Annotated in this window: 106 protein-coding genes, 1 pseudogene and 2 riboswitches (1 of these 109 only partly in view); of the genes and pseudogenes, 60 read left to right on the top strand and 47 right to left on the bottom strand. The window is 73.5% G+C overall.

What is annotated here, in order from left to right:
- Both H958_RS0110880 and H958_RS0110865 read right to left on the bottom strand, forming a co-directional pair.
- Positions 1-154 carry the 5' portion of an O-methyltransferase gene (locus H958_RS0110880; RefSeq protein WP_028058696.1) on the bottom strand. Its footprint begins 461 nt before the window's first position, so the window shows 154 of its 615 coding nt (coding positions 1-154); its start codon is at positions 152-154; its stop codon lies beyond the left edge, outside the window.
- Positions 155-1182: 1028 nt separating this feature from the next.
- Complete coding sequence (locus H958_RS0110865; RefSeq protein ID WP_196807308.1) at positions 1183-2469, bottom strand: RNA polymerase sigma factor; 1287 nt, start codon at positions 2467-2469, stop codon at positions 1183-1185.
- Between the two features lie 153 nt (positions 2470-2622).
- On the opposite strand from H958_RS0110865, the gene H958_RS0110860 reads away from it, so the two are divergent.
- The 9 genes from H958_RS0110860 (at position 2623) to H958_RS0110820 (ending at position 10285) form a co-directional block, all read left to right on the top strand.
- Positions 2623-3033: a MarR family transcriptional regulator gene (locus H958_RS0110860; RefSeq protein ID WP_028058694.1), complete on the top strand. Its 411-nt coding sequence runs from the start codon at positions 2623-2625 to the stop codon at positions 3031-3033.
- 23 nt (positions 3034-3056) lie between these two features.
- Positions 3057-4445: a cystathionine beta-synthase gene (locus H958_RS0110855; protein WP_051324092.1), complete on the top strand. Its 1389-nt coding sequence runs from the start codon at positions 3057-3059 to the stop codon at positions 4443-4445.
- On the top strand, positions 4442-5503 hold the full coding sequence (locus tag H958_RS0110850; RefSeq protein ID WP_028058692.1) for a trans-sulfuration enzyme family protein: 1062 nt from the start codon (positions 4442-4444) through the stop codon (positions 5501-5503). The genes H958_RS0110855 and H958_RS0110850 overlap by 4 nt, the downstream gene beginning before the upstream one ends.
- Positions 5504-5564: 61 nt before the next feature.
- A complete protein-coding gene (locus H958_RS43150) occupies positions 5565-6299 on the top strand; it encodes an NlpC/P60 family protein (RefSeq protein ID WP_051324091.1) in 735 nt (244 codons plus the stop codon).
- 155 nt (positions 6300-6454) lie between these two features.
- Positions 6455-6679, top strand: a complete 225-nt coding sequence (locus H958_RS0110840) for a hypothetical protein (protein ID WP_028058691.1) — start codon at positions 6455-6457, stop codon at positions 6677-6679.
- A 28-nt stretch (positions 6680-6707) separates the two neighbouring features.
- Complete coding sequence (locus H958_RS36405) at positions 6708-7526, top strand: hypothetical protein (RefSeq protein WP_051324090.1); 819 nt, start codon at positions 6708-6710, stop codon at positions 7524-7526.
- A gap of 65 nt (positions 7527-7591) precedes the next feature.
- Positions 7592-9406 carry an AAA family ATPase gene (locus H958_RS0110830; protein WP_028058690.1) on the top strand — a complete coding sequence of 605 codons (1815 nt, stop codon included), beginning with the start codon at positions 7592-7594 and terminating at the stop codon, positions 9404-9406.
- 25 nt (positions 9407-9431) lie between these two features.
- Entirely contained in the window at positions 9432-9788 is a 357-nt protein-coding gene (locus H958_RS0110825) for a hypothetical protein (RefSeq protein WP_028058689.1), read from the top strand.
- 11 nt (positions 9789-9799) lie between these two features.
- Positions 9800-10285, top strand: a complete 486-nt coding sequence (locus H958_RS0110820; RefSeq protein ID WP_028058688.1) for a hypothetical protein — start codon at positions 9800-9802, stop codon at positions 10283-10285.
- Here H958_RS0110820 and H958_RS0110815 read toward each other — a convergent pair.
- Entirely contained in the window at positions 10282-10806 is a 525-nt protein-coding gene (locus H958_RS0110815) for a CGNR zinc finger domain-containing protein (RefSeq protein ID WP_028058687.1), read from the bottom strand. The genes H958_RS0110820 and H958_RS0110815 overlap by 4 nt on opposite strands.
- A gap of 82 nt (positions 10807-10888) precedes the next feature.
- Between H958_RS0110815 and H958_RS0110810 the strand changes: the two genes are divergently transcribed.
- From H958_RS0110810 to H958_RS0110775, 8 genes are all read left to right on the top strand, one after another.
- On the top strand, positions 10889-11269 hold the full coding sequence (locus H958_RS0110810; RefSeq protein ID WP_028058686.1) for a hypothetical protein: 381 nt from the start codon (positions 10889-10891) through the stop codon (positions 11267-11269).
- A 43-nt stretch (positions 11270-11312) separates the two neighbouring features.
- Positions 11313-11738, top strand: coding sequence for a DUF2203 domain-containing protein (locus H958_RS0110805; protein ID WP_156027900.1), 426 nt, complete (start codon positions 11313-11315; stop codon positions 11736-11738).
- Positions 11739-11842: 104 nt separating this feature from the next.
- The gene (locus H958_RS0110800) at positions 11843-12514 is read left to right on the top strand and encodes a response regulator transcription factor (protein ID WP_028058684.1); all 672 of its coding nucleotides are present in this window, start codon (positions 11843-11845) and stop codon (positions 12512-12514) included.
- A complete protein-coding gene (locus tag H958_RS0110795) occupies positions 12511-13821 on the top strand; it encodes a HAMP domain-containing sensor histidine kinase (RefSeq protein ID WP_028058683.1) in 1311 nt (436 codons plus the stop codon). Before H958_RS0110800 ends, H958_RS0110795 begins: the two co-directional genes overlap by 4 nt.
- Positions 13822-13866: 45 nt before the next feature.
- The gene (locus H958_RS36400) at positions 13867-14403 is read left to right on the top strand and encodes a hypothetical protein (protein ID WP_156027898.1); all 537 of its coding nucleotides are present in this window, start codon (positions 13867-13869) and stop codon (positions 14401-14403) included.
- Positions 14400-15437 carry a peptidoglycan-binding protein gene (locus H958_RS36395; protein WP_037409886.1) on the top strand — a complete coding sequence of 346 codons (1038 nt, stop codon included), beginning with the start codon at positions 14400-14402 and terminating at the stop codon, positions 15435-15437. Before H958_RS36400 ends, H958_RS36395 begins: the two co-directional genes overlap by 4 nt.
- A complete protein-coding gene (locus H958_RS0110780) occupies positions 15434-16126 on the top strand; it encodes an ABC transporter ATP-binding protein (RefSeq protein WP_028058682.1) in 693 nt (230 codons plus the stop codon). Before H958_RS36395 ends, H958_RS0110780 begins: the two co-directional genes overlap by 4 nt.
- Positions 16123-17316, top strand: coding sequence for an ABC transporter permease (locus tag H958_RS0110775; RefSeq protein WP_028058681.1), 1194 nt, complete (start codon positions 16123-16125; stop codon positions 17314-17316). Before H958_RS0110780 ends, H958_RS0110775 begins: the two co-directional genes overlap by 4 nt.
- 183 nt (positions 17317-17499) lie before the next feature.
- On the opposite strand, the gene H958_RS36390 is transcribed toward H958_RS0110775, so the two are convergent.
- Complete coding sequence (locus H958_RS36390) at positions 17500-18402, bottom strand: alpha/beta hydrolase family esterase (RefSeq protein ID WP_081685777.1); 903 nt, start codon at positions 18400-18402, stop codon at positions 17500-17502.
- Positions 18293-18769, bottom strand: coding sequence for a GtrA family protein (locus tag H958_RS36385; protein ID WP_037409885.1), 477 nt, complete (start codon positions 18767-18769; stop codon positions 18293-18295). The genes H958_RS36390 and H958_RS36385 overlap by 110 nt, the downstream gene beginning before the upstream one ends.
- Positions 18770-19060: 291 nt before the next feature.
- Between H958_RS36385 and mptB the strand changes: the two genes are divergently transcribed.
- The 9 genes from mptB to H958_RS0110720 all read left to right on the top strand — a co-directional run bounded on the left by mptB (position 19061) and on the right by H958_RS0110720 (position 30289).
- Complete coding sequence (mptB, locus tag H958_RS0110760) at positions 19061-20380, top strand: polyprenol phosphomannose-dependent alpha 1,6 mannosyltransferase MptB (protein WP_028058680.1); 1320 nt, start codon at positions 19061-19063, stop codon at positions 20378-20380.
- A 184-nt stretch (positions 20381-20564) separates the two neighbouring features.
- Positions 20565-21296 (top strand): glycosyltransferase family 2 protein, encoded by a 732-nt coding sequence (locus tag H958_RS0110755; RefSeq protein ID WP_028058679.1) that lies wholly within the window; start codon positions 20565-20567, stop codon positions 21294-21296.
- Positions 21293-23014 (top strand): glycosyltransferase family 39 protein, encoded by a 1722-nt coding sequence (locus H958_RS0110750; protein ID WP_028058678.1) that lies wholly within the window; start codon positions 21293-21295, stop codon positions 23012-23014. The genes H958_RS0110755 and H958_RS0110750 overlap by 4 nt, the downstream gene beginning before the upstream one ends.
- Positions 23014-23706 (top strand): response regulator transcription factor, encoded by a 693-nt coding sequence (locus H958_RS47480; protein WP_028058677.1) that lies wholly within the window; start codon positions 23014-23016, stop codon positions 23704-23706. Before H958_RS0110750 ends, H958_RS47480 begins: the two co-directional genes overlap by 1 nt.
- Entirely contained in the window at positions 23703-25040 is a 1338-nt protein-coding gene (locus tag H958_RS47475) for a sensor histidine kinase (protein WP_051324087.1), read from the top strand. The genes H958_RS47480 and H958_RS47475 overlap by 4 nt, the downstream gene beginning before the upstream one ends.
- Before the next feature lie 15 nt (positions 25041-25055).
- Positions 25056-26354 (top strand): cytochrome P450, encoded by a 1299-nt coding sequence (locus H958_RS0110735; RefSeq protein ID WP_051324086.1) that lies wholly within the window; start codon positions 25056-25058, stop codon positions 26352-26354.
- A gap of 9 nt (positions 26355-26363) precedes the next feature.
- Positions 26364-27188: an alpha-glutamyl/putrescinyl thymine pyrophosphorylase clade 3 protein gene (locus H958_RS0110730; protein WP_028058675.1), complete on the top strand. Its 825-nt coding sequence runs from the start codon at positions 26364-26366 to the stop codon at positions 27186-27188.
- A gap of 100 nt (positions 27189-27288) precedes the next feature.
- Positions 27289-28698 (top strand): hypothetical protein, encoded by a 1410-nt coding sequence (locus tag H958_RS0110725; RefSeq protein WP_028058674.1) that lies wholly within the window; start codon positions 27289-27291, stop codon positions 28696-28698.
- A 10-nt stretch (positions 28699-28708) separates the two neighbouring features.
- Positions 28709-30289, top strand: coding sequence for a glycosyltransferase family 39 protein (locus tag H958_RS0110720; RefSeq protein ID WP_028058673.1), 1581 nt, complete (start codon positions 28709-28711; stop codon positions 30287-30289).
- Here the strand turns inward: H958_RS0110720 and H958_RS43140 are convergent.
- Complete coding sequence (locus H958_RS43140) at positions 30234-31805, bottom strand: HAMP domain-containing sensor histidine kinase (protein ID WP_051324085.1); 1572 nt, start codon at positions 31803-31805, stop codon at positions 30234-30236. The two genes, H958_RS0110720 and H958_RS43140, sit on opposite strands and share 56 nt — an antisense overlap.
- Positions 31802-32500, bottom strand: a complete 699-nt coding sequence (locus tag H958_RS0110710; RefSeq protein WP_028058672.1) for a response regulator transcription factor — start codon at positions 32498-32500, stop codon at positions 31802-31804. Before H958_RS0110710 ends, H958_RS43140 begins: the two co-directional genes overlap by 4 nt.
- Before the next feature lie 94 nt (positions 32501-32594).
- On the opposite strand from H958_RS0110710, the gene H958_RS36370 reads away from it, so the two are divergent.
- A complete protein-coding gene (locus tag H958_RS36370) occupies positions 32595-34130 on the top strand; it encodes an NAD(P)/FAD-dependent oxidoreductase (protein ID WP_051324084.1) in 1536 nt (511 codons plus the stop codon).
- Between the two features lie 151 nt (positions 34131-34281).
- On the opposite strand, the gene H958_RS36365 is transcribed toward H958_RS36370, so the two are convergent.
- The 3 genes from H958_RS36365 to H958_RS0110685 form a co-directional block, all read right to left on the bottom strand.
- A complete protein-coding gene (locus H958_RS36365; RefSeq protein ID WP_051324083.1) occupies positions 34282-35709 on the bottom strand; it encodes a PQQ-dependent sugar dehydrogenase in 1428 nt (475 codons plus the stop codon).
- Between the two features lie 145 nt (positions 35710-35854).
- Positions 35855-36157 (bottom strand): rhodanese-like domain-containing protein, encoded by a 303-nt coding sequence (locus tag H958_RS0110690; RefSeq protein ID WP_037409884.1) that lies wholly within the window; start codon positions 36155-36157, stop codon positions 35855-35857.
- Positions 36157-36660 (bottom strand): nitroreductase family protein, encoded by a 504-nt coding sequence (locus tag H958_RS0110685; RefSeq protein ID WP_028058671.1) that lies wholly within the window; start codon positions 36658-36660, stop codon positions 36157-36159. Before H958_RS0110685 ends, H958_RS0110690 begins: the two co-directional genes overlap by 1 nt.
- Before the next feature lie 18 nt (positions 36661-36678).
- Between H958_RS0110685 and H958_RS0110680 the strand changes: the two genes are divergently transcribed.
- Both H958_RS0110680 and H958_RS36360 read left to right on the top strand, forming a co-directional pair.
- Positions 36679-37941 (top strand): D-arabinono-1,4-lactone oxidase, encoded by a 1263-nt coding sequence (locus H958_RS0110680; protein WP_028058670.1) that lies wholly within the window; start codon positions 36679-36681, stop codon positions 37939-37941.
- Positions 37942-37946: 5 nt separating this feature from the next.
- The gene (locus H958_RS36360; RefSeq protein ID WP_196807307.1) at positions 37947-38414 is read left to right on the top strand and encodes a cupin domain-containing protein; all 468 of its coding nucleotides are present in this window, start codon (positions 37947-37949) and stop codon (positions 38412-38414) included.
- A 42-nt stretch (positions 38415-38456) separates the two neighbouring features.
- Here the strand turns inward: H958_RS36360 and H958_RS36355 are convergent, their stop codons facing one another.
- Together H958_RS36355 and H958_RS0110665 are read right to left on the bottom strand one after the other, a co-directional pair.
- The gene (locus H958_RS36355; protein WP_051324081.1) at positions 38457-38810 is read right to left on the bottom strand and encodes a cupin domain-containing protein; all 354 of its coding nucleotides are present in this window, start codon (positions 38808-38810) and stop codon (positions 38457-38459) included.
- A gap of 12 nt (positions 38811-38822) precedes the next feature.
- A complete protein-coding gene (locus H958_RS0110665; RefSeq protein ID WP_028058669.1) occupies positions 38823-39419 on the bottom strand; it encodes a TetR/AcrR family transcriptional regulator in 597 nt (198 codons plus the stop codon).
- Positions 39420-39502: 83 nt separating this feature from the next.
- Here H958_RS0110665 and H958_RS0110660 point away from each other — a divergent pair, with 83 nt between their 5' ends.
- A complete protein-coding gene (locus H958_RS0110660) occupies positions 39503-40258 on the top strand; it encodes an SDR family NAD(P)-dependent oxidoreductase (RefSeq protein WP_028058668.1) in 756 nt (251 codons plus the stop codon).
- Positions 40259-40340: 82 nt separating this feature from the next.
- Here the strand turns inward: H958_RS0110660 and H958_RS0110655 are convergent, their stop codons facing one another.
- Positions 40341-41078 carry an SDR family NAD(P)-dependent oxidoreductase gene (locus H958_RS0110655; protein ID WP_028058667.1) on the bottom strand — a complete coding sequence of 246 codons (738 nt, stop codon included), beginning with the start codon at positions 41076-41078 and terminating at the stop codon, positions 40341-40343.
- 37 nt (positions 41079-41115) lie between these two features.
- A complete protein-coding gene (locus H958_RS0110650; RefSeq protein ID WP_407641141.1) occupies positions 41116-42210 on the bottom strand; it encodes an amino acid deaminase/aldolase in 1095 nt (364 codons plus the stop codon).
- A 101-nt stretch (positions 42211-42311) separates the two neighbouring features.
- Positions 42312-42485: riboswitch (cyclic di-AMP (ydaO/yuaA leader) on the top strand.
- A 118-nt stretch (positions 42486-42603) separates the two neighbouring features.
- Here H958_RS0110650 and H958_RS43135 point away from each other — a divergent pair.
- The gene (locus H958_RS43135; RefSeq protein ID WP_051324080.1) at positions 42604-43260 is read left to right on the top strand and encodes a peptidoglycan-binding domain-containing protein; all 657 of its coding nucleotides are present in this window, start codon (positions 42604-42606) and stop codon (positions 43258-43260) included.
- A gap of 3 nt (positions 43261-43263) precedes the next feature.
- Here H958_RS43135 and H958_RS0110640 read toward each other — a convergent pair whose 3' ends face one another.
- On the bottom strand, positions 43264-43488 hold the full coding sequence (locus H958_RS0110640) for a DUF6458 family protein (protein ID WP_037409883.1): 225 nt from the start codon (positions 43486-43488) through the stop codon (positions 43264-43266).
- 49 nt (positions 43489-43537) lie between these two features.
- Between H958_RS0110640 and H958_RS0110635 the strand changes: the two genes are divergently transcribed.
- From H958_RS0110635 to H958_RS0110615, 5 genes are all read left to right on the top strand, one after another.
- Positions 43538-44695 carry an acyl-CoA dehydrogenase family protein gene (locus tag H958_RS0110635; RefSeq protein WP_051324079.1) on the top strand — a complete coding sequence of 386 codons (1158 nt, stop codon included), beginning with the start codon at positions 43538-43540 and terminating at the stop codon, positions 44693-44695.
- 9 nt (positions 44696-44704) lie between these two features.
- A complete protein-coding gene (locus H958_RS43130) occupies positions 44705-45340 on the top strand; it encodes a metallopeptidase family protein (protein ID WP_051324078.1) in 636 nt (211 codons plus the stop codon).
- A 13-nt stretch (positions 45341-45353) separates the two neighbouring features.
- The gene (gene aroF, locus H958_RS0110625) at positions 45354-46376 is read left to right on the top strand and encodes a 3-deoxy-7-phosphoheptulonate synthase (protein ID WP_028058662.1); all 1023 of its coding nucleotides are present in this window, start codon (positions 45354-45356) and stop codon (positions 46374-46376) included.
- Between the two features lie 65 nt (positions 46377-46441).
- Entirely contained in the window at positions 46442-46738 is a 297-nt protein-coding gene (locus H958_RS0110620) for an ArsR/SmtB family transcription factor (protein ID WP_231379220.1), read from the top strand.
- Positions 46739-46814: 76 nt separating this feature from the next.
- The gene (locus H958_RS0110615; RefSeq protein ID WP_028058660.1) at positions 46815-47066 is read left to right on the top strand and encodes a hypothetical protein; all 252 of its coding nucleotides are present in this window, start codon (positions 46815-46817) and stop codon (positions 47064-47066) included.
- Between the two features lie 584 nt (positions 47067-47650).
- Here the strand turns inward: H958_RS0110615 and H958_RS0110610 are convergent.
- Positions 47651-48127, bottom strand: a complete 477-nt coding sequence (locus tag H958_RS0110610) for a hypothetical protein (protein ID WP_028058659.1) — start codon at positions 48125-48127, stop codon at positions 47651-47653.
- Positions 48128-48216: 89 nt separating this feature from the next.
- Positions 48217-49590, bottom strand: coding sequence for an ABC1 kinase family protein (locus H958_RS0110605; RefSeq protein WP_028058658.1), 1374 nt, complete (start codon positions 49588-49590; stop codon positions 48217-48219).
- A 107-nt stretch (positions 49591-49697) separates the two neighbouring features.
- Between H958_RS0110605 and H958_RS36345 the strand changes: the two genes are divergently transcribed.
- Complete coding sequence (locus tag H958_RS36345; protein WP_081685774.1) at positions 49698-50363, top strand: PadR family transcriptional regulator; 666 nt, start codon at positions 49698-49700, stop codon at positions 50361-50363.
- 59 nt (positions 50364-50422) lie between these two features.
- Here the strand turns inward: H958_RS36345 and H958_RS0110590 are convergent, their stop codons facing one another.
- Positions 50423-51298, bottom strand: a complete 876-nt coding sequence (locus tag H958_RS0110590) for an alpha/beta fold hydrolase (protein WP_037409882.1) — start codon at positions 51296-51298, stop codon at positions 50423-50425.
- 61 nt (positions 51299-51359) lie between these two features.
- On the opposite strand from H958_RS0110590, the gene H958_RS0110585 reads away from it, so the two are divergent.
- On the top strand, positions 51360-53336 hold the full coding sequence (locus H958_RS0110585; protein WP_028058656.1) for an AfsR/SARP family transcriptional regulator: 1977 nt from the start codon (positions 51360-51362) through the stop codon (positions 53334-53336).
- Between the two features lie 132 nt (positions 53337-53468).
- Here H958_RS0110585 and H958_RS0110580 read toward each other — a convergent pair whose 3' ends face one another.
- A complete protein-coding gene (locus H958_RS0110580) occupies positions 53469-56024 on the bottom strand; it encodes a DEAD/DEAH box helicase (RefSeq protein WP_028058655.1) in 2556 nt (851 codons plus the stop codon).
- A gap of 34 nt (positions 56025-56058) precedes the next feature.
- On the opposite strand from H958_RS0110580, the gene H958_RS0110575 reads away from it, so the two are divergent.
- Genes H958_RS0110575 through H958_RS0110550 form a run of 6 tightly spaced genes read left to right on the top strand, consistent with a single transcriptional unit; the run spans position 56059 to position 61859 of the window.
- Positions 56059-57693: an ABC-F family ATP-binding cassette domain-containing protein gene (locus H958_RS0110575; RefSeq protein ID WP_028058654.1), complete on the top strand. Its 1635-nt coding sequence runs from the start codon at positions 56059-56061 to the stop codon at positions 57691-57693.
- A gap of 22 nt (positions 57694-57715) precedes the next feature.
- Positions 57716-58603: a pseudouridine-5'-phosphate glycosidase gene (locus H958_RS0110570; protein ID WP_156027892.1), complete on the top strand. Its 888-nt coding sequence runs from the start codon at positions 57716-57718 to the stop codon at positions 58601-58603.
- Positions 58600-59433 carry a carbohydrate kinase family protein gene (locus H958_RS0110565; RefSeq protein ID WP_028058652.1) on the top strand — a complete coding sequence of 278 codons (834 nt, stop codon included), beginning with the start codon at positions 58600-58602 and terminating at the stop codon, positions 59431-59433. The genes H958_RS0110570 and H958_RS0110565 overlap by 4 nt, the downstream gene beginning before the upstream one ends.
- A gap of 25 nt (positions 59434-59458) precedes the next feature.
- Entirely contained in the window at positions 59459-60595 is a 1137-nt protein-coding gene (locus H958_RS0110560) for an acetyl-CoA C-acyltransferase (RefSeq protein ID WP_028058651.1), read from the top strand.
- Positions 60592-61047, top strand: coding sequence for a low molecular weight protein-tyrosine-phosphatase (locus H958_RS0110555; RefSeq protein WP_028058650.1), 456 nt, complete (start codon positions 60592-60594; stop codon positions 61045-61047). Before H958_RS0110560 ends, H958_RS0110555 begins: the two co-directional genes overlap by 4 nt.
- The gene (locus tag H958_RS0110550) at positions 61020-61859 is read left to right on the top strand and encodes a fructosamine kinase family protein (protein ID WP_196807306.1); all 840 of its coding nucleotides are present in this window, start codon (positions 61020-61022) and stop codon (positions 61857-61859) included. Before H958_RS0110555 ends, H958_RS0110550 begins: the two co-directional genes overlap by 28 nt.
- Before the next feature lie 59 nt (positions 61860-61918).
- Here the strand turns inward: H958_RS0110550 and H958_RS0110545 are convergent, their stop codons facing one another.
- The 4 genes from H958_RS0110545 to H958_RS0110530 all read right to left on the bottom strand — a co-directional run bounded on the left by H958_RS0110545 (position 61919) and on the right by H958_RS0110530 (position 67694).
- Complete coding sequence (locus H958_RS0110545; RefSeq protein WP_156027891.1) at positions 61919-62602, bottom strand: hypothetical protein; 684 nt, start codon at positions 62600-62602, stop codon at positions 61919-61921.
- An 82-nt stretch (positions 62603-62684) separates the two neighbouring features.
- Entirely contained in the window at positions 62685-64412 is a 1728-nt protein-coding gene (locus tag H958_RS0110540) for an ABC transporter ATP-binding protein (protein ID WP_051324076.1), read from the bottom strand.
- A 107-nt stretch (positions 64413-64519) separates the two neighbouring features.
- The gene (lon, locus tag H958_RS0110535; protein ID WP_028058646.1) at positions 64520-66844 is read right to left on the bottom strand and encodes an endopeptidase La; all 2325 of its coding nucleotides are present in this window, start codon (positions 66842-66844) and stop codon (positions 64520-64522) included.
- Positions 66845-66944: 100 nt separating this feature from the next.
- On the bottom strand, positions 66945-67694 hold the full coding sequence (locus H958_RS0110530; protein WP_028058645.1) for an SDR family NAD(P)-dependent oxidoreductase: 750 nt from the start codon (positions 67692-67694) through the stop codon (positions 66945-66947).
- A gap of 30 nt (positions 67695-67724) precedes the next feature.
- Here H958_RS0110530 and H958_RS0110525 point away from each other — a divergent pair, with 30 nt between their 5' ends.
- Positions 67725-68849 (top strand): 5-methyltetrahydropteroyltriglutamate--homocysteine S-methyltransferase, encoded by a 1125-nt coding sequence (locus H958_RS0110525; RefSeq protein WP_028058644.1) that lies wholly within the window; start codon positions 67725-67727, stop codon positions 68847-68849.
- Between the two features lie 9 nt (positions 68850-68858).
- Here the strand turns inward: H958_RS0110525 and H958_RS0110520 are convergent, their stop codons facing one another.
- The 5 genes from H958_RS0110520 to H958_RS36330 form a co-directional block, all read right to left on the bottom strand.
- Positions 68859-70259 (bottom strand): DHA2 family efflux MFS transporter permease subunit, encoded by a 1401-nt coding sequence (locus H958_RS0110520; RefSeq protein WP_028058643.1) that lies wholly within the window; start codon positions 70257-70259, stop codon positions 68859-68861.
- 6 nt (positions 70260-70265) lie between these two features.
- Positions 70266-71627 carry an Ig-like domain-containing protein gene (locus tag H958_RS44995; RefSeq protein WP_081685773.1) on the bottom strand — a complete coding sequence of 454 codons (1362 nt, stop codon included), beginning with the start codon at positions 71625-71627 and terminating at the stop codon, positions 70266-70268.
- A 1318-nt stretch (positions 71628-72945) separates the two neighbouring features.
- On the bottom strand, positions 72946-73686 hold the full coding sequence (locus tag H958_RS36335) for a dihydrofolate reductase family protein (RefSeq protein ID WP_051324075.1): 741 nt from the start codon (positions 73684-73686) through the stop codon (positions 72946-72948).
- Positions 73687-73924: 238 nt separating this feature from the next.
- Positions 73925-74488 carry a DNA-3-methyladenine glycosylase I gene (locus H958_RS0110485; protein ID WP_028058642.1) on the bottom strand — a complete coding sequence of 188 codons (564 nt, stop codon included), beginning with the start codon at positions 74486-74488 and terminating at the stop codon, positions 73925-73927.
- A gap of 78 nt (positions 74489-74566) precedes the next feature.
- A complete protein-coding gene (locus H958_RS36330) occupies positions 74567-75469 on the bottom strand; it encodes an LLM class flavin-dependent oxidoreductase (protein ID WP_051324074.1) in 903 nt (300 codons plus the stop codon).
- 71 nt (positions 75470-75540) lie between these two features.
- On the opposite strand from H958_RS36330, the gene H958_RS0110475 reads away from it, so the two are divergent.
- From H958_RS0110475 to H958_RS36325, 3 genes are read left to right on the top strand one after another with little or no spacing between them, the layout of a single operon-like run.
- On the top strand, positions 75541-75999 hold the full coding sequence (locus tag H958_RS0110475; RefSeq protein ID WP_028058641.1) for a hypothetical protein: 459 nt from the start codon (positions 75541-75543) through the stop codon (positions 75997-75999).
- Between the two features lie 3 nt (positions 76000-76002).
- Positions 76003-77010, top strand: a complete 1008-nt coding sequence (glpX, locus tag H958_RS0110470; protein ID WP_028058640.1) for a class II fructose-bisphosphatase — start codon at positions 76003-76005, stop codon at positions 77008-77010.
- On the top strand, positions 77007-78128 hold the full coding sequence (locus H958_RS36325) for an alpha/beta hydrolase (protein ID WP_081685772.1): 1122 nt from the start codon (positions 77007-77009) through the stop codon (positions 78126-78128). Before glpX ends, H958_RS36325 begins: the two co-directional genes overlap by 4 nt.
- Here H958_RS36325 and H958_RS0110460 read toward each other — a convergent pair.
- Entirely contained in the window at positions 78021-78740 is a 720-nt protein-coding gene (locus H958_RS0110460; protein ID WP_028058639.1) for a hypothetical protein, read from the bottom strand. The two genes, H958_RS36325 and H958_RS0110460, sit on opposite strands and share 108 nt — an antisense overlap.
- A gap of 87 nt (positions 78741-78827) precedes the next feature.
- Here H958_RS0110460 and H958_RS0110455 point away from each other — a divergent pair, with 87 nt between their 5' ends.
- Positions 78828-79667 (top strand): DICT sensory domain-containing protein, encoded by an 840-nt coding sequence (locus tag H958_RS0110455; protein ID WP_028058638.1) that lies wholly within the window; start codon positions 78828-78830, stop codon positions 79665-79667.
- Here H958_RS0110455 and H958_RS43125 read toward each other — a convergent pair.
- Both H958_RS43125 and H958_RS0110445 read right to left on the bottom strand, forming a co-directional pair.
- On the bottom strand, positions 79643-80341 hold the full coding sequence (locus H958_RS43125) for a septal ring lytic transglycosylase RlpA family protein (RefSeq protein ID WP_081685770.1): 699 nt from the start codon (positions 80339-80341) through the stop codon (positions 79643-79645). The genes H958_RS0110455 and H958_RS43125 overlap by 25 nt on opposite strands.
- Positions 80341-80492, bottom strand: a riboswitch (cyclic di-AMP (ydaO/yuaA leader). Its footprint overlaps the gene before it by 1 nt.
- 2 nt (positions 80493-80494) lie before the next feature.
- A complete protein-coding gene (locus tag H958_RS0110445) occupies positions 80495-80920 on the bottom strand; it encodes a hypothetical protein (RefSeq protein ID WP_028058637.1) in 426 nt (141 codons plus the stop codon).
- Between the two features lie 209 nt (positions 80921-81129).
- Between H958_RS0110445 and H958_RS0110440 the strand changes: the two genes are divergently transcribed.
- From H958_RS0110440 to H958_RS0110430, 3 genes are all read left to right on the top strand, one after another.
- Positions 81130-82230 (top strand): sigma-70 family RNA polymerase sigma factor, encoded by a 1101-nt coding sequence (locus H958_RS0110440; RefSeq protein ID WP_081685769.1) that lies wholly within the window; start codon positions 81130-81132, stop codon positions 82228-82230.
- 128 nt (positions 82231-82358) lie between these two features.
- Positions 82359-83576 (top strand): type IV pilus twitching motility protein PilT, encoded by a 1218-nt coding sequence (locus H958_RS0110435; protein ID WP_028058635.1) that lies wholly within the window; start codon positions 82359-82361, stop codon positions 83574-83576.
- 41 nt (positions 83577-83617) lie between these two features.
- Positions 83618-84331, top strand: coding sequence for an AIM24 family protein (locus tag H958_RS0110430; RefSeq protein WP_028058634.1), 714 nt, complete (start codon positions 83618-83620; stop codon positions 84329-84331).
- Positions 84332-84337: 6 nt separating this feature from the next.
- Here the strand turns inward: H958_RS0110430 and H958_RS36315 are convergent, their stop codons facing one another.
- On the bottom strand, positions 84338-84772 hold the full coding sequence (locus H958_RS36315; protein ID WP_051324072.1) for a winged helix-turn-helix transcriptional regulator: 435 nt from the start codon (positions 84770-84772) through the stop codon (positions 84338-84340).
- A gap of 144 nt (positions 84773-84916) precedes the next feature.
- Between H958_RS36315 and H958_RS36310 the strand changes: the two genes are divergently transcribed.
- Positions 84917-85807: a S1C family serine protease gene (locus H958_RS36310; protein ID WP_081685768.1), complete on the top strand. Its 891-nt coding sequence runs from the start codon at positions 84917-84919 to the stop codon at positions 85805-85807.
- A 74-nt stretch (positions 85808-85881) separates the two neighbouring features.
- Here the strand turns inward: H958_RS36310 and H958_RS0110415 are convergent, their stop codons facing one another.
- On the bottom strand, positions 85882-86121 hold the full coding sequence (locus H958_RS0110415; RefSeq protein WP_028058633.1) for a hypothetical protein: 240 nt from the start codon (positions 86119-86121) through the stop codon (positions 85882-85884).
- A 44-nt stretch (positions 86122-86165) separates the two neighbouring features.
- Positions 86166-87050 carry a sigma-70 family RNA polymerase sigma factor gene (locus H958_RS0110410; protein ID WP_196807304.1) on the bottom strand — a complete coding sequence of 295 codons (885 nt, stop codon included), beginning with the start codon at positions 87048-87050 and terminating at the stop codon, positions 86166-86168.
- A gap of 183 nt (positions 87051-87233) precedes the next feature.
- Here H958_RS0110410 and H958_RS36305 point away from each other — a divergent pair, with 183 nt between their 5' ends.
- From H958_RS36305 to H958_RS46175, 3 genes are all read left to right on the top strand, one after another.
- A complete protein-coding gene (locus H958_RS36305) occupies positions 87234-87572 on the top strand; it encodes an Hsp20/alpha crystallin family protein (RefSeq protein WP_196807303.1) in 339 nt (112 codons plus the stop codon).
- 146 nt (positions 87573-87718) lie between these two features.
- Entirely contained in the window at positions 87719-88072 is a 354-nt protein-coding gene (locus H958_RS0110400; protein ID WP_028058631.1) for a winged helix-turn-helix transcriptional regulator, read from the top strand.
- A gap of 87 nt (positions 88073-88159) precedes the next feature.
- Positions 88160-89413 (top strand): hypothetical protein, encoded by a 1254-nt coding sequence (locus H958_RS46175; RefSeq protein ID WP_156027887.1) that lies wholly within the window; start codon positions 88160-88162, stop codon positions 89411-89413.
- A gap of 3 nt (positions 89414-89416) precedes the next feature.
- On the opposite strand, the gene H958_RS36300 is transcribed toward H958_RS46175, so the two are convergent.
- Positions 89417-90481: an ArsA family ATPase gene (locus tag H958_RS36300; protein WP_081685836.1), complete on the bottom strand. Its 1065-nt coding sequence runs from the start codon at positions 90479-90481 to the stop codon at positions 89417-89419.
- A gap of 163 nt (positions 90482-90644) precedes the next feature.
- Here H958_RS36300 and H958_RS0110385 point away from each other — a divergent pair, with 163 nt between their 5' ends.
- Both H958_RS0110385 and H958_RS43120 read left to right on the top strand, forming a co-directional pair.
- On the top strand, positions 90645-91001 hold the full coding sequence (locus tag H958_RS0110385; protein ID WP_028058628.1) for a hypothetical protein: 357 nt from the start codon (positions 90645-90647) through the stop codon (positions 90999-91001).
- A gap of 16 nt (positions 91002-91017) precedes the next feature.
- On the top strand, positions 91018-93648 hold the full coding sequence (locus H958_RS43120) for a serine/threonine-protein kinase (RefSeq protein WP_051324070.1): 2631 nt from the start codon (positions 91018-91020) through the stop codon (positions 93646-93648).
- On the opposite strand, the gene H958_RS0110375 is transcribed toward H958_RS43120, so the two are convergent.
- Both H958_RS0110375 and H958_RS0110370 read right to left on the bottom strand, forming a co-directional pair.
- On the bottom strand, positions 93649-94413 hold the full coding sequence (locus tag H958_RS0110375) for a hypothetical protein (protein ID WP_028058627.1): 765 nt from the start codon (positions 94411-94413) through the stop codon (positions 93649-93651).
- A 3-nt stretch (positions 94414-94416) separates the two neighbouring features.
- Positions 94417-94926: an RNA polymerase sigma factor gene (locus H958_RS0110370; RefSeq protein WP_028058626.1), complete on the bottom strand. Its 510-nt coding sequence runs from the start codon at positions 94924-94926 to the stop codon at positions 94417-94419.
- Positions 94927-94997: 71 nt separating this feature from the next.
- Between H958_RS0110370 and H958_RS0110365 the strand changes: the two genes are divergently transcribed.
- A complete protein-coding gene (locus tag H958_RS0110365; RefSeq protein ID WP_028058625.1) occupies positions 94998-95543 on the top strand; it encodes a COG4315 family predicted lipoprotein in 546 nt (181 codons plus the stop codon).
- On the opposite strand, the gene H958_RS43115 is transcribed toward H958_RS0110365, so the two are convergent.
- The 10 genes from H958_RS43115 to H958_RS46170 all read right to left on the bottom strand — a co-directional run bounded on the left by H958_RS43115 (position 95540) and on the right by H958_RS46170 (position 112305).
- A complete protein-coding gene (locus H958_RS43115) occupies positions 95540-100165 on the bottom strand; it encodes an NHLP-related RiPP peptide (RefSeq protein WP_051324069.1) in 4626 nt (1541 codons plus the stop codon). The genes H958_RS0110365 and H958_RS43115 overlap by 4 nt on opposite strands.
- The gene (locus H958_RS0110355; protein ID WP_028058624.1) at positions 100152-101807 is read right to left on the bottom strand and encodes an FHA domain-containing protein; all 1656 of its coding nucleotides are present in this window, start codon (positions 101805-101807) and stop codon (positions 100152-100154) included. The genes H958_RS43115 and H958_RS0110355 overlap by 14 nt, the downstream gene beginning before the upstream one ends.
- A 4-nt stretch (positions 101808-101811) precedes the next feature.
- On the bottom strand, positions 101812-104760 hold the full coding sequence (locus H958_RS36285; RefSeq protein ID WP_037409880.1) for a PASTA domain-containing protein: 2949 nt from the start codon (positions 104758-104760) through the stop codon (positions 101812-101814).
- Entirely contained in the window at positions 104757-105422 is a 666-nt protein-coding gene (locus H958_RS43110; protein ID WP_051324068.1) for a phage tail protein, read from the bottom strand. The genes H958_RS36285 and H958_RS43110 overlap by 4 nt, the downstream gene beginning before the upstream one ends.
- Positions 105422-107416 carry a putative baseplate assembly protein gene (locus H958_RS0110340; RefSeq protein ID WP_028058623.1) on the bottom strand — a complete coding sequence of 665 codons (1995 nt, stop codon included), beginning with the start codon at positions 107414-107416 and terminating at the stop codon, positions 105422-105424. Before H958_RS0110340 ends, H958_RS43110 begins: the two co-directional genes overlap by 1 nt.
- A gap of 79 nt (positions 107417-107495) precedes the next feature.
- Positions 107496-107897, bottom strand: a complete 402-nt coding sequence (locus H958_RS0110335; RefSeq protein ID WP_028058622.1) for a GPW/gp25 family protein — start codon at positions 107895-107897, stop codon at positions 107496-107498.
- Between the two features lie 9 nt (positions 107898-107906).
- Complete coding sequence (locus tag H958_RS36275) at positions 107907-109595, bottom strand: VgrG-related protein (protein ID WP_028058621.1); 1689 nt, start codon at positions 109593-109595, stop codon at positions 107907-107909.
- Complete coding sequence (locus H958_RS0110325) at positions 109595-110299, bottom strand: CIS tube protein (protein ID WP_028058620.1); 705 nt, start codon at positions 110297-110299, stop codon at positions 109595-109597. Before H958_RS0110325 ends, H958_RS36275 begins: the two co-directional genes overlap by 1 nt.
- 3 nt (positions 110300-110302) lie before the next feature.
- The gene (locus H958_RS0110320) at positions 110303-110740 is read right to left on the bottom strand and encodes a phage tail protein (RefSeq protein ID WP_028058619.1); all 438 of its coding nucleotides are present in this window, start codon (positions 110738-110740) and stop codon (positions 110303-110305) included.
- An 8-nt stretch (positions 110741-110748) separates the two neighbouring features.
- On the bottom strand, positions 110749-112305 hold the full coding sequence (locus H958_RS46170; RefSeq protein WP_028058618.1) for a hypothetical protein: 1557 nt from the start codon (positions 112303-112305) through the stop codon (positions 110749-110751).
- A gap of 100 nt (positions 112306-112405) precedes the next feature.
- On the opposite strand from H958_RS46170, the pseudogene H958_RS46165 reads away from it, so the two are divergent.
- A pseudogene (locus tag H958_RS46165) lies at positions 112406-113031 on the top strand (hypothetical protein); the annotation flags it as partial.

Genomic DNA, 113031 nt, shown 5'->3' with positions numbered 1-113031 from the left:
TCGCCCCGCTGAGGCGGACCAGCAGCGCGAGCAGCGCGGCTTGGTCGGGGCTCGTCTGCATGCCGGCGTACGGCATCGCCTTGGTCTCGCGGTCGATGCGCGCGAGCACCTCATCCTGGCCGGCGTGGCGTGCCAGATAGTCGTCCAGGTCCATGGCGCAGATCATGCCGGTCGCGACGTCCTGGAGCGTTGCGACCAGCGCCTGCGGCGCCGGCGTGGAGACGGCCTCGGTCCAGCGTGCGAGGGCGTGAGGGCGAGGCCGGCGAGGTGTACGGCATGCCCCGCTTCCCGCACGAGGCGGAGGGTACGCGGAGGACGTCACCGCGCCGTCGCGGCACATCGCGGGCCCCGTCTTCCAGGTCACGTCGCCCCCCGCGGGTCACTGCGCCCCGCGCGGTCCGCGCATCCTGCGCGATCACGCCGGCGGCCCGCACGGTCGCCGCGCCCCGGCGCGTCATCGCGCCCCGGCGGGGTCACGGCGGCGTTCCGCGCGTCACCGCGCGCCGGCGGGGTCACGGCGGCGTCCCGCGCGTCACCGCGCCCCGGCCGGGGTCACGGCGGCGTCCCGCGCGTCACCGCGCCGCCCCGGCCCTCGGGGCCACTGTCGCGCGGGCGGCGAACTGAACGTCAACACCCACAGTAAGGGCGCGGGGAGAGACCGCTTCCCCGCGCGCAAGAGCCGCGGCGGCGATCAGCGCGCGATCGATCATCCCGTCGGGGCTTTCGCGCGTGATCGATCACGCTCGCACTTCGGCACAGGGGGGTGACCCACTTTCCTTCGAACATTTCGAAGGAAAGTGGGTCACCCCCGGCGAGCCGGTGATCGCTTTCTGACCCGAGCTCGAATCGGACCCGCGAACCGGCCCATGGGGCCCGGTCCCGAACGGACCCACCCCCTTTACCAGCGCAGTTCCCGCTCCAGGAGAGGCCAGCGCGGAGATCGCGCGCCGAGCGTCGCGGCGCCCGCGCTGGGCGAGGCGGGCCGCACGGCGGGGAAGCTCGTGCGGCAGGCGGCGTAACGCGCGGGGCGGGCGAGCGGCGTGGCCGCGCCGCAGGCGGAGTCGCGGGCGGCCGGGCCGCTGGGGCGGGCGGCGGCGCCGCGCCGGCGGGGTCGCGGGCGGCCAGGGCCCGCCGGCGCGCGCGGCGTGGCCGCGGCACTGGTGGTGCCGCGCGGGGCCCGGGTCAGCCGCCTTCGAACCCGAACTCGCCGGTCGACGACGCGCTCCGGCCTCCGCCGCCGCCGGAGCTCCCGCCGCCGCCGGAGCTCCCGCCGCCGCTGGACCCGCCGGCGCTCGCCGCGCTCGCCCCGCTCGCCGTCGCGCCGCTCGGAGGCGGTGCGCTGCCCGCTGACGCCGCCTGGCCTTCGAAGCTGAACTCGCCCGTCGTCTGCACTCCGCCCTTCTTCGCGCTGGTCCTCCGCGGCCGCGTGGCGACCGCCTTCCTGCGCGCGGGCGTCGCGGTCGCCCGCGGCGTCGCGGTCGCCACGACCGCCACCACCGTCGGCGCCGGCTTCACCCGCTCGACGGTCGCGTGCCGCTTGCGCGGCGGCCTCTTCTTCGCCGCGGCCGGCTGGTGCTTCTCGTGCGAGATCAGCGGCGGCGACGGGACCCCGCCCGTGACGGCGCACACCGCGCCCGCGCCGGCCCCGGTGAGGCACAGGCCGACGAGCGCGGCGGCGGCTCCGAAGCGTCCGCCGCCCGTCGCGCTCGCGTACTGCACGCTCTGGCCCACATCCGACGCCGCGGCGCGCGCCAGCACCGCCCACGGAAGCCCGGGCAGCAGCAGCGCGATCCGCCGCCGGCGCGACAGCCGCAGCTCGCGCACCGCCGCCCGGCAGGCCGCGCAGTGGCGCAGGTGCGGCCGGATCGAGACCACCTGCGCGCTCGTCGCGCGGCCCTCGGCCAGCGCCGTCAGCACGTCCTCGTAGCGCGCGCACGCCTCGCCCGCCTCGATCCCGCGGAACTCCTTCAGGAAGCGCCGCCGTCCCTCCGTTATCGAACGGTTCACCTTCGTGTACGTCCACCCGAAGCGGCGCCCGATCTCCTGATAGGAGAGGCCCTGCGCCTTGAGCATGAGCGCCTTCGCCTCGTCGGGCTTGAGCGCCTTCAGGGCTTCGACCGAGCGGTCAACGCGCTCGCCGCCCGCGACCTGCTCGTCCACCTCGCGCGCGCCCGTGTGCACGGTGGCGTCGAGGTCGACGTCCTCGCGGTCGACCGACGCCGCGCGGGCGCGGCGGATCGCCATCGCCTCATGCTTGACCACCACGCGCATCCAGGCGCCCTCGGTCGCCGGCTCGACGCTCTCGAGCCGCCGCAGGTAGATCTCCAGCGCCCGCTGGTAGGCGTCGAGCGCATCGTCGTGGCAGAGCGAGAACTGGTTGGCCACCCGCAGCAGCGCGGGCCCGTGGCGCGTGACCATCGCCTCCACCCGCTCCGCGTTCGAGCCCGCTCCCCGATCCGGTGCCGCCACCGCTCGTCCCTCTCCGATCAATGGTCTTTGCACATTGAGCCGGACCGGACAGTTTTGTGCCCCCCGCGGGGTCGCGATTCTTGCGCAAATTGCGAACACTTCCGGAGGCACGGCTACGCTCTCGCCCGTTTTCGAGAGCCCCGGAGGCATGGAATGAGCGATGTGATCGCCGACCTGCGCAGGCAGATGCAGGAGCGGCTGAAGGAGATCGAGAAGGAGCTGAAGGGAGTCGACGACCTGCTCCGCGAGCGCGAGCAGATCGAGGCCGCGCTCGCCCAGCCGCCCTTCGCCACCGGCCGGCCGGCCGCCGCCGCCGCCGCACCGCGCCGCGCCCCCGCGCGCCGCAGCACCCGGCCGCGCGCCCCGCGCGGCGCCAATCGTGAGGCGGTGCTCAACGCCGTCGGCGAGCGTCCCGGCGTGACCGCGGCGACGATCGCCGACATCACGAAGATCTCCAAGGCCGTGACCTACAACACGCTCGCGAAGCTCGTCGAGCAGGGCAAGCTGGAGAAGACCGAGCTGCCCGGCGGCCAGACCGGATACAAGGCCGCCGCGCCCGCCTGACGGCGGTGCATATAGTCGCTCTCATGCCCGCCACGACCGGCACCCAACCCGACATCAAGGACTCGATCCTCGAGACCGTCGGAGAGACCCCGCTCATTCGCCTCAGCCGGATCGGCCAGGGCCTGGCGCCACAGATCGTGGCGAAGGTCGAGTACTTCAACCCCGGCGGCTCCATCAAGGACCGCGTCGCCATGCGCATGATCGAGGCCGCCGAGCGCGACGGCCATCTGCGCCCCGGCGGCACGATCGTCGAGCCGACGTCCGGCAACACCGGCACCGGGCTCGCGATCGCCGCGCGGCTGAAGGGCTACCGCGTGATCGCGGTGATGCCGGACAAGATGTCGCGCGAGAAGATCGATCTGCTGCGCGCCTACGGCGCCGAGGTCGTCGTCACGCCGACCGACGTCGATCCGTCGTCGCCGCAGTCCTACTACCGCGTCGCCGACCGGCTCGAGCGCGAGATCCCCGGCGCGTTCCAGCCCAACCAGTACAGGAATCCGGCCAACCCGGAGGCGCACTACCTCGCGACGGGGCCCGAGCTCTGGCGCCAGTCCGGCGGCGCGATCACGCACCTCGTCGTCGGCGTCGGCACCGGCGGGACGATCACCGGCGTCGCGCGCTACCTGAAGGAGCAGAACCCGGCGATCGAGGTGATCGGCGCCGATCCGGTCGGCTCGATCTACTCCAATGAGACCGTCCACCCGTATCTCGTCGAGGGCGTGGGCGAGGACTTCTGGCCGGAGACCTACGACCCGTCGGTCGTGGATCGCTACGTGACCGTCTCCGACCGCGACGCGTTCCTCACCACGCGCCGCCTGGCGGAGACCGAGGGCCTGCTGGTCGGCGGCTCCTGCGGGCTGGCGGTCCACGCGGCGCTCGAGGTCGCGCGCGGCATCTCGGAACCCAGCGCGATGATCGCCGTGATCCTGCCCGACGGGGGACGCGGGTACCTGTCGAAGATCTTCAGCGACGAGTGGATGTCCCAGTACGGCTTCCTCGATCGCAGCGGCGACCGCACGGTCGGCGACGTCCTGCGTGCCAAGACGGCGGCCGGCGAGGCGCCGCGCTTCGTGACCGTCAAGACGAGCCACAGGGTCAAGGACGCGATCGGCCTGCTGCACGAGCACCGGGTCTCGCAGCTGCCGGTGGTGGCCGAGGACGACCCGGACCAGGTCGTCGGCTCGGTCGGCGAGCGCGGGCTGCTCAAGCGCGCGTTCGAGGGGCCGCAGCTGATGGGCGCGGCGATCGCGGACGTGATGGAGCCGGCGTTCCCGACCGTCGAGACGTCCGATCCGGTGCGCGAGGCGGTCGAGCTGCTGACCGGCGAGGGGCAGGCGCTGATCGTCGCCGAGGGCGGCCGCCCGCTCGGCATCGTCACGCGCACCGACCTGCTCGAGTCGCTCGTCTCATGAGGTTCGCGACCCGCGCGGTGCACGCCGGCCTGGAGCCGGATCCGGGCTACGGCGGCGTGGTGCCGGCGATCCACCAGGCATCGACCTACGTCCAGCCGGCGCCCGGCGAGTTCCGCGAGGACTACGACTACTCGCGCTCGGCCAATCCCACCCGCAGCGCGCTGGAGCGCGCGCTCGGCGAGCTGGAGGGCGGCCTGGCGAGCGCGTTCTCGAGCGGCATGGCGGCCGAGCACGCGCTGATCACGGCGGTCGCCTCGGCCGGCGCGCACGTCGTCATCCCCGACGACCTCTACGGCGGCACGTACCGGCTCGTGGACAAGGTCCTCACGCGCTGGGGGCTCGAGTACACGATGGTCGACCAGACCGACCTCGACGCCGTCGAGCGCGCGGTGCGCGACGACACGGCGCTGATCTGGGTCGAGACGCCGACGAACCCGACGCTGAAGGTGGTCGACGTCGGCGAGATCGTCGCGCGCAGGCGGAGCGCGTTCGTGGCGGTCGACAACACGTTCGCGACGCCTGTGTTCCAGCGCCCGCTGGACCTCGGCGCCGACGCGGTTGTGCACTCGACGACCAAGTACCTCGGCGGTCACTCCGACGCGGTCGGCGGTGCCGTGATCGTCGCGGACGCGGCGCGGCACGAGGCGGTGCGGTTCGTGCAGAACTCGGTCGGCGCCGTGCCCGGGCCGCTCGACTGCTTCCTCGTGCACCGCGGGCTGCGCACGCTGCCGCTGCGGATGGCGGCGCACAGCGAGAACGCGCGGGCCGTGTCCGAGTGGCTGCGCGGCGTCGACGGGGTCCGCGACGTGCGCTGGCCCGGCTTCTCCGGCATGGTGTCGTTCCGGCACGACGACGCGGTGCGGATCGCGTCCTCCACGCGGGTGTTCTCATGTGCGGAGTCGCTGGGCGGGGTCGAGTCGCTGATCGAGGTTCCGCAGGCGATGACGCACCAGTCCGTGGAGGGCTCGGCCGCGGCCGTGCCGGCCGATCTGGTGCGCCTGTCGTGCGGGATCGAGGACGCGCAGGACCTGATCGAGGATCTGGCTCAAGCCGTCTAGCGCGGCGGCCGATGTGACCGAAGTGGGTTCAATCACCTCGCGTTCGCGTCATCCTCGTTGGATGCGCCGGGTCTATCTGACCGCGATCCTCGCCGGGATCGCCGCCCTCACGGGCGGCTATTTCGCTCTGGGCGCGGCGGGCAAGGACCAGCCGGCGCGGTCGAAGGTCGTCGCCGCCGCGGAGCCCGGCGTGCAGGTCGAGCTGCCGCCGCTGCCGAAGGCGACGAGCGCCAAGCCCGTGCAGCCGGTCGCCGGCGAGCCGACGACCGAGGCGGACGCTGCCACGGCGCCCGACCCGGGACTCTCCGACGCGGGCGACGCCCCGGCGCGGGCGGCTTCCCGCGCCGTGCAGGGCAAGTACAAGGCGTCCGGTGGCTCCAATGCCGTCTCGCATGCGATCGCGCTCGGCAACGGCGTGGCGCTCCCGCCGCTCGAGGCGCCCGAGGCGGTCAAGCAGATCATCGAGGCCGGCAACGGCATCGCACGCACGCCGTACATCTGGGGCGGCGGGCACGGGAAGTGGCTCGACAAGGGCTACGACTGCTCGGGCTCGGTGTCGTTCGCGCTTGCCTCCGCGGGGCTGCTGAGCTCCTCGCTGACCTCGGGCCAGCTGATGTCCTGGGGCGAGCCCGGCAAGGGCAAGTGGGTGACGATCTACGCCAACGACGGTCATGTGTTCCTCGAGGTCGCGGGGATCCGCTTCGACACCGGCGCGCAGCGCGTGACCGGATCGCGCTGGGCGAACGACGGGCGCTCCACCGCAGGCTTCGTCGCGCGCCATCCCGCCGGGCTCTGAGCGCTTGGGGTCTCCACCCCATGGGTGGAGATTCGGGGGACGTCGATCACCGGGTTGTAAGCCCCTCTCCAACCCCTGAAGACCTCCGCCTGATGCCTCGCTCCCCGCTTGTTCACGACCTCCTTACCGGCCCTCCCCCTGACGTACTGGCCGAAGTGGACGCAGCGTGGGAGCGAGCTCAGGACCTCTTCGCGGACGAGCTGGAGCTGAGCTTCGACCTCGACTCGCTCACGGGGCGGGTCAAGGGCTCGCTGCGGGTTCCGGCCGGCGGCCCGGTGTGGGAGAGCCTCACGGCGACCGAGGCGCTGGCGCTCGCGTGCGGCGACGCCGAGATCCTCCCCGCGGGCGCGTCGCACGCTCCCCGCGCGCTCGCCGCATAGGGTTTCGCGCTGCGGGCAGACTGCCCGTATGCCTGTCTCACCTCGAACCTTCATCGACTCGGCGCTCGGGCTCGGCCGCAAGGCGGTGTCCGCGGGACTTGACGCGGCCGCTCGACTGCGCCACGGCGAAGAGGACACGACCGTTCCCGCTCCCGCCACGCCGGGAACCAGTCCGCCCAAGCCGGGCGCTCCGGGCGGGCCGAAGTCCGCGACCGCCCGCCGGACGCCGGCGCGCGCCGCGAACGCCGCGGCGGCGACGGCGAAGAGCGGCGTCGTCCCGACGGGTCGCGCGACGCCGCGCAGGAAGGCGGCGGCGAAGCGGACGGTGGCGAAGCCCACGAAGCCGCGCGCGGGGAAGCCCGCGAAGCCGGCGCCGGCGAAGGCGACGAAGCCCGCGACCGCGGCCAAGCCCGCGAAGCGCGCGGCGAGCAAGCCGGCGACGACGGCGGCACCGGCCGCGGCGAAGCGGTCTGCGGCGGCCAAGCCCGCGGCCGCGAAGCCGTCCGCGGTCGCGAAGGCCTCGCCGGTGCCGGCCGCGGCGCCCGCCGCGGCGAAGCCGGCTCCCGAGCCCGCTGCGTCCAAGCCGGCCGTCGCGAAGCCGCCTGCCCCGCCGTCCAAGCCGGCCGTCGCGAAGCCGCCTGCCCCGCCGTCCAAGCCGGCCGTCGCGAAGCCGCCTGCCCCGCCGTCCAAGCCCGCTGCCGCGAAGCCGCCCGCGCCCGCCTCCAAGCCGGCCGCTCAGGAGAAGCCCGCGGCGCCGGCTCCGACCGCGAACGGCGCAGGCGCGACGGAGAAGCCCGGCTCGGTTCCCACGGGGACCCGCGAGCCGGCGAGCCCGCACTCGGACTGACGCTCTGCGCGCGCGGCCCTCGCCGTGGGTCGCGCGCGCCGGCGCACGCGGTTAAGGTCGGGCCCATGCGCCCCATCCCCGCGCCCCGCATCGGCGACTCCCACGGCCTCCTCCGCGCGATCGAGCGCCGCGGGCGGCTCCGGACGGACGAGTTCGTGACGGAGTTCACCTTGGAGGAGCTGTTCGCGCCCGGACTCGAGAACGCACTCGGCCGCCTGCGGCACTTCGTCTCCTATGCGCGCTCGACCGGGCTCGTGAAGGAGGATCGCGGGATCGTCGAGCTGACCGAGGTCGGCCGCCGCTACGTGCGCGCAGGGGACGAGAGCGCGCCGTTCGACGTCTCGCCGCAGCAGGCGGAGTGGCTGCGCCGCCAGCTGCGCGAGAAGCACATGACCGACTCGATCTTCCACGGGATGGCGATCGGCCTCAGCCTGCTGTCGTCGGTCGCGCCCGGGAGCCGGGTGTCCACGCTCGACTTCGGGCGCTCGCTGGCGTACCTCGGGCGCGCCGGGTGGGACAACGAGAACACGTTCCAGATCCAGGGCGAGCGGTACCTGACGCTGCTCGCCGACGTCGAGCTGATCGACGGCCAGCACCGGCTGACCGCGACCGGCGAGCAGGTCCGCGGTGAACTCACGCTGCCCGTGCACATGTCGCTGCCCGACATCGCCGCGCAGCTGAACCCGGGCGGCGCCGACGCGGTGCGCGCGCAGGCCGAGGCGGAGTGGGCGGCGGCGCCCGCGTCTGCGGCGCCCGCCTCGTCGAACGGCGAGGGTCAGCTTCCCGAGCCGAAGCCCGACGACGCGACGCAGATCCGCCCCCCGGTCGTCCCGCGGGCGTCCGATCTCGCCGCGCCGTCCGGAGACCCGCTCTCCGCCGACCCGCCGGGCGGCGTCGCCCCGCCCGCGTCGGGCGAGGGCTACGAGACCGTCGTGGGAGGCCTCCCGGCCACGCCGCCCGAGGAGATCGCGGCCTCTGCGCCACCCGCCGACACCGCCGCGCCGCCGCTCTCGCCGCCGCCGGTGGATGTCACGCCGCCCGCCGGTGCCGCCGCCGTGCCGCCCGCCGGCGCCCCCGCGCCCCCGCCCCCCGCCCACGCCGAGCTCCGCGGCGACCCGCGCGCGTTCGTCGATCCCGCCGCGATCCGGGGTGCCGCCGAGAGCGCCGGGCTGCGCTTGCCCGCCTCGGTCTATGCGAACGTCGCCGCCGCGCTCGCCGTCGGCAAGCACGTGATCCTGACCGGGGCGCCGGGGTCGGGCAAGACGTCGCTGGCGCTCGCGGTCGCGCGGGCGGCGGCGCAGGCCGGGCGGGCGCACGGCGCGACGCTGATCACCGCCCGCCACCGCTGGGACGACCGCGAGCTCCTGGTCGACTCCGCCAAGCGCGGCCGCTGGGTGATCGTCGACGAGCTCGAGCGCGCGCGGCTGGACCGGTCGCTCGGCGAGCTGTCCTCGTTCCTCGCCGGCCTGCCTGTGCTGCTCGCGAGCGGCGAGGAGGCCGAGCCGGACTCCGCCTGGCGGCTCGTCGCGACCGCGGCGCGCACCCCGCGCGCGTCGGCCGCGCTGCTCCGCCGCTTCGCGGTCGTGGACGTCCCGGCGCCGGCCGGCCAGGCGCTCGTGGAGGCGCTCAACGCCGCGGCCGGCGGTGACGAGACGGCGGCCGCCGCGCTCGCCCGGCTGCTGCCGCTGGCCGAGCTCGCGCGGCTCGGCGCCGGCGTGTTCCTCGACGCCGCCCGGCACGCCGCGGCCCGCAACGCCGCCGCTCCCGCCGGCGAGGCGACACTCGCGCGCGACGCGTACGCGGCCTACATCGCCCCGCTGCTCGGCGACGTCGACGAGGACACCGCCCGTCGGATCCGCGAGATCGTGGGGGAGGAGTGACGCGCCCGGGGCGCGCGGTGACGCCGTGGGCCTGAAGCGCTCCGCCGAGGAGCTCTCCGCGCTGCGGCGCGCGAAGGCCACGCTCGACACGCTCGGCTTCTATCCCACGCCCGTCAGGATCGACCACGTGCGCATCGTCCACGTTCCGTGGCTGTTCCGCTTCCCGTGGTTCCGGCGCTTCCACGGCTACGAGATGGGTCCCTTCATCCTGCTCAAGCACCCGCTCGCGCAGACCTCGGCGAGCCTGATCGCGCACGAGCTGTGCCACGTCTGGCAGGACCAGGATCACCGCCTGCGGATGTGGTGGAGCTACGTCAGGGGCGGCTACGCGGAGAACCCGCACGAGGTCGAGGCGCGCACAGCCGGCGCGGCGGCCTCGTAGCATCAGCGCGCGTGGACCCCGCGGCACTGATCGCCCTTGCCCGCCACGGCGACGCGGTGGCCACCGCGCGCGCCTTCGCTGACGCCGCCAACGCGACCCGCGTCGTGCTCCTGATCGACCGCGGGGCGGACGAGCCCGCGCTGATGGTCGACCTCGACGACAGCGGCGACACGCGGATCACGGACGACGAGAGCGTCGCGACGATCCCGCACGGCGCCCTCGTCCCCGCGGAGCCCCACCCGCTGCCCGAGATCCGGCAGATCCCCGCGACGGCGATCAGCATCGACCCCCACAGCGGCGAGCTGTCGGGCCCGATCGGCGCGATCGAGCACCTCGCCGCGGTGGTCAAGCAGCTCGCGGCGAGCTTCGGGGGCCGCAGCGTCGCGACGGCCGAGTTCGCGACCCGCAACCCCGACCTGCCGATCACGATCGCCGCGCGCCCCGGCGAGCCGGCGCTGCTGTCGGTGGCCGACGAGCAGTTCGAGCTGCCCGACTAGCGCCGCGCCCGGTAGGACCGCGCCTTCGCGCGGTTCCCGCACACCTTCATGTCGCACCACGTGCGCGAGTGGTTGCGGGAGAAGTCGTAGAACGCCCATCGGCAGTCGTCGGCGGGACAAACCTTCAGCCGCTCCCACGTGCCCTCGGCCGCGGCTTGGGCGATGATCGCCAGCAGCCGGGCGATCACCTCGTCGCCGCCCGCTGCCGCCGCCTGGAGCCGCGGCGATCCGTCGGCGCCGAAGCTCACGCGCACCGACGCCTCCCGCCCGAAGGCCTCCAAGGCCGCGACGGCGTCCGCGTCGACCTCGCCGCCGTTGTGCGCCAGCAGCAGCCGCCGCACGGCCTCGCGGAATATCGCGACGCGCGCCACGTCCTCCTGTGAGAGCGCACCTGAAGCCAGCTCCGCCGAGTCCGGCCACGTATCAGACAACGCGTCCGTCCCCTCTTCGAGATCGAGCGTGTTCACGAGCCGCTGGACGAGCCGCAGATCCCCAGGTGCCGGCCGGTCCGCGTCGTGCATCGGACGGATTCTAGCGATGCGTAACCGACAAACCGGGTACGGTGGTATCGTAACTCCCATAACCCAAACGGCGGTGACGAGCATGTTCCCAGTCCCACATCCCGCGTTCGCCAAGGCCTACGGCCTCGAGGCCCTGCCCCGCGGCGAGACGGCCGCGCCGATCGATGTGCGGCTGGCCGGCCAGTCGGACACCGGCCGGCTCATCCGCCTCGCCCGGCTCGACTCCGCGCTCGCCGCTGCCGGCGAGCTTCCAGGCCGCGCGCGTGAAGGCGACGTCCTGATCGCGGAGTCCGGAGGCGAGCCGATCGCCGCGCTCTCCATCCGCGACGGGCTGCTCGTGTCCGACGCGGCGCATCGCACCCCGGAGCTGATCTCGCTCCTGCACACGCGCCGCCGGCGGATCCGGCGCGCCGAGCGCCGCGGCCGCCTGCGCCTCGGAGTGCTTCGCCCGCGCCATCTCTGAACGGCGACCTGGTCCTCCGCGTAGTCCCGTTGGAGGCGAGGGAGTGCTCGCCACGATAATCGGGAACACCCCTCCCACGATGTTGCACGAGCGCCACTACACGAGAGAGACCGCCAACGAGGTCATCCCCCTCGTCCGGGCCACCGTGCGCCGCCTGCAGGACGCGAAGCGACTCCTCCAGGACCAGGGGTTCGACTCCGGCTTCGCCACCCTGGCCGAGGTCACCGGCGGGGCGTGGGCCGGCCGCCTGCGGGCGCGGGCGGCGGTCACCGCGTCGCTCGGCTTCGAGCAGCTCGAGGCGCTGGACCTGCTCGTGCGCGATCTGGAGGCGGGCCTGATCGACTTTCCCGCCCTGCGCGACGGGCGCGAGGTCTACCTCAGCTGGCAGGTCGACGAGCCCGAGATCGGGCACTGGCACGCCGCGGAGACCGGCTATCCCGGCCGCCTCCCGCTGGATCCCTGGCTGTAGGAGCCGGGTGCGCCCGATGCGGCCCATCCGCGGCGGATCTCCTTCGACGAACTCCTAAGGAACCCCTTAGCGACTTCTCAGGTTGCTCGCCGACGATCCCGTCGGTGCGCATCCTCGTAGTGGACGACGAGCCTTCGGTGCGCGACGCGCTGGACCGCGCGCTCCGCATGGACGGCTACAAGGTCGAGCTCGCCGCCGGCGGCCGGGAGGCGCTCGACGCGCTCGCCGAGCAGGCCCCGGACGCGATCGTGCTCGACGTGCTGATGCCTGAGCTCGACGGGCTCGAGGTCTGCCGCCGCGTGCGCGCCGCCGGCGACCGCACGCCCGTGCTGATGCTGACCGCGCGCGATGCGGTGCCCGACCGCGTGAAGGGCCTCGACGCCGGCGCCGACGACTATCTCGTCAAGCCGTTCGCGCTCGAGGAGCTCTCCGCCCGGCTGCGGGCGCTGCTGCGGCGCAGCGGCGGACCGGCGGCCGAGAAGCTCCGCCATGCCGATCTCGTGCTCGACCCGGCCGGCCACACCGTCGCGCGCGGCGACCGCGCGATCGAGCTGACCCGCACCGAGTACCTGCTGCTCGAGCTGCTGCTCCGCCACCCGCGCCAGGTGCTCACGCGCGGCCAGATCTTCGAGCACGTCTGGGGCTACGACTTCGGCACGTCGTCGAACTCGCTCGAGGTGTACGTCGGCTACCTGCGGCGCAAGCTCGAGGCCGGAGGCGAGCCGCGGCTGGTCCACACGGTCCGCGGCGTCGGCTACGTGCTGCGCGAGCGATGACGTTCCGCCGCCGGCTCGCGCTGTCCTGCGCCGCGGCGGTGGCGGTCGCGGTGATCCTGGGCTCCGTGCTCGCGTACGTGATCGTCCGCGGCACGCTGCGCGGGCAGATCGACACGGCGCTGCGCAGCGAGGTCTCGAAGGTCGCGGTCGCGCCGCCCACGGACACTGCCGAGAGCGGGCTCTCCGTGCTGACGGGCGCGCCCCAGGTGTTCGTCCAGAGCATCTCCAAGAGCGAGGTGAGCGCGGTGCCCGGCCTCGCGCGCTCGAGCGAGGCGCGCGAGGTCGCCGACGGAAAGCGCGCGCCGTTCTTCTCCGACGAGCGCGTGCGCGGGGTCCACGTGCGCGTCTATACGACGTCGGTCGGCCCCGGCAACATCCTCGTGACCGCGCGCTCGCTGACCGAGGTCGACGGCGCGCTGTCCAAGCTCCGGCTGGCCCTCGCGCTGCTGACGCTCGCCGGCATCGGCCTCGCCGTCTTCCTCTCGCGGCTCGCCACGCGCACTGCCGTGCGCCCCGTGGCCGAGCTCACCGCGACGGCCGAGCACGTCGCGACCACTCGCGACCTGTCGCAGCGGATCGAGACGAGCGGCGAGGACGAGGTGTCGCGCCTCGCCCGCGCGTTCAACACGATGCTCGAGGCGCTCCAGCGCTCCCAGCACGCGCAGCGCCGGCTGGTCGCCGACGCCTCGCACGAGCTGCGCACGCCGCTCACCTCGCTGCGCACCAACATGGAGGTGATTGCGCGCGGCGGCCCGCCGGACGCCGGCGATCGCGACCGCCTGCGGCGCGACGTCGTCGTCCAGCTCGAGGAGCTGACCGAGCTCGTCGGCGACCTGGTGGAGCTGGCGCGCGACGAGGAGCCCGATCCGCCGGCGGTGGAGGACCTGGCGTTCGATCAGCTCGTCGAGGCCGCGGTGGAGCGCGCGCGCCGGCATGCACCCGGCGTGTGCTTCGAGCCGGAGCTCGAGCCGACGCTGGTCCGCGGGGTCCCCGCCCGGCTCGATCGCGCCGTGGCGAACCTGCTCGACAACGCGGCGAAGTGGAGTCCGCCGGGCGGATCGGTCGAAGTGCGCCTGCGCGACGGCGAGCTGACCGTGCGCGACTACGGGCCGGGCATCGCGCCCGGCGAGCGCTCGCTCGTGTTCGAGCGCTTCTACCGCGCCGCGGAGGCGCGCGGCCGCCCGGGCTCGGGCCTCGGCCTCGCGATCGTGCGCCAGGTCGCCGAGAGCCACGGCGGCAGCGTCACCGCCGAGGCGGCCGACGGCGAAGGCGCGCTGCTGCGCCTGCGTCTCTCAGCAATTCCCTAGGTTCGGGAAACGGGGCTCTCAGCGGCGACCGGCTCCATTGGGGCCATGACTACACGCCTCTTGCTCGCCGCCTGCGCGGCGACCGCATCCCTCGCCGTGGCCGCGTGCGGCGGTGAGAAGCCCACGTCCTCCGGCGCGCAGGACGGCACGCAAGCCAAGGCCAAGAAGGCGATGCTCGACTACGCGAAGTGCATGCGCGACCACGGCGTCGACATGGCCGATCCGCAGTTCGACGCCAACGGCCGCGGAACCGTCCGCATGACCGAGGGCAAGGGGACCGATCCCGAGAAGGCGCGCGCCGCCGAGACGGCGTGCCGGCACTTCCAGGACGAGGTCAAGCCGCCGGCGATGTCGGAGGAGCAGCAGGCGGACATGCGCAAGCGGGCGCTCGCCAACTCCAAGTGCATGCGCGACCACGGCTTCAACATGCCCGATCCGCAGTTCGACGACAGCGGCCGCATGACGATGCGGATCGACAAGAGCAGCGGCATCGACCCCAACGACCCGAAGTTCCAGGAGGCGGCGAAGGCGTGCCAGAAGGAGAGCGGCATGGGCGTGCCGATCGGGGGGAAGTCGCAGTGAGGCGCGCGCGCGTCGCGGCCGGTGGCGTGGTCGCCGCCGGCGCGCTGGTCGCGGGCGGCATGCTGCTCGCGAGCCCAGACCCCGCCGCGCCCGCGGCGGCCGCGCCGGTGGGCGCCACCGCGGCCGTCGAGCAGCGCGATCTCGTCGACCGCGAGAGGATCGGCGGCACGCTCGGCTACGACGACCAAGGGGTCGTCGACGCGGCCCGGGCGGGCGTGCTCACCCGCCTCCCGGACCCGGGTGCCGTGATCACGCGCGGGCACTCGCTGTACGACCTCGGCGACAAGCCGGCCGCGTTCCTGCTCTACGGGAGCCTTCCCGCCTGGCGGCGCTTCGCGCCGGGGATGAGCGACGGCGCGGATGTCCGGCAGCTCGAGCGCAACCTGCGCGCACTCGGCTACGACCCGGGCACGGTCGACGAGGACTGGGACGCCGACACCACGGCCGCCGTCGAGGACTTCCAGGCCGACCGCGGGCTCGATCGGACCGGCACGCTCGAGCTCGGGCAGATCGTGTTCCGGAGTGGAGCGACGCGCATCGCCGAGGCCAAGGCGGCGGTCGGCGACGCGATGTCGCGGGGCCGTCCGCTCGCGTCGGTGTCCTCGACCCGCCGGGTCATCACCGTCAAGCTCGACGCTCGCCGGCAGCGCATCGTGCACGTGGGCGACCGGGTGACGGTCGACATGCCCGAGGGCGGGACGGCGCGCGGGCGCATCAGCGACGTCGGTGCGGTGGCGACGGCGGCGAGGGACGCGGATCCCACGATCGACGTGACGGTCGAGCTGCGCGGGAAGGGCGCGCGCGGCACGCGGCTCGACCAGGCTCCGGTCGACGTGAGCTTCGCCGTCGACCGGCGCCGCGGGGTGCTCGCCGTGCCGGTGAAGGCGCTGGTGGCGCGCCAGGGCGAGGGCTACGCGGTCGAGACCGCGAACGGGCGCTTCATCGCTGTCGAGCCCGGGCTGTACGCGGACGACTGGGTCGAGGTGTCGGGGTCCGGCCTGCGCGAGGGCATGCGGGTGGTGACGGCGCAATGACGCCGGTCCTCGAGCTGCTCGACGTCCGCAGGACCTACCCGGGCGGCGTCGAGGCGCTGGCCGGCGTCTCGCTCGCCGTGCATCCCGGCGAGCTGGTCGGCGTGGTCGGACCGTCGGGCTCGGGCAAGTCGACGCTCTTGCACGTGATGGGGACGCTCGAGCGGCCGTCGTCGGGCGCGGTGCGCGTCGGCGGGCACGACGCCGGCACGGTGGGCGACCGCGAGCTGGCCGCAATCCGCGCGCGATTGATCGGCTTCGTGTTCCAGCAGTTCTTTCTTCTCGACGGGATGAGCGCGCTGGACAACGTCGCGACGGGACTGCTGTACACCGGTGCCAATGCCACCGAGAGACGCAGGCGCGCACGTGAGACGCTCGAGCGGGTCGGGCTCGGCCACCGGCTCGATCATCCGCCGTCGAAGCTGTCCGGCGGCGAGCGCCAGCGTGTGGCGATCGCGCGGGCGCTGCTCGGCAGGCCGGCGATCGTCTTCGCCGACGAGCCGACCGGCAACCTCGACAGCCGCTCCGGCGCCGGCATCCTCGCGCTGCTGCGTGCGCTCAACGGGGAGGGCTCGACGATCGTGATCATCACGCACGACCACGGCATCGCGGCGTCGCTGCCGCGGCGCGTCGAGCTGCGCGACGGCCTGATCGTGGTCGACACCGGCGCGCCGCTCGGGGTGGCGCCATGAGCGCGTTGGCTCCGAGCCGGCTGTCGCCGGCCGACGTCGTGCGGACCGGCTCGCTCGGGCTGCGGGTGCGCCGCGCCCGTGCGGCGCTCTCGGCGCTCGGGATCGCGATCGGCGTCGCATCGATGGTCGCCGTGCTCGGCATCTCGGACTCCTCGAAGGCCGATCTGCTCGCCCAGCTGGACCGGCTCGGCACGAACCTGCTGCGGGTCGCGCCCGGCCAGTCGTTCCTCGGCGAGGACGCGGTGCTGCCCGAGTCCGCCGGTCCGATGCTGCGGCGCGCGAGCGGTGTCGAGCAGGTCGCCGCGACGGAGACGATCTCCGGCAAGACCGTGCGCCGCTCGCCGTTCGTCGACGAGGCCGAGACGGGCGGCATCTCGGTCGCCGCGGCGGACCCGTCGCTGCTCGCGACCGTCGGCGCAACGCTCGCGCACGGCCGCTTCCTCGACGCCGCGACGGCCCGCTATCCGGCGGTCGTCCTCGGCGCGGACGCGGCGGCCACGCTCGGCCTCGACGACGCCGGCTCGCGCGTGTGGATCGGCGACCGCTGGTTCAGCGTGATCGGGATCCTCGATCCGGTGACCCTCGCCGAGGGGCTCGACAGCGCGGCGCTGATCGGCTTCGACGCGGCCGCGTCGCTGTTCGGCGCGGACCGCAACGCTTCGACCGTATACGTGCGTACGGATCCGGACCGCGTGGCGCAGGCGCGCGATCTGCTCGGGGGCACGGCCAACCCGGAGCACCCGGAGGAGGTCAACGTCTCACGGCCGTCCGACGCGCTCGAGGCGAAGGCGGCGGCCAAGACGGCGTTCACGTCGCTCTTCCTCGGGTTGGGCGCGGTCGCGCTGCTGGTCGGCGGCGTCGGGATCGCCAACGTGATGGTGATCTCGGTACTCGAGCGGCGGTCGGAGATCGGGCTGCGGCGGGCGCTCGGCGCGACCCGGCGCCATGTCGGCGTGCAGTTCCTCGCGGAGTCGCTGCTGCTGGCGGCCTGCGGCGGGCTCGCTGGCACGCTGCTGGGCGCGGCGGTGACGCTCGGCTACGCGCGGTCGGAGGGGTGGACGGCGTCGCTGCCGGCGGTCGCGCTGGTGGGCGGTGTCGGCGTGGCGGCGGCGGTGGGCGCCCTCGCCGGGCTCTACCCCGCGCTCCGCGCGGCCCGGCTGTCGCCGACGGAGGCGCTGCGGACGAGCTGATGCGCCCGCCGCGCGCTCACCCGGCACGAGGCGGCGCGCCGGTCGCGCTCATCCGGCGCCGCCGCCCGGCACGAGCCGGCGCGCCGGTCGCGCTCATCCGCCGCTGCCGCCCGGCACGAGCCGGCGCGCCGGTCGCGCTCATCCGCCGCCGCCGCCCGGCACGAGCCGGCGCGCCGGTCGCGCTCATCCGGCGCCGCCGCCCGGCACGAGCCGGTGCTTGGCGAAGAAGCGCCACACCTCTTCGTTGGCCTCGAGCTGGGAGGGGTTGTGGCGCGGGAACGGGGGTGACGCGCCGGGCCAGCCGTGGTCGGTCCCCGTGAGCCGGAGGTGCTCGACGGCGAGCCCGGGGGCGCAGCCCGCGTGGGTGAAGCGCACGACGCCCTTCTCGGGGCGCGTGTGCGTGGCCGTGGCGTCGCAGCCGTCGCGCCGCACCCAGCCGGCGAGGAAGCCGGAGACCGCGCCCTTGTAGTCCGGCGGCTTGCCGCCGTAGGGGACGACGTGATCGCTCGTCCCGTGGATCTCGAGCACGGACGTGCGGCGGCCGTCGGGGCAGTCGTCCAGTGCGCGGTAGCCGCCGGCCACGGGCGCGACGGCGGCGATCGTCCCGGCCAGCTCGCAGCCCAGCCGCGCGGCGAATCCGCCGCCGTTGGACACGCCGGTGGCGTAGATGCGCGCCGGGTCGGCGCACGCCGCCGTCATCGCCTGCGGCAGCAGCGCCTTGATGCTCGCGACGTCGTCGGGCTTCATCGACGCGTTGAGGCTCCAGAAGTGCCGCGCGGAGCCGGCGGTTGGGTAGAGGACCGCGAAGCCGTAGCGATCGGCGGTCTGCGACAGGCCGCTGTAGCCCGCCATCCCGGGCCCGTCCCCGCCCGCGCCGTGGAACGCGAGCACGAGCGCCAGCGGCGCCTTCGCGTGCTTGGGCACGTGTAGCAGCGCGGTGCCGAGCATGCGGTCGCCCGGTGCCGGGCTGCAGGGCTCAGCCGCGATCGCGGGCGGCTGCTGGGTCCGCGCGGCCAGTGCGAGCAGCGCGCCGCAGGCGGCGACGGCCGCGGTCAGGGACCAGAGCAGGCGGGAGCGACGGGTCATCGATGACGGCGAACGCCCACGCGCGATTGAGGGCGAACGAGACCAGCGTAACCGGCGCCACGGCGGCCACCTCGTCCGCGGCGCGCGGCACGCCGAGCGAGATCGCGGCGCGCAGCAGCGCGAGATTCGCGACGATGCCGGCCGCCGTCACAGCCGCGTAACGTGCGCCAGCAGGGAGGATGTGACCGCGATGGGCGAACGTCCACGTGCGGTTGAGGAGGAACCCGTTGACGCCGCCGAGCGCGTACGCGGCCGCACCGGCCGGGAGGTAGCGCACCCCCAGCCGAAGCGCCGCCGCGTAGGCCGCGAGCGTGATCGCCGTGTTCGACGCGCCGACGGCGATGAACCTGAGCAGCTGCGTGCGCACGACGTCGACGCTAGGCGCGCGAAGGCCGGTCGTGGCGGCGGTGAAAGGCGATCCTCACGGCGCCCCAACACGCGCCCAATCCGGCCCCCGGTCTGGGCGTGCGGACGTCCAACACGACCTTTCGCGGTCCCCAACACGATCGCAACGGAGCGTCCTTAGCGTCGGGTGATGACGCGTACCGCGGAACCCTCCATCAGGCAGACCCGGCCTGAGACCCCCCGCTCCGCAGTCGCGACGCGCGCCCGCGGCGCTCTCGGCTCCTTCGCCGAGGGCGCCGCTGGAGCACTGGCGATGACGGGCGTCCTGACGGGTGCGCTCGGCGTCGCGCTCGCCGCGGCGGAGCGGCCATCCTTCCTCGCTCCGCCGCGGCTGCACGGCGACGCGCCGTGGCTCGCGGGGCCGCTCGCGGGCCTGTGGCCGCGTCTCACCCACACGGTCGGCAGCCTGCGCTGGGACCTCACCCTCACGCTGCTGGCGATGACGGCGTGCTGGCTGCTCGCCGTCGCCACCGCGCCGCGCATGCGCCTCCCCGCCGTCTTCACCGCGGCCGGGCTGTCGGTCCTCGTGCTCACGCTCGCGCCGCCGTTCTCGCTGACGGACACGTTCAACTACCTGCACTACGGGCGCATGCAGCCGCTGTTCGGGCTCAACCCGTACACGGCGCTGCCGGTCCAGGCCGCGGCCGATCCCGCGTACGCGTACAGCACCTGGCATCACCTGCCGAGTCCCTACGGGCCGTTGTTCACGCTCTTCACCGAGACGCTCGCGCCGTTCTCGCTCGCGACCGCGTACTGGATCCTCAAGGCCGTCGTCGGCGTCGCCGCGCTCGCCGTCGCGGCGCTCACCGCCGCGCTGGCCCGCGCGCTGGGGCGCGACGCGGCCCGCGCCGTCGCGTTCGTCGCGCTCAACCCGCTCGTGCTCGTCTACGGCGTCGGCGGCGTCCACAACGACGTCCTCTTCATGGCGCTGCTGCTGGGCGGCGCGCTGCTGATGGTGCACCGGCGCGAGGTGCTCGGCGGGAGCGCGTGGGCCGCGGCCGCGGCGGTCAAGCTGACGGCCGGCCTCGCGATCCCGATCCTCGTCGCCGGCTCCGGCCGCCGCGGGCGCACGGTCGCCGGCGTGGCCGCCGGCGGCGCCGCGATGCTGCTGATGACCTGGCTCGCCTTCCACGGCCACCTGCCCAACGACGACGACCAGGCACGGCTGGTCGCGAGCCTGAGCCTGCCGAACCTGCTCGGCCTCGCGGCGGGCCACGGCGGGCTGGACGCGCAGGTGCGCGGCGAGCTCGACGTCGCGCTCGTGCTGCTGACGATCGGGCTCGTCATCTGGACGTGGAAGACACGCGACTGGGTCACCGCGACGGCGTGGGGGCTCGCGCTCTTGGTCCTCACGCTGGGCTGGGCGATGCCGTGGTACGTGCTGTGGGTCCTGCCCTTCGCCGCCCTCTCGCGCCGCGCGGGCCCGCGGGCGATCGCGATCGCGCTGTCGGTCTTCCTGCTCGCCATCTGGGCGCCCGCCACCGCGCCGGCGCTGCACCGGCTGGGCGCCCGCCCCGGCGCGACCGCCGTGGGCCGCGACAACGCGCGCTTCCTGCACAAGCTGCTGCGCTGACCGAACTCGCCCGTCGAACCATCCGCGGGGATTCAGCGCCTGCCCGCGAGCTCACCCGCGATTGCGCGCCTGGCACGGGCGTCGGCGAACTCGCCCAAGAATCGCGCTCTGGGCGATGCGGCGCTAACGCGATCCTCATAGCCGGGCAACGGCGGGCAAAGCGCGCAGGGGCAGCCTCGAGAGCATGACCGCAACGCTCGCCGCTCCGCCCGCCACCGCGCTCGCGGGCGTCTCCATCGTCCTCCCGTGCCACAACGAGGCGCCGAACCTCGCCGCCGCGGTTCGCATGGCGTCCGAGGCGGGCCGGCGCCACGCGCTCGTGCACGAGGTGATCGTCGTCGACGACGGCAGCCGGGACCGCACGCTCGAGATTGCCACGGCGCTCGCGGCCGCGGATCCGTCTGTCCACGTCGTCGTGCATCCCTGCAACCGCGGATACGGCGCCGCGCTGCGGTCGGGCATCGCCGCGGCGCGGCAGCCGTGGATCCTGCTGACGGACACCGACCTGCAGTTCGACCTCGCCGAGCTGGAGCGGTTCGTCCCGCTGGCGAGCGACCACGACGCGATCGTCGGCTATCGCATCGACCGCCAGGATCCGTACGGCCGGATCGTCGCCGCGGCCGTCTGGAACCAGCTGGTCCACCGCACCTTCAAGCTGCCCGTGCGCGACGTCGACTGCGCCTTCAAGCTGATCCGCCGCAGCCTCCTGCATGGGCTGCCGCTGGAGTCCGAGGGGGCGACGATCTCGACCGAGCTGCTCGTCCAGCTCCTCGGTCGCGACGCGCGCCTGGCCGAGCTCGGCGTCCACCACCGCCCGCGCACGGCCGGGCGCCAGAGCGGCACGAGCCCGCGCGTGGTGGCGCGCGCCGTGCGCGAGCTGCTGGCGCTGCGCCGCCGGCTGGAGCCGCTGACTTGACGCGCGTCGTCTCCGTCCGGCCGGTCGCCGCGGCACTCCCCGCCGTCGCCGCGATCGCCGGCGGGACGGCGGTGGCCGCGGGAGCGCTCGCCCTGCGGCTCACCGACCTCTCGCGCGTCCGCCCCGACCCGTTCTACGACGCCGCCGTGCGCAGCATGGGGACGTCGTGGCACGACTTCCTCTTCGGCGCGCTCGAGCCCGGCGGGAGCGTGGCGATCGACAAGCCGGCACCCGCGCTGTGGCCCCAGGTCGTCGCGACCAAGCTGCTCGGCTTCAGCACGGCGTCGCTGCTGGTGCCCGAGGCGCTCGCCGGCGCGGCGAGCGTGGGTCTCGTGTACGTGCTGGGGCGGATGCTGTGGCGGCCGGCGGCCGGCCTGGCCGCCGCGGCGGCGCTCGCGGTGCTTCCGGTCGCGGTGCTGACGGCGCGCAGCGACACGATGGACGCGCTCGCCACGGCGCTCACGCTGCTGGCCGCGGTGCTGCTCGTGCGCAGCGGCAGCCGCGGCGGGAAGTGGGCACTGGCGGGAGCCGGCGCGGCGATCGGGCTCGCGTTCAACGTGAAGCTGTTCCAGGCGCTCGTGCCCGTGCCGGCGCTGGCGCTCCTCTACGTCGCCGCGAGCTCGTTACCGATCGGCGAGCGGCTCTCGCGGCTCGCGCTGACGGCGTCGGTCGCGCTGGCGGTGGGGCTGAGCTGGCTCGCGGTGGTGACCACCGCGCCCGGGCGCGAGCAGCCGTTCGCGTTCGGCTCCGGCAACGGCAGCGCGCTGAGCGCGGCGTTCGGCTACGACGGCATCGACCGGCTCGATCCCGCCATGCGCCCGGCTCACCACGCCGCAGCAGCGGTCGCGCAGGCGCCCGGCCCGCCGGGCGCCGGGCGGCTGGTCGGCGCCGGCGGCCACCTCGGCGCCCTGCTCGGCACCGAGCTCGTGCCCGCTCTGATCCTCGGCGGCGTCGCGGCCATCGCACTGACGGTCGCGGTCGCCGGCCGATGGCGCGCGGCAGCGCGCGCGCGCGAAGACGCGCCCGCCGGCGACGCGGCGACCCTCGCGCCGCCGGGTCGCCTCGCGCTCGCCGGCGCGCTCGGCGTCGGCGCCTGGCTGCTGACGGGCTTCGGGCTCTTCTCATTCCTCCACGGCCTCCAGACCCGCTACCTCGACGCGCTCGCGCCCGCCGTCGCGCTCGCGCTCGGAGGCGGGATCGTGGCCCTCGGCCGCTGGGCGCGGATGCCCGGCTGGGCGATGGCCTGCGCCGTCGCCGCCGTGCTCGCGGTGCCCGCCGCGCACGCGCTCGCCGTCGTCGACGACGCAAGCTCGGACTCCGGTCACCTCGGGCAGCTGCCCGCATCCACCGTCGACCGGCTCTCCGCCTTCCTGCAGCGCCATACCAAGGGCGAGCGCTACGAGGTCGCGACCGCGACCGCGGTCAAGGCGGCACCGCTGATCGCCAAGGACGCCCGTCCGGTGCTGATGCTCGGCACGCGCGCCGGCCACCCGTTGACGCCGCTGCGGCGTCTGATCGCCGACGTCCGCCACCGCGAGGTCGCGTACGTCCTGGTGGCGGGGCGCTGCGGGCCGCACAGCGCGCTCGGCCCCGGCGGCTGCGGGCGGGCGGCGCGCTGGGCGAAGGTCCACGGCCGCAACCTCTCCGCCCGGGTGGGCGTGCCGCTGTATGCGGTTCATGCACCGCTCAGGACACGCCGGTACCCCAGGAGAGGATGATGCCCGACCGCCCGCTCTCGATCCTGATCGTCGACGACGAGTCCACGCTGCGCGAGGCGCTGACGCGGTCCTTCCGGCGCGAGGGCCACGACACGCTCGCCGTGCCCGACGGCCGCGCCGCGATCGATCGTGCGAGCACCGGGACGTTCGACGTCGTGCTGCTCGACGCGGCGCTCGGCTCCGGCCCCGACGGCTTCCAGGTCTGCCGCACCCTGCGCGAGCGCCGCAACACCGTCCCGATCATCATGCTGACCGCGCTCGACACCGAGGCCGACACGGTGCTCGGGCTGGAGGCGGGCGCCGACGACTACGTCGCCAAGCCGGTCGGCCTCGCCGAGCTGCGCAGCCGCATCCGCGCGGTGGTGCGCCGCGCCGGCCCGCGCGCCGAGCACGACGTGCTGCGCACCGGCCGGCTCGAGCTCGACCGCGGGGCGCGCGAGCTGCGCCGCGACGGCGTGCCGGTGCAGCTGACCTTCAGCGAGTTCGAGGTGATGGCGGCCCTGATGTCCTCGCCGGGCCGGCTCTTCAACCGGCAGGAGCTGATGCGCGCGATCTGGGGCGACTCCGCCTATCGCGACCCCCGCGGCATCGACGTCCACGTGCGCCACCTGCGCGAGAAGCTGGAGGCGCGGCCGGACCGGCCGGAGCTGATCCTCACGGTGCGGGGAGCGGGATACCGGCTCGCGCCGTGAGGCTGCGCGCCCGGCTCGTCCTCGCCCTGTTCGCGACCGCCGCCGCGTCGCTCGCGGTGGCGGCGGTGACGCTGCTGCCGCCGCTTCAGGCGCGCCTGCGCGCCGACGCGGCGCGCACGTTGCAGCTGCACGGCGAGGCGGCCCGGCCGGAGTTCGCGCACGGCCACCCGCGCGTCGCCAGGGTGGTGCACGACCTCGCGCGGACCTCGGGCGCGGAGGTGATCCTGATCTCCCACCGCGGCGTGGTGCAGAACACCGATCCCGACGACACGGTCGGGCTCGCCGACGCCCGTCGCGTGCTGATCTCCCGCCACAGCGAGCACGAGGTCTCGGGCGACGTGGCCAGCGCCGCGGTCCCGGTGCGCGTCGGCGGCCGCACGTACGCGGTCGCGCTGCGCAAGCGCCTCGGCGACGTCGAGCGGACGGTCGCGGTCGTGGAGGCGGCGTTCGCGGCGGCGGCGGGCGCCGGCCTGCTGCTCGCGCTCGCCGGCGGCCTGCTGCTGAGCGGGCGCATGCTGCGGCGGGTGAACGCGCTGCGCGACGCGGTCAGCGACGACGCGCCGGTGCAGCCGGATGCCCACCGCGACGAGATCGGCGAGCTCGCGCGGGCGTTCGCGGCGCTCCAGACCAGGGTCGCGTCGCAGGAGACGGCGCGCCGGACGTTCGTGGCGACCGCCTCGCACGAGCTGCGGACGCCGCTCGCATCGCTGCAGACCCTGCTCGAGCTCGTCTCCGAGGAGGCCGGCGACGACGAGCCCGACATGGACGCGGTGCGCGCCGACATCGACTCCGCGCTGACGCAGGCACGCCGCCTGGGCGGGCTCGCGCACGGCCTGCTCGACCTGTCGCGCCTGGACGCCGAGATCACGCCGCGCAGCGAGCCGATCGAGCTCGGCGAGCTGGTGCGCGCCGTCGCCGCCGAGTTCCGCCCGTCGCCGGCGATCGACGCCGAGCGCTGCTGGGCGCTCGGCGATCCCGACGGCGTCGCGCGGATCGTGCGCCTGCTCGTCGACAACGCCTACCGCCACGGCGGCGGCGTCGTCGAGGTCCGCACCGAGCGCCGCAGCGGCGTCGTCGTGGTGCGCGTGCTCGACGGCGGGCCGGGCGTGCCGGACGAGGAGCGCGACGCGATCTTCGAGCGCTTCCGCCGCGGCGAGGCGAGCGCCTCGCCGGGCTTCGGGCTCGGGCTCGCGATCGGGCGCGAGCTGGCGCGGCGCATGGGCGGCGAGCTGGCGCTCGAGGACGGGCCGGGCGGCCGCTTCGCGCTCGCGCTGCCGGCCGCGCCCGCCGACGTCGAGGCCCAGCAGGCCGCGGAGCCGATGCGCGCGCTGTGACGTAGCGTTCACCCGGTGCTCCCACCCGGCCCGCGTGAACCGGCGGCGCTGCAGACCGTCGAGTGGATCCTCCGCCCGACCGCGCTGCTGCGGCGGGCGCAGGCGCGGTACGGGGAGCCGTTCACGATCCGAACCGCGTGGTCTGACGCGCCGATGGTGCTGGTCTCCGACCCCGCCGAGATCAAGCGCGTCTACGCGGCCTCGCCGGACATGCTGCAGGGAGGCGAGAGCGCGGCGTTCCTCGAGCCGTTCACGGGCCCCAGCTCGATCCTGGTCCTGCACGGCGAGGAGCATCTGCGCCGGCGCCGGCAGGTGCTGCCGCCGTTCCACGGCGACGCGCTGCGGCGCTGGAGCGCGACGATGGCGGAGATCGCGCACGCGGAGCTCGACACGTGGGAGCCGGGTCGGCCGCTGCGCGCCCGCGAGCGGATGCAGCGGCTCACGCTCGAGGTGATCCAGCGCGTCGTCTTCGGCAGCCGCGACGAGGAGCTGCGCGACGCGCTGCGCAGGGCGCTCGACATGACCAACTCGACGCCGAAGCTGGTCGGGATGTCGCTGACCGGCCCGACGAAGGCGTTCATGCGCGCGGTCGCGCAGATCGACGAGCTGCTCCTGGCGCGGATCGCCGAGGCCCGCCGGAGACAGGGTTTCGCCGTCCGCAACGCCTTCGGTGGCCTCGACTCTCCGGTCGACCCGCAGGGGCGCGCCTCCAGCGCCGTTACGTGCATCCTCGATCTGCTCGCCGCCGCCGAGCCGTCCGACCGCGTGCTGCGCGATCAGCTCGTGACGCTGCTCGCCGCCGGGCACGAGACGACGGCGACCGCGCTCGCGTGGGCGCTCGAGCGGCTCGCGCGCCACCCGGAGGCGCTCGCCCGCTGTCGCGACGACGACGCGTACGTCGACGCGACGGCCAAGGAGGTCCTGCGCGTGCGCCCCGTGCTCTCGATCACGTCGCGACGCGTGCTGCAGCCGTGGACGGTCGGCGGCTACACGCTCCCGCCCGGCGTGTACGTGAGCCCGTGCCTGTACCTCGCGCACCGCCGCCCGGAGCTGTGGCCGGACCCGACCGGCTTCCGGCCGGAGCGCTTCCTCGACGGCGCGCCGGAGCCCTACAGCTGGGTCCCGTTCGGCGGCGGGACGCGCCGCTGCCTGGGCGCCGCGTTCGCGAGCCTGGAGCTGCGCGAGGTGCTGCGGGCGGTCGCGTCGCGGTTTGCGCTGCGGCCCGATCGGGCGGCCGGAGAGCGGATGCGGCGGCGCTCCGTCACGCTCGCCCCCGCGCGGGGAGCGGTTGTGATTCCGAACCCGCTAGCGTGATCGCCAGCCATGCCGGGCATGTTCTGCCGCCACAACCGCCTTACGAGCAAGTGCCCGATCTGCTCGCGAGAGCTGGATGAGAAACTGCGCAAGCAGGCTCCTGCGCGCACCACGCGGCCGCGCACGACCTCGAGCAGCGGCGGCCGCACGCGCCGCGCCACCGCCGCGCGGTCCGGCGGCGTCGTCACACGCAAGCTCGCCCGCGCCGCCGACGACGGCTACCGCAACCCGCTCGTCCCGGGCCTGCGGGCGACCGCGGACGCCGAGCGTCTCGCCGTCGCGCTGACCCAGGCCGCCGAACGGCTGGAGCCGCCGGGCCCGTACGAGGACGTCGCGACCGAGCCGGACATCGAGAAGGCGACGTTCGCGGCCTTCCTACACGCGCTGGGCGACGGGAATCACCAGCGCACCGTCGACGCCTACCAGGCGTGGGTCGAGCGCGCCGGCTCCCAGCAGGCGGCCTTCATGGGCGAGGAGAGCTGGACGCCCGAGCGCCGCTTCGCGCGCGTGTTCGAGCGCCTCGCGCTGCCCGGTTTCACGCGCGGCGCCCGCTACGACCTGCTGGCCGTGCTCGGCGCCGCCGGGCGCTATCCGCTGACCGCCGATGCGATGCACTTCGTCGAGGACGACGCCGCGACGCTGGCCGCCAAGCGCGCGCTCGTGTCCGGCGACCGGCTGCTGCTCGAGCGGCGCGCGCAGGAGCTCGCCGACGCCGCCGGACTGCCGATCGCCGCGCTCGATCGCGGGCTCGCCGCGTGGGGCACGCCGGGCGAGCACGTGGACCTCTCCGCCGGCGTCGACTCCGGCGTCGCCGCCGCGCTCGGCATCCGGTAGCGCCCGCGCCGGGGCGACCGGCGAGTCCGGATGAGCCATTAAGCACCATGAGCGGGTACGGGTGCTACGCCTTGCGCCCGTCTAGATTCGCCTGTCGACCGTGCGCGTGACCTCGTATCCGACGCTGCTCCCTCGTGCGCTGCCCGCGCCCGGAGCCCCCACGGCGGCGGCCGCCGTGCGGCCGTGGCGCGCGCTGCTGCTCGCCTGCCTCGCGCTGGCAACGCTCTCGCTGCTGCTCCCGTCGGTGCCGACGTATGACCCGTGGGCGTGGATCATCTGGGGCCGCGAGGTGCTGCACGGCGACCTGGTGACCACGACGGGGCCGTCGTGGAAGCCGCTGCCGGTGATCTTCACCACGCCGTTCTCGCTGCTCGGCGACCACGGCGCCCCGCTCGCCTGGCTGGCGATCGCGCGCGCGGGCGGCATCCTCGCGTTCGCGATGGCCTATCGGCTCGGCGCGCGGCTCGCGGGTCCGGTCGCCGGCGTGATCGCGGCGGCCGCGCTGTTCCTCGCCGACGACTTCATCTTCAACTTCGCGCGCGGCAACTCCGAGGGCATCCTCGTCGCGGTCTGCCTCTGGGCGCTCGAGCGCCACCTCGACGGGCGCCACAAGGACGCGTTCGCGCTCGGCCTCGCCGCCGCGCTGCTGCGGCCGGAGGTGTGGCCGTTCATCGCGCTCTACGGCCTCTACGTGCTCTACCGCGACCGCGGGCCGCGTACGCTCGCGCTCGTCGTGGGCGGGGGCGTCGGCCTCGGGCTGCTGTGGTTCGTCCCCGAGTACCTCGGATCGGGCGACTTCCTGCGCGCCGCGACGCGCGCCCGCCAGCCGAACCCCGACTCGGCGGCGTTCGCCGCGCACCCGTTCCTGGAGGTCTTCGGCCGCTCGGCGTCGGTGCTGACGCCGCCGGTCTACCTCGGCGGCGCGATCGCCGTGATCGGGGCGCTGCGGTCGCGCGATCGGCTGTTTCTCACGATGGCGGCGATCGGCAGCGTGCTGATGGTCTCCGTCGCGCTGATGACGCAGTTCGGCTTCGCCGGCAACCTGCGCTACGTCGCGCTCCCCGCCGCGCTCGTCTGCGTGCTCGCCGGCGCCGGCTGGGTCGGCGCCGTCCGGCTCGCCCACCGGCGCTTCGGCATCGTCGCGGCCGGCGCGCTCGTGCTCGCGGCCGCCGCGTTCGCGTACCCGTTCGTGAGCGAGGACGTCGGCGAGCTGCGCGCCGGGGCGCAGACGGTCAAGGACGAGGCCGACCTGTACGGCTCGGTGCCCGACGCGATCGCGGCCGGCGGCGGACCGGCGAAGCTGAAGGCGTGCGGGACCGTGTATACGGGGGCATTCCAGACGCAGACCGTCGCCTGGTACATGCACCTGCACGAGATGCGGACCGAGATCTTCGCCTATCCGCCCGGCACGACGATCACGCCGTCGTTCACGTCCCTGTCCCACGATCCGCGCTTCCCGGAGAAGGCGCGCACCGCGCGCTGGGTCATCGGGTCGTCGTGCCCGGGGTAAGCTGAGGCGCATGGCCACCTACGCCTCGCGTCCGGCGTGGAGGCTGCGTGCGAGGGCGCTCGGCGACCCGCGTGTCGTGGTCCCGGCGGGCCTCGGGGTGCTCGTCGCCGTCTCGCTGCTCATCCGCACGCGCGAGATCTCGATCGGCTTCTGGATCGACGAGGGAATCTCGGCGGGCATCGCGGATCGCTCGCTCGGCGCGATCCCGCACGCGCTTCGCGAGGATGGCGCGCCGCCGCTGTACTACATGCTGCTGCACTTCTGGCTCGCCGTCGCCGGCGATTCCGAGGCGGGCGTGCGCTCGCTCTCGCTGGCGTTCGCGCTGCTCGCGATCCCGGCGTCGTGGTGGGCGGGGCGGGCGATCTGGGGCAGCCCGCGCGCGGCATGGATCGCGGCGGTGCTCGCCGCCTTCAACCCGTTCCTGAGCCAGTACGCCCAGGAGGCGCGGATGTACTCGCTGATCGCCCTGCTGGCGATCCCGGTGGCGACCTGCTTCCTGCGCGCGTACGTGCTCGACGAGGACGGCGACCGAAGACCGTGGATCGCCGGCTTCGCGCTCTCGCTCGCCGCGTCGCTGTACACGCACAACTGGGCGATCTTCCTCACGCTGTCGTGCCTGGTCTCCTACGGGCTCCTGCTCCTGCTCGGCGACCGTCGCCGCGAGCTCGTGCGCGACGGCCTGCTCGGCTTCGGCGGCGCGTTCGTCCTCTACCTGCCGTGGATCCCCACGACGCTCTACCAGGCGGCCCACACGGGCGCGCCGTGGTCGGACGCTCCGGCGCTGGACGCGCTGCTCGGCGTGCCCGGCCAGCTGCTCGGGCGGATCCCGCAGATCGTGCTCCTGATCTGCGCGGGCGCCGGCCTGCTCGCGCTGTGGCAGCGCCGCGAGCCGGGCGAGCGGCTGTCGCCGAGGGCGCGCGCGGTCGCCGTGCTGGCGATCCTGAGCGTGCTGACGATCGTGCTCGCCTGGCTGATGTCGCAGGTCTCGCCGGCGTGGGCGAACCGCTACTTCGCGATCGCGCTGCCGCCGTTCATCCTGCTCGCCGCGGGCGGCCTCGCCGGCGCCGGGCGGCTCGGCCTCGTCGGCCTGCTGCTCGTGGTCGTGATGTGGGCGCAGGACGCCGCGCCGGTGGAGAAGAGCAACGTGCGCGCGGTCGCGCACGCGATCGGCCCGAGCCTGGCGCCCGGCGACCTCGTGATCTCGACGCAGCCCGAGACCGTCCCGGTGCTGCACTACTACCTGCCGCGGGGGCTCAAGTACGCGACCCTGACGGGGCCGCTGTCGGACGTCGGCGTGTGGGACTGGCGCGACGGCGTCACGCGGCTGGACGCGACGACGCCCTCGAAGGACCTCAAGCCGCTGCTCGACGCGCTGCCGGTCGGCCATCGCGTGGCGCTGGTGGAGCCGATCACATGGGCGCTGAACCGCTGGAACGCGCCGTGGACGAAGCTGGTGCGGATCCGCTCCAAGGAGTGGTCGCAGTACCTGAGCAACTTCGCGAATCTCGAGGTGACGGCGATCCAGCCGCCGGAGTTCACGCCGCCGCGGCCGAATCCGGTGCAGGCGACGGTGCTGGTGAAGACCCGGTAGTCGCGGGCAGCGCGAGCTGGAAGCAGGCGCCCGCGTCGGAGTCCTCCAGCAGCAGCGTGCCGCCCATGCGCTCGGCGAGCTCGCGCCCGATCGCGAGGCCGAGGCCGAAGCCGCTCTCGGCGCCCGCCGCGCGACCGCGGTGGAAGCGCTCGAAGATGCGCTCGCGCTCCTCCTCCGGCACCCCGGGACCGCGGTCGGCGACCTCGACGACGACGCGGTTGCCCAGCCGCTCGGTGACGATCACGATCGGCTCGCCCTCGGGCGCGTAGCGCAGCGCGTTGTCGATCAGGATGCGCACGACCCGCGCGCACGCCGCCGGATCCGCCTTCGCCCAGCACGGCTCGGGCGGCGGGACGACCTCGATCGGCACCTGGACCTCGGCCGCGCGCAGCGCGAACTCGGCGCCGACGGCGCGCGCCAGCTCGCCCAGCTCGACCGGCTCGGAGCGCAGCTGCACGGCGGCGTCGAGGCGCGAGAGATCCAGCAGCTCGCTCGCGAGCGCGGACAGTCGCCGCAGCTCGCGCCGCGCGTTGGCGACCTGCTCCTGCGCGTCATCGAGGTCGAAGTCGCCCTGCAGGTCCTCGTCGAGCAGCTCCATCGTGCCCTGCAGCATCGTCAGCGGCGTGCGCAGCTCGTGCGAGGCGGTGGCGACGAACGAACGCCGCGCCGCCTCCTGCCGGCGCAGCTCCTCCTGCATCCGTGCGAGCGCCCGCGCGAGGTCGCCGACCTCGTCGCGGCCGTCGTCGCGCGGCGAGGGCGCCTCCGGGCCTTCGCGGGTGATCCGAAGCGCGGCACGGCCCAGCCGGCCGAGGCGGCGCGTCAGCGTGCCCGAGAGCGCGAGGCCGAGCCCAATCGCGACCGCGAGCCCGATCGCCGCGGCGGCGATCAGCGCGTTGCGCACCAGCCCGACGACGCTCGTGACCTCGGTCAGCCGGCGCTGGGCGACGACGACGCCGGCGAACTTCTCGCCGCTCGCGTACAGCGGCTCGGCAACGAGCAGGTCGTCGCCGTCGAAGGAGACGACCTGCGTGCTCTGGTTGGACGCCTGCACCGCCACGCGCATCGCGTCGCTCGTGCTGTCGCTGCCGCTGTCGTCGTAGAGGAAGTCGGGGGCCTCTCCCGAGAGCGACGTGAGCGTCGGCGCGAGCACGAGCACGCGTGCGTCGGTGCGTTGGCGGACCTCGCTGGCCGGCGCGTACAGCTTGCTGTAGGCCTCCTGAAGGTGCGCCGCGCGAGCCCCGTCGATCGCCTGGCGCCTCTCGTTTGCGGTCAGCGGCCTGCCGTGCTTGTCCTTCTCCGGGATCTTGAGCTTCTCGACGGTCGCGCTCATCGCGCTCTCGAAGCCCGTGACCGCGTCCTCGACGGCGCTCACCTGGTTGTCCACGCTCTGCTGGCGCAGGCGCTCGCGCAACGGGCTCAGCGTGACCGCCGCGGCCACCGCCAGCGTGACGGCGCTCGTGGCCACGAGGGCCAGCAGCAGCCGCCCTCGCAGGCCCCGGAGCGCGCGCGGGATCATGCCTCTCGGAAGCGATAGCCCTGACCGGGGACGGTCAGGATGAGGCTCGGCTCTTCCGGGCGGGCCTCGAGCTTCTCGCGCAGGTGCCGGATGTGGACGTCGATCGCGCGCGGGTCGCGGTACGCCGAGTCACCCCAGATCGCGCGCAGGAGCTCCTGGCGGTTGAACGCGTAGCCGGGTCGCGACATCAGGCAGGCGAGCAGCTCGAACTCGCTGAACGTCAGCTTGACCGGCTCGCCCTCGACGGTGACGCGGCGCAGGTCGCGGTCGAGCACCACCGGGCCGACGCGCAGCGCGCCCTCGACCACGCGGCCCTGGGCGCGGCGCAGCACGGCGCGGATGCGCGAGCGCAGCTCGGCGAGCCCGAACGGCTTGGTGACGTAGTCGTCGGCGCCCGCCTCCAGGCCCTGGACGGCGTCGGCCTCGGAGTCGAGCGCGGTCAGCATGATGATCGGCACGACGTCGCGGCGGGAGCGCAGCATGCGCGCGACGTCGTAGCCCGTCGGGCCGGCGCCGAGCGCGACGTCGAGCAGCACGACGTCGAACGCCCGCTCGGACGCGGCGCTCAGCGCGGTGTCGCCGTCCGGGACCGCCGTCACCCGGTGGCCCTCCCGTTCGAAGGAGCGGGTGAGCATCTCGCGAAGCGGACGGTCGTCGTCGACGAGCAGGATGTCCAGTGCGGTGGCCGCCTGCACCGGCTTGAGGTTAGAGCCCGGTCGCGAGTTAGGGGCTGTTAGCGGGGTTTAGCAAGGCGCGGGAATCGCCGGTGAAGCGGGCAAGGTGAGAGCCATGTCCACCGTTGACTACACGCCGGCCGACGCGCCTCGTCGGTTCCGGCCCGAGAAGCCGGTCGCTGTCCTCGGCGGCGGCCCCGCCGGTCTCACGGCCGGATACCTGCTTGCGAAGGAGGGGCGTCCCGTCATCGTGTTCGAGGCGGAGGACCAGGTCGGAGGCATCGCGAAGACCGAGGTTCGCGACGGCTTCCGCTTCGACCTGGGCGGCCACCGCTTCTTCACCAAGTCCAAGGAGGTCGACGACCTCTGGCACGAGGTGATGAAGGAGGAGTTCCTCCGGCGCCCGCGGATGTCGCGCATCTACTGGAACGGCAAGTTCCTCGACTATCCGCTCAACGGCACCGACGTGATCAAGAAGCTGGGCCCGATCGAGCTCATGCGCTGCATGGCGTCCTACCTGTGGGCGGCCGTCAAGCCCAAGGGCCGTGAGGACAACCTCGAGCAGTGGGTCTCCAACCGCTTCGGCAAGCGGCTCTATCAGCACTTCTTCAAGACCTACAGCGAGAAGGTGTGGGGCACGCCCTGCACCGAGATCCGCGCCGAGTGGGCCGCCCAGCGCATCAAGGGCCTGTCGTTCTTCTCGGCCGCCAAGGCGGCCTTCATGGGCAACAAGGGCAACAAGATCAAGTCGCTGATCAACGAGTTCCACTACCCGCGCTTCGGCCCGGGGCAGATGTGGGAGACGATGGCCGACGAGATCATCGCCAACGGCGGCGAGGTCCGGCTCAACACGCCGGTCACCAAGCTCGAGGTCCGCGACGGCCGCGTGATCGCGATCGAGGCCGGCGGCGAGCGCATCGAGCCCTCCCAGGTCATCTCCTCGCTGCCGCTGCGCGCGACCGTCGGCATGTCCGGCGCCGCCGCGACGGGCGCCGTGCAGGCCGCCGCGCAAGGCCTGCGCTACCGCGACTTCCTCACGATCTCGCTCGTGATCGACGGCGAGGACCTGTTCCCGGACAACTGGATCTACATCCACGAGCCCGGCGTCCGCGTCGGCCGGATCCAGAACTTCCGCTCCTGGAGCCCGTGGATGGTGCCCGATCAGTCCAAGGCGTCGATCGGCATGGAGTACTTCTGCTTCAAGGGCGACGACCTGTGGGAGTCCGACGACGACGACCTCGTCGAGCTCGCCAAGCGCGAGATCGAGCAGCTGGGCCTGGCCAAGGCCGAGAAGGTCGAGCGCGGCTACGTCACCCGCGTCCCGAAGGCGTACCCGATGTACGACGCCGACTACGGCGAGCGCGTCGAGGTCATCAAGGAGTGGCTCGCGGGGCTCTCGAACCTGCAGCAGGTCGGCCGCAACGGCCTGCACCGCTACAACAACTCCGATCACTCGATGCTGACGGCCATGCGCGCGGTGGAGAACATCACGCAGGGCGCCGACCACGATCTGTGGGCCGTCAACGCCGACTCCGCCTACCACGAGGAGCACCAGGAGCCGGAGCAGCCCTACAAGCGCGTTCCGAGCACCGTCTACGAGCGCGAGCCGCTGCACGCGGCGGCCGAGACGGCGGAGGAGGCGGCCGCCTGACCGCGCCTCGACGTATGTCCGATTGGCCTTTCTCCGGTGTGATGCCACTCTGGATCGCACGCTTCGGAGGGCGTCTCGGACCTCACGGAGGAGGTTGGCGGAAGGATCTGCAGGACGGGCCGCGTGGTGCGCACCACGCGGCCCGCGTCCGTTAACGGCGGATTATCGCGGCCCGGCTGAACGTCCCGCGGTTGCCGGCCGCGTCGGTCGTGCGCACGCGAAGCTCGACGCGCAGCGTCCGGTGGCGGCGCAGCGCACGGCGGACGGCGCGCTGCCCGCGGGCGGTGAGGCGCAGGGTGAGCGTCGCCCGGCGCGAGGCGCTCAGCCGCCGCGTCGTGCTCTTGAACGACGCGACGCCCCTGACGCGCGCCGACGCGGTCGCGCTGCAGGCCTCGTTCGCGCGCAGCGCCACCGTCAGGCGGTGGCGGCGCCGGACGCTGTTGAGCCCGGTCACGCGCGCGGAGAGCTTGCAGGCGGCGGTGTCGGCCGCGCCGCCGGGCGGGGAGGCGGCGCTCCGCGGGCACGCCGAGAGCGCGCCGTCCGTCATCCGGTAGACCGGCCCGTTGAGCGAGACGGCGAGGATCCGCCCGCAGGCGTCCTGGCCGAACGAGCTCAGCCCGCCGACCGAGAGGCCGACGGGAGCGTCGGAGGCCGCGTTGGACAGGTCGACCGAGCGCAGCGGCGCGTTGCAGTAGTCGCCGTAGAGGTAGCGGCCGTTGAGCGTGGGGAGGCCGGGATCGCGCACCACGTAGCCGCCGACGACCGAGCAGAAGCCGTTCGCGTGCGTCTGCTCGAGGAACGGCGCCGCGGACGGAGGGCCGGGGCAGCCGAAGGCGCTCGGGTTGTCGCGCGTGCCCTCCTTGCACGGCCAGCCGTAGTTGCCCGCCAGGCCCACGTCGATCTCCTCGATCTGGCCCTCGCCGACGTCGCCGATCACGAGCTGCCCGGTGGCGCGGTCGAAGCTGAACCGCCACGGGTTGCGCAGGCCGCGGCTGACGACGGTCGCGCCGCCCTGAGCGGTGTCGATCGTCAGCAGCTTGCCCAGCAGCGAGCCCGGGTCCTGGCTGTGGTGGAACTGGTCGTTCCCGCCGCCGCCGTCGCCGGTGCCCGCGTAGAGCTTGCCGTCGGGGCCGAACTGGAGCTGCCCGCCGTTGTGGTTGGGGGCCTCGGCGTGGGGGATGGCCACCAGGGTGCGCCCGGTCGACGGGTCCGCGACGTACGGATTGCCCGCCGAGCGGCGGTACTCGCGGATCTGCAGCTCGCCGGCCGGCTGAGCGGTCAGGTAGACGTAGAAGCGGCCGCTCGTCGCGTAGTCGGGCGCGAAGGCGATCGAGAGCAGCCCGCGCTCGGTGTCGGTCGACAGCGTGTCTGCCGTGAGGTCGAGGAACGGGGCGTCCTGGCCGGCGATGCGGACGACGCCCGGCTTCTCGGTGACGTAGACGCGGCCGCCGTCGTCAGGGGCGGACGTCGCGTAGGTCGGCTGGTTGAAGTCGCCGAGCTTGCTCAGCTCGGGCGCGGCGCTCGCCGGTGCGGCGAAGGCGAAGGTGAGGACGAGCGCGACCGTCAGTGCTCGGGCCATCCTCCGGACGCTACCGCCCGCTCCCCCGGCGCGCGTCAGCTGCGGGTCTTGCCCTCGCCGAGCGCCGCCACCTGCTCGGCGTCGAGCACGACGGCCGCGGCGGGGCCGCGCGGCTGGAGCCGCGTCGTGAAGCGCAGCTCGCGCATCAGTGGTCGGCGACCTCGCCGTCGAAGGGCAGGCCGCGCGCCTGCCACGCGAGCACGCCGCCGGCCAGCGAGTACGCCTCGTAGCCCGCGCGGCGGAACGCGTTGGCCGCCATCGTCGAGCGCCCGCCGACGCGGCAGACGAACACGACGGGCGAGTCGCGGTCGATCGTCTCGGCCTGCTGCGCGACGTCCGCGAGCTCGACGTGACGCGAGCCGGGGATGCGGCCGGCGTCCCACTCGTAGGCCTCCCGCACGTCGATGAGCTGGGCGCCGTCCGGGATCTGGCCGGGCTCGACGTCCATCACCAGCCGCCCTTGTGGACGACGTCCTCGAACGGACGGCGGTTGATCCGCTTGAGCGGCTTCACCGGCCGGTCGGCGGGATAGCCGAAGTCGATCAGGTACGCGGCCTCGCGGTCCTCCGGCAGCCCGAGCACCTCGCGCGCGAGCTCCTGGTCGGCGACCGCGGAGTGCCCCGAGCCGATCCCGAGGTCGGCGGCGGCGATCATCATCGCCATCGCGGCGTGGCCGAGATCGAAGAACGCGGTGCTGCCCGCGCCCGGCGGCAGGATGAGCGCGACGGTCGCGGCCGAGCCGGCGACGTGCGCGCCCGAGCGCCACACCTTCGAGAGGCGCCCGAGCTGCTCGCGGTCGGTCACGACGACGAAGTCCCACGGCTGGCCGTTGCGCGACGACGGCGCGCGGCGGCCGGCCTCGAGGATCCGGTCGAGCGCCTCGTCGGGGATGGCGCGGTCCTCGAACTCGCGGACGTTGCGCCGGGCGGTGATCGCGTCCCAGGTGTCCATCCCGGCAAACTCTAGGCGGTGACGTGGGTGAACTGGTCGGGCTCGCAGCGCTGCGACCCCGCGCGGATGCTTGCGCCGCGGACGCGGCAGGAGGTCGCGGCAGCGGTCGTCGAGGGCCCGGCGCCGGTGCGCGTGGCGGGCGCCGGGCACTCGTTCAGCGGCGGCGCGGCGACCGCGGGGACGCTGCTCTCGCTCGACGCGCTCGACCGCGTGCTGGACGTCTCGGGCGAGCTGGTGCGCGTGGAGGCGGGCATCCGCCTGCACGCGCTCTCCCGCGAGCTGCTGCTGCGCGGGCTCGCGATGCCCAACCTCGGCGATATCGACGTGCAGTCGCTTGCCGGCGCGCTGTCGACCGGCACGCATGGGACCGGCGCGCGGCTGCCGATCCTGTCCGCGCAGGTGGAGTCGGTCGAGCTCGTGCTCGCCGACGGCTCCGAGCGGGCGATCGGCGGCGGCGAGGAGCTCGCCGCCGCGCGCGTGTCGCTGGGCGCGCTCGGCGTGATCGTCGCGGTGACGCTGCGCTGCGTGCCCGCGTTCCGCCTGCACGGGGTGGACGCGCCGCAGCCGCTCGAGGAGATCCTGGACGGGCTCGGCGAGCGCGCGGACGCGCACGACCACTTCGAGTTCTGGACGTTCCCGCACTCGGACGTCGCACTGACCCGGATCAACGATCGCACCGACGCTCCGCCGTCGCGGCCGGGGCGCGTGCGGGCATACGCGAGCGATGTCCTGATGGACAACCACGCCCTCTACGCGGTCAGCCGGGCGGCGCGGGCGTTCCCGCGCGCGATCCCGGCGCTCAACCGGTTCGCCTCTTCGGCCGCCTCGCGGCGCGAGCGCGTCGACTGGTCGCACGCGGTCTTCGCCTCGCCGCGGCTGGTGCGCTTCGAGGAGATGGAGTACTCGGTCCCGCGCGAGCGCGCCGCGGAGGCGGTGCGCGCGGTCAAGGCGATCCTCGAGCGCCACCCGGTCTCGTTCCCGATCGAGCTGCGGTTCGTGCGCGGCGACGACGTCCTGCTCTCGCCGGCGTCAGGCCGGGACAGCGCCTACCTGGCGATCCACCTGTTCGAGGGCATGCCGTACGAGGCGCCGTTCCGCGAGGTCGAGGCGCTGCTGTCCTCGGCGTTCGAGGGGCGCCCGCACTGGGGCAAGCGCTCCTTCCTCTCGGCGGACGAGCTCGCGCCGCGCTACGCGGGGTGGGACGCCTTCCAGCGCGTGCGCGCGCAGCTCGACCCGCACGGGCGCTTCGCCAACGCGTGGACGCGCCACGTGCTGGGATGACGCCCATGCGCGTCTTCAACATCAACGAGCCGCAGTTCGAGTACGACGCTTCCGACCCCGAGCCCTACAGCGCCGGCATGGACCGCTTCGGCCCGAAGATCGGCGCGAGCCAGCTCGGCGGGTCGGTCTACGAGCTGCCGCCGGGGCAGAGCGTGTGCCCGTACCACTACGAGTACGCCGAGGAGGAGTGGCTGCTCGTGCTCACGGGCGTCGCGACCGTCCGCGACCCGGAAGGCACGCGCGAGCTGCGCGAAGGCGATCTCGTCTGCTTCACGACCGGGCCCGAGGGCGCGCACAAGGTCACCAATTCGAGCGACGAGACGATCCGCGTCCTGATGATCTCGACCGTCAAGTGGCCCGCCGTGACCGTCTATCCCGACAGCGACAAGATCGGCGCGTTCGCGGCTCCCGGCGGCGAGCGCATCCTCGTCCGCCGCAGCGACAACCGCGACTACTACGACGGCGAGGTCTAGGTGGCACGCGCCGCGGGACTCGTGCGCGCCGCCTGAGCCTGCTCACCCGGGCAGGCCGATGCGGCGGTCGAAGCCCGCCGGGGCGTGGATGTTCAGCATCCGGACGGGGATCTCGCCGTCGTTGCGGAAGCCGTGGAGCGCGCCGGGAGGCGCGAGCACGAACGTGCCCGGGGGCGCCGTCGCCGTCGAGCCTTCGAAGACGAACGTCAGCTCGCCCTCGAGGATGTAGAACGCGTCGTCCTCCTCGGCGTGCGTGTGCGGCTCGAGCACCCGGCCCGGGACGATCTCGATGATGCCGAAGGTGAACCGGGGCGTGTCGGCCGTCCGCGCGAGGAACTCGACGTTGCCGTGGTGGTGGCCCTGGCCGGGCGGGATGACGATCGGCTCTGCGCCCATCGGCGCATGCTCTCAGGCGTGGCTGCGCAATGCGGCGAGGGCGCCGTCGAGCGCCGCCTCGAGCGGGGCGACGGACTGCATCATGTGCATCAGCAGCAGCCCGCCGTGAAGGGAGGCGAACGTCGATAGCGCGAGCTGCTCCGCGTCGGCATCCGCGCGGATCAGGCCCGCCGACTGCATCCGCCGGACGCCCGCCTCGAGCTGCCCGCGCCACTCGTCCATGTGGACGGCGACGTCGGTCGCCAGCTCCCGGTCGGTGGCCACGAGCTCGCTCACGAGCGCGCCGATCGGGCAGCCCCAGTGCGGCTGGGATCCGTAGTGGGCGACGACCGCGTCGCGCCAGCCCTGCCAGGCCGCCCAGCTATCGAGCGTGGAGAGGAACGGCTCCTGGGCCGCGAGCACGCGCGAGCTCTGAAACGACGCGATCGCGCCGACCAGCTCGCCCTTGCCGCCGGGGAAGTAGTGGAAGAGCTGGCTCTTGCTCGTCGCCGTGCCGGCGCGGATGTCGTCCAGGCTCGTGCCGCCGACGCCGCGGGCGAGGATCAGGTCGGCCGCCGCTTCGACGATCCGGGCTCGCGTGGCGGCGCCCTTTCGGGTGAGCGTGGACATGGATCCAGCCTAGCGCTCTGGACCGACCGGTCCAACGTGTGCTATCCATTCTGGACCGCACAGTCCACCGCACGAGGAACTCCATGCGACTCGAAGGCAAGACGGCGCTCGTCACCGGCGCCACCAGCAACATCGGCCGCGCGATCGCGGTCGCGTTCGGCGCCGAGGGCGCGCACGTGGCCGTCGGCGGCCGCGACGCGGCGCGCGGCGCCGAGGTCGTGGAGGAGATCCGCGCCGCCGGCGGCCGGGCCGACTTCGTCGGGGTCCCGCAGGACGGCTCGGCCAAGGCGGCGCGCGAGCTCGCCGACGCGGCGAGCCGGGTGCTCGGCGGCCACATCGACGTGCTCGTCAACAACGCCGGGATCTACCCCGGCTCGACCACGGCGACGACCGACGAGGCGACCTTCGACGAGGTCTATGCCGTCAACGTCAAGGCGCCGTTCTTCTTGACCGCCGCGATCGCGCCTCGGATGGCCGAGCGCGGCGGCGGGTCGATCGTCAACCTCGGCTCCTGGATCGCCCGGCTCGGCATCCCGGTCGGCTCGCTCTACAGCTCGACCAAGGGCGCGATGGAGACCCTGACCCGCGCCTGGGCCGCCGAGTACGGCGCGGACGGCGTCCGCGTCAACGCGATCTCGCCCGGCGTCGTGCACGCCCCGAGCCCGGAAGCGCTCCCCGGCGACGCGATGATGCGCGGCACCCCGGCGGGCACGCACGGCACGCCCGACGCGATCGCCTACGCCGCCGTCTATCTCGCCGGCGACGAGTCCGCGTTCGTGCAGGGCACCGTGATCGACGTCGACGGCGGGCGCATCGGCGTGGCCGTCATCGCGGCGTGAGCGCGTCGCGCGGCGGCGCACGCACCGTGCCGTAGGCAACGTAGGGGCTCCACGCGACCGATGCCCATCCGATCCACGACTCCTAGTCGTCGATCAGCGCCCCGCAGCTGACGTTGATGGTCGCCGCCGTCATCGTCCGCCCCCAGTCGGACGCCGCGAAGACCGCGGCGTTCCCGATGTCCTCGAGCGTGGCGCAGCGGCCCAGCATCGTCATGTCCTCGAGGCTCTTCGTCAGCTGCTCGGCGCCCGCGAAGCTCGCCGGGATGCACTCGGGCACGCCGCCGGTGCGCAGCGTGACGACGCGCACGCCGTACGCCCCGAGCTCCATCGAGAGCTGGCGGCGCATCGACTCGAGCGCCTCGAACGCGACCTGGAGGCCGCCGAGGCTGTAGCCGCGCAGCGGCAGCCCCGAGCCCCCGAAGAGCAGGATCGTGCCGCCGTCGCCGTGGCGCTTGATGTGCCGGGCGGCGGCGCGCATGGTGAGGAAGTTCGTGCGGACCGCGGTGTCGACGGGGCGCAGGTAGTCCTCGACGTCCATCTCGTCCATCGGCGTGCCCTGCACGTCGCCGTGGTTGATCACGTTGACGGAGATGTCGATCCGCTCCAGCGCGTCCGCGTGCGCGTCGACCGACCGCGGATCGAGCGCGTCGACCACGGCGGCGCCGGCGGCGCCGATCTCCGACGCGACGGCTTCCAGCTTGGACAGCGTGCGCCCGGCGAGGTGCACCCGCGCCCCCTCGCGTGCGAACGCCCGCGCGAACGCGCCGCCGATGGCCCCGCCGCCGCCATAGACCACCGCATGCTTGTTCTCGAGCAACATGCAGATGAAGACTTCCAGCCGCGCGGGAAATGAGCGCTCAGAGGAACGTCTTGCCCTCGCCGCGGTACGTCGGGACGGTGCCGACGATCTCGCCCCTTCGGATCAGGTGCACCTCGGGGAAACGCTCCGACAGCTCACCGGCCTTGGCGTGCCGGAACCAGACGCGGTCGCCGACGCGCAGGGCGCCGGCGCCGTGCAGCGGCGTCTGGACCTCGCCCGCGCCCTCGGACCGGTCGAGCTTCAGGCCGGGCGGGGCGACCGGCCGCGGCAGCCGGTCGCGCCCCGCGGGCCCCGACGCGGGGTAGCCGCCGCCGAGCACGGTGGCGACGCCCGCCGACGGCACGCGCACGACGGGGAGCGCGAACAGTGCCGCGGGCCGCGGGGAGAACGCGCGGTAGGCGTCGAACAGCGTCGGGCCGAAGAGGCCCGAGCCCGCCGCGACCTCGGTCACCGCCGGCTCGGCCGCGGTGCGCTCGATCGAGCCCGTCCCGCCGCCGTTGACGAACCGCAGCGGCGCTACCTCGCGCACCGCCTCGACGATCGCCGCCCGCCGCGTGGCGAGCTCCCGCGCGGACAGCGCCTGCATCCCGCGCACCGCGAGCGCCAGCAGCGGCTTGCCGGGCGGCCGGTCGCCGACGCCGGCGATCTGCCCCTCGTAGGCCATCAGCCCGTCGAGCACGAACCCGCGCGCGACGATCTCTCGCGCGAGGGCCGCCGCCTGCTGCGGCGTGCGCACCGGCGAGCGCTTCGCGCCGATTCGCAGGCGCCCGCCGAGCGCCCGGAACCCCGCGTCGACGTCCAGGCACACGCGCGCCGGCGGCTCGATCAGATCGAGCTGCTCAGCGCAGTCGACCATCACCGTTATGCGTTCCTGCAGGCCTTCCTCAGAAAGCTGGCGCAGTGCCGCTCGATCGACCGTGGGGTAGCCGACGACCAGGTCCGAGGCGCCGGAGCGCGCGAGCCACAGCGCCTCGGGCAGGGTGAAGCACAACATCCCGCGAAAACCGCCGCATAGCGCCTGATCAGCCAATTCGCGTACGCGCAGGGACTTCGAAGCGAGCCGCAGAGGCACGCCATTCGCCCGCCGCATCAGATCCGCCAGATTCGCGTCGAACGCATCCAGATCGACCACCGCGAACGGCGGATCCAGCGAATTCAAGGCCCGTGAGTCGAGGATCACCTGAAAGCGGGACGCTATCCGCTGAGGCGTTCGCTAGAGTGCGCGCCTCGAAACGGGACATAACGCCGAATCCCTTCCCGGCCGGGGGGTCGTGAAGGGAACGGGGGAACCAAGGTTGAGGCAGGAGGTCACTGCCTCGGGGGCGAATCGCCGCAGTATGCGGTGTAGCGCGACGCTTTCCGCGCGAGCCCGACAGCTAACTCCGTAGGCGGTCAGAAAGAGGAGATCGTCTTGTCACGCCGTCGCACGCTCGTTGCGGGCTTGCTCGTATGCGGAGTCACGTTACCCGTGGCTTCGGCCAATGCTGCACGTATAAGCCTCGGAGACCGCAATCTGAGGCAGGGGATGCACGGGACCGACGTCCGCGTCCTGCAGGACTTCCTGACCAAGGTCGGCGTCAAGACGACGGTCGACGGCCAGTTCGGTCCGACCACGACGCGCCGGGTGCGCAGCTGGGAGCGCAAGTCCTCGCTGAAGGTCGACGGGCGGGTCACCCGTCAGGAGGCCGCGATCCTTCGCGGCCAGGTCAGCTCCGGCGGCGGCGCCCTGCAGGGCACCGGCGGCGTCCAGCCGAAGGCGGCCGCGGGCGAGAAGGCGACGCTCGGCGGCGACGGCCTGGCGGTCGCCCCCGCCTCCGCGCCGCCCGAGGTCCAGCAGGTCATCGCCGCCGCGAACGCGATCGTCGGCAAGCCCTACCGCTACGGCGGCGGGCACGGCAACTGGGAGGACTCGGGCTACGACTGCTCGGGCTCCGAGTCCTATGCACTGCACGGCGCGAACCTGATCGACCGCCCGATGGACTCGACCGAGTTCATGTCCTTCGGCGATGCCGGCCAGGGCACCTGGATCACGAGCTACGCCAACTCCGGCCATTCGTACCTCGTCGTCGCGGGCCTGCGCTTCGACACCGGCTGGAACGACAGCAACAGCAGCGGCCCCAAGTGGAGCGCGGAGATGCGGCCGTCGGACGGCTACACCGTCCGGCACCCCGAAGGGCTGTAGCGGTTAGTAGTAGTCGCGACGCGCGACGGGGCGCTCGTCCACGACGGTCGTGCCCCGTCGCCCTCGCCAGCTGGCGAGGAAGAACAGCGAGATCACGAGCCCGATCACGCCGATCACCATCAGGATGACTCCGACGGTGGCGATCGAGATGCCCGAGATGCTGGCGTTGACCGCGAAGTAGAGGATCGCGCCGACGGCGATCAGGAAGAGTGAGGTTCCGGTTTCCACGGGATCCGGGATCCCCGGCGCGCGGGCGCAGCAAACTAAGCTCAACGGAATGCCGACAACCGCCGTTGACACCTACGCGCTGACGCCCGAGCAGGTCGATCTCCGGGACACCATCCGCCAGATCGTGCGCGAGCGCGTGGCCCCGCGCGCGGCGGAGATCGACGCCAAGGCGGAGTATCCGTGGGACATCCGCAAGCTGTTCGCCGAGCAGGACCTCCTGGGCCTGCCCTTCGGTGAGGAGCACGGCGGCACGGGGACCGGCACCCTGATGCTCAACGTCGCGGTCGAGGAGATCGCGCGCGCGTGCGCGTCCAGCGCGCTGATCCTGATGCTGCAGGAGCTCGGGACGCTCCCGATCAAGCTGTTCGGCAGTGAGGAGCTCAAGCAGCGCTTCCTGCCCAGGTGTGCCTCCGGCGAGTGGTCGCCGGCGTTCGCGCTGTCCGAGCCGGAGGCGGGCTCCGATCCGGGCGGGATGATCACCTCCGCCGTGCGCGACGGCGACGAGTGGATCGTCAACGGCACCAAGAACTGGATCTCCAACCTCGGCATCGCGGACTTCTACATCGTGTTCGCCAAGACCGATCGCAGCGCCGGCCGCTCGCGCGGCATCAGCGCGTTCGTCGTCGAGGCCGACCGCCCGGGCTTCAGCGTCGGCAAGCTCGAGCACAAGCTCGGCATCAAGGGCTCGCCGACCGGCCAGCCGATCTTCGAGGACGTGCGCATCCCCGCCGCCAACCTGATCGGCGAGGAGGGCAAGGGCATGAACGTCGCGCTCGGGACGCTCGACCACTCGCGCCTCGGCGTCGCCGCGCAGGCCGTCGGCATCGCCCAGGGCGCGATCGACCACGCCGTCGCGTACGCGAACGAGCGCAAGCAGTTCGGCCAGGCGATCTCCGAGTTCCAGGGCATCCAGTTCAAGCTCGCCGACATGGAGACGCGAACCGCTGCGGCGCGCGAGCTGCTCTACCGCGCGTGCGCGAAGATCGACCGCCACGAGCCCGACCGCGGCAAGTACTCCGCGATGGCCAAGCTGTTCGCCTCCGACACGGCGATGGCGGTGACGGTCGACGCGGTCCAGGTGCTGGGCGGCTACGGCTACGTGAGCGAGTACCCGGTCGAGCGCTACATGCGCGACGCGAAGATCACGCAGATCTACGAGGGCACGAACGAGATCCAGCGCCTCGTGATCGCGCGCGCGCTTCGTTAGGCTCGGCTCATGCTGTCGAATTGGTCCGCCGGGCGCCGCATCGCCTTCACGACGGTGCTGTGCCTGGCGCTGGCGCTGTCGATCGCGGCGCTGACCGAAGGCCTTGCGCCGCGGTGGCCGATGCGGCAGCTGGAGCTCGCCGGGCTGATCGTCATGGCGGTCGCGATCGCCGGACTGCTGTTCGGGATCGCGGTCGCGAAGCTCTCGGACTACCAGGAGCCCGAGGACGAGGCCGACTTCGAGCGCCTGGTCGTGCGGGCCGAGGAGCTCGCGCGCGAGAACCTCGCTGTCGAGCCCGGCGAGGAGGAGTTCCTCGAGCTGGACCCGTACGACCGCGAGGACTTCGAGACGCTCGTGCGCGAGGCGCTGGACGATCTGCCGGACATCCTGATCAAGGCGCTCGATCGCGTCCCGGTCGTGATCTCCGACAAGGGGCGCGGCGCGCACGCTTACGGCCTCTACCAGGGCGACACCGTCGCGCGCGACGACTATCACGACCGCATCATCATCTTCCGCGACACGCTGCTGCGCGACTTCGGGCACAACCCGGACCTGCTGCGCGACCAGGTGACGCGGACGGTGCGCCACGAGCTGGCACACCACCTCGGGGCGGACGAGCTCGGGGTCCGCGAGCTCGGCTTGTAGCGTTCCCGCCGCAATGATGATCGTGATGACACCCGACGCCGGCGAGGCGGAGATCGCCGCCGTCCGCAAGCGGCTGGAGACCACCGGCGTGCACGTGCTCGTGATGCCGGGTGAGCTGACGACCGCGATCGGCGCGATCGGGGACCCCGAGGGGGTGCGCACGCTCGGCCTGGAGGGGATGGCGGGGGTCGATCGCGTCGTGCCGATCTCGCGCCCGTACAAGCTCGCCTCGCTCGAGCTCAACCACCATGAGCCGAGCACGTTCGAGGTCAACGGGCGCCGGGTCGGCGGCGGCTCGACGTTCTGCCTGATCGCCGGGCCGTGCACGGTCGAGTCGCGCGAGCAGACGCTCGACGTGGCCCGCGTGGTCAAGGCCGGCGGCGCCTCGATGCTGCGCGGCGGCGCGTTCAAGCCACGCACCTCGCCGTTCGCCTTCAAGGGCTTGGGCGTGCCGGCGCTGGAGATCCTCGCCGAGGCGCGCGAGGAGACCGGGCTGCCGATCGTCACCGAGTTCCTCGACACCCAGCACGCCGATGCGATCGCGCGCTACGCGGACGTGGTGCAGATCGGCGCGCGCAACATGCAGAACTACGCGCTGCTCGAGGTCGCCGGCAAGCTCGGCAAGCCGGTGCTGCTCAAGCGCGGGCTCTCGTCCTCGCTCGACGAGCTGCTGATGGCGGCGGACTACGTGCTCAAGGAGGGCAACGAGCGCGTGATGCTGTGCGAGCGCGGCATCCGCACGTTCGAGACCGCGACGCGCTTCACGCTGGACCTCTCCGCGGTGCCGTGGCTGAAGCTGCACACGCACCTGCCGGTGATCGTCGATCCCTCTCATGCCTCGGGCGATCGGCGCCTGGTCGAGCCGCTGGGGCGGGCGGCGGCGGCCGTGGGCGCCGACGGCATCATCGTCGAGGTCCACCAGGACCCCGATGTGGCGCTCTGCGACGGCCCGCAGGCGCTCTACGGCCGGGACTTCGCGGACTTCGCGGCGCGCGTCGCGGCCCACGCGGGCCTGGACGGGCGCACGGTCGCCTGACCGCTCGGGAAGCTTGGTACGATTGTCATCGAATCATGCATCCTGAAGAGCCTCTCGCCGATGAGATGACCCTGGCCGCCGTGATGGCGGCGCTGAGCGACCCGGCGCGCGTGCAGATCGTGCGCACGCTGGCGTCCGAGCAGGAGCGGACGTGCGGAGCGTTCGACCTCGGGATCTCCAAGGCGACGCGTTCCCATCACTTCAAGGTCCTGCGCGAGGCGGGTCTCACCCACACGCGCAGCGAGGGTACGCACCGCTACGTCTCACTCCGCCGCGAGGACGCCGACGCCCGGTTCCCGGGCCTGCTCGACGCGGTCCTCACGGCGGCCGAGCGCGAAGCGGCAGCACCCGCCCTCGCCTAGCGTCCGCGCACGGACCATCGCGCAACGCGACTCCCCGCGGCGTCCGGCGTTGTGCAGACAATGGCTGCGCACGCGCATGGCTGAGCACATTCCCGACCGGCCGGAATGGACGACGGCGCCGTCCGATCAGGTGGCGCCCTGGCGGCGGTCCGACCGCGCGCGCCTGGACCGCGCCCGCGCCGTCGGCGACGGGCTACCGGAGCACCTGCGCGCCGGCGCGCCGGCACTCGCGCGCGAGGTGCGGCGGCTGGCGGACCTGAACGTCGACGGCGAGCTCTCCGACGCGGAGTTCATCGCCGCCGTCCGGGCCGCGCTGGCCGCGCCGTAGGCGGCCGGCCCGCCTCGCCGCGCGGGCGCCGGGGCGGGCGTTGCAGGACCGGCGAACTGCGCGGGTTGCAGGACCGCCGAACTGCGCGGGTTGCAGAACCGGCGAACTGCGCGGGTGAGGGATGCGGGTCTGCACGCGCGCCGGCCCGACGAACACAAACGACCATCGGTGCGGTCCGCTCGCTCACGAACGCTCATGGTCGCGCGCCGCCTCCGAGGGGTGCGCAACGAAGCTTCGAACTATTCGAAGTTTCGTTAGGCACCCCCGAGCCGCGCGTCCGAAAACGATCACCCGCCCCGCGAACCGCGCAGGCAAGCTGACCCGCTCCCTTACCAGCGCAGTTTCGCCGGTCCCGCGAGGCGGAGGACGGAGACTCGCATGGCGGGGCGGCCGCGCGGAGACGGCGAACCGCGCAGGCGGCCGGTCCCGCGAGGCGGAGGACGGAGACTCGCATGGCGGGGCGGCCGCGCGGAGACGGCGAACCGCGCAGGCGGCCGGCCCCGCGAAGCGGACGCACGGAGACTCGCCATCGCAGGACGGCCGCGCACGCCGCGCGCCCGGCCCGGGGCGACGGCCCCCTCCCGCTACCGCGGGCCGCGCTTGATGGCTTCGTTGGCCATCCTCACCAGCGCCCGCCGTTCGGTCGTCTTCGCCCCGACATTGGCCTGGATCGAGTACGTCACGCCGCCCTGCTTCCACGAGATCGAGGGCGGGGAGCAGGACGCGCCGCACGAGAGCGGCTGGAAGCGCCCGTGCCGCCCGCCGGTCAGCGTCACCTTGCCGCGCCCGAACGGCGTGCCGCCCTTGCGCGCGCTGAAGTCCGCCACGAAGCAGGCGTTCGCGCCGCCGCAGTCGGGCGCCGCCGCGAGGCCGATCGAGTACGAGCGCCGCGAGCCCGTGCCGCTCGGGTAGAGCGCGTCGTAGTCCGAGGGCATCGAGTCCGGGAGCAGGATCGGGAGCGAGGTCCTGGCCTTGACCGCCGGCAGCGTGTCGGCGAACAGCGCGTCGAGGTCGGCCGGCGGGCCCGCGAGGGCGAGGACGGCAAGGAGCGGGGCGAGCATCCGGCGAGGCTACGGGCGCCGCGACCCGCGGGAAAGGCGGATATCCGCACGCGCGCCGGGGAGCCAGCCCGCACGCGGCGGCAGCGGCGTCAGGCGCCGCCCCAGAACGCGGCGTCCTGCTCGCCCAGCGGCGTGGTCGGCGCGGTGCCGCTCCAGAGCTCGCCCGCGAGCGCGTTCCAGTCGGCGCCCGCGCGCAGCTCGCCGAGGGTCGAGAAGACGAGCCCCTCCATGCGGCGGATCAGCAGCGCCTGCGGCGGGATCGTCTCGCGCCGCATCTGCTCGAAGTAGTCCGAGCGCGGAGAGCCGCCGCGCTCCAGGACGCCCGTGATGTAGCCGGGCGACAGGCGGCGGAACCCGGGCGCGAAGTACCACTCGCCGGCGGCCCGCAGCTGGCCGAGCAGCAGCTCCGGCTCGAAGCTGTCCGGGTCGGGCAGGTAGCCGAGCGCGGCCAAGCGCGCGTGGACCTGCTCCGCGTCGCCGGCGACGACCGCGCGCGCCAGCGCCCGCTCGCCCTCGAGGTAGTCGGCGTCGACGACGCGCATCAGGCCGAAGTCGATGAACCCGACGCGCCCGTCGCCGAGCAGCAGGTAGTTGCCGGGATGCGGATCGCCCGACGCGCGCCGCAGGTGCGTCAGCGTGCCGAAGAAGAAGCGGAAGACGATCTCGCCGACGCGGTCGCGCGTCGCCTCGTCCATCGCCTTGACCGCCTCGAAGCGGTGGCCCACGAGCAGCTCCGTGACGAGCACGCGGCGCGCCGACAGCCGCGTGTCGACCGGCGGGACGAACACGAACGGATGCCCCGCCCACGCGCGCGCGACGGCGCGGTGGTTCTGCGCCTCGATCTCATAGTCGAGCTCCTCGCCGATGCGCTCGCTGAGCTCGTTCGCGAGCGCCTTGGCGTCGAGCCCCGGCGCGAGGCGCTTGACCAGCGGCAGCAGCATCTGGAGGTTGCGCAGGTCGGTCTCGACGGCCTCGGCGATGCCCGGGTACTGGACCTTGACGGCGACGCGGCGGCCGTCGGCGGTCACGGCGCGGTGGACCTGGCCGATCGACGCGGCCGCGAACGCCTCGTGCTCGAACTCGGCGAAGGCCTCCTCGAGCGGCACCCCGATCTCCTGGCGCAGCAGCTTCTCGACGCGCTTGAACGGCAGCGGCGGGACGTCGTCGCGCAGGGCGGCGAGCGTCGCCTTGAACTCCTCGCGGTCATCCTCCGGCAGCGCCGTGAAGTCCACGGTCGAGAGCACCTGCCCGATCTTCATCGCGGCGCCGCGCATCTGGCCGAGTTGCTTGACGAGCTCGCGCGCGATCGCGCCGGCCCGCTCGCCCGTGGCCGCGTCGGCCTTCTCGTCCGAGCGCAGCACGTTGGCCGCCTGGGTGCCGGCCCAGCGCAGGCCCTGGCCGGCGACCAGGCCGCCGAAGCGGCGTGTTCGCGCTATGCGCGAGGTGGGAGGGGTGTCGGCCACGTCCCGATCCTACGGCCGCGAACGATTTGACGACCGCTTGACAGGACGGACTATCACGATATATCTTTGAACGGTCGTTATAGATCGAAGAACAAGGAGAAGACGACATGGACGCAGCACACGCTGCCGGCTGGGGCGGTCCTCGCGAGGGTCGTCGCCACCATCACCATCATCACCAGCAGCCAAGCGGGCTCGACGCCTGGATCTCCTTCATGCAAGGCCGTTCCGGCCCCGGCCCGTTCGATCCGCGCTTCTTCAAGGAGTTCGCGTTCGGTCCCGGCTCGCGCGGCGGCCCGTGGGGCGGCCGCGGCCGCGGCAGGGCCCGGCGCGGCGACGTCCGCGCCGCCATGCTCCTGCTGCTCACCGAGGAGCCGCGCAACGGCTATCAGCTGATCCAGGAGATCGAGCGCCGCACCGACGGGTTCTGGAAGCCCAGCCCCGGCTCGGTCTACCCGGCGCTCCAGCAGCTCGAGGACGAAGGGCTCGTCCAGACGACGGAGCTGGACAGCCGCCGCACGTACACGCTCACCGACGAGGGCCGCGCCTACGTGGAGTCCAACCGCGAGGAGCTCGGCGATCCGTTCGCCGACCTCACGGGCGGCCTCGACGAGGGCGTCATGGACCTGCGCCAGCTCATGATGCAGGTCGGCACCGCGGTCATGCAGGTCATCGCCTCGGGCCACACCGACAAGGCCCGCGAGATCCTCGCCGACACCCGCCGCAAGCTCTATCGGGTCCTCGCCGAGGACGACGAGCCGGCGCAGGAGGTCTAACCACCCCCCGACCTCGCCGCGGGCCCGTGTGGTTCGGGCCGCGGCGAGGTGGTCGCGCCTCAGCGGGCGAGCAGGTCCCGAAGGGCGCCGGCGATCTCGGCCGGCGCCTCTTCGGCCATGAAGTGGCCGCAGCCGACGGTGCGGTGGCGCAGGTCCGCCGCCCACGCCCCCCAGAGGGCGGCCGCGTCGTAGCCGAGCGCGGCGCCCCAGTCCTGCTGAAGGACCGAGACCGGCATCCGCAGGCGGTTCCCGGCATCCCGGTCCGCCTGGTCGTGCTCGACGTCGATGCCCGCCGAGGCCCGGTAGTCGGCCACGATCGAGGGGACGGCGTCGCGGCAGGCGTCCAGGTAGGCGGCGCGGACGCCGGCGGGGATCGCCTGCGGGTCGGTGGTCCACGCGTCCAGGAAGTGGCCGAAGAAGGCGTCCGCGCTCGCCCCGATCATGCGCTCGGGAAGACCGGGCGGCTGGGCCATCAAGTAGAGGTGGAAGCCGACCGCGGCGAGCGTGCCGTGCATCACCTCCCACATGTCCAGCGTGGGCAGGGCGTCGAGGCACGCGAGGTGCGTGACCGCGTCGGGATGGTCGAGGCCGGCGCGGAAGGCGACCAGCGCGCCGCGGTCGTGCCCGGCCAGCGCGAAGCGCTCGTGGCCGAGCGCGCGGGCGAGCGCGACGACGTCCGCGGCCATCGTGCGCTTGGCGTAGGTGCCTGCGCCGGTCTCGGCGGGCCTGTCGCTGGCGCCGTAGCCGCGAAGGTCAGGGCAGATGACGGTGTGGCTCGCGGCGAGGTCGCGCGCGACGTGGCGCCACATGAGATGCGTCTGCGGGAAGCCGTGGAGGAGGACGATCGGGCTGCCCGAGCCGCCGATCGCCGTGTTCAGGCAGATGCCGCCGGCGACGGGGACGCGCCGGTAGCCGAAGCCGGTGATGGAGAGCATGCGCGGCAGCCTGCCGCGCGCCGATCAGCAACCGGTCAGCGCAGTACCGTGTCCCGGAAGGGTGCGGGTCGTGTTCGGAGTGCTGGGGCCGGTCGCGGCCTGGGACGGCGACGGCCGCCGGATCGCCCTGAAGGGGCCGCGGCATCGCGCGGTCCTGGCCCGGCTGATCCTCGCGCGCGGCCGCGTCGTGCCCGCCGAGCGCCTGGTGGACGACCTGTGGACCGACCCGCCGCCCGGCGCGCTCGGCGCGCTGCGCACGTTCGTCGGCGCGCTGCGCGCGGCGCTGGAGCCCGAACGCCCGCCGCGGACTCCCGCGCGGCTGCTGGTCACCGAGGGACCGGGATACGCGCTGCGGGCGGAGTCGGTCGACGCCTGGCGCTTCGAGGAGGCGGTGGATGCCGCGGCGGCTCTTCCGGCGCGGGATGCGCTCGCACGGCTGGAGGAGGCGCTGGGGTGGTGGCGCGGGCCCGCGTACGCCGACCTGACCGGCGAGGACTGGGCTCAGGTGGAGCGCTCGCGGCTGGCGGAGCTGCGGCTGCACGCCGTCGAGCGGCGGGCCGAGGCCCGCCTGGCCCTGGGCATGGCGGCGGAGGCGGTGCCGGACCTGGACGCGCACGTGGCCGAGCACCCATGGCGCGAGGACGCGTGGGGCCTGCTCGCGGTCGCGCTCTACCGCAGCGGGCGCCAGGGCGATGCGCTCGCGGTGCTGCGGCGGGCGCGCACGCTGCTGATCGAGCGCCTCGGGGTCGACCCAGGCCCGCGACTGCGGCGCCTGGAGTCCGACATCCTCCATCACGCCGACCGCCTCGCGCCCCCGGCCGTGGCGCAGGTGTGGGCCGAGACGGCGGCCGCGTACGACCGCACGGTCGCGTCCGGGGCGCGGGCGCGGCTGGAGTCGACGGTCGGGCTGCTGCGCAGCCTGGCGGTGACGGGCGGCGGCGGGCTGGAGGCGGCGCGAGGGCACCGTGTCGCGGCGATCGCGGCGGCCGAGGAGCTCGGCGACGCCGAACTGACCGCACGCGTGATCGGGGCCTACGACGTCCCGGCGATCTGGACCCGCTCGGACGACCCCGGGCAGGCGGCGCGGATCGTGGACGCCGCGGAGCGCGCGCTGACGGCGCCGGGCGCGCACGAGGCGGATCGCGCGCGGCTGCTGGCCACGATCGCGCTCGAGTCCCGCGGCACCGGGTCGGCACGGGCGCGCGAGGCGGCGGGCGAGGCGGAGGCGATCGCCCGCCGGCTCGACGATCCGGCGCTGCTGGCGTTCGCCCTCAATGGCGCGTTCATGCAGAGCTTCGGCCGCGCCGGCCTGGCGCCGCGCCGGGACGCGATCGGCGCCGAGCTGATCTCGCTGTCCGCCCGGCACGGCCTCGTCACCGCCGAGGTGCTCGGGCACCTGATCCGCCTCCAGGCGCGCAGCGCGCTGGCGGACTTCGCCGGCGCCGACCGCCACGCCGGCGCCGCCGATCGTCTGGCCGAGCGCCACGAGCTGCCGCTGGTCGGCCTGTTCACGCACTGGTACCGCGTGCTGAGGCTCGCGGCGACCGGCGCCGCGTCCCCGGGCGAGCTCGATGACGCCTACCGGGACGCCGCGGCGCTCCTCGACGGCGCCGGGATGCCCGGCCTACAGCAAGGCCTGCCTGGGCTGGCACGGCTGAGCGTCCGCGTGCTCCACGGACTGCCCGCCCCCGCCGAGGAGGAGATCGACTGGGGTCCGTACGAGCCGTGGGCGCGCCCGCTCGTGCTGCTGGCGCAGCACCGCGACGGCGAGGCCGCGGCCGCGCTGCGCCGCGTCGGCGACCCGCCGCGCGATCTGCTCTTGGAGGCCATGTGGTGCCTCGCCGGCCGGGCCGCGATCGCCGTCGGCGACCGCGCCACGATGGAGCGCGCACACCGCAGGCTCGCGCCGGCGGCGGCGGAGCTGGCCGGCGCCGGCAGCGGCCTCATCACGCTCGGCCCGGTCTCCCAGCACCTCGACGCGCTCGTCGCGGCCGTCAGTGGTGCGGACCGCCGGAGACCTCGATCCGCTGGCCGCTGATCCAGCGGTTGCCGTCGCCGAGCAGCGCGGCGATCGCGGGCCCGATGTCGTCGGCGACGGCGTAGCGGCCTGAGCGCGGTCTGCGACACGGACCGTGATCGGGTCGCAGACGTTCGAGACCGCGCTGGACCGCTAACCGGCGGCCGAGAAGGACAGCGTCCGGATCACCGGCTCGCCCGCCCCATCCGAGGCGTCGAGGTCGACGGCCGCGACGATCGCCCAGTCGCGGTTGCCGTCGGGGTCGTCGACGATCTGGCGCACCGTCCAGATCCGCGGCTCGCCGCGATCGATCATGAGCAGCTCCGGCGAGCGCGCGGCCGGCCCGTCGCCGAGCGTCTCGTACTCGTCCCAGTAGGCGTCCAGCGCGGCCTCCCACGCGGCCGCGTTCATCGTCACGCGGACCGGGGGATCGCTCAACGCCGCCGCCGCTGACTCGAGCTGCGCCAGCTCGGTGAAGCGGTGGCGCGCGGCGAGCTGGACCTTCTGGAACATCGCGTTGCGCAGCATCACGCGGAACGCGCGCTCGTTGGCGGTGATCGGGCGCGGCGGGGCGAGCGGCTCGCCCGCAGCCGCGGCTGCCGCGGCGCGCGCCACCGACTCCGGGTCGGTCAGCGCCTCCCACTCGTCGAGCAGGCTCGAATCGATCTGGCGGACCGTCTCGCCCAGCCACTCGATCAGGTCGTCGAGCTCGTCGGTCTTCACGCGCTCGGGCACCGTCTGGCGCAGCGCCCGGTAGGTGTCGCTGAGGTAGCGCAGCACGAGCCCCTCGACGCGCGCGATGCCGTAGAACGCGACGAACTCGGTGAAGCTCCGGCCCGTCTCGTACATGTCGCGCACGACCGACTTCGGCGAGAGGTCGCTCTCCAGCACCCAGGGATGCGTCTCGCGATAGAGCCGCAGCGCCTGCTCGAGCGGCTCGGCCAGCGGCCGCGGGTAGGTGACCTCCTCGAGCAGCTGCATCCGCTCCTCGTACTCGATCCCGTCCGCCTTCATCGCGGCGACGGCCTCCGCGCGCGCCTTGAACGCCTGCGCCATCAGCACCGGGAACGGGTCGTCGAGGATCGACTCGACGACCGAGACGACGTCCAGCGTGTAGGTCTCGGACTCCGGATCGAGCAGGTCGAACGCGGCCAGCGCGAACGACGCCAGCGGCTGGTTGAGCGCGAAGTCCTGCTGCAGCGCCGGCGCGAGCTGGAGCGTCCGGCCGTGCTCGTCGGGCTCGGGCAGCAGCTCCAGCACGCCGGACTCGAGCAGCTCCTCGCTGAGCGACTGCGCCTGCTCGGCGAGCCGCCGGCGCCCGCGCTCGTCCTCGTGGTTGTCCTCCATCAGCGCGCGCATCGCCTCGGCCGGGTCCGCGCGCTGGTTGATGACGTTGAGGATCATCGCGTGGTTGACGCGCATCCGCGACACGAGCGCCTCGGGCGTCGCGTTGCGCAGGCGCTCGAAGGTCTCCTCGGTCCAGCTCACCTGGCCCTCGGGCGCCTTGACCTTCTGGACGCGCTTCTGCTTCTTGAGGTCGTCGCCCGCCTTGGCGGCGCGCCGCGCGTTCTCGACCGCGTGATCGGGCGCCTGCACCACCACATAGCCCGTGGTGTCGAACCCGGCGCGGCCCGCGCGGCCGGCGATCTGATGGAACTCGCGCGCCTTCAGCAGCCGGTGGTTGGTGCCGTCGAACTTCGCCAGGCCCGTGAAGACGACGGTGCGGATCGGGACGTTGATGCCGACGCCGAGCGTGTCGGTCCCGCAGATCACCTTCAGCAGCCCCGTCTGCGCGAGCTGCTCCACCAGCCGCCGGTAGCGCGGCAGCATGCCGGCGTGGTGCACGCCGATGCCGCTGCGGACGAGCTTTGAGAGCGTCTTGCCGAACCCGGCGGTGAAGCGGAACGCGCCGATCGCCTCGGCGATCGCGTCGCGCTCCTCGCGGGTGCAGAGCTTCGCCGACAGCAGCGACTGCGCGCGCTCGAGCGCCGACGCCTGCGTGAAGTGCACGACGTAGATCGGCGCCTGGTCGGTCTTCACGAGCTCCTCCAGCAGCTCGTGCAGCGGATCCAGCGACCACGAGAAGATCAGCGGCACAGGGCGCTCGGCGTCGTCCACGAGCGACGTGTCGCGGCCGGTGCGGCGCGTGAGGTCGGCGCGCAGCGCGGTGACGTCGCCGAGCGTCGCCGACATCAGCAGGAACTGCGCCTGCGGCAGGCTCAGCAGCGGCACCTGCCACGCCCAGCCGCGCTGCGGCTCGGCGTAGAAGTGGAACTCGTCCATCACCACTTGGCCGACGTCCGCGTGCGGGCCCTCGCGCAGCGCGATGTTGGCCAGGATCTCGGCCGTGCAGCAGATGATCGGCGCGCCGCTGTTGACCGACGCGTCGCCGGTGAGCATCCCGACGTTCTCGGCGCCGAAGATCTCGCACAGCGCGAAGAACTTCTCCGAGACGAGCGCCTTGATCGGGGCGGTGTAGTAGGTCACCTGGCCTTCGGCGAGCGCCGCGAAGTGCGCCGCGACGGCGACCAACGACTTCCCGGAGCCGGTCGGCGTCGCGAGGATCACGTTGTTGCCGCTGAACAGCTCGATCGCGGCCTCCTCCTGGTGCGGATAGAGGCTCAGCCCTTGCTGCTCGACCCACTCCATGAACGCCTCGTAGACCGAGTCGGCTTCGGGCTGGCTCGGGAGGACGTCGATCAGGCCCATGCGACGTCGCAGTATGGCGTCCTACGCTCAATGGATGGCCGGGACGCTGATCGCGCGCGAGCTGCACATGGCGCACGGGGCGGCGACGATCCTCGCCGGCGTGTCGGTCACCGTCGCCCCCGGCGACGTGCTCGGCGTCGTCGGTCCCAACGGGGCGGGGAAGTCGACGCTGCTGCGCCTGCTGGCCGGGATCGACCGGCCGGACCGCGGCAGCGTGCGGCTGACCGCCGGGACGGCGGGCTACCTCCCGCAGGAGCCCGACCGCGCGCGCGGCGAGCGGCTGGCGGATTACCTCGCGCGCCGCACCGGCGTCCAGGACGCAGACGCGCGCGTGCAGGTGGCCACGAGCGATCTCGCCGCCGACGCGCCCGGCGCAGCGGACCGCTACGCGGAGGCGTTCGAGGCCTGGCTCGCGCTCGGCGGCGCCGACCTCGAGCAGCGGGCGGAGACCGTCCTGCGCGACCTCGGGCTGAATCCCGCGCTGCTGGACCTCGAGACCGTCGCGCTCTCGGGCGGCCAGGCCGCGCGCGCCTCGCTGGCCGCGATCCTGCTCTCGCGCTTCGACGTGCTGCTGCTCGACGAGCCGACCAACGACCTCGACTTCGACGGCCTCGCGCGGCTGGAGCGCTTCGTCGCCGAGCGCCCCGGGGGCGCCGTCATCGTCTCGCACGACCGCGCCTTCCTGGAGCGCACGGTCACGCGCGTGCTCGAGCTCGACGAGATCGCCCACACCGCGTCGGAGTACGGCGGCGGCTGGGCCGGCTACGTCGACCTGCGCGCGACGGCCACCCGCCACGCCGAGGAGCGCTACGAGACCTACACCACCCAGCGCGACCGGCTCGCCGATCGCGCCCGTGCGCAGCGCCAGTGGTCGGAGACCGGCGTGCGCAAGGCCAAGGCGTCCAAGCGCGACGAGCCCGACAGGAGCGTCCGCCACCATCGCGCCGAGGCGTCCGAGAAGCAGGCCTCGAAGGTGCGGGCGACCGAGAAGGCGATCGAGCGCCTGGACCCCGTCGAGAAGCCGTGGCGGCGCTGGGAGCTGCAGCTGCGCTTCGGCGGCGGGGAGCGCTCGGGCGACGTGACCGTGCGGCTGGACGGTGCCGAGCTGCGGCGCGGCAGCTTCCTCCTCGGCCCGCTCGACCTCGAGCTGGCATGGGGCGAGCGCGTCGCGCTCGTCGGGCCGAACGGCAGCGGCAAGACGACGCTGGTGGACGGGCTCACCGGCCGGCTCCCGCTCGCCGCGGGCACGCGCTGGATCGGCCCCGGCGTGCGCATCGGGATGCTCGACCAGGCGCGCCTCGGGTTCGAGGGCGCCGAGGCGCTGCTCGCCGCGTTCGTCGCGCAGAGCGAGCTGCCCCAGCAGGAGGCCCGCTCGCTGCTGGCCAAGTTCGGCCTCGAGCACGACGCCGTGGCCCGCCCCGCGCACAGCCTGTCGCCCGGCGAGCGCACGCGCGCGAGCCTCGCGCTGCTGATGGCGTCCGGGGCGAACTGGCTGGTGCTCGACGAGCCGACCAACCACCTCGACCTGCCGGCGATCGAGCAGCTCGAGACCGCGCTGAACGCCTTCGACGGCACGCTGCTGCTGGTCACGCACGACCGCCGGCTGCTCGAGGCCGTCGAGCTGGACCGCACGATCACGCTCGGCGGCGCGCCCTCGCTGCTGCCGTAGGCGGCTCGCTAGGGTGACCGCCGTGCGCGTCCACCCCGAGGTCGAAGAGGCGCTCGCCGCCGGCCGCCCGGTCGTCGCGCTGGAGAGCACGATCATCGCGCACGGCCTGCCGCGGCCCGACAACGAGCGCGTCGCGCGCGAGATCGAGGCCGTCGTGCGCGAGGCCGGCGCCGTCCCGGCGACGATCGCGATCATCGCCGGCGAGGTCCGCATCGGGCTCGACGACGCGGCCCTGTCCACGCTGGCGAACGCCGGCGGCGTCGCCAAGTGCGGCGTCCGCGACCTCGCGCCGGCCGCCGCGTCCGGCGCGCACGGGGCGACCACGGTCGCCGCGACCTCGCACCTCGCCGCGCTGGCGGGCATCCGCGTGTTCGCGACCGGCGGGCTCGGGGGCGTCCATCGCGGCGCGCGCGAGAGCTTCGACGAGTCCGCGGACCTCGCCACGCTCGCCCGCGTGGGCATCTGCGTCGTGTGCGCGGGCGTGAAGTCGATCCTCGACATCCCCGCGACGCTCGAGCGCCTGGAGACGCTCAACGTGACCGTGCTCGGCTATCGCACCGGCACGTTCCCCGCCTTCTATCTCAACGACTCGGGGCTGCCGCTGGGCTGGCGCGTCGACACGCCGGCGCAGGCGGCCGCGGTGCTGCGGGCGCGGTCCGAGCTGCGGGCGCCGGGAGCGGTGATCGTCGCCAACCCGCTCCCCGAGGACGAGCAGGTCGATCCCGAGCTGCACGACCGCGTCCTGCGCGAGGGGCTGGAGGCGGCGGCCGAGCAGGGGATCGCGGGCCGCGACGTGACGCCGTTCCTGCTCGAGCGCTTCCACTCCCACACGGGCGGGGAGAGCCTGCGCGCGAACGTGCGCCTGGTCCTGCGCAACGCGGCGCTGGCCGCGGAGATCGCCGGGGCATGACACGCGTCGTCGTGGTCGGCGACCTGATGGCCGACGTCGTCACCGCGCACGACGGCCCGATCGCGACCGGCAGCGACACGCCGGCGCGCATCACGCTGCGGCCGGGCGGCTCGGCCGCCAACGTCGCCGCCTGGCTCGCCCGCGTCGGCGCGGACGTGACGCTGATCGGCCGCGTCGGGACCGACGCGGCGGCGGACGTCGCGCTCGGCGGCCTGCGCGGCGTCGACCTGCGCATCGCGCGCGACGCGGACCGCCCGACGGGTACGTGCGTCGTCCTCGTCGCGCCCGGGGGCGAGCGGACGATGCTCCCCGACCCGGGCGCCAACGACGCGCTGTCCCCGAACGACCTGCCCGACGACGCCTTCACCGGCGGCATCCTGCACGTCTCCGGCTACGCCCTCCTGCGCCATGGCCCGCGCGCCGCCGCGCTGACCGCGATCGACCGCGCCCGCGAGGCGGGGATGAAGGTCAGCGTCGATCCCGCCTCCGCCGCGCCGCTCGCCAACGACCCGATCTTCCTCGACCGCATCACGCCGATCGACCTGCTGCTCCCGAACGAGGACGAGGCCGCCGTGCTCGGGCGCCAGCTCAAGGTCCCGGAGGTCGTGATCACGCGGGGCGGGCGCGGCGCGACGTGGACGAACGGCTTCGAGTCGGTCGACGCGCGCGCCGTGCCCGCCGAGGTGGTCGACACGACCGGGGCGGGGGACGCGTTCGCCGCCGGCTTCCTCAGCGCCTGGCCCGGCCCGCCCGAGCAGGCGCTCGCCGCCGGAGCCAAGCTGGCCGCGGAGGCGGTGCAGCAGCCGGGCGGCCGTCCTCTCTACGATTGACTGGTCAGTCAATCGAGGAGCCGCAATGCCTGAAGCCGTCATCGTCGATGCGATCCGCACCCCCATCGGGCGCGCCGCCAAGGGGTCGCTGAAGGACGTCCGCGCCGACGACCTCGCCGCCGTGCCGCTGAAGGCGCTGGTCGAGCGCAACCCCGGCGTCGACTTCTCGCAGACGGTCGACATCATGATGGGCTGCGGCTTCGGGCTCGGCGAGGCGGGCTACAACATCGGCCGCAACGCCGCGCTGCTGGCGGGGCTGGACCATCACATCCCGGCGACGACCGTCAACCGCTTCTGCGCGTCCTCGCTGCAGACGATCCGGATGGCGTTCCACGCGATCAAGGCGGGCGAGGGCGACCAGTACATCGCCGCGGGCGTCGAGGCGGTCTCGCGCTTCCCCGCGCACCCGCCGTTCGATCCGCACCCGCAGCTGGGCGGGGGCGAAGGCGCGCCGTACAACGTCTACATCCCGATGGGGCTGACGGCCGAGAACGTCGCGGAGCGCTGCAAGGTCAGCCGCGAGGCGCAGGACGAGTGGGCCAAGCTCAGCCAGGACCGCGCCGTCGCGGCGCGCGACGGCGGGCACTTCGACGCCGAGATCGTCCCCGTCGGCGACGTCACGCGCGACGACGGTCCGCGCCCCGGCACCACGCTGGAGAAGCTCGCCGAGCTCAAGCCCGCGTTCAGCCCGACCGGCACCGTCACAGCCGGCAACTCCTGCCCGCTCAACGACGGCGCCGCCGCGGTGCTCGTGATGTCCGCCGAGAAGGCGGACGCGCTCGGGCTCGAGCCGCGCGCCCGCATCGTCGCCTCGAGCGTCAGCGCGGTGCGCCCGGAGATCATGGGCCTCGGCCCGATCCCGGCGGTCAAGGCGGTGCTCGAGCAGGCCGGGATGACGATCGGCGACATCGACATCGTCGAGCTCAACGAGGCGTTCGCCGCGCAGGTCGTGCCGTGCCGCGACGAGTTCGGCATCGACGCCGAGAAGCTGAACCCGTTCGGCGGCGCGATCGCGCTCGGCCATCCGTTCGGGATGACCGGCGCGCGGATCATGACCACGCTGCTCAACGGGCTGGATACGCTCGACGGCACTTACGGCCTGGAGACCATGTGCGTCGCCGGCGGCATGGGCCAGGCCATGATCGTGGAGCGCCTCAACTGACTCGGATCCTGTTCGTCTGCCTCGGCAACATCTGCCGCTCCCCGACCGCGGAGGGCGTCATGCGCGCGCTCGTGCGCGAGCAGGGGATCGAGGACGTCGAGGTGGAGAGCGCGGGGATGGGCGACTGGCACGTCGGCCATCCCCCCGACCGCCGCGCGACCGAGGCGGCGCAGCGCCGCGGCATCGCGCTCGAGGGGGCGGCGCGCCAGGTGCGCGTGAGCGACTTCGACGACTTCGACCTACTGATCGCGATGGACCGCTCCAACCAGCGCGACCTCCTGGCGCTCGCGCCCGACGAGGAGGCGGCCGCCAAGGTGCACCTGCTGCGCGAGTGGGAGCCCGGCGCGACCGACCTCGACGTGCCGGATCCCTACTACGGCGACGGCCAGGGGTTCGAGGACGTGCTCGACATGGTGCAGGCGTCGTGCCGGGCGCTGCTGGCCGAGCTCTGACGGACGCGATCGGCGACGCGACCGGCCGCGCCGTGGGCGCGGCCGAGCGGGTCGCCGGCGGCGACATCAACGAGGCGTTCCGGGTGACCTTCGAGGACGGCGGGCGCGCCTTCGTGAAGACGCGCGCGGGCGCCGTGCCCGGCGAGTACCAGGCCGAGGCGGAGGGGCTGCGGTGGCTCGCCGAGCCGGGCGGGCTGCCGGTGCCCGAGGTGCTCGGAGTGGGCGAGCGCGTGCTGGTGCTGGAGTGGATCGAGGCGGGCCGGCGCGGCGACGAGGCCGAGCTCGGGCGCGGGCTCGCGCTCGTGCACCAGGCCGGCGCCCCGGCGTTCGGCGCCCCCCGCCCGCTGCGCATCGGGCGCCTCACGCTGCCCAACGACCCCGCGGCCGACTGGGCCGGCTTCTACGCGCGCAACCGCCTGCTGCCGCTGCTGGGCGAGGTGCCCGCGGGAACCGCCCGCGCGGTCGAGCGCGTGTGCGAGCGGCTGCCCGAGCTCGCCGGCCCCGCCGAGCCTCCCGCCCGCCTGCACGGCGACCTCTGGAGCGGCAACGTGCTGTGGGGCGCCGACGGCCGCCCGTGGCTGATCGACCCCGCGGCGTACGGCGGCCACCGCGAGGTCGACCTCGCGATGCTCAACCTCTTCGGCTCTCCCGGCGCCGCCTTCGAGGCCGCCTACGAGGACGTCGCCCCGCTGGCCGACGGGCACGCCGAGCGCGTGGCGCTGTGGCAGCTGTTCCCGCTGCTCGTCCATGCCGCGCTGTTCGGCGGCGGCTACGCGGCGAGCGCCGAGCGCGCCGCGGGCCACTACGCCTAAGCCTGGATCCCCCGATCCCCACGACGCCGAGCCATCCACGGATCATCGGTGGATCCAGGCTAAGGAACGTCGATCACGACGTAGCTGAACGACAGCCCGCTCGGCGACGGCGTGATCGCCTCGCCCGTCGGGTTGCAGATGTCGAGTACGAAGCGGCTCGGCTGCGTGGCCGCGCCCGACGTGCGCGCGGTCAGCATCAGCGAGTCGTCCCACGTCGCCCCCAGCGGCGTGACCAGCAGCGCGTCGGCCGAGATGTCGGCTCCCGCGCGCTCGGGCGCCAGGCCCTGGGGCTCGCCGCGCCAGCACGCCTGCGGGCCGATCGTCCCGAGGTCGTTCTGCGTGATCCGGAAGCGCCCGGCGAAGCGGGCGGTGTCCGCGGCGGTCAGCGAGCCGTCGGCGATCTTGGCGCCGTTGATCGAGCCGTCGGCGATCGAGCCCGTGGTGACGGCGCCGCCCGCGATCTTGATGCCCGTCACGGCGCCGTTGGCGAGCTTGTTGGAGCCCACCGCCCCGTTGGTGAGCATGGGCTCGCTGATCGAGCTCGTGGGCGTCTGCTGCAACTGCCGGCGCACGGTCTGGTTGATGTCGCGCATCTGGATCGTGCGGTCCTTGATCTGCGTGCTGCGGATCGTGCCCTTCTTGATGTCGCCGCCGTTGATCAGGCGGCGTGCCTGGGCCGGCCCGCCGAGGGCGAGGAACAGCGCGAGCAGCGCGACCAGCATGGCGGGGGAGGGGCGGCGCATCGGTGGGGGCATTTCACCGTATGGGACCCGTTCCGTGCTGCAAGGCCTCTCGGCGGAAATACGAGCCGCCGTCGTGCGGGTGCTAGGCGCTGACCTCGGGGCGGGCGGAGTCGCTGTCCCGCGCCACCAGCGCCGCGTAGCGCCCGCCCAGGGCGAGCAGATCCTCGTGCGTGCCGCGCTCGACGACCTCGCCGCGGTCGAGCACCACGATCTGGTCGGCGTCACGGACGGTTGAGAGCCGGTGCGCGATCACGAGCGTCGTCCGGCCCTCGGAGAGGCGCTCCAGCGCCTCGCCCACCGCGCGCTCGGTCTGCACGTCCAGCGCCGAGGTCGCCTCGTCGAGCACGAGCACCGGGGGGTTGCGGAGGACCGTGCGGGCGATGGCGATCCGCTGCTTCTCGCCGCCGGAGAAGCGGAACCCGCGCTCGCCGACGATCGTGTCATAGCCCTCGGGGAGGTTGATCACCGTCTCGTGGATCTGCGCGGCGCGCGCGGCGTCCTCGATCTCCTGGTCGGTCGCGTCGGGCCGCGCGAAGCGCAGGTTCTCGCGCACCGAGGCGTGGAAGAGGTACGTCTCCTGCGAGACGACGCCGACCGCGCCGGCCAGCGCGTCGAAGCTCAGCTCGCGCAGGTCGGTGCCGTCGATCCGCACGCTGCCCTGCTCGGGGTCGTACAGCCGCGCCGCCAGGTAGCCCATCGTGGTCTTGCCCGCGCCGGTCTCGCCGACGAATGCGGTGCGCGTGCCGGCGGGCACGACGACGTCGACGTCCCGCAGCGTCCACTCGTCGCCGTAGCGGAACCAGACGCCGTCGAAGGTCACCTCGCCGCGGACGCCGTCGAGCGAGCGCGTCCCCGGCTCGATGTCGACCTGCAGGTCGAGGTACTCGAACACGCGGTCGAACAGCGCGGTCGAGGTCTGGATGTCCACGCCGACGCTCAGCAGCGACTGGACGGGGAAGAAGAGCCGGGTCTGCAGCGTCGTGAACGCGACGATCGTGCCGATCGAGGCGGCGCCCGGCGCGAGCCCGGCGAACAGGTAGACGAGCGCAGGCATGACCGCGAACGACGTCTGGATCGCGGACATCATCCAGCGTCCCGCCATCCGCGAGCGGACCTCGAGGCCGGCGAGGTTCTCGGACTCGCGCTCGAAGCGGTCCGCCAGCTCGGCGCCGCGGCCCATCGTCTTGCCGAGCAGGATGCCCGAGACCGACAGCGACTCCTGCACGAGCGAGGAGATGTCGGCCATCGCGCCCTGCTTGACGGTCGTGATCTTGCGCCGCTGGTCGCCCACGCGGCGCGCGAGCAGGACGAAGAACGGCAGCAGCGCGAGCGAGAACAGCGCGAGGCGCCAGTCGAGCAGCGCCATCGCCACCACGCTGGCGAGCACCGTCGTCACGTTCGAGACGATCGACGCCGCCGTGGTCGTCACGACGTTCTGCACGCCGCCGATGTCGTTGGCGATGCGCGACTGGATCTCACCCGTGCGGGTGCGCGTGAAGAACGCCAGCGACAGCCGCTGAAGATGGCGGTAGACCTGCGTGCGCAGGTCGTGCATGACGCGCTGGCCGACGAGGTTCGTCAGCCACGTCTGCCCGACACCGAGCACGCCGGTCACGACCGAGATGGCGATCATCCCCGCCACCAGGCCGATCAGCAGCCTGTCCCGGTTCTCCGGGATCGCGTGGTCGAGGATGTCTCGCAGGAGGAAGGGGGAGACCATCCCGAGCCCCGCCGAGATGGCGATCAGGATCAGGACGGTCAGAAGCCGGCCGCGATAGGGCCGGAACAGCGCGAAGATGCGCTTGTTCATCCCGGCGGGCCGCTCCCGGTCGGGGTCGAGCGGGGGCGGAGGGGGAGAGTGGCGGTGGCGCCCTCCCAGGCCACCACCGCCTTCCCCATAGCGCCGGGAGGCCGCCGTCACACAGCCACCGAGTTCGGCGCAGGCTCCAGGGCGAGGTCGAGGACCTCGCCGATGCTCATGACGGGGTGGAAGGACATCTGCTCGCGCACGTCCTCCGGCACGTCGTCGAGGTCGCCGCGGTTGCGCTCGGGCAGGATCACCGTCGTCAGGCCCGCGGCGTGCGCCGCCAGCACCTTCTGCTTGAGGCCGCCGATCGGGAGCACGCGGCCCTGCAGCGTGACCTCGCCGGTCATGCCGACCGTGTGCTTGACGGGGCGCCCGGTGAGCAGCGACGCGAGTGCGGTCGTCATCGTGACGCCGGCGCTCGGGCCGTCCTTCGGGATCGCGCCGGCCGGCACGTGGACGTGGAACTCCGTCCCGTCGAACGCGTCCTCGGAGATCCCGAGCTCCTCCGCGTGACCGCGGATGTAGGAGAGCGCGATGCGCGTCGACTCCTTCATCACGTCGCCCAGCTGGCCGGTCAGGACCAGGCCGTCCTTGCCCTTCATCTTCGTGGCCTCGACGAAGAGCACGTCGCCGCCGGTCCCGGTCACCGCCAGGCCTGTCGCGACGCCCGGCACCGCCGTGCGCAGCGCGGCCTCCTGGAAGACCTTCTGGCGCCCCAGCGCGTCGCGCACGACGTCCACGTCGACCGTCACGGGCACCTCGGCCTTGCCGGAGGCGATCCGGGTCGCGGTCTTGCGCAGGATCGTGCCGAGCTCGCGCTCGAGGTTGCGGACGCCGGCCTCACGCGTGTACTCCGCCACGACCAGGCGCAGCGTGTCGTCGGAGACCGTGACCTCCTCCTCGAGCAGGCCATTGCGCTCGCGCTGGCGCGGCCACAGGTAGCCGCGGGCGATCGCGGTCTTCTCGGCGGTCGTGTAGCCGTCGAAGCGGATGACCTCCATACGGTCCAGCAAGGGGCCCGGGATCGTCTCAGCCACGTTGGCGGTCGCGATGAAGAGCACCTGGCTCAGGTCCAGCTCCACGTCCAGGTAATGGTCGCGGAAGCTGTGGTTCTGGGCCGGGTCGAGCACCTCGAGCAGGGCCGCGCTGGGGTCGCCGCGCCAGTCGGCGCCGACCTTGTCGACCTCGTCGAGCATGATCACGGGGTTCATCGTGCCCGCGTCGCGCAGCGCGCGCACCAGGCGGCCGGGGAGCGCGCCGATGTACGTGCGGCGGTGGCCGCGGATCTCGGCCTCGTCGCGGACGCCGCCGAGCGACATGCGGACGAACTCGCGTCCGGTCGCGCGGGCGATCGACTCGCCGATCGAGGTCTTGCCGGTGCCGGGCGGGCCGATCAGGGTGAGGATGGCGCCGGAGCGCTTCCTAACGTCGCCCGTAGACCCGAGCTTGCGAGGGTCGGAGGGCGAAACATCCATTCCGCGGTCCTGGCGCAGCTTGCGCACGGCCAGGTACTCGGTGATGCGGTCCTTGACGTCCTCCAGGCCGGCGTGGTCGGCGTCCAGCACCTCACGGGCGGAGACCGGATCCAGCTTCTCGTCGGAGGTCTTGCTCCACGGCACCGCGATCAGCCAGTCCAGGTAGGTCCGGATCATCGAGGCCTCGCCCGACTGCTCGCCCATGCGCTCCAGGCGCCCGAGCTCCTTGTCGGCCTGCTCCTTGACGTCCTCCGGCATGCCGGCGTCGGCGATCTTCTTGCGGTACTCCTCCGAGACCGACGCGCCGTCCTCGCCCAGCTCGCGCTGGATCGACTCCATCTGCTTGCGCAGGATGTACTCGCGCTGCTGCTTGTCGGCGCCCGACTGGACGTCCTCGCGGATCTTCTTGCGCAGCTGCAGCTCGGTCAGGCGCTCGCGCTGGAGCTTGACGGCGAGCTCGAGGCGCTCGGTGACGTCGAGCGTCTCGAGCGCCTTCAGCTTGTCCTCGAAGGACACGTCGGGCGCGTAGCCGATCGTGTCGGCCAGCGGACCGGGCTCGGCGATCGCGCGCAGGAAATGGGCGACGCGCTCGTCGGCGCCGCGCAGCTCGAGGATCTCCTCGATGATCGCGCGGTACTCGCGCTCGAGGTTGCGCGTCTGACCGTCGACGGGGATGTCGTCGCGGTGCTCGGCGACCTCCACCATGAGGCGGCCGAGGCTGTCGGTCTGCGCCGCGCCGGCGACGCCGCGCATGACGCCCGAGAGCGAGACGGCGCGGCCGCCGCCGGGGAGGCGGATGTGGTCGGTGACCTCGGCGATCGTCCCGACCTTTGCGAATTCGTTGTCGTGGCGCGGGATCAAAAGAACCCGCTCCTCGTCACCCACGTTGACGGGAAGCGTCACGTCCATCGTGGGGAAGACCACGGTGTCGTCCAGCGGGACGAGCAAGAGCGAGGTCATGGCGTGTGCGACTTCACTTTCTGTAGGAACTAACCTTTGGTACGTGACCTAAGACTAGCATCGCGCAAGCGACTCAGCAACAGATCTGAGTCTAGGCGACTCAACGCGGAGCCATTCTAAGCGCTCCGTCGAGCCGGATCACCTCCCCGTTGATCATCGGGTTCTCGACGATGTGACGGGCGAGCGCCGCGTACTCGTCGGGCCGGCCGAGGCGCGACGGGAACGGGACGGAGGCGCCGAGCGACTGCTGCGCCTCCTCCGGCAACCCGGCCATCATCGGCGTGTTGAACAGGCCTGGCGCGATCGCGCAGACGCGGATGCCCGACTGCGCGAGGTCGCGCGCGGCGGGCAGCGTCATCCCGACGACGCCGCCCTTGGAGGCCGAGTAGGCGATCTGGCCGATCTGGCCCTCGAACGCGGCCACCGAGGCGGTGTTGACGATCACGCCGCGCTCGCCCTCGGCATCGGGCTCGTTGGCGAGCATCTTCGTGGCGGCCAGCCGGAGGACGTTGAACGTGCCGATCAGGTTGACCTGGACCACCTTCTCGAACGGCTCGAACGCGTGCGGCCCGCGGCTCCCGGTCGTCTTCTGGGCCCACGCGATGCCGGCGCAGCAGACCGAGACGCGGATGTCCCCGGCCGCGTCGACGGCGGCCTGCACGCTGTCGGCATCGGTCACGTCGGTCTTCACGAAGCGCGCGCCGAGCTCCTGCGCCAGGGCCGACCCGGCCTCCTCATTGAGGTCGGCGATCGTGACATTGGCGCCCGCGGCGTTCAGCTCGCGCGCGGTCGCCGCGCCCAGCCCCGACGCGCCGCCCGCGACGAGGGCATCGATTCCATCGATATGCATGCGCAGCACCGTACGCGGTATCAAGGGGGCATGGCTCAGCGCACGAAGCCCCCGTTCAGGGCCGACCACGTCGGCAGCCTCCTGCGTCCGGACCGCCTGCACCAGGCGCGCGCGGAGTACAAGGCCGGCCGCATCGATCTCGACGCGCTGCGCGCGGTCGAGGACGACGCGGTCCGCGAGGTGATCGCGCTCCAGCGCGACGCCGGCCTGCAGACCGTCACCGACGGCGAGCAGCGCCGCACCTCGTGGCACATGGACTTCATCTACTCGCTCGGCGGGATCGAGCAGGTCTCCGGCGAGTCGCTGCACGTCCAGTTCCACAACGAGGAGGGGACGTACGACTACGCGCCGCCGGCGATGAAGGTCGCCGGCAAGGTGACGCTGCCGGAGACGATCTTCGCCGGCGCGTTCACGTTCCTGCGCGAGAACGCCTTCGAGGGGCAGACGCCGAAGCTCACGATCCCGTCGCCGAGCATGGTCCACTACCGCGGCGGCAACTCGTCGATCGACTCGTCCGTCTACCCGGACATCGGCGAGTTCTGGACCGACCTCACGGCCGCCTACAACCGGCAGATGCGCGGCGTCTACGAGCTCGGCTGCCGCTACCTGCAGCTCGACGACACGAGCCTCGCCTACATCAACGACCCGGCTCAGCGCGAGCACATCGAGGCGATCGGCGGCGACCCGGCGCACCTGCACGAGCAGTACATCCGCAACATCAACCGCGCGCTGGCGGGCCGGCCCGACGACCTCACGGTCACGACGCACCTCTGCCGCGGCAACAACCAGTCGATGTGGGCGGCCGAGGGCGGCTACGACTTCGTCGCCGAGGCGCTCTTCAACGACCTCGAGGTCGACGGCTACTTCCTCGAGTACGACGACGAGCGCTCGGGCACGTTCGAGCCGCTGCGCTTCGTGCCCAAGGGCAAGCAGGTCGTGCTCGGGCTGGTCACCACCAAGCGCCCGCAGCTCGAGGACAAGGACATGCTCAAGCGCCGGATCGACGAGGCGTCCAAGTACGTCGACCGCGACCAGCTCTCGATCTCCGGCCAGTGCGGCTTCTCCTCGACCGAGGAGGGCAACAAGCTGACGATCGACGAGGAGGCCGCGAAGCTGCGGCTGATCGTCGAGGTCGCGGACGAGGTGTGGGGCTGAGCCCCTGACCTACGCCGGCGCGGGCTCCGGGACGGGAGCGCGACGCGGAAGCAGCAGCGCGGGGACGATGGCGACGGCGGTCACCGCGAGCGCCCAGGCGAACGCGGTGCCCATCGGATCGCCGAGGTCGCCGCGCGCCGCCGCCGGGGTGTCCTCGAGCGCGCTGAGCGTGCGGCCGTCGAGGCCGTGCTCGAGGACCAGGGCCAGCAGCGCGATGCCGATCGATGCGCCCGTGCGCTGCACGATCTCCAGCGCGCTCGCCGCGCGCGCGACCTGCGCCGGCGGCAGCGCCTGGTAGGCGGCGGCCATCGCGGGCATCAGCGTCGCGCCCATCCCGGCCCCGCGGAGCACGAGGCCGATGCCGAGCAGCCAGCCCGGCACGTCGCGCGCGACGAGCGCGAACGGAACCGTCCCGACGGCGACGAGCGCGAGGCCGGGCATCACGATCGCGCCCGCTCCGATGCGGTCGGTGAGCTTGCCGGCGACCGGCATCGTGAGCATCGCGCCGATCGCCTGCGGCAGCAGGAGCAGGCCGGCGTCGAGCGCGCTCAGATCGCGCGCGAGCTGGTAGTAGAGCGCGAGCAGCAGCATCGAGCCGAAGAAGGCGCCGCTGAAGAGCAGGACGGTCGCGGTCGCCGCGGCGACGGTGCGGTCGGCGAGGATGCGCAGGTCGATCAGCGGATGCTCGGTGCGCAGCGCGTGACGGGCGAAGGCGGCGATCAGGAGGGCGCCGGCCGGCAGCGCGACCGGGGCGCCGTCGCCTGACAGTCCCAGGACGAGGGCCGCCAGCCCAGGGGAGAGCAGCGCGGCGCCGGTGAGGTCGAGCGGACCCGCGCCCTCCGGCCTCTCGCGCGGCAGGATGCGCGCGGCCAGCGCCAGGGTGAGCGCGCCGAGCGGGACGTTGATGAAGAAGATCAGCCGCCACGTCGCGCCGTCGACCAGCGCGCCGCCGACGATCGGGCCGGCCGCGGGAGCGAGCAGCATCGGGATGCCGACGAGCGCCATCACCCGGCCCATCCGGTCCTGCCCCGCCGCGCGTGCGAGGATCGTCATGCCGACCGGCATCACCATCCCTCCGCCGAGCCCCTGCAGCACGCGGAAGGCGATCAGCGTGCCCGCCGACCAGGCGGCGCCGGAGAGGATCGAGCCGAGCGTGAAGACGGCGATCGCGGACATGAAGACGCGCCGCGTGCCGAAGCGGTCGACCGCCCACCCCGTCAGCGGGATCACGGCCGCGAGCGCGAGCAGGTAGGCCGTCGAGACCCACTGGATCGTCGTCAGCGGCGAGTCGAACACGACCGCGAGCCGGTCGATCGCGATGTTGACGATCGTCGTGTCGAGGATCGTCATCACGGCGCCGCAGACGACCACGGCCGCCGCGGCGAGAACAGGGCGGCCGAGGTCGCGCACGGGCGGCTAGCGCGTCCGCCCGGTGCGGCTCGTCGCCGACGTCGGGGCCATGACGTCGTTGCCGGTGAACCGGGCGCTGAACTTGAGCCGGTCCTTGCCGGGCCGGTGCGAGAACGTGATCCGCAGCCGGTACTCGCACACGCGCGAGACGCTCGCATGACGGGTGGCGACCGTCTTGGTCCCCGACTTGACCGTGATCGTCATCTGGCCCTGGCTGCAGCCCTGCGAGCGCGCGACCGGCGTCGGCAGGCCGAGGGCGCCGCTGAGGTTGAAGCGGTACGGCGCCTTGCGGTCGCGCGCCGGGGAGAGCTTGAGTGAGAGCGAGCGTGGGGTGAAGCGGCCGACGGTGACCGCCTGGATCGCGCTCGTCGTCTGGTCGGCCGTGTCGATCGCCCGGGCGCTGAGGGTGTCGCGGCCGACGTCGCCGCCGCGCGGCGCGTACGCGCAGGTGTACGGCGCGGCGGTGTCCTCGCACACGAGCCGGTCGTCGTCGAAGAACTGGACCTTGGCGATGCCACGGTCGTCGGTCGCGGTGACGGCGAGCGTGGTCGGACCGGAGGCCGGGAGGTTCGCGCCGGAGGACGGCGCCGTCCACGCGACCGCGGGCGGGCGGTCGTCGGCGCCGCCGACGACCGGCTCGCGCGTGACGTTCTCGCAGTCGGCGGCGACCTGGTCGAGCTGGTCGGCCCGCACGGTGTCGGTCCCGGTGCCGCACGAGACGCGGTCGGCGTACCCGTCGCGCGCGTCGATCGTGTCGTTCTCGGGGCCGCCCTGGAGCATGTCGCTGCCGGCGCCGCCGGTGATCGTCCCGCCGCCTCCGGCGAGGCTGAGCATGTTGCCCGCGTCGCTGCCGGTGATCGTCGCGGTGCCGCCGGCGCCCGGGTTGGCGGAGACGTCCTCGACGTCGGAGCGGACGTTGTCGCCCTCGTTCGGCGCGCCGTCGTCGGGCAGGTCGTTGAGCGAGATCGTGAGCGGCGTGCCGGTGTAGTCGGCGTGGTCCAGCCCGGCGCCCCCGTTGATCGAGTCGGCGCCCGCGTTGCCGGTGAGGCGGTCGTCACCGTCGCCGCCGCTGAGCGTGTCCGCGGCGGCGCCACCGGTCAGGGTGTCGTTGCCCGCGCCGCCTGAGAGCGTCGCCCGCGCGGCGGTCAGGCCCGACGCGTCAAGGGTGTCGTCGCCGTCGCCGCCGTCGGCGGTCACGCCGGTGATCCCGTTGCAGGTGAACGTGGTGCCGAGCACGGGCCCCGTGCAGCCGGTGGCGGTGATCGCGTCATTGTCAGCCGCGCCGCGCTGCACCTCGATCGAGCCGAGGGACCCCTCGGTGAACGTGACGACGTTCGTCCTGCCCGGGTCCCCGGTGTAGTTCAGCACTGACCCTGTCTTGGTCAACGTGGCTGCTTGCGCGCTCGCGGGCGCTGTGAGCAGAAGAAGAGCGAAGACGACGATCCGGCGCATCATGCGCCCGACCCTACCCACTGGCGCGAGAACGGAGCCCTTCGCTCGGCGGCGGGCGTGCGGGGGCGAACTTTCGAACCGGGTCGCCGTTCGCGCCGGCGACAACGTCGGCGTATCCGCTCTCGAGCGACGAGGCGCGAGCCCGGTCTGGATGCGTACGCGGCGAGCGCGTGGGGGACGAGATCGCGAGGCTCGACGATCTCGTGGTGCCGGCGATGGGACCTGGCAGGCGCGCATCGCCGTGGCCGACGCCGCGGGCAACTTCGACGAAGGGAATTCGGCGATCGCAGGCCATCTCCGGCTGGACACGCAGCGACCGGCGGCCGTCCTGATTCCCCCGGACCCTTCCGATCCGACCCGGATCAGAGTGCAGGCAACCGATGCGACCTCCGGCGTCGCGCGCGTGGAGATCGAGGCACGCAGGCGGGGCGACCGGAGCTGGACCGTGCTGGACGTAGGCCGGACGGGACAGACGTTCGCGGCTGTGGTCGATGACGATGTGATGCCGGCCGGGACATACGATCTTCGTGCTCACGCCATCGACGGAGCCGGGAACGAGTTCACGACGACGACGATCCCGGACGGGCGCCCACTCGCCCTCGAGCTTCCTGCGCGCGAGAGGAGCCGCATGACCGTGACGCGGCGCGGGCACGGCCCGCGGTCGGTCGCCCGAGTCTCGCTCAGGTACCGGCAGAGCATCGCGTTGGCCGGACGTTTGAGCGATTCCACCGGCAAGCCGCGAGCAAGCTCGCCGATCGCCGTGCTCGAGCGTGTCGGGGACGACCGTGCCGCCTGGCGAGCTCTGACGACGCTTCGTACGTCGCGTCACGGCACGTTCGTGTTTCGGCCGGCGTCCGGCCCCGCGCGCACGCTGCGGTTCCGATATGCCGGCGACCCGACGACGCGGTCGGCCGCGGCGGACGTCGAGCTGGCGGTTCGCGCCGGCGCGACCCTGGCCTCCAACCGCGCCGGCGTGCGCAACGGCGCGAGCGTCACATTCCGCGGGCGCTTGCTGGGAGGTCCGTTGCCGGCTGCCGGAGGACGTTCGCCACCGCTCGCGCGAGAGGACGACGAGGTCGGTGGAGCTACCGGTACCGCTTCACCGGTACGAGGATCACGACCCGTTACGCCTTTCGTGCGGTCGTGCCCGAGGAGGCGGGCCACCCGTTCAAGCGGGGTGTGTCTGCCGTCGAATACGTTCGCGTGCGAGCTGGGTAGCCGGGAGCTCGGTCCGCTACGACGCGGGTCCGATCCGGTAACGCAGGAACAGCTCATCCCCCGCCTGCAACGTCCATTGCAGCCCGAGCGCGACGGGCGCGCCGAGCGGCGGCCCTCCGATCACCCGCCGCTCTTCGCCGCCGACCAACTCCGGCGAGAGCGTGAGGAAGAGCTCGTCGACGAGCCCTTGATCCAGCAGGCCGCGGAACAGCGTCGGGCCGCCCTCCGACAGCAGCGCGCGCACGCCGCGCCGGCGCAGGTCGGCGAGCGCCGCCGCGGACGAGTACGGGTCGAGCGTCACGACCTCCACCGGCGCCGGCACGTCCGGAGCCTCGCCGTAGACCGCCGTGTAGATCAGCACCGGCTGCTCGGAAGCGTCGAAGACGGCCGCCTCCCACGGCACGTCGAAGCTGCGCGAGAACAGCACCAGCGGCGGGTCGGCGACCTGACCGGCGGCGATCCGGCGCTCGCGCCGCTGGGGGTTGCCCACGAGCCGGCCGTAGCCCTCGACCCGGATCGTGCCGGGGCCGACGAGCACCGCGTCCGCGATCGTCCGCAGCGCCAGCAGCATCTCCAGGTCGGCCTCGCTGCCGAGCTCGCGCGAGCTGCCCTCACGCGTTGCGCGCCCGTCGGCGCTCTCGACGAAGTTCATGAACAGATAGGGGCGCGCGTCGCCGGCGAGGTCGCCGAGCCGCGCTTCGCGCAGCAGGTCCTCGGCGGCGACGGGCAGCCCCGGGGGGCGCAGTCGCTCGTACACGCCGCCATCAAATCAGCCGCCGCGAAAGGTCGTGCTCGCCGCGTCGCCGTCGGGATCGACTTCGACCACTCGCACGTGCGCGTGGCGATCGCGGACCTCGCCCACGAGATCTCGCCGAGGCGAGCGAGCCGCTACGTGGCCGAGCCGCAGGCCCTGTGAAGAACCGCGCCGCCGACGAGCACCACCGCCGGCGCCGCGCCGAGCCGCTCGTACGTGGTCGACGCGCCGTCGGCGGAGATCACGTGCCCGCCGGGCATCCCTCGATGTGGTCGTCGACGAGGCCGCACGCCTGCATCAGCGCGTACGCGGTCGTCGGCCCGACGAACTTGAAGCCGCGCCGCTTGAGCTCCTTCGCCATCGCCTTGGACTCGGGCGTGACGGCGGGAACCTCGGCTCGCGAGCGCGGCCGCCGGTGCGACGCGGGCGCGAACGACCACAGCAGCTCGCTCAGGTCGACCTCCAGCGCCGCGCGCGCGTTGACGATCGCCGCCTCGATCTTCGCGCGGTTGCGGACGATCCCGGGGTCGCCCATCAAGCGCGCGACGTCGTGCTCGCCGAACGCCGCCACGCGCTCGATCTCGAAGCCGGCGAACGCGGCACGGAAATGCTCGCGCTTGCGCAGGATCGTGATCCACGACAGCCCCGACTGGAACGCCTCCAGGCAGAGCTTCTCGTAGAGCGAGCGAGCGTCGCGCACGGGCACGCCCCACTCGCGGTCGTGGTAGGCGGCGTACTCCTCCGACGACGCACCCCACCAGCAGCGCTCGACGCCGTCCGGGCCGACGGCCAGCGCATCAGACATCGGCGCACCCCGCGCGGGAGAATCGCCCGCTGGGCGATTGCTCCCAGCGACGCGAGCCTTCTGGGCGAGTCGTCGCCGTCATGGCGCCCATGCCTCCAGCAGCTCGCCGACGCGATCGGGCGGGCAGACCGGCGTGAGGATCGGCGTGTCGATGCCGGCCGAGGCGAACTCGCCGAGCCGCTCGCGCTGCTCCTCCGGCGAGCCGAAGACGAACACCTCGCGCACCAGGTCCTCGGGCGCGAGCTCGGCCGCGCGGCGCCGGTCGCCCGCGTTCCACGCCTCGACCATCGGGTCGATCCGCTCGCCCCAGCCGTGCGCGCGGAAGAACGCCTCGTAGACCGGCACCGTCGCGTAGGCGGCGAGCATCCGCTTGGCCGCGGCGACGTCGTGATCGGGGAAGCAGAAGAAGCGGCAGGCGATCTCGACGTCGGCTCCCACGGCGGCGACGACGTCGGGCACCGCCGACAGCGGCGTGAAGTTCAGGATCGCGCCGTCGCCCACCTCGCCCGCGAGCGCGAGCATCCGGTCGCGCAGCGCCGCGAGGAAGATCGGCACCGGAGCCGGCTGCTCGAGCTTGAAGCCGCCCCGCCCGCGCTCGCCGGCGAGCACCGGCCGCAGCTCGCGCACCGCGTCGCGCATCCGTGCGAGCGGGCGCTCGAACGGCACGCCGTTCCACTTCTCGACGATCACGTCCGAGGAGGAGCCGAGGCCGAGCACGAAGCGCCCGCGCGAGGCGTCGTGCAGCGCCGCCGCACTCTGCGCGATCAGGGCGCGCCCGCGCGTGTAGGGATTGACGATCGCGGTGCCGAGCCGCATCCGCTCGGTCCACGCCGCGGCCAGGACGAGCGGCGTGAAGCCGTCGACGCCGGTGGCCTCGGCGCTCCACAGGTCGTCGTAGCCGAGCGCCTCGGCGCGCCGCAGCAGGTCGCCGTGATCCGCCAGCGGGACGCCGGTGAACGGGATGGTGAGGCCCCACCGCATCGCGGCGCACCATATACGCGGACGCGCAAGCGCCGCCTCTCCCGGGCGACACCGGGTAGGCTCACGGCCGAATGCAGCTCGTCCGCCTGGGACGCGCAGAGGCGCTCGCGGTGCTCGGCGGGCTCCTGCTCGCGCTCGGGCTCTCCCTCCCGTGGTACCGCACCAACCCGGACAACGCGAACGCTCGAATCGACGGGGCGCGCGGGTCCGTCACCGGGTGGGAGTCGCACCCGATCCTGCACTGGCCGCTGCTGCTCGCCGCGGCGGCGCCGCTCATCCTCGCCTGGGTCGTCGTCCGCGACCACCAGCTGTCGTGGCCGCGCGGGGAGCTGACGGCGGTGGTCGCGATGATCGCCGTCGTCCTGGTCCTCTACGTCGGCGTCGTGGATCGCCCGGGCGAGCCCTCGGGACAGATCCAGCTCCGGCTCGGCTGGTACCTCGCCGTGCTCGGCGCGCTGCTGGAGATCGCCGGCGGAGCGATCCGCGCCGGCGGCACCGAACGTCCCCGAAAGCCACCTGGAGTGCTGTGAACCATGGCCGCTCGCCGCGATGAAGACATGCCCCCCGACCGCAACCTCGCGCTCGAGCTCGTGCGCGTGACCGAGGCGGCCGCGCTGCAGGCGGCGCGGATGGTCGGCATGGGCGACAAGGAGGCCGCCGACCAGGCCGCCGTCGACGGCATGCACGCCGTGCTGCACACGATCCACATGGACGGCGTCGTGGTGATCGGCGAGGGCGAGAAGGACGAGGCGCCGATGCTCGCCAACGGCGAGGAGGTCGGCGACGGCACGCCGCCGTACGTCGACATCGCGGTCGACCCGCTGGAAGGCACGCGGCTCGCGGCCGCGGGCCGCCCGAACGCGCTGTCGGTGATCGCGCTGGCCGAGCGCGGCTCGATGTTCGACCCCGGGCCTGTCTTCTATATGGAGAAGATGGCGGGCCGTGACGAGATCGCCGACCTGCTCGACCTCGACCGCCCGCTCGGCAGGACGGTCGAGCTCGTGGCCGAGCGGCGCGGTGTCGAGGTGCGCGACGTGATGGTCGTCGTGCTCGACCGCCCGCGCCACGAGGAGGGCATCAAGGCGATCCGCGACGCCGGCGCGCGCGTGCGCCTGATCACCGACGGCGACGTCGCGGGAGCGCTGCTGGCCGCCGCGCCGGACCGGCCCGTGGACCTGCTGTGGGGGATCGGCGGCACGCCCGAGGGCGTCATCTCCGCCGCGGCGCTCAAGTGCTACGGGGGCGGGCTGATCGGGCGGCTGTGGCCGCGCGACGACGACGAGCGCAGGCGCGCCGAGGATGCGGGGTACGACGTCGGCAAGGTGCTCACCCACGACGACCTGGTCAAGGGCTCCAACTGCTTCTTCTCCGCGACCGGCGTGACCGACGGCGACGTGCTCGCGGGCGTCCGCTACGAGGGCGCGCGCGGCGCGACGACCGAGTCGCTCGTGATGCGCAGCCGCTCCGGCACCGTGCGGCGGATCCAGTCGCGCCACGACCGCACGAAGCTGCGCGACCTGACCGGATACCGCATGGGATGAACGCCCGCGCGCGAGTGACGCGGCGCACCGGCCCGTGGCTCGGCCGGCTCTCGCCGCGCGCCCAGATCCTGCTCTCGGGCCGGCCGCCGGTCGAGATCGACGGCCAGCGCCTGGATCCGGAGGTGCAGCTGCTGCTCTCGTTGCGCGAGCGGATGCAGCCGCCGATCTGGGACGCGTCGATGACCGTCGAGCGCGGGCGCGCGGTGACGCGCGAGGAGGCGTGGATCGCCGCCGGCCCGCGCGCGATCGAGGTGGCGGAGGTGCGCGACCTGACCGCCGCGGGACTGCGCGCACGCCTGTACGTGCCCGACGAGCCCGGCCCGCACCCGCTGCTCGTCTACTTCCACGGCGGCGGCTTCGTCGCGGGCGACCTGGACACGCACGACGCGCCCTGCCGCGTGCTCTGCCGCCACGGCGGCGTGCGCGTCCTGAGCGTCGACTACCGGCTCGCGCCGGAGCATCCGTTCCCGGCGTGGGTCGAGGACGCGCTCGCGGCCTACGACTGGGCGTGCGAGAACGCGGCGGCGCTCGGCGCCGACCCGCGGCGCGTCGCCGTCAGCGGGGACAGCGCGGGCGGGAACCTCGCCGCCCTGATCGCGCAGGAGCGCCGCCCCGGGCCGGCGCTGCAGCTGCTGATCTACCCGTCCGTCGACATGACGCGCATGCGCCGCTCGCACGAGCTGTTCGGCGACGGGTTCTTCCTCACCAGCGCGCTGATCGAGTGGTACGCGGGGCACTTCCTGCCCGAGGGCGCCGACGCCGCCGACATCCGCCGCTCGCCATTGCTGGCTCCCGACGTGTCCGGCGTCGCGCCGGCGATCGTCGTCAACGCCGGCTTCGACCCGCTGCGCGACGAGGGCGAGGCCTACGCCGCGCGCCTGCGCGACGCCGGCGTGCCCGTGCTGGCGCACCGCTTCCGCGGCCTCTTCCACGGCTTCATCAACTCCGTCGGCGTCAGCCCCGCGTGCCGCGGCGCCCTGACCGAGGTCGCCGGGATGCTCAGGGCGCAGCTAGCGGCGCAGGCGCAGCAAGGCGACGACCGCGCCGGCGAGTCCGGCGAGCACCGCGGCAACGGCCGGCCATGGGGTGTCGCCGACGTTGACCGGGCGCACCGGTGAGCGCGCGAAGCGGCCGACGGCGGACTCCTCGAGCTCCAGCTTGGCCAGCGAGCGCAGGAAGCCGTGCGTGACGAGCACGTGGATCCGCGACTGCGTCTGCGCGTAGAACCAGCGCGCGATCCAGTGCGCGATCGCGGGATAGAAGTTCGCGACCTCGACCTCCACGTGTGCGCGCGCGAAGCCCGGCCGTTCAGCCGGCATCCGGCGCACGTCGATCTCGAGGAAGCCGCGGTTGCGCTTGGCCACGAGCAGGCCGCTCTGGATGTACCAGCGCACGATCCCGCGGTCGGCCGAGAGCTCGTACTCGGGCGCGCCCATGCGAAGCAGCACGAACGGGCGGCGCAGGAGCACGACCGCGCGCTCGTCGGCCGTGTAGACGACGCGGATCAGCCCCAGCGTCACGCGCGAGAGGTACTTCCAGTACGTGCGCGCGAGACGCTCCAGGTGCTCGGCGGTCCAGATCTCGTCCAGCTCGGCCTGCGGCATGTCGACGTTGGCCGCCTGGATCGACCGCACCGCGCCGCTCGCGTCCATCACCGTGTGCCGCTCGGGGTCGGCGATCGTCGCGTGCGCGATGCGCCGGTGCTCGCGGGTCCGGTCGAGAAGCCTCATCTGGCCCTTCCACGATAGGTCAGTGCGGCCACAACGTGGAATCCCGATCGGTCGCCGCGCCGTATGGGATGCGAGGCTTCCCGACTCGTGAACTCGTTCTCGCTTGCAATCAAGGACGTCGCGGAGCAGACCGGTCTTGCCGCGGGCACGATCCGCATGTGGGAGCAGCGCTATGGCTTCCCCGAGCCCGCCCGGACCCCTGGCGGCTACCGCGTCTACACGCGCCAGGACGTGATCACGCTCAAGCGGGTCGTCGCGTTCCGCGGCCGCGGGCTCTCCGTGCCGGCCGCCCTCGAGCGGGCGCGCGCGATGGACGCCGCGACCGACCGGCCGTCGATCTTCGGCGCGATCGCATCCGGCGACTCGCCGGTCCGGCCGCAGCGCCTGCGGCGCCGGACCATGCTCGCGCTCTCGCAGGCGATCGAGGACGAGGCGATGGCGCGCGCCGCCGGCCCGATCGTGGTGGCCTCGTTCCAGGCCGAGGCCAATTACCGCGCGGTCGAGCACCGCTACCGCCGGCTGGCGCGGGTGGCGGACGCGGTCGCCGTGTTCGCGCGCTTCCCGGAGCTGCGCGCCGAGCGCGACGATCACCCGGTGGAGATCCCCGTGGAGCCGGCGGACGCGCTCGGGCACGAGTGGGCGGTGATCGTCGACGCGCCGGGCTTCGGCGCCTGCCTCGTCGGGTGGGAGACGTCCGCCCGCGCGGGCGGCGAGCGCGTGTTCGAGGCGATCTGGACGATGGACGCGGCGGTCGTGCGCCAGGGGATCCAGGTCGGCGCCGTGCTCGCGAGCCGCGTGTCCCCGGCGCTCGGCGGCCGGATCGAGGCGCTGCTGGTGGACCGCCCGCTGGCGGTCGACGCGCCCGCGTCGGGGCTCACCGCGCTGACGAACCGGATCGTCGGCTACATGGACGCCGCGGACGGCTGAGTCCGCAGCCGGACGGCGCCGAGCTGGGTCGTCGTCGTGATGCCGAGCGTGAGCGCGGCGGCCTGCGTGAGGTCCCACTCGGCGCCGGTCACGCCGTAAGGACCGCGGTCGATCACAGGCAGGACGATCGAGCGCCCGCCGTAGGTGATCGCGACCTGCGCGCCGCAGGGCAGGGTGCGGTGGGCGAGGCCCTGGATGTCGGGCGTGAGCGCCATGCCGCACGCGGTCTGCTTGCCGAAGAAGCCGGGGCCGTACCAGGTCGCCAGCGCGGGCTTGTAGACGGTGACGTTCAGCGCCGCCGCCGTCGTGTGGAGGATCGCGCGCAGCGCCGCCGGGCCGATGTGGTCGGGGCGCCAGCGCGCGACGTAGGCGCCGCTCGCGTCCGCCCGCGCGCTGGTCAGCCCGCGCCAGCGCCGTGTCCTGGGATCCAGGCGCTGCAGCCGCACCACGCGACCGGCCGGTGCGTTGCCGCTGAAGCGGGCGACCTGCCCGAGCGTCTGGTCAGGCAGAGCGCTGACCGTCAGGCCGTTGACACTCGCGGTGACGGCTTGCGCGACGGGCGCCATCACGGGCGCGGCCACGCCGCCGGCAGCCGGCGCCATCGCCTGGGCGCGGGCGGTGGGGGCCAGCGCCAAGCAGGCGCAGACCAGGCTCGTGGATACGCGGGCGATCATCGTGCTTCCTCTGACGCCTGCGGGGTTACTGACGGCTCGCGCTGAGGAAGCAGCGCTACAGCATGAGCCGATTCGCCCCTGCGACCGGATGGCCGCTTCGGGTCCCCCGCTCGCCACCGCTGACCCGGTGGCGACTCGGCGGCGGGAAAGCTATCAGGGGCGCGGGATCCTGTCGACGGCGCGCTTGAGGACCTGCCCGCCGACCGTCAGGCCGATGCGGGCGAGCTCGCCCGTCGCCTGGATCGCGGTCGTCACGAGCTCGGTGCCCGAAGGTGCCCCGATCGGGTGGTCGGCCGGAGGTTCCGACACCTTCGGGCTCTTCAGCGGCGGGCAGCCTGCGCTCACGGCGACCGGCTTGTGCTCCGCAGCGGCCGCCGGCTTGCGCCGCTTCGGCGCGGGTGCCTTGGCACGCGGCGGCTTGGGCTTGGCGGGGCGCGGCCCGCGCGGTTGCGCGGTTGCGACCGTGACCTCGCGCCGGGTCCGGCTGAAGCGTTCCGGACGCGTCGCCGGCAGGCTTCCCAGCACGCTGTCCTGCTCGCCGCGGGGCGTGTCCGTGGACTTGGTGCGGTCGTCCGCCACGGCGCCTAAGTCTAGGCCCCTATCATGTCAATTAGAGGACCGAGCCCCCGCACGCGCCCTGTACGCGAAAGGCCGCAGAGAGATCGGCCGATCCGCGGGTGGAACTCGCCATTCACAGCGCCTAGACTCAGCCGCGACGACATCAGTCGCGCGGGTCAATCCATCCAGAAAGGCCGGCTCTCAAAGAGCCTCGCTAGAACGGGACATCCATGTCAGTTGTGGATTTGCAGGAACTCGAAGAAGTCAAGGGCCTGATCCTCAAGGGTCAGCAGGTGGGCGTGCTCACGTTCGCCGAGATCACGTCCGCGCTGGCGGAGGTCGATATCGACGAGACGGACATCGAGGAGTTGCACGCGTTCCTCGAGCGTTCAGAGATCGAGCTGGTCGAGGAGATCGATCCCGCGCTGGCCGCCGGGCAGGAAGATCGCGCGCCCGACAAGCGCGGACGCCGCAAGGCGAAGACCACGATCGACCTCAAGCCCGACATGACGACCGATTCCCTTCAGCTGTTCCTGAAGGACATCGGGAAGGTCCGGCTCCTCACGGCCCAGGAGGAGGTCGACCTCGCGCGCCGGATCGAGCGCGGGGATCTGGACGCCAAGCAGAAGATGGTCGAGTCCAACCTGCGGCTCGTCGTCTCCATCGCGAAGAACTACCGAAACCAAGGACTGCCGTTCCTGGACCTGATCCAGGAGGGGACGCTCGGTCTCGTTCGCGCGGCGGAGAAGTTCGACTACCGCAAGGGCTTCAAGTTCTCGACCTACGCCACGTGGTGGATCCGCCAGGCGATCGCCCGCGCGCTGGCCGACAAGGCGCGGACGATACGCATCCCGGTCCACGTGGTGGAGAAGCTCAACAAGATCGGCCGCGCCGAGCGCAAGCTCGTCACCGAGCTCGGCCGCGAGCCGACGCCCGTCGAGATCGCCGAAGTCACCGGCATCGATCCGGAGGAGGTCGACTCGATCAAGCGCTCCGCGCAGGCGCCGGTCTCGCTCGAGAAGCCGGTCGGCGACGAGGAGGAGTCGGAGTTCGGCCAGTTCATCGCCGACGAGCGTGCCGAGTCGCCGTACGAGCGCGCTGCGGAGATCCTCACCAAGGAGGCGCTCCGCGAGGCGTTGGAGAACCTCTCCTACCGCGAGCGCCGAGTACTGGAGCTGCGGTACGGCCTCGGCGGCGAGCACCCGCGCACGCTCGACGAGGTCGGGCGCACGTTCAACGTGACGCGCGAGCGCATCCGCCAGATCGAGAACCAGTCGCTGAAGAAGCTGCAGAGCCTCGCCGAGGCGCAGAAGCTTCGCGACGTGGCGTAGCTGATCGGTTCGTAGCAGTCGTACGTGGCGTGGCGGTCGATCCGCCCGTCACGTGCGCCGGCACGGTCGCGGACGCCATGTCCGTCCGGCTCAAGGGCTCGCCCCGGAGGGCCGATGAGTACCTCGTCATGGCTTTTGATCTCGACCATGCCCTGCGCTATCTCATCGCCGCGGAGGGCTCCGACCTGCACCTCAAGGTCCCGTCGTATCCGCTCATCCGGCTGCACGGGCACCTCGAGCCGATCCCGGGGACCGAGCGGCTGTTCCCTGAGGACACGCGCACCGCGCTCGCGCAGATGCTCGAGGACCAGGACAAGCTGGCCGAGTTCGAGGCCGACAACGAGGTCGACTTCTCGTACTCCGTCGAGGGGCTCGGGCGCTTCCGCGTCAACGCGTTCCTGCAGCGCGGATCGGTCTCGATCGTCATGCGCGCGATCCCGGTCGTGATCAAGTCCGTCGACGAGCTCGGGCTGCCTGAGGCGGTCACGGCGCTCGCCGAGGAGGAGCGCGGGATCATCCTGCTGACCGGCACGACCGGCTCGGGCAAGTCGACCACGCTCGCCGCGATGATCGACCACATGAACCGGACGATGCACAAGCACATCGTCACGATCGAGGACCCGATCGAGTTCCTGCACCGCGACCGCAACTCGATCGTCAACCAGCGCGAGGTCGGGCAGGACACCGCGTCGTTCAAGCGCGCGCTGCGCCGTGTCCTGCGCCAGGATCCCGACGTGATCCTCGTCGGCGAGATGCGCGACGAGGAGACCGTCCACACCGCGCTGTCGGCGGCGGAGACCGGGCACCTCGTGCTCTCGACGCTGCACACCGTCGACGCGCCCGAGACCGTCAACCGGATCATCGACTTCTTCCCGCCGCACCAGCAGCAGCAGGCGCGCGCGATGATCGCCGGCACGCTGAAGGGGATCGTCTCCCAGCGGCTCGTGCGCACCACGGACGGGCACGGCCGCGTCGCGTGCTGCGAGATCATGGTCATGACCGGCCGCGTGCACGACATGATCCTGGACCCGAAGCTGACGGGCCAGCTGCCGGAGGTCGTCGCCGAGGGCGCGTACTACGGCATGCAGACCTTCGACCAGCACCTGCTCAAGCACCTGCGCGCGGGACGGATCACGTTCGAGGAGGCGATGCGCGCCGCGACGTCGCCGCACGACTTCAAGCTCATGGTCGCCGCAGAGGGCCCGCTTCCCACGCCGGGCGCTCCGGCCGAGCCGGAGTACACCGCGACCGTGACGCCGCCCGCGCCCCCGGCGCCGGTCTCCGTCCCTGCGACGCCGTCCGCGCCGCCGCCCCCGTCGGCTCCGCCGCCGGGGATGTTTTCATGAGAGCTTGACGAAAGCGATGGCGCCGGACAGGCTTCGGCGCCATGCAGACCACGCTCGCGCAGTTCAATGAGACGCAGTCGCAGGACGCCTTCGCGCTTCAGAACTCCAAGCTGCTCAAGGTCCGGCTCGAAGCGGTCACGATCCAGGCCAAGCTCGGCTCGATGGTCGCCTATCAAGGCGACGTCGCGTTCGAGCATGCCGGGTCGGGCGGTCTTGGACGGATGCTCAAGAAGGCGGTGTCCGGCGAGGGCATCGAGCTGATGAAGGTGACGGGCTCGGGCGAGGTCTTCCTGGCCGACACCGCGCAGGACATCCACCTGCTCTACCTCGAGAACGACCTCATCACGGTCAACGGGCCGAACCTGCTCGCGTTCGACTCGGGCATCGACTGGGACATCAAGCGCGTCGAGGGCGCCAGCGGGATGATGGGCGGCGGGCTCTTCAACATGAGCCTGCACGGCACGGGCTGGGTCGCGATCATCTCCGACGGGCCGCCGGTGCGGCTCGACGTCGCCGCGGCGCCGACGTTCGCCGACGTCCAGGCCGCGATCACCTGGTCCTCGGGCGTCACGACCGGGATCAGGACGGACTTCAAGATGAAGAACCTGATCGGCCGGGCGTCCGGCGAGTCGATCCAGATGTCGTTCGCCGGCGAGGGCTGGGTGCTCGTGCAGCCGTCCGAGGGGCGCGTGGAAGCGGCGTCCCAGGGCTCGGGCTCGAGCTCCCGCGGCCTGGGCTCGCTCCTGAACGGCTGAGGCCGGTCAGACGTAGACGAGGTCGTCCTCGTCGGGGTCGTCCACGACGACCCCGCACGTGGGACACCACCAGCGCGCCTCCAACGCGGAGCCACACGTCTCGTGGCGGTACGGCTCCGCGCCGGCGCCGGTGCGCGCGCCCCAGTCGGCGAGCAGCCGCAGCGCGCCGGCGAGCTCTCGGCCCGACTCGGAGAGCTCGTACGCGAACCGCGGCGGGCGCTCCGAGTAGGGCTGCGCGACCACGAGCGCCTGCTCGGTCAGCGCCTTCAGGCGGGCGGAGAGGACGTTGGGAGCGATCCCCGCCAGCTCCTCCTGCAGCTCGTTGAAGCGCTTGGGGCCTTCGAGGAGAGCGGCGACGACGAGCAGGGTCCAGCGGTCGCCGACGCGTGCCAGGGCGTCCGCGAGGGGCGTGGTGGGAGCGCTGGAGCGGCGGCGTTTCATCGCGCAACGCAGCGTACCGCCGGGCCGGGGATGTCGCCTGCGGTCTGCGAGCCGGGCACCGCGTCTCCGGTCTCTGCCGCCGCGCGCATCGTGCGGCTCTGATACGGTGACTTGCAGTTTGCAAGTGACTATGGAGCGCGAGCGATGAATCAGGTTCTGGAAGCGATCCAGGAGGCGGTTGCCGGGGTGGCCGAGCGGGTCGGACCCGCGGTGGTCGGGCTCGGGCGCGGCTGGGCCCGCGGGTCCGGCGTGGTGATCGGCGAGGGGCGGGTCCTGACCGCGGCGCACGTGCTCCGCGGCGACGAGGCGACGGTCACGTTCGCCGACGGGCGCATTGCCGCCGGGCGCGTGCTCGGCGCCGACACGGACCTGGACGTCGCCGTCGTGGAGACGGAGACGGGCGACGCGCCGGTGGTCGAGTGGGATGCCGACGCCGTCGTGCAGCTGTCGGTGGGTACGCCGGTGCTCGCGCTGGCCAATCCCGGCGGTCACGGCCTGCGGACGACGTTCGGCCTCGTGACCGCGACCGGCCGCTCGTTCCGCGGGCCGCGCGGGCGGCGGATCCCCGGCTCGATAGAGCACTCGGCACCGCTGCCGCGCGGCTCGTCCGGTGGTCCGCTCGTCGATTCCGATGGGCGCCTGCTCGGCTTGAACGCGGTCCGGCGCGAGGGCGGGCTGATCCTCGCGGTGCCCGCCGATGACGCGCTGCGGCGGCGCGTCGACGCGCTCGCTCGTGGGGAGGCCGCCGAGCGGCCGCGGCTCGGCGTCGCACTCGCGCACCCACGCTCAGCCCGCAAGCTGCGCGCCGCGGTGGGGCTCCCGGAGCGCGACGGCGTGCTCGTCCGCGGCGTCGTGGACGACTCGCCCGCCGCGCGCGCGGGGATCGAGCGGGGCGACCTGATCGTGGCCGCCGCCGGCAAGGACGTCGCCGCGGTCGACGACCTCTTCGACGCCCTCGACGGCGCGCCGGCAACGGTCACGCTCCGCCTCGTCCGCGGGGCCGAGGAGCGCGACGTCGAGGTCGCGCTCGGCTGAGCCCGCGCGATGGCGAGGCCCCGCGGCGACGAGGTGACGGCCGGATCGCCGCGCGCGACGGCCGTCTGCGCGAACTAGCGGGCGAGGAGGATCGTCGGCGGCGTCATCGGGTCGCGCACCCAACTCGCCGGACCGGCGGGCGGGGACGTCTCGGCCGCGGTGCCGCCGCTCGCGGTGCCGCCGCCCCCGCCGCCCGGCAGGCTCACGCGCAGGGCACCGAGGTCGGCGGACATGAGCGCCATCGCGAACGCCAGCAGGAGCGCCAGCATGGCGGCGCGCAGCAGTTGGCGCGGCGGCGGATGAAGAGCGTGCATCGGTCTCGGTCCTCCTTCCATGGTCGGTGTCTCTGCGAAGTGGACTAAGCCGCGCGCCCCGGATCGTCAACGCCGGCCTCCGCCGCCAGCTTCGCCAGTGCGCGGCGCTCGATCTGGCGCACGCGCTCGGCGCTCACGCCGAGCCGCGCGCCGACGTCGCGCAGCGACTCCTCCTCGCCGTCGAGTCCGTAGCGGGCGCGCAGGACGTCGCGTTCGCGGTCCGAGAGCCCGGCCAGCAGCGCGTGGAGCTCTTCGACCTCGATCGCCGCGAGGACGCGCTCGTACTCGCCTTCGGCGAGCGGGTCGACGAGCAGCTCGCCGAGGCTGCCGAGCGCGCCGCCGGCCGGTTCATCGAGCGAGCGCGCCGGGCGCTCGGTGGCCAGCAGCTGCTCGACCTGCTCGATGCTCAGGGCCGCCCGCTCGGCGAGCATGGCCGGGCTCGCCTCGCCGTCGCGCTCGAGCGCCTCGCGCAGCTTCGCCAGATGCCGCATCGCGCGATCGGAGAGCACGACGGGGCGCGCGAGCTCGGACACCAGCTGCTGCATCGCGTGCCGGACCCACCAGGAGGCGTAGCCCCAGAACGGGATCCCGCGATCCGGCTCGTAGCCCTCGAGCGCGCGCAAGAGCCCGACGACGCCTTCCTGCAACAGCTCCAGGCGCTCGACGTGCGCGCCGCGATAGGTCCGCGCCGTCGTCGCGATCAGCGGCATGAACGCCTCCACCAGCTGCGCCCGCGCGCTGTCGTCACCCGCCTTCGCACGCCGCGCGAGCTGCAGCTCGGCGTCCGGCGCGAGCAGCGCGCGGTGCTCGAGCGCGTCGGCGTAGCGCATCGCGCCCGGCGACCGCGACGGACGCCGCCGGCCGAGATCCGACGCGAGCTCGCGATCCAGGCACTGCCCGCGGCCGATGTCGTCCTCGTGCTCGATCACGTGATTCATCTTGGCGGGGTTGACACTCCCGGCGACCCGTCTTAGTACCCGAAGCGGAAGGGTCTCCCCCCGAGGAGACGAGTCGACACCGAAAGGAGGAAGCCTCCGAAGATGCTGTGGAGCGATCCGTTCGCCTCGTTCCCCTTCGCGCCCTTGCCGCGCGGCTCTGCGTTTCTGCCGCCGGTGGACGTGTCCGTCAGCGGCGGCGATCTGGTGCTCACCTTGGATCTGCCCGGGCTGACGACCGATGACATCGACATCGAGCTCGCGAACGACGCCCTCACCGTCCGCGGCGCGCGCAAGCGCCCGCAGCTCGAGGACGGCACGACATGGGCGCACGCCGAGCGCACTTTCGGGGCCTTCGAGCGCACGTTCCGGGTGCCCAGAGGGGTCGACCCCGACAGCATCACGGCGAGCATGGAGAACGGCGTGCTCTCGCTGATCGTCCCCAGGCCCGACCGGCTGCAGCCGAAGAAGATCGCGATCGGCGAGCAGCGCGAGCTGGAGGCGGCGACGGCCTGAGCCGCAGCCTGGGCGGCCCGCTGCGCGGCGGTGGATCGGGGCCATCGAGCCCACCGCCCTCCCTCCGAGGGCACGACCGCCGGCCGGCGGGCCTGGCCCATGAAGTCACTTCAGTTCGTAAAGCACTGCGGTAGACTGAGGGGGAGATGCCCGATCCCGACTGCCCCGTCTGCCGCACCGCCGACATCGTGTGCGGGAAGTGGACGTTGCTGATCGTCCGCGATCTCGCGGAAGGGCGGTCCCGGTTCTGCGAGCTGGAGCGCTCCCTGGGCGGCATCTCGCCCCGCACGCTCTCCCTTCGCCTGCGCGCACTCGAGGAGGAGCGGATCGTCGAGCGCCGCACGTACCCCGAGGTCCCGCCGCGCGTCGAGTACGCGCTGACCGAGAAGGGCCGCGCGCTCGTCCCGATCATCGACAGCATGCGCACGTACGGGACCGAGTGGCTGGGCGCGCCGGGCAAGTGCGCCGAGACGCCTGAGCCCGCCGCCGTCGCCGCCTGATCGCCCGCGCGAGGCTGCGCGCGGCCCGGTTCCGTCCGGGGCGTCTGCTGGACTCTGCAATCCCGCGTGCGCGCGGGAGGACCGTCCGTGCGCGCGGCGAATCGGCCGCGCATGCACAACCGCGCGCTGCACGACTCTCTCGCCGCCTTTGTCGAGGAGGCCGCCTGGCAGCTCGCCGAAGAGGTCTCGGGCGGCGCGGAAGTGCCATTCGAGCTCATCGAGCAAGGCCGGGCGAGCGCACCGCTCTACTGCTACCGCCCGCTGACCGGGCGCTTCATCGCCGAGCGCGTCGGCGTTCTCGCCCGTCTTCCGTCCTATCCCGCCGCCGCGCAGCAGCTCGCGCAGCTGCCGGAGCTGCCGGGCTATCTGACCCGCCGCGGCCGCCGCGTCCCCAAGGGCGCGGCGCGCGGGCACGCTGACGCCGCCCTGCAGGCCTTCCTCGCCGCGGTCTGGCAGGACGCCACCGACTTCGTCTTCGAGCCCGACCGCTTCGAGGCCGCCTACGCCGAGCTCGAGGAGGCCGCGTACGCCGGCTGCACGCTCTCGGTCGTGCTCACCCCCGTCGAGGGCCTCGTGATCGAGTCCGACGAGGTCCCGCTCGGCGAGGGGCTCTCGCTCGTCCGCGCGCACACGCTCTCCGACGCGCCGGCGGGGCTGACCGACGACATCCACGCGACGGTCGCGGTGCTCGCGCTCGAGGACGGCAACGCGCTCGAGACCGCGGGTCGTCGCCTGCGCCGCCTGCAGACCGCGCTGCGGCTGTGGGACGACGCCGAGCCCGCGCTCGGCCCGACCGCCTGGGCCCGGACCGACGGCAGCGCGTGGATCGCGATCGCGCTCGCCAGCGGCGTCCGCCGCACCGGCGGCGACTGCCTGCTCAGCGCCGAGGAGGAGGACCCGCTGCGCGCGTTCTGCTCGCTCGTGGCGCGCCGCACGCCGCGCGCGGGCGAGCTGGCCTGGTCGCTGCGCCGGTTCGAGCTCGGCTGCGAGCGCGGGAGCTCCGTCGACGCGCTGACCGACTGGCTGCTCGCCGGCCGCGCGCTGCTCGCCGACACCGACTCGCCCGGCTACGACCATCTCGCCGAGCGCCTTGCCGCGATCTGCGCCGAGCGCGACATGCGCCACCGGCTCGAGCAGCGGGTTCGCGAGGCGATCTCGCTCGAGCGCGCCGCGATGGCCGGCTTCGTGCGCCCGACGCCCGAGGTCGAGCAGCTCGTGTCCGAGCTCGGCGGCTGCCTGCGGGCGGTGCTGCGCGACGTCCTCTGCGGCCACCTCGACCCCGGCCTGCGCCGCCTCGCCGACGGCCTGCTCGAGGAGCCGGTCCCGGAGCAGCTCGCGTAGCGATCAGTCCGCGAAGAGGTGCTCGCGCACCAGCGCGAGCCCCTGGACGTCATGCACGTCGTCGTCGAGCTCCGGGACCACGGCCGCCGGGTCGCCCAGCGCCGCCCGCAGCCGCTCGACGTTGGCGGCGTCGCGCTCGGCCAGCGCGCTGAGGTCCTCCAGCGCCGCCTCGACCCGCGCGGTCAGCGCCGCGCCGAGGTCCGGCGGGAGGGGACCGTGTGGCGCGACGTGCAGCCGGTTGACGACCAGCCCGCCGAACGGCATCCCGGCGGCGCGCAGCTTGCGGTGGAAGAAGATCGCCTCCTCGACCGGATCGTGGCGCGGCGCGGTCACGATCAGGAACGTCGTCGCCGGGTCCTCCAGCAGCGCGCCCACGCGCCGGGCGCGGTCCGTGAACCCGTCGACCATCCCGCCGAGCGAGCGGAAGAAGACCGACAGGTCGCGCAGCAGGTCGACGCCGGTCACCCGCTGCAGCACGGAGAACACCACGCCGGTCCCGCGTCCGAGGATCTTGCCGCCGAAGCCCGCCGGGCGCAGGAACAGGCGCAGCGCGCGGCCCTGGAAGAAGCGCGTCAGGCGGTCCGGCGCGTCGAGGAAGTCCAGCGCGTTGCGCGACGGCGGCGTGTCGAGCACGAGCAGGTCGAACCTGCGGTCCTGGTCGAGCTCGTAGAGCTTCGCGATCGCCGTGAACTCCTGCGAGCCGGCCACGGCGCTCGAGAGTTGCTGGTAGATCCGGTTGGCGAGCACCTCGTCGCGCGTGCGCTCGTCCGGCGCGAGCCGCTCGATCAGCTCGTCGAACGTCCGCTTGGCATCGAGCATCATCGCCCACAGCTCGCCTCGCGCCTCGATGCCGTGCGGTGTGAGGTCGACCAGCCGCGGCTCGTTGCCGAGCTCCTGGAGCCCGAGCGAGTTCGCGAGCCGCCGCGCGGGGTCGATCGTCACCACGGCGACCCGCAGTCCCCGCTCGGCCATCCCCATCGCGACCGCCGCGGCGGTCGTCGTCTTGCCGACTCCGCCCGAGCCGGCGCAGATCACGATTCGCTTGCCCGCGAGCAGCGAAGTCAGCATGAACACATGGTGGACGGGAGGCCCATGTCAGGCCTCCTATCCCTAGCAGCGGGCGTCAGATGAGGCCTTCGCGGACGGCGAACGCGAGCTTCACCCTGGGGGATGGTTGTCGAGGGGTCAGGGTGCGGCGATACTACGCGCCGCCATAGCGCAAGGAAAGGGCATGCCCCCGATCGTCAACAGCTCCGCCCAGATCACCTGCTGCCACGCCGGGCCGGTCGTCGTGTTCCCGAAGCAGACCAAGGTGATGATCGGCGGCGCGCCCGCGATCTGCGCGGGGGACATCTCCGGCAACCCGACGACGTGCCCGGTCCCGCCCTCGCCGGCGAGCAAGCCGTGCACCACGAGCACGGTCCTGCCGGTGCCGGGCGCATCGGTCTCGACGAAGGTGATGGTGGGCGGCAAGCCGGTCATGCTCGGCAACCCGTCCGTGCCCGGCGTGACGGACGGCGCTCCAGCGCCCTGCCCGACGCTGATGGTCGTCTTCCCGGGGCAAGTACAAGTGATCGCGGCCGGCTAGGAGAGGGAACGCAGGGATGCCTGACGTGATGAAGACGGTCGGCCGCTACGAGATCCTCCGCGAGGTGGGCCGCGGCGGCATGGCCATGGTCTACCTGGCCCGCCAGACCGACCTCGACCGCTTCGTGGCGCTCAAGGAGCTCGGCGCCTTCCACGCGTCGGATCCCTCGTTCGCGCAGCGCTTCCTGCGCGAGTCGCGCGTGGCCGGCTCGCTCTCGCACCCGAACATCGTCACCGTCCACGACTACTTCGAGCACGACGGCACGCCCTACATCGCGATGGAGTACGTCGAGCGCGGCTCGCTGCGCCCCTACGTGGGCAGGCTCACGCTCGCGCAGATCGGCGGCGTGCTCGAGGGCCTGCTCGCCGGGCTCACGCACGCGGAGTCGCACGGCATCGTCCATCGCGACCTCAAGCCGGAGAACCTGATGGTCACGGCCGACGGCCGCGTGAAGATCGCCGACTTCGGCATCGCAAAGGCGACGACGAAGATGCAGACCGGCGCGTTCCTGACCGCGACGGGCACGACCGTCGGCACGCCGACCTACATGGCGCCTGAGCAGGCGATGGCGCAGGACATCGGGCCGTGGACCGACCTCTACTCGGTCGGGTGCATGGCGTTCGAGCTGTTCACGGGCAACGTGCCGTTCCACGACTCCGACGCGCCGATGGCGATCCTCCTGCGCCACGTCAACGAGCAGATCGCGCCGGTCAAGTCGATCGTGCCCGAGGTCGACCAGCGGATCTCCGACTGGATCGAGCGGCTGCTCGTCAAGGAGCCGGGCCGGCGCACGCAGGACGCGCAGGACGCGTGGGACGACTTCGAGGAGGTCCTGCTCAGCCTGCTCGGCCCGCGCTGGCGGCGCGAGGCGCGGCTGGTCGAGCGCGTGACGGAGTCCGACGGCTCGAAGCCGCTGACGCCGGCGCCGTTCCAGACCAACATGGACGGCACGGCGTCGGAGGAGTTCAAGTCCTTCGCGTGGGGGCAGACGGCCGACACGGGTCCGCAGACGGCGCCACCGATGTACACGCCGCCGCCGTCGGCGTCGGCGCCCGTGATCCCGGAGCCGGTCACCGGCCCGCCGACGCCGATGCCCTCGCCGGCGGTTCCCGCGCCACCGGCCGGCGACGAGCCGGTCGCCGAGACCGGCTTCGTGACGTTCGGGCAGCCCGCGCCGCCGCCGCCGACCGACGCGCTGATCCCGCCGCCGCCGCTTCCCGCGCCCGAGCCGGACGCCGTCGTCCACCAGCCCGGCTTCGAGACCTACGTCGCCCCGCCGCCTTCGCTCCCGCCGACGAGCGAGCCGCCCGTCGTCACGCCGCCGCCCGAGCCCGAGCAGGTCGTCTCCCCGCCGGAGCGCGAGGAGGTGGCGCCGACGGTCATGCCGAAGGCGCTCGCCCCGGAGCCGCCGGCGGTGCAGCCGCGCGAGGAGAAGCCGCGCCGCTGGATCGTCCCCGCAGCGATCGGGGGCGGCGTCGCCGTGGCCGCCGTGATCGCGATCGTGGCCGCCGGGGGCGGCGGCGGGAATGACGGCGGCGCAGCGCCGAAGCCCGTGAGCAACACGGCGCCGGCGGTCGCCGCGTCGAGCGCCGGCCTCTCGCTGAAGGTGCCGATGGGCTGGTCCGCGCCGGCGTCGCCGCCGGTGGTCCCGGGGCTCCCCGGCCCGACGTCGTTCGCGGGCCCCGGCGGCGGGGCGATCGAGTTCGGCAAGGCGGACGACAGCGCCGCCAACTCGACGCTGCTCTCGCAGGACCTGATCGCGGCGGCCGGCGACGTGCCGCGGCGCACGGCGGCCGACCTCGGCGGCGGCGTCCAGGCGTACCGGTACGCCAACGTGAAGATCGGCGGCGACCGCGTCGCGACGATCTTCGCCGTGCCGACGACCGCCGGCGTCGCGACGCTCGCCTGCGTGCCGGCAACGGGCGGCGCGGCCGCGTTCGCGCCGACCTGCGACGCGGTCGCCAAGACGTTCCGGGTCGACCAGGGCAAGCCGTTCCCGGTCGGTCCGAGCAAGGACTATGCCGGCCGCCTGGCGAGCACGCTGGCGAAGCTCGGTCAGCGGCAGAGCTCCGCCGCCCGCGCGCTCCGGCAGGCCAGGACGCGAGGCGCCCAGGCGCCGGCGACCGACCGGCTGGCATCCGCGTACGCGAGCGCCGCCAGGACGCTCGGCGGGCTCTCGCTCAGCCCCGCCGACGTGCTCGGCAACGCCCAGCTCACGGCGGCGCTGAAGGCCGCCGGCGCCGCGTACAAGCAGGCCGCCAAGGAGGCGCGGTCGAAGGATCGCGGCGGCTACCGGCGCGAGAGCGGCAAGGCGGTCGCCGCCGGGCAGGACGTCGCCAAGTCGCTCGCGCTGCTCAAGGCCGCCGGCTACGAGCCGCCGTCCGCGCCGAAGGCGACGGCGCTGCCGGTGCTCAAGAAGGATCCCGTCAAGCAGGCGGCGGCGAAGAAGACCACCTCGACGGCGACCAACACGACGCCGGCTCCGCAGGGCACCGCGGTGCCGAACACCGGCGGCACCACGGGCGGGACCACCGGTGGGACCACCGGCGGCGGCACCGGCGGCGGCGGGGGCTCGAGCTCCAAGCCGAAGTCCGGCGGTGGCAGCAGCGGTGGCGGCGGCAGCGTCTCCGGCGGCGGCGAGGGCTGATCAGGCCCAGGCCGCCAGGCCGACGAGCACGTTGGCCTGCACGCCGCGCGCGGCGAGGATGCACGTGTGGCCGTCGCGCAGCCACGTCACGATCGTCGCGCCGCCTGAGCGGATGACGCGGTAGGAGGCGCCGTCCTGCTCGACCGTCGTGCCGCCCTTGGCGGGCAGCGGCGAGCCGGACGCGATCGTGTAGCCGATGCGCCGGCCCTTCGCGTCGGCGTAGAAGACCGTACGGACCGCGCGGCCGTCGACCGCGTCGCTGCGCGAGCCGGTCGCACGCCAGCCGGTCGCGTCGGCCCAGTACGGGTACGCGACGCCGTCGACGGATGCCGCGAGCGTTCCCGCCGCGGGCTGGGCGGCGGGGGCGGGGGAGCGCGCCGGCGCGAGCGCGAGCTGCGCGGCGTCGGCCACGCTCGGGCCCTGCGCGCCGCCGGCGAAGAGGATCACCGCGGCCGCGGCGAGCGCGGCGACCGTCGAGCCGAGGGCGAAGGTGCGAGGACGCAGGAGACGCGCGCGGCGGTGGCCTTCGGTCGCGGTCCCGCCGGCGCCGTCGGCCGCGGCCACCATCGCGGCGACCCGCGCGCGCAGCGCGTCCGGCGCGGGCGGCGCGGCGGCGCGGATCGCGGTCACCGCATGACGCTGGCGCGCGAGCGCCTCGGCGAGCTCCGGCGACGTCTCCGCACGCCGCAGCAGCGCCTCGCGGGCCGCGGGCTGGAGGGAGCCGTCGGCCAGTGCCGCGAGCTCTCGCTGCGTCGCTTCGTCCATCGCCTACTTAACACTCCGCTCGGGGGCCGGAACTTCCCGCAGGGCGCGCGCGACCTGGTCGCGCGCGCGGAACAGGCGCGAGGCGATCGTCGCCTCGCGCGTGCCGAGGATGTCCGCCGCCTCGGCGTAGGAGAGCCCGGCGATGTCGACGGCGACCAGCGCCAGCCGGAACTCGTCGGACAGCGCGGAGATCGCCGCGAAGACCTCGTGCGTCTCGGCCGCCTGCTCCGGGCGGCTGTCCGTGCGCGGGTCGGGGGCGGAGACGTGCTCGAGCTCGACGTCCGCGCGCGGGCGGCGGGACGCGGTCCGGCGCGAGGTGAGGAACGTGTTGTGCAGCGCGCGCATCAGGTAGGCGAGCTCGTCGCCGCTCACGCGCCGCGGCTTGGCGAGGATGCGCGCGCAGAGGTCCTGCACGAGGTCCTCGGCCTCCTCGCGTGAGCCGCACAGCGCCCACGCCGCCCGGTGCAGCGTGTCCAGGTGGCGCACGAGCGCCTGGGGATCGAGCCGCGCCATCGCTTCCGAGGCTAGAGGAATTTCCCCCGATCGCCCGGAAGGATCGGGATGCCGCCGGAGTCTTAGTGGGCATGAAGCTCCCAATCCTCCCCGCTCTCGCCATCGCCGCCGTCGGTCTCGCGACCGCCTGCGGCGGCGGCTCCTCCTCCTCGTCGTCCTCGCCGAGCACCGCCTCGACGCCGGCGTCGTCAGGCAACGCCTACGGCTCGCAGCCGGCGAGCACGCCGTCGTCGGGCTCCAGCTCCACCGTGTCGCTGAAGACCGGCAACGGCGATCCCGGCAAGTTCCTCGTCGACTCATCGGGCCGCGCGCTGTACCTGTGGGCCGCCGACAAGGGCAACACGAGCACGTGCTCGGGCGCGTGCGCGCAGGCGTGGCCGCCGCTGACCACCGCCGGCACGCCGAAGGCCGGCTCGGGAGTGAAGGCCTCGCTGCTCGGCACGACCAAGCGCAGCGACGGCACGACCGAGGTCACCTACGGCGGCCACCCGCTCTACTACTTCGCCGGCGACTCCGGCGCCGGAGAGACCAACGGCCAGGGCAACGACGGCTTCGGTGCCGACTGGTGGGTCGTCGCCCCGAGCGGCAAGGCGATCGAAAACGCGAGCGGCTCCTAGGACAGCAGCTTGCGCGCCTCGCCGAGCCGCAGCTGGTAGCGGCCGCGGAACTGCTCGGCGGGGCGCTCGACGTCGGCGATCCACTCCCCGAACGTCGACGGGTCCGTGCCGAAGTTCGGATCGCCGGCGGCGATCGCCTTGCGCTTGACCTCGAGCGCATGGTCGATGAACCACTTCGCCTGCAGCTCGGGCTTGTCCGGATAGCCGGCGTACTCGCCCTGATTCCAGATGCCGACGCGCATCTGGAAGAACCCGACCGAGTCGGCGTCGCCGAAGCTCAGGTTCTTGACGCCCGATTCGACGAGCGACGCCATCACCGGCAGCTCCGGCGGCAGGCCCGCCTTCTGCGCCTGCGCCGCCAGCCACTTCGCGAGCTCCGCCTGGGATGCGGTGTCGCCGGGGTAGGCGGTGGCGGCGTTCGGGAGGTCGACCGACGCGGCGGCCGAGAGCTCGGGCGCGGCGGGCGCCGGGGCCTCGGGGCGCGCCGCGGCGGCCGGCTCCGGCGGGGCCGTGGCGGGCGCGGGCGGCGCCGGCGCGGCCGCGGCGGCCGGCTTGACCTGGTCGGGCTGGACCGCCTTGAGGAACATCACCGACGAGTGCTTCTGCTTGCGCGCCTCCTCTGCGGTGATGGCGCGGAACAGCTGCGAGTCGTTGCGGCGGACCTCGGCGGCGTCGCGCGCGACCTGGGCCTGGGCGTTGGCGACCTCGGTGGGGTCGGGCGGCGGGGCGGCGGGCGGCACGGCGGCGGCCGCGGCCACGGGCGCTGCGGCCGGCGCGGCCGCGGCGGGCGCGCCCTGGTCGAAGCGCCGGCCGCCCGCGAACTGCGACTTGAAGTACGGCTCGTCGAGGCTCGACACCTTCACCACGTCGCCGGTGCTGGGCGCGTGCAGGAACTGGTGGTCGCCGAGGTACATGCCGACGTGGTGGACGTCGCCGGCGTTGGAGAAGAAGACCATGTCCCCGGGACGTAGATCCGCCATGTCGGGGACCTTTGCCGCGTTGGGCGCGTCGATCTGGTCGTAGGTGACGCGCGGCGTCTGGATTCCCGCCTGCGCGTAGGACCACTGCATCAGGCCGGAGCAGTCGAAGCCGGTCTGCGGGGTCGAGCCGCCCCAGTGGTACGGCGTTCCGACGTACTTCGACGCCTCCTCGATCGCCTTCAGCGCCTTCGGCCCGGGCGCCTGCCCGGCGGCGATCGCGTCGCTCAGCGGCTTGGCGATCTCCGGCGGCAGCTTGGCGCCGGAGACGGCGGCGGCGGTCGCCGCCGCGGCGGCGGGGTCGGCGGCGGCCGCGGCCGGCGCGGCGGGAGCCGCGGGCTGCGCGTTCTTCAGGAGGCCCTGGGCCTCCTCGAGCTTGAGCTGGTAGCGGCCGCGGTACTGCTCCGCGGGGCGCTCGACGTCGGCGATCCAGTCGCCGTACTGGTTCGGGTCGTCGATCGGCTTGCCGGCCGCGAGCCGCTGCTCCTTGACCGCCTCGGCCTGGTCGAGGAACCACTTCACCTGCAGCTCCGGCTTGTCGGGGTAGCCGGCGTAGTCGCCCTGGTTCCAGACGCCGACGCGCATCTGGTAGAAGCCGACAGAGTCCGCGTCGCCGTAGTGGAGGTTCTTCATGCCCGACTCGACGAGGCTCGCCATGACCGGCAGCTCGGGCGGGAGGCCGCGCTTGTGCGCCTGCGCGGCCATCCACGCGGCGATCTGCTCGCGCGGCGCGTCGTCGCCCGGATAGTCGACCGGACCGCCTCCCGAGAAGGCGGCCGCCGCGGCTTCCGCGACGGCGGGCGACAGAGCTCCGGCGGCCGGCGCCGCGGCGGCCGCCGCCTTGGGCGGCTCGACCGCCTTGAGGAACGCCATCGAGTCGCCCCGCGCGGCCCGGTCCTTCGCCGCCGCCTCCGCGGTGACGGCCTTGAGGAACGACTGGGAGCCGGTCTTGGGGGGCGGCGCGGCCGCCGGGTCTCCGGGCGCGGCGGGAGCGGGCGGCGCCGCCGCGTCCGGCGCGGCGACCCCGGCGGGTGCGGCGGCCGCATTGCCGGCGGCGGCGACTCCCGCGACCGCGGGCGTCGCCCCCGGCGCCGCCACGTCGGCGGGCGGCGTGAAGTCCTTCGGGATCTCCTCCTTGAACCCGATGTGGAGGTGGTTCTGGTGGGCGGCGTCGGTGAAGTACCCCGGGCCGGCGATCGCCCACGGGGATCCGATCTCGTTCGGGCGGATCGACGGATCCAGCGTCGAGAGCTCGCTCGCGATCTCGCGCGCGATCGGATTCCCTGGCCCGACCGGCTGCCCGTCGATCGCCGCGATGTCGGCGCCGCGGCCGAAGTGGTGGTTGGAGACGGACCCGCCGGCGGTGAACTTGGAGTGGTCCGAGCACATGCACGAGATCGTGATCTTGTGCTCGTGGCTGAGCTTGGCGATCACCCCGATCACGCGCGGGTCGATGCGGCCGGCCTTGATGTCGGACACGCCGTCCGAGTCGAGCACCACGTTCTTGTTCTTGAGCAGCGCGAGCGCCTCCGCGCTCGCCGCGCCGCCGGTCCCCTCGGCGCCGAACTGCGACGGGTCGACCGTCCCGCCGGACGGCGCCGCCTGCTCGGCGACGGCGGGCGCGGAGACCGGGACCGCTGCCGCGGGCTGCGCATTGCCGTCGACGCGGATGAAGACGATCTTCGGGCCGCCGCCGAGATGACGCGGGACGACGTTGACGGCGTCGTTGTTGTTGCCCTCGAGGGCGGTGAACTGGCCGTCCTTGACGTTGCTGTCCAGGAACCCGATGTGGCCGTCGGCGCCGAAGTCATCCTGGCCGCCCCAGTCGTAGGCGACGATGTCGCCGGGCCGCGCCTCCTCGGCGCTCACGACCTTGAGACCGCCGTTGCCCTGCTCGGCGTTGCGCACCCAGGTCGAGACGGCGGCCCAGCCGCCGCCCGGCATCTTGTGCCCGGCTTGCTCGAGCGACCAGGTCACGAACGACGCGCACCATGGATTCCCCGGCGCGACCTTCGCCGCGGCGAGGAACTGATCGACCTGCGGCCCGGTGTTCGCGCCGCCGGTCTCGCGGACCCCGCGCTGGGACTGGGCCACGCTCAGCGCCGCGGCACCGAGTGAGCTCCCGCCTCCGCCGGCCGGCGCAGGCGCGGCCTGCTCCGCCACGGGGTAAGAGGTGGGCGCCGAGGCGAGGTCGGCGGCGGGAGCGCCGGGTTCGGCGGCGGCGGCCGCCGCGCGGGCGGGGGGCGGCGCGGCCGCCGCCGCCTTCGGCGGCTCGACGGCCTTCAGGAACGCCTGCGAGTCGCCGCCCTTGCGCTTCGACGCCGTTTCCGCGGTCACCGCCTTCAGGAACGCCTGCGAGCCGGTCTTCGGCTTCGGCGGCGGCTCGGTCGCGACGGCTGCCGCGGCGACCGGCGCGGGAGCGGCGGCGGTCGCCGGTGCCGGCGCGGCCTCGGGCGGCGCGGCCGGGTCGCTCGCGAGAAGCCCCGGCGGCGTCTTGTAGTCGTTCGTGATCGGGTCGTCGAACGCGACGTGGATGTGGTCCTGGTGGCCGGCGTCGGTGAAGTAGCCGGGCGCCGAGATCGGGAACGGCGTGCCGACCTCGGTGGGGCGGATCGACGGGTCGAGCTCGCTCAGCGCGGCGGCGACCTCGCGCGCGACCGGCGAGCCCGAGTTGACCGGCTGGCCGTCGATCGTCGCGATGTCGAACCCGCGCCCGAGCGTATGGTTGGACACCGAGCCGCCGGCCGTGCTCGCCGGGTGATCGGAGAACGTGCTCGAGATCGTGAGCTTGTGGTCCTTGGCGAGCGCGAGCATGATCGCCGCGGTCCGCGGGTCCATCTTGCCGCTGCCGAGGTCCTGCTCGCCGTTGGCGTCGAGCGTGATGTTCGGGTCCTTCAGGACCGCTGCCGCCTCCGGTGAAGGCGCGCCGCCGGTTCCGCTCGCGCCGTACATCGCCGGGTCGGGGACGTAGCGAGCCTCCGGCGGCGCGGCGGCGTGCGCGGCCTTGCCGGGAGACGCGTCGACGAGCGAGGACGCCTTGGGCGCGGCGGTGACGTCCCCGCCGGGAGGCGCCGCCGCGTCCGCCTTGCCGCCCGAGGCGGCCACGCCCTTGCCGTCCGCCTCCGGCGGAGAGGCGGAGGGCGAAGGCGCGCCGGGAGCGGCAGCGGCGCCCGCGGTGCCGGCGGGAGACGCGCCGGCGGCGTCCGCCGCGTCGGGCGGAGATTCGCCGCCCGGCACCCCATCGGCCGCCTGCGGCACCGCGGCTGCTGCCGCGCTCCCGCCCCCTGCCGCGCCCCCGCCGAAGTTGGGCAGCTTGATCGCCGGCAGGTCCACGCGCGAGAGCACGTCGGCGACGTGGCCCGGGACCTCCTCCAGATGCGGCAGCACGTTCTCGGTGAACTGGTAGATCCCGACGCCCTCCATGGCGGCGGCCATCATCACGCCCGCCAGCGAGGACTTCGACTCGCGCATGTCGAGCGTGTACATCGCCTTGCCCGCGCCGACCGCCATCTCCTCGGCCAGCTCGTCGAGCCCCGCCTCGCGGCACGCGGCCGCCGGATCGCGCCGGAAGTGGGCGCGGAACGCCGGATCGGCGAGCAGACGCTCGATCAGCCGGGCGGCGACGTCGGCTTCAGCGCTCGCCATCCGGCTCCCCCCGGACCCGCCGCCACAGCGGCTTGCCCAGCACCACGATCACGGGCAGGAAGAACGCCACCCACAGCGTCCCCATCACGCCGTAGACGACCGGCCGCGGCGCCAGCGCCAGGAAGATCTTCTCGTAGCGCAACGACATGCCGATCGCGAAGCACGCCGCCAGCACCGACCAGCCGAGCCCGAAGATCGAGTACCGCGCCAGCACCGGCGAGTCGGTCGGCGCGCCTCCGCCGCCGAGCCGCCGCGCGAGCTGCTCCTTCGCCCGCCGCCGCAGCCCGGGCTCGCGCAGCGCGTCGACGAGGATGTGGTAGCCGTCGCGCTCGATGAACGGATTCAGGTTGAAGAACCCGCCGACGTACGCCGCGAACGCGAGGTTGAAGAAGATGTCGCGCACCGTCCCCGCGGGCAGCAGCAGGCAGCACAGCGCGAACACGGCGCCGACCGAGAAGTCCGACACCGGCCCCGCCGCGGAGATCTCGATTCGCCGCCGGCGCGGCTCGAACCATGCCTCCGACGTGTCCACGAACGCGTAAGGGAAGATCGCGACCAGCTTCAGCCCCGCGCGCTCCACGCGCCGCCCGAACGACGCCATCGTGAGCCCGTGCGCCAGCTCGTGCACGGTGACGACCGCGAAGCGCCCCAGCAGGAACACCACGCCGCCGACGCCGAACTTGCTCGCGACCACGAACGGCGTCCCGTAGCGGCCGAGGATCAGCCCCACGAATGCCGCGATCCCCGCGGTCACCAGCACGGCGAGGAACACGAGGAACGGCCGCGTGAACAGCACCCAGCCGCCGGCGCGGTAGAGCCGCTCGATGCACGCCCCGAACCCGGGCACGATCTTCTCGCGCGGCTTGAACAGCCGCGCCAGGCGCCCGGACGGCGCCGCGACCGACGGCGAGGCGCTCGCCACGCCGCTGAGGAAGCCTCGCTCGCCGAGGTCGCTCAAGAGCCGGGCCAGCCGCGCCGGGCCGCGCGCACCGAAGCGCGCCTCCGCCTCCCCGACCAGCTCGACCAGCGAGCGCGACCCGTCGAGCTGCTCGAACAGCGCCGCGTCGTTGTCGCTCAGCCGCAGGAAGCTCCCGCTCGCGAGGTCCTTGAGCACCCAGCGCCGGGAGCCCTCGGCCGCCTCGAGCCGCTTGAGCGCGTACCCCGAGCGCACACGCGGCCGCATCCCGAACTGCGTGGCGCTCCCGGTGACGTCCGACGCGCCGGCCGCCGGCACGACCAGCGACGCGCCCGGCCGCACGACGATCGTGCGTCCCGCCTCTGCCGCGTCGCGCCGGCGCTCCACGCGCAGCTCCGCGTCCCCGAGGCGGATCCGCGCGCCGTCGCGCAGCGGCGACGGGGCGGTCAGCCGCTGCCCGTCGAGGTAGGTCCCGTGCGAGGAGCCCGCGTCCTCCAGCACCGCCCCCTCGAGGATCCGGGCGTGCATGCGCGAGACCGACGGGTCTGAGAGCACGAGCGTCGCTCCCGGTGCCCGCCCGATCGTCATCTCCGTCACGACGGGGATCCGCGTGGCGTCCGAGAGCACCAGCTCCAGCGGCGCGCTCGCCCCGTTCAGCGGGCTGCCGCAGCCGCCGCAGTAGCTCGCTCCGCGCTCGAGCTGGCGGCGGCAGCTGGGGCACAGCACGCGGCTAACCCCCCGAGTTGAACGGCTGGAACTGCGGGTCGTCGCCCGCGGCGTTCAGCTGCCTCTGGCTCTTCACGTCCTTGACGTCGAAGCGCACGAGCGCACCGACGTCCTCCGTGCAGCCCGCGTCGGCCTGGACGACCATGACCTCCTGGCCGTCGCCGCGATAGGTCACCTTGCATGCGCGCACCGGCGTCGGCTTGGCGCTCGTCATCAGGAAGTCGCCCTTCTTCGCCAGCCACAGCTTGAAGAACGAGGACCCCTGGTTGGAGACGAGCGCGAGCTGCTCGCCGTCGGGCGAGATCGCCGCGTCGAGCACGCCCTTGCCCGGCGTCCCGATGTCGGTCACGAAGTGGCCCTTGCTCCAGTCCGCCGGATCGGGCGAGAAGGCCGGCTTGCCCTGCTTGACCTTCCAGCGGACGATCCCGAAGACGCCGCTGCCGATCGGGTTCTTGACGCCGACGCCGAGGATCGTGCGGCCGTCGGGCGCCCAGTGCAGCGCCCGGATGACCGAGAAGCCCGGCTCGTCGAAGCACCTCACCGCGAGCGGATCCTTGGTGATGACGCCGAGGCAGAGGTCGGTGTTGCCGTCCTGCTCGTTGCCGATGGCCTTGGTCATCGCGAGCAGGTTCACGTCGGCGGTCGGCGCCCACGCGAGGTTCTCGTAGTTGTCGCCGGCCGGCGAGAGCGGCACCGCCGGCGCGTCCTTCTTGGTGATGTCCTTGAGGAGCACGCGCTTGTCGGCCGTGTAGGCGACGTGCGAGCCGTCGGCGCTCCAGGTCGGGTCCTCCTCGTCCTGCGGGCTGCCGGCGACCGGATCGAACTTCTGCCCGTTGGCGCCGTTGACGCGCAGGATGTCCTTCGCATTGGTGAACACGACCTGCGGCTGGCCGGCGGACACCAGCAGCGTCAGCTTCGCGCCGTTGGCGACCTTGGTGCCGCCGGGCGGCACGGTCGCGACCAGGCTGCCGACCGGCGCGTCGTCGAACTGCTTCTCGACCTGCGGGACGATGCCGAGGTCGGCGGCCTTCTTCGCGTACGCGTCGACCTTCGCGCCGGCGATCGCGGGGACGATGATGTCCTTCGCGCCCCCGGCCGCGCCGGCCGCACCCGCGCCCGCGGCGCCCGCGCCCGCCTTCTTGTCCTTCTTCTTCTTGGCGTCGGCCGCGGCCGGGTCGGGATAGAAGATGTTCACGGGCGTGCCCGCCTTGACGACCTCGCCGGCCGCCGGGATCTGGCTGGAGATCTTGCCCTTGGGGTCGACCGGCTGCGGGGAGGCCTGGCCCAGCGTGAGGTTCTTCGCGCGCAGCGCCTTCTCGGCGTCGCCGGCGGTCTCCCCGACGATCTTCGGCACGTTGACCTTGCCGGAGCCGACGGCCACGAGGATCGTCACGGGCGTGTTCTTCTTGACCTTCTCGCCGGCCGGCGGGGTCTGGCCGATCACGCTGCCCGCGGCGGCCTTGTCGTCGGTCTTCTGCTTCTGGTTGGGATCGAGCTTGAGCTCGGCCGTGGTGAGCTTCTTCTCGGCCTCGAAGGAGGACTTCTGGCCGACGACGTTCGGCACCGCGACGTCGGACGGGAACAGCTTGTAGAGCAGCAGCAACAGGACGATCAGCGCCAGGACGACTGGCACCGCCCACCACGGGATCCACGGCCGCTGGCGGAACACGCCCTGCGTCGGCAGCAACGGCGCCTGCGGCGTCGCCGCGCCTCCACGGCCGGGCAGCTTGACCCCGCCCTTGGCGAGCTGCGACGCGTTGAACGAGCCCATCTGCGGCCCCTGCAGCTGCGGGCCGCGGAACGTCGGCTTGCGGATGTTGATGCCGCCGGGACCGATGTTGACGTCGGGCGGGTAGATCTGCGGCTTGAAGACGCGCGGGCCGTAGACGCCGGGCATCTGCGGGACGCGCTTGCGGAACAGCCCCTTGCGCGTGAACGCGCCCTGCTGCGAGAGCACCGCGGCCGCGAGCGGCTCGGCGGCGGCGCGCGCCGCGGCCTCCTCGCCCGTGACCGTCACGACCTCCAGCCGGCGCTCCTGGCCGCGCCCGAGCCAGATCTGCTTGGGCGGCTTGACGCGCATCTCGGACTTCACGGTCGCGCCCGGCGGGATCTCCTGCGGCGGGCGGTTGAAGCCGAACCGCAGCTCGTCGTCGGGATCTGAGCCCTCGAGCGCGACCAGCACCGGCGCGTTGGCCCTGTTGGTCACCGAGACGTCGAAGTCGGCCTTGCGGCGGCCCTTGCGGCGCTGCGGGCGCAGCATCGTGGCGGTCTCGATGTAGGGCGCGATGTGCAGCGCCAGCGGCGCCGACGCCGCGTCCACCCCGTGCGCCTTGGAGTGCGCGACGACCTTCAGGTCCCACGCGCGCGCCTCGGCCTCCGGGCCGCGCGGCGGGTGCAGGTGGATCTCGACCTCCTGCTCGTACGTGCCGCCCGAGCCGAACGGGACGAGGTAGACGGTGCCGGGGAAGATCGACCACCAGCCGTCGGGCAGGCCTTCGATCCGCAGGTCGTAGTTGTCGACGATGCCGCTCTGGTTGCGGACCATCGCGAGCACCTGCGCGCGCTGGCCGGGCTCGACCGCCTGGTGCAGCGTCTCGCCCTTGGCCGGATCGCCGTCGCGCAGGCGCAGCACGATCGTCGCGCCCTCGGGCGCCGCGGCGGCCGGCGGCTGCGCGGGCACTGCGCCCTGCACGAGCGTCTTCGGGATCACCGGGGCCGGCGCCTGCGGCGGCGGCGGCGGCGCGGCCTTCACGGGCGCGGTGGAGCGCGGGGGCGGTGGCGCGGGGTGGCCGTTGCCGGCTTCAGGAGGAGCCGCCTCGGCCTGGGCCTGCTCGGCCATCTCGGGCGTGATCGCCTGGACGAACCCGGTCGGCTCCCAGCGCAGGTACTCGCCGCAGCTGCAGAAGTCCTGGTCGAGCGGGTTCTCCTTGCCGCAGCTCTGGCACGTCCTCATGACTCGACCTTCTTCTTCGCCGACTTCACGCGCAGGCGGTACGTCGTGTGCACGGGCTTGTACTGCTCGATGCAACGGGCGATCGCGGCCTGCACCGGCTCGTCGACCGGCTTGTCGCAGTAGACGACGAAGCTCTGCGCGGCGGGCTCGGCCGGCGCCGGCTTGCCGGACCAGTGGACGCCGCCGTTGTCCTCGACGCGCAGCGGCATGCCGGGGAAGTGCAGGGCGAGCGCCAGCTCGAGCCCCTTCACCGTCCCGCGCCGGCGGCCGAGCTCGGCCGCGCGGCGGACCATCTCGCGCCGGTGGCGCAGCTCCTGCGCCTCGTCGAGGTCCACGCCCAGCCATGCGGCCAGCAGCTCGAGCACGTCGCGCGGCGCGTGGTTGGGGTCGAAGTGGGCGGGCAGGGCGTCGAGCACGGCGACGATCGGGTCCAGCAGCTCCTCCAGCGCGCCGACGAAGCGCATGCCGAAGTCGCCGTCCTGGTAGAGCGAGGGCAGCCCGTTGCGCAGGTACGCGCGCGTCGACGCGACCGGCGGCGTCTCCTTGGGCCCGGACGCCATCCGGACCATCAGCGTGCCGAAGCCGGCGCCCGAGAACGTCTTGTAGTGGCCGTTCTCGGAGCCGTCGTCGTGCTCGCCGTGGGCTCCGTTCGTCTCCGCCACTAGTCCTCGCGATGCGTGGCCTTGACGATGTGCTGGCCGGACGCGAGCAGCTCGTCCGGCTCGAGGACGATGTGCGTCCCGCCCGGCTTGGCGGACTGCTCGCCGGTCTCGAGGTTGGTCTCGTAGATGCGCAGGATGCGGACGAACTCGACGCCGTCGACGGCGTGCACGACGCCGTAGAGCTCGCCCTGGTTGAGCGCGCGCCCGAACGCCCAGCCGGCGCCGGGGCCGGTCGGGTTGCCGCCGACGAGCGGGTTCAGGTACGTGTAGAGCGCGTGCGCGACGTCCTCCTCGACGCGCGCCGTGTCGGCCAGCGGGCGCGCCTGGAGGTTGACGACGACGCTCAGCCCGCGGTAGCGGCACGGCTTGAGCTCGACCTGGGTCCCGATCAGCCGGCGCTCGTCGAGGTAGGAGCCGACCTCGGTCAGCAGCTCCTCGTCGGGCATCAGCTCCTCGTAGGAGAGCTTGCGGTCGGCGGGATAGATTCGCGGGACCAGGTGCAGCGGCACGGCGCCGCCGGCGGCGGGCGGGATGCAGACCGCGCGTGCGACGCGCGGGCTGGCCTCCCCGGCCATGAACTCGAAGTCCTCGGCGGTGACGGCGCGGTAGCGCGAGCGGATCTCCATCGCCGCGCGCTGGCGCGCGTGCTGGATGATCTCGGCGTCGACGCCTCCCGTCGCGGCCTCCGGGTTGGTCACCGTGTCGATGCCGGGAATCGTGCTCTTGAGCACCGTCAGCGTTCCCGCCGTGACGTTGCCGTCGCGCCCACCGCCGTGGCGGTAGCGCGTGAAGCGCATCACCGCGCCCTTGGGCGGGACCGCGCCGTACTGCGTCCAGCCGCCGTCGGTCTCGCGGATCGCGGGACCGAGCTCGACTTCACCGGAGACGAGGTCGAGCACGAAGTGGCGGTCGAACTCGGTAGAGCCGACGAAGTCGCTGCGCGGCTCCCAGCGCGCCCAGTCGCCGGACTCGGGGTCCTGGACCTCGAGCGTTTCGCCGGTGCCGGGCTTGAGCACCGGCCGGTTGCGCAGCGGGTGGACCTGGCCGGGCGTGCCGTCCGAGATGCCGATGATCTCGCGCTCCACGCGCGAGGCGTGCGTCGCCGGCAGGCGCGCGCCCATCGGAGCCGCCGTGATCGAGTAGATCTCCGGCGGGTGCGAGTAGGTCGCGCCGGTGCGGCCCGCGGCCGTCGTCTCGGCGATGCGGCAGCGCAGCCAGTGCAGCCGGTGGCCGCCGAGCGGCTGCACGACCGAGCGCGGCGGCAGCTCGAGCTCGACCGTTCCGGAGCCGTAGTTGAAGCCGCCCGTGAGGTCCTCGAGCACGTGCGCCTCGGCCCACTCGCCGTCGGCCTGGGAGACCTCCCAGCGCAGCGGCGGATCCTCGGGGTTCACGCCCGCGCCGCGCGCCTGCGAGGCGTCGACCTCGATCTGCAGCAGCAGCCGGTCCAGCGAGTCCTCGAAGCCGAGGTAGAGCGCGTCGCCGATCTGCGGGGGCGAGCCGAACGCGAGCTGGTCGGAGCCCTGCGGGCGCGCCTCGCCCTCGGCGATGCCGACGTCCTTGACCTGACCGCCGCGCTGGAGCACGTAGGCGGCGGGACGCGTCGGCTGGATCGTGAAGTCGTCGTCGACCTGGAAGATCACCGACTCCTCGCCCGCCGTCCGCGGCGTGCCGACCTCGGTCAGGCCGCCGGGGATCAGGATCGGCTCGTCGGGCGTCTCGGCGAGCCGGAAGCGCAGGCTCGTGGTCGCCGCGCTCGGCCCGTCGAGGCGGATGCCGAGCAGGTCCAGCAGCGCGACGTGCAGCTTGTCCGGCACGCGGTTGAGCCGGTAGATCGTCATCTCGGTCATCCACGCGAACAGCTCGATCAGCGTGATGCCGGGATCGGAGACGTTGTGCTCGGTCCACTCCGGGCACGCACGCGAGATGCGCATGCGCGCCTCCGAGACGAGGTCCTGGAAGCGCCGGTCGTCCAGTTCGATCTCGGGGAGCCTCACTCAGGCCTGCCTTTCGACGCGGCGCGGGAGCGAGCGCTCGGGCGAGTTCCCGCCGAAGCATGCGAGCGCGAAGCGCGAGTCATGCGACCTCCTCCGCGGGGATGACGTAGAAGGGATAGACGAGGTTGCGCTCGGTGTTGGTCGCGCGCACCGAGAAGCCGATGTCGATCGTCAGGACGCCGTTGTCGGCGTTCGCGAGGTCGAAGTCGATCGTCTGGACCTGGATGCGCGGCTCCCAGCGGTCGAGCGCCTCGCGGATCGCATCCTCCATCCGCCCGACGGTCGTCGCGTCGATCGAGTCGAAGACGAAGTCGTGCACGCCGCAGCCGAACTCCGGGCGCATCGGGCGCTCGCCGGGAGCGGTGCCGAGGATGAGCTGGATCGCCTGGTCGATGTCCTGCTCGTCGCGCGCGAGGGCGATGCCTCCGCGGCGATCGACCTGGAGGGGGAAGGCGAGTCCCGAGCCGATGATCTCCGTCACGTCAAGACCCTATCCGAGGTTGATGATCGCGCCCTTGATGTTCACGGGGCCGGAGCCCTGGATGTCGACGGTCGCTCCTTTGAGGGTGAGCGACGCCGACGCCTCCACCGTGACCGAGACGCCCTTGACCGTCAGGCTCGAGCCCGCCTCGATCACGTACTGCTGGGCCTTGAGGTTGCCGTTGCCGGTGGCCTCGTTCTTGTAGTTGCCCTTGATGGTCTCGGTCTTGTTGCTCTGGACCTCGACGGTCATGTTCTGGTCGCTCTTGATCTCGAAGTCCTTCTTCGAGTGCTGGTGGATCTTCTCGTCGGACAGGACGCTGAACGAGCCGTCCCTGTTCTGCAGCAGGTCCGGGCCGGGCTTGTCGCGGCCGTTGAAGACCGACCCGACGACGATCGGCCGGCGGGTGTCGCCGGCCTCGAAGCCGACGATCACCTCCTCGTTGACCTGCGGGAGCATCAGGAGCCCGCGCGCGTTGCCGGCGCTCGGGGTGGCGACGCGCGCCCACGCGCTCTCCTCGGAGTCCGACAGCGAGGGGTACTTCACGCGCACGCGACCCATCTGCTCCGGGTCGTTGTTGTTGGTCACCAGGCCGACCACGAGCGTGCTGGACCAGTCGCGCTCCCTGGGCGGGCGCATCAGCTCGAGCAGCGTGCGCGAGGAGCGGCCGGAGATCTGGAACGCCGTCCGGTACCCGGTGCCGCCGCGGTAGGTGTGCGTCGTCGAGGTGACGGTGAACGTCCCGCCGAAGCTCGTGCCGACGTTGTCGACCTTGACCTGGCCGCCGGCCTTGATCCTGGGGTTGCCGAAGGCGACGCCGTCGGCCTCGTAGAAGGCGTCCGCGAGCCGGTTGAGCGTGCTCTTGGCGAGCTCGTTCGCCTCGCTGCCGGTGGCGGCGACGCGGTCGGTGACGGCGGTCGTCCCGCCGCCGAGGTCGTTGCTGACCTTCGAGCGCTGGACGCCCGGCTGCGACGACGTCGTGGCGCCGGCCGCGGTCCCGTTGACCGCCTGCTTGTTCTTCGGGTCCCACGCGCGCACGTTGACCGTCTTGGGCTGCTGCACCCCGCTCATGCGGGGGCGGAAGGAGATCAGCTCCTGCTGCCACTTCAGCGTCACCGGAGCGCCCGTGGTCACGTTCGCCGGGCGGAAGTGGAGCTTGGTGTCCTCGACCACCAGCTCGTAGTCGTGCATCAGCGCGAGCCGCCAGCCGAAGTCCCAGTCGGTCTCGTTGCTCTGCTGGAAGAACTCGTGGACGACGCTCGTGGACTGGACCTGGGCGGAGAGCCCGGCCTCGCGCGCGATCTTGCCGACCATGTCGGAGGCGGACATCTGCTGGAACGTGCGCGTCTTGCGCTCGCGGTTGAGCTTGTGCGACTTGTCGTAGGCGCGCGCGACGATCGTGCAGCCCTGCTGCGTGAACTCCGGCTCGACGGCCGCGATCTGGCCCTTGAAGATCGACGCCGTCGACTGGTCGCCGGCGGCGGCGGTCTTGATCTCGATGTCCTTGCCGATCTGCAGCGGCTGGCTGTCGACGTTCTCGCCCCGGGGGTCGGACAGCTTCACGACCGCCATGTCCGGCAGCGTGAGCGAGTCGACGACCTTGATCTCGGTGGTCGCGTCGCGCCACTTCGGGTCCAGCGCCGCTCCCGCGACGAGGACGTCGAGTCCGGCGACGTGCTGTGCGGCGCCTGCGGGCATCAGGTCTCCAGCTTCGGAAGCGACAGCGGGGTGCCCCGGCGCAGGTGCAGCGGGTTGTCGACGCCGTTGGCCTCGGCGATCACGCGCCAGCGTGTGGCGTCGCCGTAGGTCTGGTAGGCGATGCTCGGGAGCGTGTCGCCGTCGCGGACGGTGTGCACGCCGAAGCCGGCGTTCGCGCGCGTGGTCGGGTTCTGGCCCTGGTTCGCGCCGTGGGACGACTTCGTCGAGGCGGTCTCGGCCTGCTTGAGGGTCATCTTGACCTCGGCGCGGATCGGCTCGCCCGTGGGCTTGAAGAGCTTGTAGGCGACGGTCAGCGACGTGCAGACCGCCTTGAAGCCGACGACCGTGCCCCACTGGAACGTGATGAACGGCGGCACCGCCGTCGTCCCGCCGCCGCTCTGGCCGGCGGGCACCTCCATCATCTTGAAGAGCGCGTCGGTCGCGGCCTGCACGGTCATCTTGCCCGTGAACAGCGTCTGGTCGAGGAGCAGGCTGAGCTCCATCTGGCGCGGGTTGCCGCCGCTGAACTGCGCGGGCGGGAGGCTCGTGCCGGTGACCTTCTCGTAGGTCCATTCGTTGGACTTCGAGATCGAGTACTCGGTCGGGTTGAAGTAGCACTCGATCAGCGGGCCGGCGTCGATCTGCAGCGTGGCCTTCGTGAAGCCGGTCGGTGCGGAGCCGTTGGATGAGGCGAGCGCGGCCATGGGCTACTGCGCGGTCGCGCCCTGGTGGGCGATCTCGAGGGACTCGGTCATCATGTCGTTGCCGCCGGCGTTGGCGTCCGGGCCGGTCCACTTGACGGGGTAGGCGCCTGCGAACGACCAGGCCTGGACCTTCTTGCCTTCGGTGTCGTAGAGCGTCAGCGACATGTCGGCCGGCTCGACCTGGACGACGGTCTTCTGGAACCAGGCCAGCAGTGCCCCCTCGGTCGTGAGGCCGCGCTTGAGCGTCAGGTTCGTGTGCTTGATCCGCGTCGGCAGCTTGTGCACGTAGTCGTTGCGCCCGCCCTCCGGGTACTCCAGCACGTCGACCTGGGCCGAGAGGCCCTGAACCTGCGTGAAGTAGCCGACCTGGATGTCGAGGCTGGGGATCTTCACCTCGAACAGGGACTGGTGGTACAGGAGCATGCGATCGGTGGCTGCCATGGCGCTCGCTAGGGGTTGTCGGTGAGGAGGTGGCCGGACTGCTCGCGCTCGACGAGCAGGTCGCGCTTGAAGCGCTCGAGGAAGTCCTCGTAGAGGGCGTCGACGTCCATGCCCTTCTCGGCGGGCGGGTGGTCGACGGGCGCAGACGGCATCGCGGGCGTCGACGGCGCGGGCGCGTCGGTCAGCTCCCGCGCGACGGTCACGGGCTCGGTCGAGAACGGCGCGACGCCGCCGGGCAGGACCGGCGCGCCGGGCACGCCGGGCACGCCGGGCGCGGGGAAGCTGACGGAGCGCAGCCCACCCTCGCCTTGCTCGATCGCGCCGCCGGTCGCCTCGGCGAGCCGCTCCGCGCTCGCGCGGGCGAGCCCGCGGGGGGCGGAGGCCGGCGGCGGCACTTCCGGTTGCGAGGAGGGGACGAGCGCCAGATGCGGCCGCGGCTCGGGCTCGGCCGGCGCCGCCGCGGAGCGGGCGAGGGCGGGCGTCGCGGCGGCACGCGCGGCAGGGCCGCCGGCCGGCGCGTCAAGCGCGCGCGAGTGTCGCGGCGCGGCCGCGGGCGAGTGGCCGGCGGCGCCCGGCGCGTCGAACGTGCGCGGTGCGGCGGGCAAGGGCGACTCGCCGCGCGCGACGGGCGCGTCGGACACGCGCGCGACGTGCGGCGCGGCGGCCGTGGGGGAGTCGCCCCGGGCGGCGGGCGTGTCGGAAGGGCGAGCGGCGGGCGAGGGCGAGTCGGCGGGGGCGACGGACGCGGCGCCGGCCGACCTGCGCGCGACATGCGGCGCGACGGGCGAGGGCGAGCCGGCGGGGGCGACGAACGCGGCACCGAAGGTCCGCGCGGCGGGCGAGGGCGAGTCGCCGGGGGCGGGAGCCGCGGCACCGTCGGACCTACGTGCGACGTGCGGCGCGGCGGGCGAGGGCGAATCGCCGGGGGCGGGGAACGTGGCACCGCCGGGCGCGTCGTAAGTGCTCGCAACGCGCGGCGCGGCAGCCGGCGTCGGCGAGTCACCGGCGTTCGGCGCGTCACCGGTGGGCGCCTCGATCGCCCGCGCGATTCGCGCCGGGGCGGCGGGCGAGGACGCGTCGCCGGCACGCGAGCGCGCGATCTGCGGGGCGCCGGGAGCCGGCGACGACTCGTCGCCGACAAGCAGGGGCGAGTCAGGTCCGGGCTCGACCGGGGCGCTGCCGCGGGTCGCGCCGGACGTGCGCGCGATGCTGTCCGAGCCGGCGATGACAGCGGCGTCGCCGCCGGACGTTGCGGCGGCACGGGGCGCGGCGCCTCCCGACGCGTTGGGCCGCGATGACGACCGCGCGACGCTCGCGCACGGCGACGGTGCCGAGGCCCCGCTGCGTGCGACGGCGGGCCGCGCGCTCGCCGCGGCGTGCGGCGGCGCCGGCTCGGCGAGCCGCGCCGGCTCGTCGTCGCGGCCGCGGATGTTGTCGAGCACGCGGCGGAACAGCCCCCGGCGCTCCGGTTCCTCGGCGGCCGGCTGCGGTGCGAGCTCGGCGATCTCGGGCTCCTCGACGGCCACCGCCGGCGGCGCCTCGGTCCGCGCGACCCACCGGACCACGGGACGCTCCGCCTTCGGCTCAGCCGTCCGGCGCGAGACACGAACGGGGCCGGCGGAAGACGCGCCCGCGTCGCTGGACGGCGCGGGCGAGGACGGGGTCGTGAGCGCGTCGCCGGACGGCGCGGGCGACGACGGCGTCCGGGGCGCGTCGCTGGACGGCGCGGGCGAGGACGGGGTCGTGAGCGCGTCGCTGGACGGCGCGGGCGAGGACGGGGTCGTGGGCGCGTCGTTGGACGGCGCGGGCGAGGACGGGGTCGTGAGCGCGTCGCGGGACGGCGCGGGCGAGGACGGGGTCGTGGGCGCGTCGTTGGACGGCGCGGGCGAGGACGGGGTCGTGACCGCGTCTCCGGGGTCCGCGGCGGGAGCGGGAGGCGACGCCGCGGGCGCGGCGGGGGTTCGCGCGACCGTCACCGGCGACGACGGGCCCGCGGGCGTGTCGCCGCCCGGCGCGGCCTCGGGGTCTGCGACGGTCGCGGGTGCGTCTCCGGAGCGTGGAGCGCGGGCGGCCGGCGATGACGTGCTCGCCGGCGTGTCGCCTGCCGGCTCGGCGGGCGTGCGGGCGAGGGCCGCGGATGACGCCGGGGTGGTGGGCGCGTCGCCGGCCGACGCCGAAGGAACGGGGGCGGTGGCCGGCGAAGACGGGCTCGCGGGCGCTGCGGGGGTCGTGGGCGAAGACGGGCTCGCGGGCGCTGCGGGCGTCGTGGGCGAAGACGGGCTCGCGGGCGC

Source organism: Candidatus Solirubrobacter pratensis (genome assembly GCF_000425945.1).
Lineage (GTDB): Bacteria > Actinomycetota > Thermoleophilia > Solirubrobacterales > Solirubrobacteraceae > Solirubrobacter > Solirubrobacter pratensis.
This window is presented reverse-complemented; position numbering and strand designations above follow the sequence as displayed.

Bases quoted from the DNA above. Each gene is read 5' to 3' on its own strand.
- H958_RS0110485 (WP_028058642.1), bottom strand. From the start codon at position 74,488: ATGTCTGATGCGCTGGCCGTCGGCCCGGACGGCGTCGAGCGCTGCTGG.
- H958_RS0110435 (WP_028058635.1), top strand. From the start codon at position 82,359: ATGGCTTTTGATCTCGACCATGCCCTGCGCTATCTCATCGCCGCGGAG.
- H958_RS43140 (WP_051324085.1), bottom strand. From the start codon at position 31,805: ATGATCCCGCGCGCGCTCCGGGGCCTGCGAGGGCGGCTGCTGCTGGCC.
- H958_RS0110475 (WP_028058641.1), top strand. From the start codon at position 75,541: ATGCAGCTCGTCCGCCTGGGACGCGCAGAGGCGCTCGCGGTGCTCGGC.
- H958_RS0110525 (WP_028058644.1), top strand. From the start codon at position 67,725: ATGGCTCAGCGCACGAAGCCCCCGTTCAGGGCCGACCACGTCGGCAGC.
- H958_RS0110620 (WP_231379220.1), top strand. From the start codon at position 46,442: ATGACCCTGGCCGCCGTGATGGCGGCGCTGAGCGACCCGGCGCGCGTG.
- H958_RS0110780 (WP_028058682.1), top strand. From the start codon at position 15,434: ATGACGCCGGTCCTCGAGCTGCTCGACGTCCGCAGGACCTACCCGGGC.
- H958_RS36400 (WP_156027898.1), top strand. From the start codon at position 13,867: ATGACTACACGCCTCTTGCTCGCCGCCTGCGCGGCGACCGCATCCCTC.
- H958_RS0110545 (WP_156027891.1), bottom strand. From the start codon at position 62,602: ATGCGCCGCCCCTCCCCCGCCATGCTGGTCGCGCTGCTCGCGCTGTTC.
- H958_RS36325 (WP_081685772.1), top strand. From the start codon at position 77,007: ATGAACGCCCGCGCGCGAGTGACGCGGCGCACCGGCCCGTGGCTCGGC.
- H958_RS36285 (WP_037409880.1), bottom strand. From the start codon at position 104,760: ATGAGGACGTGCCAGAGCTGCGGCAAGGAGAACCCGCTCGACCAGGAC.
- H958_RS0110795 (WP_028058683.1), top strand. From the start codon at position 12,511: ATGACGTTCCGCCGCCGGCTCGCGCTGTCCTGCGCCGCGGCGGTGGCG.
- H958_RS0110755 (WP_028058679.1), top strand. From the start codon at position 20,565: ATGACCGCAACGCTCGCCGCTCCGCCCGCCACCGCGCTCGCGGGCGTC.
- H958_RS0110560 (WP_028058651.1), top strand. From the start codon at position 59,459: ATGCCTGAAGCCGTCATCGTCGATGCGATCCGCACCCCCATCGGGCGC.
- aroF (WP_028058662.1), top strand. From the start codon at position 45,354: ATGATGATCGTGATGACACCCGACGCCGGCGAGGCGGAGATCGCCGCC.
- glpX (WP_028058640.1), top strand. From the start codon at position 76,003: ATGGCCGCTCGCCGCGATGAAGACATGCCCCCCGACCGCAACCTCGCG.
- H958_RS36310 (WP_081685768.1), top strand. From the start codon at position 84,917: ATGAATCAGGTTCTGGAAGCGATCCAGGAGGCGGTTGCCGGGGTGGCC.
- H958_RS43150 (WP_051324091.1), top strand. From the start codon at position 5,565: ATGCGCCGGGTCTATCTGACCGCGATCCTCGCCGGGATCGCCGCCCTC.
- H958_RS0110810 (WP_028058686.1), top strand. From the start codon at position 10,889: ATGTTCCCAGTCCCACATCCCGCGTTCGCCAAGGCCTACGGCCTCGAG.
- H958_RS0110830 (WP_028058690.1), top strand. From the start codon at position 7,592: ATGCGCCCCATCCCCGCGCCCCGCATCGGCGACTCCCACGGCCTCCTC.
- H958_RS0110540 (WP_051324076.1), bottom strand. From the start codon at position 64,412: ATGAACAAGCGCATCTTCGCGCTGTTCCGGCCCTATCGCGGCCGGCTT.
- H958_RS0110590 (WP_037409882.1), bottom strand. From the start codon at position 51,298: ATGCTCTCCATCACCGGCTTCGGCTACCGGCGCGTCCCCGTCGCCGGC.
- H958_RS0110655 (WP_028058667.1), bottom strand. From the start codon at position 41,078: ATGTTGCTCGAGAACAAGCATGCGGTGGTCTATGGCGGCGGCGGGGCC.
- H958_RS0110635 (WP_051324079.1), top strand. From the start codon at position 43,538: ATGCCGACAACCGCCGTTGACACCTACGCGCTGACGCCCGAGCAGGTC.
- H958_RS0110320 (WP_028058619.1), bottom strand. From the start codon at position 110,740: ATGGCAGCCACCGATCGCATGCTCCTGTACCACCAGTCCCTGTTCGAG.
- H958_RS43125 (WP_081685770.1), bottom strand. From the start codon at position 80,341: ATGATCGCCCGCGTATCCACGAGCCTGGTCTGCGCCTGCTTGGCGCTG.
- H958_RS0110660 (WP_028058668.1), top strand. From the start codon at position 39,503: ATGCGACTCGAAGGCAAGACGGCGCTCGTCACCGGCGCCACCAGCAAC.
- H958_RS36355 (WP_051324081.1), bottom strand. From the start codon at position 38,810: ATGGGCGCAGAGCCGATCGTCATCCCGCCCGGCCAGGGCCACCACCAC.
- H958_RS0110850 (WP_028058692.1), top strand. From the start codon at position 4,442: ATGAGGTTCGCGACCCGCGCGGTGCACGCCGGCCTGGAGCCGGATCCG.
- H958_RS0110615 (WP_028058660.1), top strand. From the start codon at position 46,815: ATGGCTGAGCACATTCCCGACCGGCCGGAATGGACGACGGCGCCGTCC.
- H958_RS0110400 (WP_028058631.1), top strand. From the start codon at position 87,719: ATGCCCGATCCCGACTGCCCCGTCTGCCGCACCGCCGACATCGTGTGC.
- H958_RS0110565 (WP_028058652.1), top strand. From the start codon at position 58,600: ATGACACGCGTCGTCGTGGTCGGCGACCTGATGGCCGACGTCGTCACC.
- H958_RS0110415 (WP_028058633.1), bottom strand. From the start codon at position 86,121: ATGCACGCTCTTCATCCGCCGCCGCGCCAACTGCTGCGCGCCGCCATG.
- H958_RS43135 (WP_051324080.1), top strand. From the start codon at position 42,604: ATGCACGGGACCGACGTCCGCGTCCTGCAGGACTTCCTGACCAAGGTC.
- H958_RS36365 (WP_051324083.1), bottom strand. From the start codon at position 35,709: ATGGCCCGAGCACTGACGGTCGCGCTCGTCCTCACCTTCGCCTTCGCC.
- H958_RS43130 (WP_051324078.1), top strand. From the start codon at position 44,705: ATGCTGTCGAATTGGTCCGCCGGGCGCCGCATCGCCTTCACGACGGTG.
- H958_RS0110325 (WP_028058620.1), bottom strand. From the start codon at position 110,299: ATGGCCGCGCTCGCCTCATCCAACGGCTCCGCACCGACCGGCTTCACG.
- H958_RS0110860 (WP_028058694.1), top strand. From the start codon at position 2,623: ATGAGCGATGTGATCGCCGACCTGCGCAGGCAGATGCAGGAGCGGCTG.
- H958_RS0110610 (WP_028058659.1), bottom strand. From the start codon at position 48,127: ATGCTCGCCCCGCTCCTTGCCGTCCTCGCCCTCGCGGGCCCGCCGGCC.
- H958_RS0110720 (WP_028058673.1), top strand. From the start codon at position 28,709: ATGGCCACCTACGCCTCGCGTCCGGCGTGGAGGCTGCGTGCGAGGGCG.
- H958_RS43115 (WP_051324069.1), bottom strand. From the start codon at position 100,165: ATGGCGAGCGCTGAAGCCGACGTCGCCGCCCGGCTGATCGAGCGTCTG.
- H958_RS36275 (WP_028058621.1), bottom strand. From the start codon at position 109,595: ATGCCCGCAGGCGCCGCACAGCACGTCGCCGGACTCGACGTCCTCGTC.
- H958_RS0110815 (WP_028058687.1), bottom strand. From the start codon at position 10,806: ATGCACGACGCGGACCGGCCGGCACCTGGGGATCTGCGGCTCGTCCAG.
- H958_RS0110665 (WP_028058669.1), bottom strand. From the start codon at position 39,419: ATGTCCACGCTCACCCGAAAGGGCGCCGCCACGCGAGCCCGGATCGTC.
- H958_RS36370 (WP_051324084.1), top strand. From the start codon at position 32,595: ATGTCCACCGTTGACTACACGCCGGCCGACGCGCCTCGTCGGTTCCGG.
- H958_RS0110530 (WP_028058645.1), bottom strand. From the start codon at position 67,694: ATGCATATCGATGGAATCGATGCCCTCGTCGCGGGCGGCGCGTCGGGG.
- H958_RS0110460 (WP_028058639.1), bottom strand. From the start codon at position 78,740: ATGAGGCTTCTCGACCGGACCCGCGAGCACCGGCGCATCGCGCACGCG.
- H958_RS36330 (WP_051324074.1), bottom strand. From the start codon at position 75,469: ATGCGGTGGGGCCTCACCATCCCGTTCACCGGCGTCCCGCTGGCGGAT.
- lon (WP_028058646.1), bottom strand. From the start codon at position 66,844: ATGACCTCGCTCTTGCTCGTCCCGCTGGACGACACCGTGGTCTTCCCC.
- H958_RS36300 (WP_081685836.1), bottom strand. From the start codon at position 90,481: ATGCTGACTTCGCTGCTCGCGGGCAAGCGAATCGTGATCTGCGCCGGC.
- H958_RS0110575 (WP_028058654.1), top strand. From the start codon at position 56,059: ATGGCCGGGACGCTGATCGCGCGCGAGCTGCACATGGCGCACGGGGCG.
- H958_RS0110365 (WP_028058625.1), top strand. From the start codon at position 94,998: ATGAAGCTCCCAATCCTCCCCGCTCTCGCCATCGCCGCCGTCGGTCTC.
- H958_RS36345 (WP_081685774.1), top strand. From the start codon at position 49,698: ATGGACGCAGCACACGCTGCCGGCTGGGGCGGTCCTCGCGAGGGTCGT.
- H958_RS36405 (WP_051324090.1), top strand. From the start codon at position 6,708: ATGCCTGTCTCACCTCGAACCTTCATCGACTCGGCGCTCGGGCTCGGC.
- H958_RS0110385 (WP_028058628.1), top strand. From the start codon at position 90,645: ATGCCCCCGATCGTCAACAGCTCCGCCCAGATCACCTGCTGCCACGCC.
- H958_RS36390 (WP_081685777.1), bottom strand. From the start codon at position 18,402: ATGACCCGTCGCTCCCGCCTGCTCTGGTCCCTGACCGCGGCCGTCGCC.
- H958_RS0110775 (WP_028058681.1), top strand. From the start codon at position 16,123: ATGAGCGCGTTGGCTCCGAGCCGGCTGTCGCCGGCCGACGTCGTGCGG.
- H958_RS0110580 (WP_028058655.1), bottom strand. From the start codon at position 56,024: ATGGGCCTGATCGACGTCCTCCCGAGCCAGCCCGAAGCCGACTCGGTC.
- H958_RS0110440 (WP_081685769.1), top strand. From the start codon at position 81,130: ATGTCAGTTGTGGATTTGCAGGAACTCGAAGAAGTCAAGGGCCTGATC.
- H958_RS0110855 (WP_051324092.1), top strand. From the start codon at position 3,057: ATGCCCGCCACGACCGGCACCCAACCCGACATCAAGGACTCGATCCTC.
- mptB (WP_028058680.1), top strand. From the start codon at position 19,061: ATGACGGGCGTCCTGACGGGTGCGCTCGGCGTCGCGCTCGCCGCGGCG.
- H958_RS0110430 (WP_028058634.1), top strand. From the start codon at position 83,618: ATGCAGACCACGCTCGCGCAGTTCAATGAGACGCAGTCGCAGGACGCC.
- H958_RS0110370 (WP_028058626.1), bottom strand. From the start codon at position 94,926: ATGGCGCGGCTCGATCCCCAGGCGCTCGTGCGCCACCTGGACACGCTG.
- H958_RS47480 (WP_028058677.1), top strand. From the start codon at position 23,014: ATGCCCGACCGCCCGCTCTCGATCCTGATCGTCGACGACGAGTCCACG.
- H958_RS0110730 (WP_028058675.1), top strand. From the start codon at position 26,364: ATGCCGGGCATGTTCTGCCGCCACAACCGCCTTACGAGCAAGTGCCCG.
- H958_RS36315 (WP_051324072.1), bottom strand. From the start codon at position 84,772: ATGAAACGCCGCCGCTCCAGCGCTCCCACCACGCCCCTCGCGGACGCC.
- H958_RS0110685 (WP_028058671.1), bottom strand. From the start codon at position 36,660: ATGGACACCTGGGACGCGATCACCGCCCGGCGCAACGTCCGCGAGTTC.
- H958_RS0110690 (WP_037409884.1), bottom strand. From the start codon at position 36,157: ATGGACGTCGAGCCCGGCCAGATCCCGGACGGCGCCCAGCTCATCGAC.
- H958_RS43120 (WP_051324070.1), top strand. From the start codon at position 91,018: ATGCCTGACGTGATGAAGACGGTCGGCCGCTACGAGATCCTCCGCGAG.
- H958_RS36360 (WP_196807307.1), top strand. From the start codon at position 37,947: ATGCGCGTCTTCAACATCAACGAGCCGCAGTTCGAGTACGACGCTTCC.
- H958_RS0110375 (WP_028058627.1), bottom strand. From the start codon at position 94,413: ATGGACGAAGCGACGCAGCGAGAGCTCGCGGCACTGGCCGACGGCTCC.